This window comes from Fictibacillus fluitans (assembly GCF_030418125.1).
Lineage (GTDB): Bacteria > Bacillota > Bacilli > Bacillales > Fictibacillaceae > Fictibacillus_C > Fictibacillus_C fluitans.
Window position 1 is genome coordinate 632412 of sequence record NZ_JAUHTR010000001.1, and the last position, 115343, is coordinate 747754.

The 115343-nt window shown below is 45.7% G+C and carries 119 protein-coding genes, 1 riboswitch and 1 other annotated feature (2 of these 121 cut by a window edge); of the genes, 10 read left to right on the top strand and 109 right to left on the bottom strand.

What is annotated here, in order from left to right; translation table 11 throughout:
• The 22 genes from codY to smc all read right to left on the bottom strand — a co-directional run.
• On the bottom strand, window positions 1–322 hold the beginning of the coding sequence (gene codY / locus QYB97_RS03045; RefSeq protein ID WP_301164467.1) for a GTP-sensing pleiotropic transcriptional regulator CodY. 458 nt of this gene lie to the left of the window's left edge; 322 of the gene's 780 nt are visible here — the first part of the coding sequence; the start codon lies at window positions 320–322; the stop codon falls past the left edge of the window.
• A gap of 12 nt (window positions 323–334) precedes the next feature.
• Complete coding sequence (gene hslU, locus QYB97_RS03050) at window positions 335–1732, bottom strand: ATP-dependent protease ATPase subunit HslU (protein ID WP_301164468.1); 1398 nt, start codon at window positions 1730–1732, stop codon at window positions 335–337.
• A gap of 17 nt (window positions 1733–1749) precedes the next feature.
• Window positions 1750–2292 (bottom strand): ATP-dependent protease subunit HslV, encoded by a 543-nt coding sequence (hslV, locus tag QYB97_RS03055; protein ID WP_301164469.1) that lies wholly within the window; start codon window positions 2290–2292, stop codon window positions 1750–1752.
• Between the two features lie 25 nt (window positions 2293–2317).
• Window positions 2318–3220 (bottom strand): tyrosine recombinase XerC, encoded by a 903-nt coding sequence (gene xerC, locus QYB97_RS03060; protein ID WP_301164470.1) that lies wholly within the window; start codon window positions 3218–3220, stop codon window positions 2318–2320.
• Window positions 3221–3280: 60 nt separating this feature from the next.
• A complete protein-coding gene (gene trmFO / locus QYB97_RS03065) occupies window positions 3281–4585 on the bottom strand; it encodes an FADH(2)-oxidizing methylenetetrahydrofolate--tRNA-(uracil(54)-C(5))-methyltransferase TrmFO (RefSeq protein WP_301164471.1) in 1305 nt (434 codons plus the stop codon).
• An 18-nt stretch (window positions 4586–4603) separates the two neighbouring features.
• Window positions 4604–6679, bottom strand: a complete 2076-nt coding sequence (gene topA / locus QYB97_RS03070) for a type I DNA topoisomerase (RefSeq protein WP_301164472.1) — start codon at window positions 6677–6679, stop codon at window positions 4604–4606.
• A gap of 135 nt (window positions 6680–6814) precedes the next feature.
• Window positions 6815–7690, bottom strand: coding sequence for a DNA-processing protein DprA (dprA, locus tag QYB97_RS03075; protein WP_301164473.1), 876 nt, complete (start codon window positions 7688–7690; stop codon window positions 6815–6817).
• Between the two features lie 259 nt (window positions 7691–7949).
• Window positions 7950–8864 carry a succinate--CoA ligase subunit alpha gene (gene sucD / locus QYB97_RS03080; RefSeq protein ID WP_301164474.1) on the bottom strand — a complete coding sequence of 305 codons (915 nt, stop codon included), beginning with the start codon at window positions 8862–8864 and terminating at the stop codon, window positions 7950–7952.
• Between the two features lie 34 nt (window positions 8865–8898).
• The gene (gene sucC / locus QYB97_RS03085) at window positions 8899–10059 is read right to left on the bottom strand and encodes an ADP-forming succinate--CoA ligase subunit beta (protein WP_301164475.1); all 1161 of its coding nucleotides are present in this window, start codon (window positions 10057–10059) and stop codon (window positions 8899–8901) included.
• Between the two features lie 193 nt (window positions 10060–10252).
• Window positions 10253–10435, bottom strand: coding sequence for an alpha/beta-type small acid-soluble spore protein (locus QYB97_RS03090; protein WP_301164476.1), 183 nt, complete (start codon window positions 10433–10435; stop codon window positions 10253–10255).
• A gap of 60 nt (window positions 10436–10495) precedes the next feature.
• The gene (locus tag QYB97_RS03095) at window positions 10496–11278 is read right to left on the bottom strand and encodes a ribonuclease HII (RefSeq protein ID WP_301164477.1); all 783 of its coding nucleotides are present in this window, start codon (window positions 11276–11278) and stop codon (window positions 10496–10498) included.
• A 78-nt stretch (window positions 11279–11356) separates the two neighbouring features.
• Window positions 11357–12211 carry a ribosome biogenesis GTPase YlqF gene (gene ylqF / locus QYB97_RS03100; RefSeq protein ID WP_301164478.1) on the bottom strand — a complete coding sequence of 285 codons (855 nt, stop codon included), beginning with the start codon at window positions 12209–12211 and terminating at the stop codon, window positions 11357–11359.
• Window positions 12212–12231: 20 nt separating this feature from the next.
• The gene (lepB, locus tag QYB97_RS03105; protein WP_301164479.1) at window positions 12232–12771 is read right to left on the bottom strand and encodes a signal peptidase I; all 540 of its coding nucleotides are present in this window, start codon (window positions 12769–12771) and stop codon (window positions 12232–12234) included.
• Between the two features lie 78 nt (window positions 12772–12849).
• On the bottom strand, window positions 12850–13194 hold the full coding sequence (gene rplS / locus QYB97_RS03110) for a 50S ribosomal protein L19 (protein WP_061969393.1): 345 nt from the start codon (window positions 13192–13194) through the stop codon (window positions 12850–12852).
• Window positions 13195–13324: 130 nt separating this feature from the next.
• Window positions 13325–14059, bottom strand: coding sequence for a tRNA (guanosine(37)-N1)-methyltransferase TrmD (trmD, locus tag QYB97_RS03115; protein WP_301164480.1), 735 nt, complete (start codon window positions 14057–14059; stop codon window positions 13325–13327).
• 1 nt (window position 14060) lies between these two features.
• Complete coding sequence (rimM, locus tag QYB97_RS03120; RefSeq protein ID WP_301164481.1) at window positions 14061–14576, bottom strand: ribosome maturation factor RimM; 516 nt, start codon at window positions 14574–14576, stop codon at window positions 14061–14063.
• 148 nt (window positions 14577–14724) lie between these two features.
• Complete coding sequence (locus QYB97_RS03125) at window positions 14725–14952, bottom strand: KH domain-containing protein (protein WP_301164910.1); 228 nt, start codon at window positions 14950–14952, stop codon at window positions 14725–14727.
• A 14-nt stretch (window positions 14953–14966) separates the two neighbouring features.
• Entirely contained in the window at window positions 14967–15239 is a 273-nt protein-coding gene (gene rpsP / locus QYB97_RS03130) for a 30S ribosomal protein S16 (protein WP_301164482.1), read from the bottom strand.
• An 88-nt stretch (window positions 15240–15327) separates the two neighbouring features.
• On the bottom strand, window positions 15328–16671 hold the full coding sequence (gene ffh / locus QYB97_RS03135) for a signal recognition particle protein (RefSeq protein WP_301164483.1): 1344 nt from the start codon (window positions 16669–16671) through the stop codon (window positions 15328–15330).
• Between the two features lie 14 nt (window positions 16672–16685).
• Complete coding sequence (locus QYB97_RS03140; protein WP_061969381.1) at window positions 16686–17009, bottom strand: putative DNA-binding protein; 324 nt, start codon at window positions 17007–17009, stop codon at window positions 16686–16688.
• A gap of 111 nt (window positions 17010–17120) precedes the next feature.
• The gene (gene ftsY / locus QYB97_RS03145) at window positions 17121–18110 is read right to left on the bottom strand and encodes a signal recognition particle-docking protein FtsY (protein ID WP_301164484.1); all 990 of its coding nucleotides are present in this window, start codon (window positions 18108–18110) and stop codon (window positions 17121–17123) included.
• A gap of 30 nt (window positions 18111–18140) precedes the next feature.
• On the bottom strand, window positions 18141–21707 hold the full coding sequence (smc, locus tag QYB97_RS03150) for a chromosome segregation protein SMC (RefSeq protein ID WP_301164485.1): 3567 nt from the start codon (window positions 21705–21707) through the stop codon (window positions 18141–18143).
• Window positions 21708–21816: 109 nt separating this feature from the next.
• On the opposite strand from smc, the gene QYB97_RS03155 reads away from it, so the two are divergent.
• Window positions 21817–22041 carry a DUF1128 domain-containing protein gene (locus QYB97_RS03155; RefSeq protein ID WP_301164486.1) on the top strand — a complete coding sequence of 75 codons (225 nt, stop codon included), beginning with the start codon at window positions 21817–21819 and terminating at the stop codon, window positions 22039–22041.
• A gap of 39 nt (window positions 22042–22080) precedes the next feature.
• On the opposite strand, the gene rnc is transcribed toward QYB97_RS03155, so the two are convergent.
• The 11 genes from rnc to QYB97_RS03210 all read right to left on the bottom strand — a co-directional run bounded on the left by rnc (window position 22081) and on the right by QYB97_RS03210 (window position 32459).
• Window positions 22081–22788, bottom strand: coding sequence for a ribonuclease III (rnc, locus tag QYB97_RS03160; protein ID WP_301164911.1), 708 nt, complete (start codon window positions 22786–22788; stop codon window positions 22081–22083).
• A 177-nt stretch (window positions 22789–22965) separates the two neighbouring features.
• On the bottom strand, window positions 22966–23202 hold the full coding sequence (acpP, locus tag QYB97_RS03165; RefSeq protein ID WP_301164487.1) for an acyl carrier protein: 237 nt from the start codon (window positions 23200–23202) through the stop codon (window positions 22966–22968).
• A 69-nt stretch (window positions 23203–23271) separates the two neighbouring features.
• Window positions 23272–24012 (bottom strand): 3-oxoacyl-[acyl-carrier-protein] reductase, encoded by a 741-nt coding sequence (fabG, locus tag QYB97_RS03170; protein WP_301164488.1) that lies wholly within the window; start codon window positions 24010–24012, stop codon window positions 23272–23274.
• 4 nt (window positions 24013–24016) lie between these two features.
• Window positions 24017–24955, bottom strand: a complete 939-nt coding sequence (gene fabD, locus QYB97_RS03175) for an ACP S-malonyltransferase (RefSeq protein ID WP_301164489.1) — start codon at window positions 24953–24955, stop codon at window positions 24017–24019.
• Entirely contained in the window at window positions 24955–25962 is a 1008-nt protein-coding gene (plsX, locus tag QYB97_RS03180) for a phosphate acyltransferase PlsX (RefSeq protein WP_301164490.1), read from the bottom strand. Before plsX ends, fabD begins: the two co-directional genes overlap by 1 nt.
• Window positions 25959–26537 (bottom strand): transcription factor FapR, encoded by a 579-nt coding sequence (gene fapR, locus QYB97_RS03185; RefSeq protein WP_301164491.1) that lies wholly within the window; start codon window positions 26535–26537, stop codon window positions 25959–25961. The genes plsX and fapR overlap by 4 nt, the downstream gene beginning before the upstream one ends.
• Before the next feature lie 162 nt (window positions 26538–26699).
• Window positions 26700–28742: an ATP-dependent DNA helicase RecG gene (gene recG, locus QYB97_RS03190; protein ID WP_301164492.1), complete on the bottom strand. Its 2043-nt coding sequence runs from the start codon at window positions 28740–28742 to the stop codon at window positions 26700–26702.
• Window positions 28739–29626: an L-serine ammonia-lyase, iron-sulfur-dependent, subunit alpha gene (gene sdaAA / locus QYB97_RS03195; RefSeq protein ID WP_301164493.1), complete on the bottom strand. Its 888-nt coding sequence runs from the start codon at window positions 29624–29626 to the stop codon at window positions 28739–28741. Before sdaAA ends, recG begins: the two co-directional genes overlap by 4 nt.
• A gap of 21 nt (window positions 29627–29647) precedes the next feature.
• On the bottom strand, window positions 29648–30310 hold the full coding sequence (sdaAB, locus tag QYB97_RS03200; RefSeq protein WP_301164494.1) for an L-serine ammonia-lyase, iron-sulfur-dependent subunit beta: 663 nt from the start codon (window positions 30308–30310) through the stop codon (window positions 29648–29650).
• A gap of 88 nt (window positions 30311–30398) precedes the next feature.
• Window positions 30399–32081 (bottom strand): DAK2 domain-containing protein, encoded by a 1683-nt coding sequence (locus QYB97_RS03205; protein WP_301164495.1) that lies wholly within the window; start codon window positions 32079–32081, stop codon window positions 30399–30401.
• Window positions 32082–32096: 15 nt separating this feature from the next.
• A complete protein-coding gene (locus tag QYB97_RS03210) occupies window positions 32097–32459 on the bottom strand; it encodes an Asp23/Gls24 family envelope stress response protein (protein WP_301164496.1) in 363 nt (120 codons plus the stop codon).
• A gap of 234 nt (window positions 32460–32693) precedes the next feature.
• Here QYB97_RS03210 and rpmB point away from each other — a divergent pair, with 234 nt between their 5' ends.
• On the top strand, window positions 32694–32882 hold the full coding sequence (rpmB, locus tag QYB97_RS03215) for a 50S ribosomal protein L28 (RefSeq protein ID WP_090233217.1): 189 nt from the start codon (window positions 32694–32696) through the stop codon (window positions 32880–32882).
• 126 nt (window positions 32883–33008) lie between these two features.
• Here the strand turns inward: rpmB and spoVM are convergent, their stop codons facing one another.
• From spoVM to QYB97_RS03300, 17 genes are all read right to left on the bottom strand, one after another.
• Entirely contained in the window at window positions 33009–33089 is an 81-nt protein-coding gene (spoVM, locus tag QYB97_RS03220; RefSeq protein WP_061969353.1) for a stage V sporulation protein SpoVM, read from the bottom strand.
• 97 nt (window positions 33090–33186) lie between these two features.
• The gene (locus tag QYB97_RS03225; protein ID WP_301164497.1) at window positions 33187–33828 is read right to left on the bottom strand and encodes a thiamine diphosphokinase; all 642 of its coding nucleotides are present in this window, start codon (window positions 33826–33828) and stop codon (window positions 33187–33189) included.
• Window positions 33825–34397, bottom strand: a complete 573-nt coding sequence (gene thiT, locus QYB97_RS03230; RefSeq protein WP_301164498.1) for an energy-coupled thiamine transporter ThiT — start codon at window positions 34395–34397, stop codon at window positions 33825–33827. Before thiT ends, QYB97_RS03225 begins: the two co-directional genes overlap by 4 nt.
• 74 nt (window positions 34398–34471) lie before the next feature.
• Window positions 34472–34579: riboswitch (TPP riboswitch) on the bottom strand.
• A 25-nt stretch (window positions 34580–34604) separates the two neighbouring features.
• Window positions 34605–35252 (bottom strand): ribulose-phosphate 3-epimerase, encoded by a 648-nt coding sequence (gene rpe, locus QYB97_RS03235; protein ID WP_301164499.1) that lies wholly within the window; start codon window positions 35250–35252, stop codon window positions 34605–34607.
• 2 nt (window positions 35253–35254) lie between these two features.
• Window positions 35255–36148: a ribosome small subunit-dependent GTPase A gene (gene rsgA / locus QYB97_RS03240; RefSeq protein WP_301164500.1), complete on the bottom strand. Its 894-nt coding sequence runs from the start codon at window positions 36146–36148 to the stop codon at window positions 35255–35257.
• Window positions 36141–38201, bottom strand: a complete 2061-nt coding sequence (pknB, locus tag QYB97_RS03245; RefSeq protein ID WP_301164501.1) for a Stk1 family PASTA domain-containing Ser/Thr kinase — start codon at window positions 38199–38201, stop codon at window positions 36141–36143. The genes rsgA and pknB overlap by 8 nt, the downstream gene beginning before the upstream one ends.
• Window position 38202: 1 nt before the next feature.
• Entirely contained in the window at window positions 38203–38967 is a 765-nt protein-coding gene (locus tag QYB97_RS03250) for a Stp1/IreP family PP2C-type Ser/Thr phosphatase (protein ID WP_301164502.1), read from the bottom strand.
• 6 nt (window positions 38968–38973) lie between these two features.
• Window positions 38974–40059 carry a dual-specificity RNA methyltransferase RlmN gene (gene rlmN / locus QYB97_RS03255; protein WP_301164503.1) on the bottom strand — a complete coding sequence of 362 codons (1086 nt, stop codon included), beginning with the start codon at window positions 40057–40059 and terminating at the stop codon, window positions 38974–38976.
• On the bottom strand, window positions 40053–41426 hold the full coding sequence (gene rsmB / locus QYB97_RS03260; protein WP_301164504.1) for a 16S rRNA (cytosine(967)-C(5))-methyltransferase RsmB: 1374 nt from the start codon (window positions 41424–41426) through the stop codon (window positions 40053–40055). The genes rlmN and rsmB overlap by 7 nt, the downstream gene beginning before the upstream one ends.
• Window positions 41423–42358 (bottom strand): methionyl-tRNA formyltransferase, encoded by a 936-nt coding sequence (gene fmt / locus QYB97_RS03265; RefSeq protein ID WP_301164505.1) that lies wholly within the window; start codon window positions 42356–42358, stop codon window positions 41423–41425. Before fmt ends, rsmB begins: the two co-directional genes overlap by 4 nt.
• Window positions 42359–42367: 9 nt before the next feature.
• Window positions 42368–42841 (bottom strand): peptide deformylase, encoded by a 474-nt coding sequence (def, locus tag QYB97_RS03270; RefSeq protein ID WP_301164506.1) that lies wholly within the window; start codon window positions 42839–42841, stop codon window positions 42368–42370.
• Window positions 42842–42866: 25 nt separating this feature from the next.
• Window positions 42867–45284: a primosomal protein N' gene (priA, locus tag QYB97_RS03275; RefSeq protein WP_301164507.1), complete on the bottom strand. Its 2418-nt coding sequence runs from the start codon at window positions 45282–45284 to the stop codon at window positions 42867–42869.
• Entirely contained in the window at window positions 45281–46495 is a 1215-nt protein-coding gene (gene coaBC / locus QYB97_RS03280) for a bifunctional phosphopantothenoylcysteine decarboxylase/phosphopantothenate--cysteine ligase CoaBC (protein ID WP_301164508.1), read from the bottom strand. Before coaBC ends, priA begins: the two co-directional genes overlap by 4 nt.
• A 108-nt stretch (window positions 46496–46603) precedes the next feature.
• Window positions 46604–46807, bottom strand: a complete 204-nt coding sequence (gene rpoZ / locus QYB97_RS03285) for a DNA-directed RNA polymerase subunit omega (protein WP_061969326.1) — start codon at window positions 46805–46807, stop codon at window positions 46604–46606.
• A gap of 2 nt (window positions 46808–46809) precedes the next feature.
• Window positions 46810–47424 carry a guanylate kinase gene (gmk, locus tag QYB97_RS03290; protein ID WP_301164509.1) on the bottom strand — a complete coding sequence of 205 codons (615 nt, stop codon included), beginning with the start codon at window positions 47422–47424 and terminating at the stop codon, window positions 46810–46812.
• A 12-nt stretch (window positions 47425–47436) separates the two neighbouring features.
• Entirely contained in the window at window positions 47437–47700 is a 264-nt protein-coding gene (gene remA / locus QYB97_RS03295) for an extracellular matrix/biofilm regulator RemA (RefSeq protein WP_061971570.1), read from the bottom strand.
• Window positions 47701–47923: 223 nt separating this feature from the next.
• The gene (locus QYB97_RS03300; RefSeq protein WP_301164510.1) at window positions 47924–50590 is read right to left on the bottom strand and encodes a calcium-translocating P-type ATPase, SERCA-type; all 2667 of its coding nucleotides are present in this window, start codon (window positions 50588–50590) and stop codon (window positions 47924–47926) included.
• Between the two features lie 95 nt (window positions 50591–50685).
• Here QYB97_RS03300 and QYB97_RS03305 point away from each other — a divergent pair, with 95 nt between their 5' ends.
• Window positions 50686–52389: an Rqc2 family fibronectin-binding protein gene (locus QYB97_RS03305; RefSeq protein WP_301164511.1), complete on the top strand. Its 1704-nt coding sequence runs from the start codon at window positions 50686–50688 to the stop codon at window positions 52387–52389.
• 20 nt (window positions 52390–52409) lie between these two features.
• Here the strand turns inward: QYB97_RS03305 and QYB97_RS03310 are convergent, their stop codons facing one another.
• From QYB97_RS03310 to QYB97_RS03540, 47 genes are all read right to left on the bottom strand, one after another.
• Window positions 52410–53057 (bottom strand): class I SAM-dependent methyltransferase, encoded by a 648-nt coding sequence (locus tag QYB97_RS03310; protein ID WP_301164912.1) that lies wholly within the window; start codon window positions 53055–53057, stop codon window positions 52410–52412.
• 35 nt (window positions 53058–53092) lie between these two features.
• The gene (pyrE, locus tag QYB97_RS03315; protein WP_301164512.1) at window positions 53093–53722 is read right to left on the bottom strand and encodes an orotate phosphoribosyltransferase; all 630 of its coding nucleotides are present in this window, start codon (window positions 53720–53722) and stop codon (window positions 53093–53095) included.
• Window positions 53703–54455 (bottom strand): orotidine-5'-phosphate decarboxylase, encoded by a 753-nt coding sequence (gene pyrF, locus QYB97_RS03320; protein WP_301164513.1) that lies wholly within the window; start codon window positions 54453–54455, stop codon window positions 53703–53705. Before pyrF ends, pyrE begins: the two co-directional genes overlap by 20 nt.
• Window positions 54428–55366 carry a dihydroorotate dehydrogenase gene (locus QYB97_RS03325; protein WP_301164514.1) on the bottom strand — a complete coding sequence of 313 codons (939 nt, stop codon included), beginning with the start codon at window positions 55364–55366 and terminating at the stop codon, window positions 54428–54430. Before QYB97_RS03325 ends, pyrF begins: the two co-directional genes overlap by 28 nt.
• Window positions 55363–56136 carry a dihydroorotate dehydrogenase electron transfer subunit gene (locus QYB97_RS03330; RefSeq protein WP_301164515.1) on the bottom strand — a complete coding sequence of 258 codons (774 nt, stop codon included), beginning with the start codon at window positions 56134–56136 and terminating at the stop codon, window positions 55363–55365. Before QYB97_RS03330 ends, QYB97_RS03325 begins: the two co-directional genes overlap by 4 nt.
• Window positions 56133–59336, bottom strand: a complete 3204-nt coding sequence (gene carB, locus QYB97_RS03335) for a carbamoyl-phosphate synthase large subunit (RefSeq protein WP_301164516.1) — start codon at window positions 59334–59336, stop codon at window positions 56133–56135. The genes QYB97_RS03330 and carB overlap by 4 nt, the downstream gene beginning before the upstream one ends.
• Window positions 59321–60424, bottom strand: coding sequence for a carbamoyl phosphate synthase small subunit (locus QYB97_RS03340; protein WP_301164517.1), 1104 nt, complete (start codon window positions 60422–60424; stop codon window positions 59321–59323). The genes carB and QYB97_RS03340 overlap by 16 nt, the downstream gene beginning before the upstream one ends.
• Entirely contained in the window at window positions 60421–61707 is a 1287-nt protein-coding gene (locus QYB97_RS03345; protein WP_301164518.1) for a dihydroorotase, read from the bottom strand. Before QYB97_RS03345 ends, QYB97_RS03340 begins: the two co-directional genes overlap by 4 nt.
• Window positions 61682–62608 (bottom strand): aspartate carbamoyltransferase catalytic subunit, encoded by a 927-nt coding sequence (locus QYB97_RS03350; protein WP_301164519.1) that lies wholly within the window; start codon window positions 62606–62608, stop codon window positions 61682–61684. Before QYB97_RS03350 ends, QYB97_RS03345 begins: the two co-directional genes overlap by 26 nt.
• 146 nt (window positions 62609–62754) lie before the next feature.
• A complete protein-coding gene (locus QYB97_RS03355) occupies window positions 62755–64110 on the bottom strand; it encodes a solute carrier family 23 protein (RefSeq protein ID WP_301164520.1) in 1356 nt (451 codons plus the stop codon).
• A gap of 121 nt (window positions 64111–64231) precedes the next feature.
• Complete coding sequence (pyrR, locus tag QYB97_RS03360) at window positions 64232–64768, bottom strand: bifunctional pyr operon transcriptional regulator/uracil phosphoribosyltransferase PyrR (RefSeq protein WP_301164521.1); 537 nt, start codon at window positions 64766–64768, stop codon at window positions 64232–64234.
• A gap of 200 nt (window positions 64769–64968) precedes the next feature.
• Entirely contained in the window at window positions 64969–65886 is a 918-nt protein-coding gene (locus tag QYB97_RS03365; RefSeq protein ID WP_301164522.1) for an RluA family pseudouridine synthase, read from the bottom strand.
• Window positions 65867–66349, bottom strand: coding sequence for a signal peptidase II (gene lspA, locus QYB97_RS03370; RefSeq protein WP_301164523.1), 483 nt, complete (start codon window positions 66347–66349; stop codon window positions 65867–65869). The genes QYB97_RS03365 and lspA overlap by 20 nt, the downstream gene beginning before the upstream one ends.
• 166 nt (window positions 66350–66515) lie before the next feature.
• A complete protein-coding gene (ileS, locus tag QYB97_RS03375) occupies window positions 66516–69284 on the bottom strand; it encodes an isoleucine--tRNA ligase (protein ID WP_301164524.1) in 2769 nt (922 codons plus the stop codon).
• Window positions 69285–69347: 63 nt separating this feature from the next.
• Window positions 69348–69576, bottom strand: a binding site (T-box leader).
• Between the two features lie 54 nt (window positions 69577–69630).
• A complete protein-coding gene (locus QYB97_RS03380) occupies window positions 69631–70128 on the bottom strand; it encodes a DivIVA domain-containing protein (protein WP_301164525.1) in 498 nt (165 codons plus the stop codon).
• Between the two features lie 82 nt (window positions 70129–70210).
• Window positions 70211–70984 (bottom strand): YlmH family RNA-binding protein, encoded by a 774-nt coding sequence (locus tag QYB97_RS03385; RefSeq protein ID WP_301164526.1) that lies wholly within the window; start codon window positions 70982–70984, stop codon window positions 70211–70213.
• A gap of 15 nt (window positions 70985–70999) precedes the next feature.
• The gene (locus tag QYB97_RS03390) at window positions 71000–71275 is read right to left on the bottom strand and encodes a YggT family protein (protein ID WP_301164913.1); all 276 of its coding nucleotides are present in this window, start codon (window positions 71273–71275) and stop codon (window positions 71000–71002) included.
• A 28-nt stretch (window positions 71276–71303) separates the two neighbouring features.
• Window positions 71304–71732, bottom strand: a complete 429-nt coding sequence (locus QYB97_RS03395) for a cell division protein SepF (RefSeq protein WP_301164527.1) — start codon at window positions 71730–71732, stop codon at window positions 71304–71306.
• 12 nt (window positions 71733–71744) lie between these two features.
• Entirely contained in the window at window positions 71745–72422 is a 678-nt protein-coding gene (locus QYB97_RS03400; RefSeq protein WP_301164528.1) for a YggS family pyridoxal phosphate-dependent enzyme, read from the bottom strand.
• Entirely contained in the window at window positions 72385–73254 is an 870-nt protein-coding gene (pgeF, locus tag QYB97_RS03405) for a peptidoglycan editing factor PgeF (RefSeq protein ID WP_301164529.1), read from the bottom strand. Before pgeF ends, QYB97_RS03400 begins: the two co-directional genes overlap by 38 nt.
• A gap of 100 nt (window positions 73255–73354) precedes the next feature.
• Window positions 73355–73642 carry a YlmC/YmxH family sporulation protein gene (locus QYB97_RS03410; protein WP_301164530.1) on the bottom strand — a complete coding sequence of 96 codons (288 nt, stop codon included), beginning with the start codon at window positions 73640–73642 and terminating at the stop codon, window positions 73355–73357.
• Window positions 73643–73729: 87 nt separating this feature from the next.
• A complete protein-coding gene (gene sigG / locus QYB97_RS03415) occupies window positions 73730–74512 on the bottom strand; it encodes an RNA polymerase sporulation sigma factor SigG (RefSeq protein ID WP_061969281.1) in 783 nt (260 codons plus the stop codon).
• A gap of 177 nt (window positions 74513–74689) precedes the next feature.
• On the bottom strand, window positions 74690–75409 hold the full coding sequence (gene sigE / locus QYB97_RS03420; protein ID WP_301164531.1) for an RNA polymerase sporulation sigma factor SigE: 720 nt from the start codon (window positions 75407–75409) through the stop codon (window positions 74690–74692).
• A gap of 51 nt (window positions 75410–75460) precedes the next feature.
• Window positions 75461–76387 (bottom strand): sigma-E processing peptidase SpoIIGA, encoded by a 927-nt coding sequence (gene spoIIGA / locus QYB97_RS03425; RefSeq protein WP_301164532.1) that lies wholly within the window; start codon window positions 76385–76387, stop codon window positions 75461–75463.
• Window positions 76388–76569: 182 nt separating this feature from the next.
• The gene (gene ftsZ / locus QYB97_RS03430) at window positions 76570–77721 is read right to left on the bottom strand and encodes a cell division protein FtsZ (RefSeq protein WP_301164533.1); all 1152 of its coding nucleotides are present in this window, start codon (window positions 77719–77721) and stop codon (window positions 76570–76572) included.
• Window positions 77722–77756: 35 nt separating this feature from the next.
• Window positions 77757–79037, bottom strand: a complete 1281-nt coding sequence (gene ftsA, locus QYB97_RS03435; RefSeq protein ID WP_301164534.1) for a cell division protein FtsA — start codon at window positions 79035–79037, stop codon at window positions 77757–77759.
• 151 nt (window positions 79038–79188) lie between these two features.
• The gene (locus QYB97_RS03440) at window positions 79189–79542 is read right to left on the bottom strand and encodes a small basic family protein (RefSeq protein WP_301164535.1); all 354 of its coding nucleotides are present in this window, start codon (window positions 79540–79542) and stop codon (window positions 79189–79191) included.
• Window positions 79543–80235 carry a DUF881 domain-containing protein gene (locus tag QYB97_RS03445; RefSeq protein WP_301164536.1) on the bottom strand — a complete coding sequence of 231 codons (693 nt, stop codon included), beginning with the start codon at window positions 80233–80235 and terminating at the stop codon, window positions 79543–79545.
• A 5-nt stretch (window positions 80236–80240) separates the two neighbouring features.
• A complete protein-coding gene (locus tag QYB97_RS03450; protein ID WP_356948165.1) occupies window positions 80241–80894 on the bottom strand; it encodes a DUF881 domain-containing protein in 654 nt (217 codons plus the stop codon).
• A gap of 35 nt (window positions 80895–80929) precedes the next feature.
• Window positions 80930–81697, bottom strand: a complete 768-nt coding sequence (locus QYB97_RS03455) for a cell division protein FtsQ/DivIB (RefSeq protein WP_301164538.1) — start codon at window positions 81695–81697, stop codon at window positions 80930–80932.
• A gap of 168 nt (window positions 81698–81865) precedes the next feature.
• On the bottom strand, window positions 81866–82774 hold the full coding sequence (gene murB / locus QYB97_RS03460; protein ID WP_301164539.1) for a UDP-N-acetylmuramate dehydrogenase: 909 nt from the start codon (window positions 82772–82774) through the stop codon (window positions 81866–81868).
• Between the two features lie 60 nt (window positions 82775–82834).
• The gene (gene murG, locus QYB97_RS03465; RefSeq protein ID WP_301164540.1) at window positions 82835–83932 is read right to left on the bottom strand and encodes an undecaprenyldiphospho-muramoylpentapeptide beta-N-acetylglucosaminyltransferase; all 1098 of its coding nucleotides are present in this window, start codon (window positions 83930–83932) and stop codon (window positions 82835–82837) included.
• 158 nt (window positions 83933–84090) lie between these two features.
• The gene (gene spoVE, locus QYB97_RS03470) at window positions 84091–85191 is read right to left on the bottom strand and encodes a stage V sporulation protein E (protein WP_301164541.1); all 1101 of its coding nucleotides are present in this window, start codon (window positions 85189–85191) and stop codon (window positions 84091–84093) included.
• Between the two features lie 56 nt (window positions 85192–85247).
• The gene (gene murD / locus QYB97_RS03475) at window positions 85248–86600 is read right to left on the bottom strand and encodes a UDP-N-acetylmuramoyl-L-alanine--D-glutamate ligase (RefSeq protein ID WP_301164542.1); all 1353 of its coding nucleotides are present in this window, start codon (window positions 86598–86600) and stop codon (window positions 85248–85250) included.
• Between the two features lie 2 nt (window positions 86601–86602).
• Window positions 86603–87577: a phospho-N-acetylmuramoyl-pentapeptide-transferase gene (gene mraY, locus QYB97_RS03480; RefSeq protein ID WP_301164543.1), complete on the bottom strand. Its 975-nt coding sequence runs from the start codon at window positions 87575–87577 to the stop codon at window positions 86603–86605.
• Window positions 87574–88956 (bottom strand): UDP-N-acetylmuramoyl-tripeptide--D-alanyl-D-alanine ligase, encoded by a 1383-nt coding sequence (locus QYB97_RS03485; protein ID WP_301164544.1) that lies wholly within the window; start codon window positions 88954–88956, stop codon window positions 87574–87576. The genes mraY and QYB97_RS03485 overlap by 4 nt, the downstream gene beginning before the upstream one ends.
• Window positions 88957–88958: 2 nt before the next feature.
• Window positions 88959–90425, bottom strand: coding sequence for a UDP-N-acetylmuramoyl-L-alanyl-D-glutamate--2,6-diaminopimelate ligase (locus QYB97_RS03490; protein WP_301164545.1), 1467 nt, complete (start codon window positions 90423–90425; stop codon window positions 88959–88961).
• Between the two features lie 82 nt (window positions 90426–90507).
• The gene (locus QYB97_RS03495; RefSeq protein WP_301164546.1) at window positions 90508–92442 is read right to left on the bottom strand and encodes a stage V sporulation protein D; all 1935 of its coding nucleotides are present in this window, start codon (window positions 92440–92442) and stop codon (window positions 90508–90510) included.
• A 91-nt stretch (window positions 92443–92533) separates the two neighbouring features.
• A complete protein-coding gene (locus QYB97_RS03500; RefSeq protein ID WP_301164547.1) occupies window positions 92534–94699 on the bottom strand; it encodes a penicillin-binding protein in 2166 nt (721 codons plus the stop codon).
• A gap of 21 nt (window positions 94700–94720) precedes the next feature.
• Window positions 94721–95089, bottom strand: coding sequence for a cell division protein FtsL (ftsL, locus tag QYB97_RS03505; RefSeq protein ID WP_301164548.1), 369 nt, complete (start codon window positions 95087–95089; stop codon window positions 94721–94723).
• A 13-nt stretch (window positions 95090–95102) separates the two neighbouring features.
• On the bottom strand, window positions 95103–96035 hold the full coding sequence (gene rsmH / locus QYB97_RS03510) for a 16S rRNA (cytosine(1402)-N(4))-methyltransferase RsmH (protein WP_301164549.1): 933 nt from the start codon (window positions 96033–96035) through the stop codon (window positions 95103–95105).
• A gap of 41 nt (window positions 96036–96076) precedes the next feature.
• Window positions 96077–96508, bottom strand: coding sequence for a division/cell wall cluster transcriptional repressor MraZ (gene mraZ, locus QYB97_RS03515; RefSeq protein ID WP_301164550.1), 432 nt, complete (start codon window positions 96506–96508; stop codon window positions 96077–96079).
• A 146-nt stretch (window positions 96509–96654) separates the two neighbouring features.
• Window positions 96655–98283, bottom strand: coding sequence for a bacillithiol biosynthesis cysteine-adding enzyme BshC (gene bshC / locus QYB97_RS03520; protein WP_301164551.1), 1629 nt, complete (start codon window positions 98281–98283; stop codon window positions 96655–96657).
• Window positions 98284–98430: 147 nt separating this feature from the next.
• Window positions 98431–99333, bottom strand: a complete 903-nt coding sequence (locus tag QYB97_RS03525) for a ketopantoate reductase family protein (protein WP_301164552.1) — start codon at window positions 99331–99333, stop codon at window positions 98431–98433.
• A 144-nt stretch (window positions 99334–99477) separates the two neighbouring features.
• A complete protein-coding gene (locus tag QYB97_RS03530) occupies window positions 99478–101019 on the bottom strand; it encodes an acyl-CoA carboxylase subunit beta (protein ID WP_301164553.1) in 1542 nt (513 codons plus the stop codon).
• A 56-nt stretch (window positions 101020–101075) separates the two neighbouring features.
• Entirely contained in the window at window positions 101076–101288 is a 213-nt protein-coding gene (locus QYB97_RS03535; RefSeq protein WP_301164554.1) for an acetyl-CoA carboxylase biotin carboxyl carrier protein subunit, read from the bottom strand.
• Window positions 101289–101305: 17 nt separating this feature from the next.
• Window positions 101306–102658 carry an acetyl-CoA carboxylase biotin carboxylase subunit gene (locus QYB97_RS03540; protein WP_301164555.1) on the bottom strand — a complete coding sequence of 451 codons (1353 nt, stop codon included), beginning with the start codon at window positions 102656–102658 and terminating at the stop codon, window positions 101306–101308.
• A 169-nt stretch (window positions 102659–102827) separates the two neighbouring features.
• On the opposite strand from QYB97_RS03540, the gene QYB97_RS03545 reads away from it, so the two are divergent.
• Window positions 102828–103313 carry an N-acetyltransferase gene (locus QYB97_RS03545; protein WP_301164556.1) on the top strand — a complete coding sequence of 162 codons (486 nt, stop codon included), beginning with the start codon at window positions 102828–102830 and terminating at the stop codon, window positions 103311–103313.
• A gap of 44 nt (window positions 103314–103357) precedes the next feature.
• Here the strand turns inward: QYB97_RS03545 and QYB97_RS03550 are convergent, their stop codons facing one another.
• The 4 genes from QYB97_RS03550 to QYB97_RS03565 all read right to left on the bottom strand — a co-directional run bounded on the left by QYB97_RS03550 (window position 103358) and on the right by QYB97_RS03565 (window position 105759).
• The gene (locus QYB97_RS03550) at window positions 103358–103963 is read right to left on the bottom strand and encodes an RsfA family transcriptional regulator (RefSeq protein WP_301164557.1); all 606 of its coding nucleotides are present in this window, start codon (window positions 103961–103963) and stop codon (window positions 103358–103360) included.
• Between the two features lie 148 nt (window positions 103964–104111).
• Window positions 104112–104876: an enoyl-CoA hydratase/isomerase family protein gene (locus tag QYB97_RS03555; RefSeq protein ID WP_301164558.1), complete on the bottom strand. Its 765-nt coding sequence runs from the start codon at window positions 104874–104876 to the stop codon at window positions 104112–104114.
• A 131-nt stretch (window positions 104877–105007) separates the two neighbouring features.
• The gene (gene rpmF, locus QYB97_RS03560; RefSeq protein WP_301164559.1) at window positions 105008–105181 is read right to left on the bottom strand and encodes a 50S ribosomal protein L32; all 174 of its coding nucleotides are present in this window, start codon (window positions 105179–105181) and stop codon (window positions 105008–105010) included.
• A 56-nt stretch (window positions 105182–105237) separates the two neighbouring features.
• On the bottom strand, window positions 105238–105759 hold the full coding sequence (locus QYB97_RS03565) for a YceD family protein (protein WP_301164560.1): 522 nt from the start codon (window positions 105757–105759) through the stop codon (window positions 105238–105240).
• A gap of 146 nt (window positions 105760–105905) precedes the next feature.
• On the opposite strand from QYB97_RS03565, the gene QYB97_RS03570 reads away from it, so the two are divergent.
• Window positions 105906–107147 (top strand): nucleotidyltransferase, encoded by a 1242-nt coding sequence (locus QYB97_RS03570; RefSeq protein WP_301164561.1) that lies wholly within the window; start codon window positions 105906–105908, stop codon window positions 107145–107147.
• Here QYB97_RS03570 and QYB97_RS03575 read toward each other — a convergent pair.
• Window positions 107140–108201, bottom strand: a complete 1062-nt coding sequence (locus QYB97_RS03575; protein WP_301164562.1) for a SepM family pheromone-processing serine protease — start codon at window positions 108199–108201, stop codon at window positions 107140–107142. The two genes, QYB97_RS03570 and QYB97_RS03575, sit on opposite strands and share 8 nt — an antisense overlap.
• The gene (locus tag QYB97_RS03580; RefSeq protein WP_301164563.1) at window positions 108176–108985 is read right to left on the bottom strand and encodes a patatin-like phospholipase family protein; all 810 of its coding nucleotides are present in this window, start codon (window positions 108983–108985) and stop codon (window positions 108176–108178) included. Before QYB97_RS03580 ends, QYB97_RS03575 begins: the two co-directional genes overlap by 26 nt.
• A gap of 120 nt (window positions 108986–109105) precedes the next feature.
• Here QYB97_RS03580 and ylbJ point away from each other — a divergent pair, with 120 nt between their 5' ends.
• Window positions 109106–110341, top strand: a complete 1236-nt coding sequence (gene ylbJ / locus QYB97_RS03585; protein WP_425589764.1) for a sporulation integral membrane protein YlbJ — start codon at window positions 109106–109108, stop codon at window positions 110339–110341.
• On the opposite strand, the gene coaD is transcribed toward ylbJ, so the two are convergent.
• Together coaD and rsmD are read right to left on the bottom strand one after the other, a co-directional pair.
• Complete coding sequence (gene coaD / locus QYB97_RS03590) at window positions 110338–110826, bottom strand: pantetheine-phosphate adenylyltransferase (protein WP_301164565.1); 489 nt, start codon at window positions 110824–110826, stop codon at window positions 110338–110340. The two genes, ylbJ and coaD, sit on opposite strands and share 4 nt — an antisense overlap.
• A gap of 41 nt (window positions 110827–110867) precedes the next feature.
• On the bottom strand, window positions 110868–111431 hold the full coding sequence (gene rsmD, locus QYB97_RS03595; protein ID WP_301164566.1) for a 16S rRNA (guanine(966)-N(2))-methyltransferase RsmD: 564 nt from the start codon (window positions 111429–111431) through the stop codon (window positions 110868–110870).
• A 355-nt stretch (window positions 111432–111786) separates the two neighbouring features.
• Here rsmD and QYB97_RS03600 point away from each other — a divergent pair, with 355 nt between their 5' ends.
• Window positions 111787–112164 carry a DUF7147 family protein gene (locus QYB97_RS03600; protein ID WP_301164567.1) on the top strand — a complete coding sequence of 126 codons (378 nt, stop codon included), beginning with the start codon at window positions 111787–111789 and terminating at the stop codon, window positions 112162–112164.
• Between the two features lie 54 nt (window positions 112165–112218).
• On the opposite strand, the gene QYB97_RS03605 is transcribed toward QYB97_RS03600, so the two are convergent.
• Window positions 112219–112494: a YlbG family protein gene (locus QYB97_RS03605; protein WP_301164568.1), complete on the bottom strand. Its 276-nt coding sequence runs from the start codon at window positions 112492–112494 to the stop codon at window positions 112219–112221.
• 90 nt (window positions 112495–112584) lie between these two features.
• Between QYB97_RS03605 and QYB97_RS03610 the strand changes: the two genes are divergently transcribed.
• A complete protein-coding gene (locus QYB97_RS03610; protein ID WP_301164569.1) occupies window positions 112585–112911 on the top strand; it encodes a hypothetical protein in 327 nt (108 codons plus the stop codon).
• Window positions 112912–112932: 21 nt separating this feature from the next.
• Here QYB97_RS03610 and QYB97_RS03615 read toward each other — a convergent pair whose 3' ends face one another.
• On the bottom strand, window positions 112933–113373 hold the full coding sequence (locus tag QYB97_RS03615) for a YlbF/YmcA family competence regulator (protein WP_301164570.1): 441 nt from the start codon (window positions 113371–113373) through the stop codon (window positions 112933–112935).
• Between the two features lie 158 nt (window positions 113374–113531).
• Here QYB97_RS03615 and QYB97_RS03620 point away from each other — a divergent pair, with 158 nt between their 5' ends.
• On the top strand, window positions 113532–114302 hold the full coding sequence (locus QYB97_RS03620) for an ATP-grasp domain-containing protein (protein ID WP_301164571.1): 771 nt from the start codon (window positions 113532–113534) through the stop codon (window positions 114300–114302).
• 37 nt (window positions 114303–114339) lie between these two features.
• Here QYB97_RS03620 and QYB97_RS03625 read toward each other — a convergent pair whose 3' ends face one another.
• Both QYB97_RS03625 and ylbD read right to left on the bottom strand, forming a co-directional pair.
• A complete protein-coding gene (locus QYB97_RS03625; protein ID WP_301164572.1) occupies window positions 114340–114585 on the bottom strand; it encodes a YlbE-like family protein in 246 nt (81 codons plus the stop codon).
• A 14-nt stretch (window positions 114586–114599) separates the two neighbouring features.
• A complete protein-coding gene (gene ylbD / locus QYB97_RS03630) occupies window positions 114600–115034 on the bottom strand; it encodes a spore coat protein YlbD (protein WP_301164573.1) in 435 nt (144 codons plus the stop codon).
• 172 nt (window positions 115035–115206) lie between these two features.
• On the opposite strand from ylbD, the gene QYB97_RS03635 reads away from it, so the two are divergent.
• Window positions 115207–115343, top strand: the 5' portion of a protein-coding gene (locus tag QYB97_RS03635; RefSeq protein ID WP_301164574.1) for a PaaI family thioesterase. The gene runs 343 nt beyond the window's last position; the window shows 137 of its 480 coding nt (coding positions 1–137); its start codon is at window positions 115207–115209; its stop codon lies off the right edge, out of view.

Below are 115343 nucleotides of genomic sequence, written 5' to 3' on the forward strand. Positions count from 1 at the left end.
AAGAAAACAATTCTTTGTTTTCAACCGGGAATGCTGTATATTCACTGGCGATATCCAGATTGGACGATGTTTCAGTTACATTAAATAATCCTTTTGTATACTCGGAAGGAAACTGTCGTTCTTCAAGCATTTTTTTCATGCGTTCATTTTCTATTTCTTGTTTCAAGGAAATCCCAAGAAGCTTACCTCTTCTGCTGACAACAAAAATGTTTGCTTCAATCACATCTCTTAGCGTTGCTGCCATTTCTTTAAAATTAACGGGTTTTCCCGCAGACTGTTGCAGCATCGCATTCAGCTTTCTTGTTTTTTCTAATAAGTTCATTTCATTTTCCTCCTACAGAATGTACTGGCTTAAATCCTTATTCTTTGCGATAGACGCAAGTTTTTCTTCTACATATTCTGGTGTGATTTTTATCGCATTCATCGTAACATCCGGTGCCTCAAAGGACAAGTCTTCAAGCAAGCGCTCTAAGATCGTGTGAAGTCTTCGTGCTCCAATGTTATCCGTTTCCTGGTTGACTTGAAAGGCTATACTTGCAATCTTAGAAATAGCTTCGTCAGAAAATTCAAGATTTATACCTTCTGTAGCAAGCAATGCCTTATATTGTTTTAAAAGAGCATTATCCGGCTCTATAAGAATTCGTGTAAAATCTTCCACTGATAGCTTTTCGAGTTCTACTCGGATTGGAAATCGGCCCTGCAGCTCGGGAATCAAATCAGATGGCTTTGCCATATGAAATGCCCCTGCCGAAATGAACAAAATGTGATCCGTTTTGATCGAACCGTATTTCGTCATCACGGTTGACCCTTCCACGATTGGAAGGATGTCACGCTGCACGCCTTCCCTGGATACATCAGCGCTGCTCTGATTATTCTTTCCTGCGATTTTATCAATCTCATCTATGAATATAATACCTGTTTGCTCCGTTTTGTAAACCGCATCACTTGTTACTTCATCCATGTCTATCAGTTTTGCGGCTTCATCCTGGGTCAGGACCTTTCTCGCCTCGGATACCGGCAGCTTGCGTTTTTTCTTTTTCTTCGGCACGAGGCCGCCAAGCATATCCTGCATATTCAAACCGAGCTGATCGAGGCCAGCTCCCTGAAACATATCCATCATTGAATGGTTTTGCTCCTCCACCTCTACAGTTACCAGATGGTTTTCCATTTCGCCCATTGCCAGCTTGTGGGCCATTTGCCGCCTCTGCTGGTTAACGGATTGATCTTCTTCACTGTCATTGGGTGTTTGCGACTGGCCGTTGCCAGAGCCAAAAAACATTTCAAGCGGATTTTTGTAGGTGCTTTCTTTTTGTTTGCCTGGAACGAGCAGTTCCACAAGCCTTTTGTTGGCGTTTTCCTCCGCCTTGTCTTTCACCTCATGCATCTTAAGTTCTTTAACGAGGCGGATGGATGTTTCAACAAGGTCCCTTACCATGGATTCAACATCCCGGCCAACATAGCCGACTTCGGTAAACTTGGTAGCCTCCACCTTGATGAATGGAGCATTCACAAGCTTTGCAAGCCTGCGGGCAATCTCGGTTTTCCCTACACCAGTTGGCCCGATCATGAGAATGTTTTTAGGGGAAATTTCATCTCTCAGTTTTTCGTCAAGCAACCCCCTGCGGTACCGGTTTCTAAGTGCAACGGCAACCGCCTTTTTGGCGTCCTTTTGACCGACAATGTATTGATCCAGCTTTTCAACGATTTGCCTTGGAGTTAACTGAGTATTCATCTCTTCCCACGCCCCTTCTACAGCTCTTCAAGAATAATTTGGTCATTGGTATAAACACAGATCTCTCCGGCAATCTCCAGAGCTGCTCTGGCAATCTCGGCAGCGGAAAGATGTGGAGCATTCCTTTTTAGCGCCCTGCCTGCAGCCAGCGCATAGTTTCCGCCTGAGCCGATGGCGAGAATCCCATCATCCGGCTCAATTACTTCCCCTGTGCCTGAAATAAGCAGGAGGCTTTCGTTGTTCATCACAATCAGCATGGCTTCGAGTTTTCTCAGCACCTGGTCCGTGCGCCATTCCTTGGCCAGCTCAACACTGGCCCGAGCCAGGTTTCCGCTGAATTCCTCGAGCTTAGCTTCGAATTTTTCATACAATGTAAAGGCATCGGCCACTGATCCGGCAAAACCGGCCAGTACTTTTCCCCCAAAAAGCCTGCGGACCTTTTTAGCAGTATGTTTCATTACCACTGCGTTCCCCATTGTTACCTGCCCGTCTCCGGACATGGCAAATTTCCCATTGTGATGGACAGCAAAAATCGTCGTTGCATGGAATGTTTGTGTCATAAGAAAAATCCCTCCTTATTCTCATTTATGCACGAGGATGCGTGTTATTATAAATTTTTTTCAAATGATCTTTTGTGACATGAGTATAGATCTGTGTGGATGACAGATGTGAATGCCCAAGCAGCTCCTGGACGGCCCTCATATCGGCGCCCTCGTTCAGCAGATGGGTGGCAAACGTATGGCGCAGTACATGGGGGCTTATATGTACAGTCAAAGTGGTCTGCTCAATCAGGCGGTTTAAGATCGTTCTTACACCACGGGGAGTAAGGGGGCCTCCTTTGTAATTAAGAAAAAGCGCTTTAGCGGGATGGCCGGCTTTACCGGACAATTCCTTTCTGCCTTCTTCAATATATCGGCTTAGTGCTTCAATCGCATAACTGCCCAATGGAACATACCGTTCTTTTCTGCCTTTTCCTTTGATAAGAACCGTTTCAATATAAAAATCAATGTCCTCCAGCTGGATCTGGCAGCATTCGCTGACACGGATTCCTGTCCCGTACAAGAGTTCGAGAATCGCCTGGTTTCGCTGGCCAAGCGGAGTGGACAGATCGCTCACATGAAATAGCTCTGCCAACTCTTCCTCGTAGATAAAATGTGGAATGCTCTGGCCCTTTTTGGGGAGGGAAGCCAAAGCAAACGGGTTATGTTCAACCATCTTTTCCCGGTTTAGAAAACGATAAAAGCTTCGGAGAGACGATATTTTCTTGGCAACAGTCCTCCTGGAGTATGACTGTTCATGAAGCCACGTCAAATAATGTCTCACCAAAAGATAAGAAACAGCAGCGAATCCTTCGATTGCTTGCTGTTTCATAAACGACTCAAAATGCAAAATAGCTTTTTCGTAGTTTTCCGTTGTATGATGTGAACTATTTTTTTCTATTTGTAAATACTCGATAAACATCTTCAAATAGCGGTCATTTAAATCCACGTATCACACCTCACAAAGCCCCTAAATCTTATCACAGATCAGGGGCAATAACAAGCAAGTTCACAATTTTGTTATAAAATTCTGAATTGTTTCCAGCGCTCTGCCAGCTAATGCTTCATAGCGTTCCTTCTTATTCCTGATCCGCGTTTCAAGTGCCGGCAGCAGGCCAAAGTTGGCATTCATCGGCTGAAAATTCTTTGAATTGGCAGTTGTAATATAGTGCGCCATGCTTCCGATCGCTGTTTCCTGCGGGAACTCCAGCAGTTCTTTGCTTTCCATCAGCCGTGAAGCATTAATTCCAGCTATCAGACCGGAGGCAGCGCTTTCCACATAGCCTTCCACCCCGGTCATTTGACCGGCAAAGAACAAGTCTTCCCGTTCTTTGAACTGATACGTCTTTTTCAAGAGGTTGGGTGAGTTGATGAACGTATTTCTGTGCATCACTCCATACCGGACGATTTCAGCATTTTCCAGTCCGGGAATAAGCTGTATCACTTCTTTTTGCGGCCCCCATTTTAAATGCGTTTGAAAACCTACTATATTATATAATGTACCCGCACTGTTGTCCTGTCTCAGCTGAACAACGGCATAGGGCTGTTTTCCCGTTTTCGGATCTTCAAGACCAACCGGCTTGAGCGGGCCAAACAACATGGTTTTCTTCCCTCTCGACCCCATCACCTCGATGGGCATGCAGCCCTCAAAGAAAATTTCCTTCTCAAATTCCTTAAGCGGAACCGTTTCCGCATGGATAAGCGCTTCATAAAAACGGTCAAACTCTTCCTCTGTCATCGGACAGTTAAGGTAAGCCGCTTCCCCTTTGTCATAGCGGGATTTTAAATAAACCTTATCCATGTCGATGCTCTCTACATCAATAATTGGTGCAGCTGCGTCATAGAAATACAGATAATCTTCCGAAGTCAATGCTTTTAGAGAATCAGAAAGCTCTTTGGAAGTAAGCGGGCCAGTCGCAATGACCGTTGGGCCTTCAGGAATGCTTGTTACTTCCTCTTCAAAAACCGTTACGTTCGGATGATTCTTGACCCGTTCAGTTACAAGAGCCGCGAATTCATGACGGTCAACCGCAAGAGCACCGCCGGCGGGAACCGAACAGTCGTCGGCTGATGCAATAATGACAGAGTCCAGTTTTCGCATCTCTTCCTTCAGCACACCCACCGCATTGGTCAATGTGTTGGAACGGAGGGAATTACTGCACACCAGTTCCGCAAATTTATCCGTATGATGTGCCGGTGTTTGTTTTTTGGGTCTCATCTCGTACAGATGAACCTTTATTCCTCGCTTGGCGATCTGCCAGGCTGCTTCACTGCCAGCAAGCCCGGCGCCGATGACGTTTACATAATCTTTCATACTGCTTAATACTCCCCTTTAACCTTGCTCCTCAGCGTAATCACAAGAAATACACTGTACAACTTTTCCTTTTTTCGTTTTCTTCTCTACAAGAATTTTTCCGCATTTCGGGCACGTTCTTCCGGTCGGTTTATCCCATGAAACGAATTCACAGTCAGGATAACGGCTGCATCCGTAAAAAATGCGTCGTTTTTTACTTTTTCTCTCCACAATGGTTCCTTTGTGGCATTCGGGGCATTCAACTCCCGTATCTTTTACAATCGGCTTGGTGTTTCGGCAATCCGGAAAATTGGAACAAGCCATAAATTTACCATACCGGCCCATTTTATAGACCATTTCATGTCCGCACAATTCACAGTCTTCTCCGGCAGGCTCATCTTTTATTTCGACTTCCTTCATTTCCTCTTCTGCGACAACGAGCTGTTTCTCGAAGCTTTTATAAAATTCATCGATGACTTCGTTCCAATGCTTATCCCCGTCTTCGATTTCGTCCAGGTCATTCTCCATTTGCGCGGTAAATTCAACGTTAAATACCTGTGAAAAGAATTCAAGCGTCAGCTCAAGGACGACTTCACCCAGCTCTGTCGGCTGGAACTTCTTGTCGTCGAGCATGACATAACCGCGTTTTTGAATGGTATCAAGTGTCGGCGCATAGGTGGAAGGGCGTCCTATTCCGAGCTCCTCCATCGTGCGCACAAGCCTTGCTTCACTGTATCTTGGCGGCGGCTGCGTAAAGTGCTGGGTAGGCTCTATCTCTTTCTTTTCTGCGGTTTCACCTTCCACCAGGTCTGGCAGCAGACGGTCTTCGTCTTTTTTCCCGTCATCATTTCCTTCAATATAAACTTTCATGAATCCAGGAAACTTTACTTTTGACCCATTGGCACGGAAAATCACACCTTCATTATCAAGGTCCACAGTCATCGTATCAAGGACAGCCGAAGACATTTGGCTTGCGATAAAACGCTCCCATATCAAACGGTACAGACGAAGCTGGTCACGGCTTAAATATTCTTTCAGCTCTTTCGGATGTTTGGAGGCGGAGGATGGCCGGATGGCTTCATGGGCATCCTGGGCATTTTTCCCCTGCTTCTTTTCACCGCGGTTCACCTGGTTAACATATTCCTTGCCGTATTCTTCGGTAATAAAGGTTTGTGCTTCCTCTTTTGCCAAATCAGAAATACGGGTGGAATCTGTTCTCATGTAGGTGATCAAACCTACAGTGCCTTCCTTGCCAAGGTCGATCCCTTCATACAGTTGTTGAGCGAGCATCATCGTTTTCTTCGCCCTGAAATTAAGTTTCCGGGCAGCTTCCTGCTGCAGAGAAGACGTGATGAATGGAGGAGCCGGATTTCGTTTTCGTTCCTTCTTTTGAACAGAAGCAATTGAAAATTTGTTTCCTTTCAATTTGCTGAGAACTTCCTTAACTTCCTCTTCATTCGCCAGTTCTTTCTTCTTGCCGTTAACTCCGAAAAAACCAGCTTCGAATTCCTCCTTGCCATAAGAAAACGATGCCTTGATTTTCCAATATTCTTCAGGAACAAACGCTTTGATCTCTTTTTCTCGTTCCACGATGAGACGCAATGCTACCGTCTGTACACGGCCGGCGCTTAACCCTTTTTTAACTTTCTTCCATAGTAAAGGGCTGATTTTGTATCCGACAAGACGGTCGAGAACACGGCGGGCCTGCTGAGCATCGACAAGAGCCATATTAATCTTTCTTGGCCGTTTAAACGAATCTTTAATCGCGTTTTTGGTAATCTCGTTAAACACCACCCGGCACTCTGAATTAAGATCAATATCAAGGCTGTGTGCAAGATGCCAGGCAATTGCTTCTCCTTCTCTGTCGGGGTCAGATGCGAGAAATATTTTTTTAACCTTTTTGGCTGCTGTCTTTAATTCTTTTAATACCGGTCCTTTGCCCCGGATGGTTATATATTTTGGATTAAAATTATCACTTATTTCTACTCCCATTTGGCTGCGGGGTAAATCCCTCACATGTCCCATTGAAGCCTTTACGATATATTTGCTTCCCAAATATTTTTTTATCGTCTTTGCTTTAGCGGGAGATTCAACGATTACTAAATACTCTTCCATTTATAGTGCATCCCCCTTTAAGGGTATATTCAAATCTTCCCTATTATTAAATAGACTTTCATCATTTGTCAAACGCTTTTCTATTATTGCCATTGAAACTCCTTCAATAAACAGGGATTAATAATTCATTCTGACCTAATAAACCAAACTTAATTCATGAAGGATGTCGTCAGCCTCCATTACAAGTTTGGCACCTTGCTGGATCAGGCGGTTTGTGCCTGCCGCACACTCATCCAATATGGAACCGGGAACGGCAAAAACCTCTCTTCCCTGTTCCATGGCCTGGTCGGCAGTGATGAGCGAACCGCTCCGCTCTCTGGCTTCCACTACAAGTGTTCCCCTCGTAAGCCCGCTAATAATCCTGTTCCGCTCAGGAAACTGCCATCTTCTCGGCGGTGTGCTGAATGGATATTCTGACAGAAGCAAACCGCTTTGGATAATCCGGCGGGCGAGACCCAAATTAGACTTCGGGTAAATCTGACCGATTCCGGAACCGAGTACTGCAATGGTACTTCCTGAGTGCGTTAATGTCAATTCATGGGCATGGGTGTCAATCCCGGCCGCCAGCCCGCTGACCGTTGTCCATCCCTTTTGGAGCAGCGGTTTCAGGATTTTTTCAAGGCTTTTTAATCCGCCCTCTGTAGGATGGCGTGTTCCTACTATACTTATGGAAAGAGGCATCGAGAATGCATCCGTGTCCCCTTTGCTGTACAGCACCCACGGCGGATCAAAAATATGCCGGAGGGAGCCTGGGTAATGAGTATCAAAATATGTATGTATTTTTATATTATGCTTATCGTATGTTTGCCTGATGGATCGGTATGACAGATGCCGGACATCCTCAAAAAAATCATTGCTGTTCCGCTCGTTCATCCGGAATTGCTCCCTGAGCTCAGCCTTTGTCAGCTGAAAAACACTTTTCAAGTCAGGATCGACTGCTAAAAATGACTGGATGGTCTTCCATCCGGCGCCGCGGCAATGATGAAGAAGAATTAACCGTTCTCTGTCCATACGTCTCCTCCAATAACTGTTTTTTATATAGATGTTTAGTGTTGCACTGGAAGTGGTTGATTTCCGTTCCAGGATGCTCGCTTTCCACGGGGCGTGCGCTGAGCCCCATCGGCGCAAGCACCTATGGGTCTCACCTGTCACGCTTCCCCCGTATGAGTCTCGCACCTTCCACTACAATCAACTTAGCTAGATGATAACAAATATTTTTTAATATAATGCCTTTTTAAAAAAAGCCCCCTGAATCAGGGAGCTTTTTTGATTAAACATTCGCTTTGTGTGTTTTGCAGGACTCGAGGAGGCCTTTTTCTTCAAGAGCAGAAACAAGGGTCTCACCCATAACAGATGGTGTCTCAGCGACTTTAATACCGCACTCCTGCATAGTTTTGATCTTTTCGGCAGCTGTGCCTTTCCCGCCGGAAATGATGGCTCCAGCATGCCCCATGCGCTTTCCTGGAGGTGCTGTCTGACCACCGATGAAGCCGACAACCGGTTTTGTCATGTTGGCTTTCACCCATTCAGCAGCCTCTTCTTCAGCCGTTCCGCCGATTTCACCGATCATGATAACAGCGTACGTATCTTTATCTTCGTTAAATGCCTTAAGAACATCGATGAAATCTGTGCCGTTAACCGGGTCTCCGCCAATACCAACAGCTGTTGACTGGCCGATTCCGCGTTGAGTCAACTGATGCACAGCTTCATATGTCAACGTTCCGGAACGAGATACTACACCAACATGTCCTTTTGTATGGATGTATCCTGGCATAATACCGATTTTGCATTCATCGGGAGTAATCACACCCGGGCAGTTCGGGCCGACAAGGCGGGTTTTCTTGCCTTGCATATAGCGCTTTACATTTACCATGTCAAGAACAGGAATACCTTCTGTGATACAGATAGCAAGATCAAGTTCTGCATCTACTGCTTCGATAATGGAATCAGCAGCAAAAGCCGGTGGAACGTAGATTACGGAAGCGGTAGCTCCAGTAGCTTTCACAGCTTCTGACACTGTGTTGAATACCGGAAGTCCTTCTACCTCAGTACCGCCTTTTCCTGGTGTTACACCGCCGACAATCTTGGTTCCATACTCAAGCATCTGCTGTGTATGAAAAAGGCCTACAGATCCTGTAATCCCCTGCACGATGACCTTTGTGTCTTTATTGATAAAAATACTCATCTAATTCTCCACCCTTCTTCTTTATTTCCGGGAATTATTTTACTAGTGAAACGATTTTTTCTGCGCCGTCTGCCATGGAATCTGCAGAAGTAATATTCAATCCTGATTCGTTAAGGATTTTCTTTCCTAGTTCTACGTTTGTTCCTTCAAGACGAACAACAAGCGGAAGGTTCAATCCTACTTGCTTGGTTGCTTCCACAACACCGTTGGCAATAATATCACACTTCATGATACCGCCGAAAATGTTAACGAAAATACCTTTTACGTTTTTGTCGGAAAGGATGATTTTGAACGCTTCTGTTACTTTTTCAGCAGTTGCGCCGCCCCCAACATCAAGGAAGTTGGCAGGATCACCCTGGTAGTGCTTGATGATATCCATTGTTGCCATTGCAAGACCTGCACCGTTAACCATGCAGCCAATATTTCCATCGAGGGAAATGTAGCTCAAATCATATTTGGAAGCTTCGATTTCTTTTTGATCTTCTTCTTCCAGATCACGATACGCCAGAATGTCCTTTTGGCGGTAAAGTGCATTGGAATCGAAGTTTAATTTCGCATCAAGCGCCATTACGTTGCCGTCGCCAGTTACAACAAGCGGGTTAATTTCTGCAATGGAGCAGTCTTTTTCAACAAAAGCTGTATAAAGGCCGATCATGAATTTCGCAGCTTTGTTTACAAGCTCTTTTGGAATGTTGATGTTGAATGCGAGACGGCGTGCCTGGAATGCTTGAAGCCCGATTGCCGGATCAACAACTTCCTTGAAGATTTTCTCAGGTGTCTTTTCAGCCACCTCTTCAATTTCAGTACCGCCCTCTTCAGAACCCATTAAGACAACGCTTGAAGTTGCGCGGTCAAGAACAAGACCGATGTAATATTCTTTCTTAATATCGCAGCCTTCTTCGATAAGCAAGCGCTTTACTTCTTTGCCTTCAGGACCGGTTTGGTGTGTAACAAGCACTTTCCCCAAAATTTCATCCGCATATGTACGAACTTCATCAAGGTTTTTAGCTACTTTTACACCGCCGGCTTTTCCTCGTCCTCCAGCATGGATTTGAGCTTTAACAACAGTTACAGCGCTTCCTAATTCTTTTGCAGCTTCTACTGCTTCTTCTACGGAATACGCTACTTTACCGTTTGGAACAGCCACACCGTACTTTCTTAGTACCTCTTTACCTTGATACTCGTGGATATTCATTCTCCATCCTCCTATCATCTTTAAAACTAAACTACCGTTTACCATTTTATATAATTGAAGCCCAACTGTCCACTGTTCTTCAAAAGAAATGCAAACGTATTCACCTCCATTCGACAGAAAACCGCATAGTTCCCTACACATTATGTACTATTTCCGACATTCAAAATAATTTTCAGGGCATGCAAAAAGCAGGCTAATTACGCCTGCTTTTCCCTTTGCTATCGCCTTTTTCCGTTTTACTTTCTTTCTCTGAATCTTTCACCCATACATCCCGCTCTGAAACGGGACGGTAAATCCCAAATTCTTCACCGATTTCCTCCCGGTGTTGATCAAGCATTGCTTCCACCCCGGGAACAAGCAGTTTTCTTCTTGGCATCGCAATCGCCTCCTTTTCCTGTAGGATGTCCAATCCTTAGAAAAATAGGCAATTACGCCTTTACAGCAGTGTACCCTGCCCGACGGGAGAAAAAGAGCGCCGGTGTTCGTCCACAGGCCCATGCTCCTCAAGCGCTTGCAGGTGCTCTTTCGTGCCATAGCCCATATTCTTATGGAAAAAGTAGTGGGGGTACTTGCCATGCAGTTCTTTCATGTACCGGTCTCTTGTTACTTTTGCCACGATCGAAGCTGCTGCGATCGATACACTTTTGGCATCCCCTTTAATTATTTTTGACTGGGTGACGGGCAGGGGAATTTCCATCGCATCAATGAGGAGATGGTCAGGCTCCTTTCTCAATGCTTTAACGGCTTTCACCATCGCTTTTTTTGAAGCCTGGTAAATGTTGATCTGATCAATTTCCGAAGAAGCTACAAGCCCGATTCCCACAGCGACCGCCTGCGTCATTATCTTTTCGTACAATTCCTCACGGCGCTGTTCACCCAGCATTTTGGAATCATTGACTCCTGGTATGTATGTGCCGGGGGCCAGTATAACGGCAGCGGCGACCACCGGGCCGGCAAGCGGTCCCCTGCCGACTTCATCCACTCCCGCGATAAAGGATTTCCCCTGATTCATCCATTCCAGCTCAAATATGAGCATCTCCTCATATTTCTCTTTCAGCAGCTGTGCAGACATCAGCTCTTTTTCGTGCCTGCTGATAATTTTCTTTACGCCTGTCCTGCTGTCTTTTCCGAGTTCCTCCAAAAAGCTCTCTAATCCGCCGCCGCTCTCCTTCAGTTCGAGCAGCCTTTTTTCAATCTCTTTTATTGTAAGCTTCATCATCAACCTTCGCTTTCTATGTAGTTGACTTCCTGCGGGTCTGAATTACAAAAAAAGGCACGCGAATGCGCACCTTTACCTTTAAACCTGGTCAGGCCGCTCGTAGGAGAGCCTTCCCAATTTTTCGGCACGAATATCGCGCAGGACGATTTCCGCCGTTTTTTCATAGTCAATATATCCGCCGCTCATTAAACATCCTCGCTTCTTGCCGATTTCATCAAAAAGCTGGATGCCTTCTTGCGGAATATCCTCGAGGCTGTATCGTTCCTGAAGCCTTTGCGGATAGTGGTCCTTATAGTAATTCAAGGCGTATAAGACAATCTCTGAAAAGTCGAGCAGCGTTTCTTTTATTGCACCAGTGACCGCTAATTTTAAACCAATCGACTGATCTTCAAATTTCGGCCAAAGAATACCGGGTGTATCCAGCAGCTCCAGGGAGCTACCCACCTTGATCCACTGCTGCCTCTTGGTCACACCGGGTTTATCTCCCGTTACGGCAATATTCTTTCCTGCCATGCGGTTGATCAGAGTGGATTTCCCTACATTAGGAATACCCAATATTAATGCCCGCACAGCTCTCGGTTTAATAATGCCCTTTGCTTTCATTTTATCAAACTTTTCTTTCACCAGTTCTTTTGCCGCGGCTTCAATTTTGTTGATGCCCTGGCCGGTTTTAGAGTTGAGTACAAGGACGGGAAGGTTTTTCCCCTGAAAATATTCAACCCAGAGCCTGGTAACCTCAGGATCCGCCATGTCTGCTTTATTGAGCAGCAAAAGACGGGGCTTCCCTGCCGTAATTTCATCAATCATTGGATTCCGCGATGCAAGAGGCACCCGTGCATCCACTAATTCAAATACAACGTCAATCAGTTTTAATTTTTCTGTTATTTCGCGCCTGGCTTTTGCCATATGGCCCGGAAACCATTGAATGGTCATTGCTTGCTACACCTACTTTACTACTTTACAACTCCGATATCGTTGAGGGGCCAAAATCGTACAGTGGCTTTTCCGATGATCTCATCCATGTCCACAGTACCGATGTTCCGGCTGTCACTGCTGTGCCGGCGATTGTCTCCCATTACGAAAACCTGGCCTTTGGGAACGGTCTGCTTTCCTGTTACTTCAAACAGGGTGAAATCATAGGTTAAGTCTCCGTCTTTTGTTTGCTTTTTATACGGTTTGAGGTACTTTTCGTTCATCGGCTTGCCGTTGACATACAGCGTGTCATGCTTGTACTCAATCGTATCTCCCGGCAATCCAATTACACGTTTAATGTAATCTTTCGTTTCTGTTGCCTTAAACACCACAATGTCAAAGCGTTCTGGTTTATCAAGCTTGTTGACTACCAGTCTGTCCCGGTTATGTAGGGTAGGCATCATCGACTCACCATCAACAACGATGGGAGCAAACAGGAAATAACGGACGACGCCAGCAAGAAGCAAAGCCACAACCAGCGCTTTTACCCATTCCCACGATTCTTTTTTCTGACTTGCCATACTTCATCCTCACATTCAGGTTTTAATTTAAATATATAAAAAGGAGCTTGAGATGAGTCAAGCTCCTTTTTAATGCAATTAGCGAATCTCTTTGATACGCGCTGCTTTACCGCGAAGTGCACGCAAGTAATAAAGCTTAGCACGACGAACTTTACCGCGTCGAACGACTTCAAGGTTCGCGATCTTAGGAGAATGTAAAGGGAATACACGCTCTACACCCACACCGTAAGAAATTTTACGAACAGTGAAAGTTTCGCTGATTCCAGTTCCGCGCTTCTTGATTACAACACCTTCAAAAAGCTGGATACGTTCACGAGTTCCCTCGACAACTTTTACGTGTACACGAACAGTATCACCAGAACGGAACTTAGGAAGATCCGATTTTAGTTGTTCTTTAGCTAGATCTGCAATAATCTGTTGCATAGTTATTGCCTCCTTCCGACAGACGTTCTTGCCGTGCTTTCATCAGCAGCGGAACACCTTAATACTGGCCTAAGCCACGAAATATATCTTATCACATAAAAGAAATGAAAAGCAAGTAGTTCTGCTAAAATCACTTCTCTTTTTTAACCTCTTCCAGCCACTTCTTTTCCTGCTTCGTTAAGTCCCGGGACTCCAGAAGATCGGGCCTTCTTTTCCATGTGCGGCGCAGAGATTCTTTTGTCCGCCATTCTTCGATATGCTTGTGATTCCCTGAGAGAAGCACATCCGGCACTTTCATGCCCCTGAAGTCGGCAGGCCGCGTATAATGAGGATGTTCAAGCATTCCCGAGCTGTATGAATCCCGTACCGATGACTCTTCATTACCGAGCGCACCCGGCAAAAGGCGGGTTACGCTGTCAATGATCACCATGGCTCCGAGTTCACCGCCGGTCAGCACAAAATCCCCGATGGAGATTTCATCGGTAGCCAGGTTTTCACGGATGCGCTCATCGTAGCCTTCATAATGGCCGCAAACGAAAATCAAGTGCTGTTCCCGGGAAAGCTCTTCGGCCTTTTTTTGCGTGAAGCGTTCTCCCTGTGGACAGAGCAGTACCACCCTGGGCTTAGCGTCACTCTTGAGGGTCAGATCTTCCACCGCATCAAAGAGCGGCTGAGGAGTCAGTACCATGCCTGCTCCGCCGCCATACGGATAATCATCCACCCGGCGGTGCTTATTTTCAGCGTACTCTCTGAAATCGGCAACATGGTATTCCACAAGCCCTTTTTCCTGTGTTTTTTTTAAAATGGATGAGCCAAACACACCGCTGAACATCTCAGGAAAAAGCGACAGCACATCAATCCTCATCTTATATCAAGCCTTCCATCAGATGAATGATAACCTGCTTGTTTTCAATATCTACCGATTTTACCACTGGGGGAATATATGGAATCAAGAGGTCGGGACCGAAATCCTTCTGTTTAACGACCCAGACGTCATTGGCTCCCGGAGAAAGAATTTCCTTCACCTTGCCCAACTCTTTTCCTTCGTCCGTAATGACCGTGCATCCGATGATATCTCGATAGAAGAACTCGCCTTCTTTCATTTCTACGGCATCCTCAGCAGATACTTTCAAAAGGTGTCCTTTATACTTTTCCACGTCATTGATATTCGGATGACCTTCAAATTGCAGGAGATCAAACTGTTTGTGAACCCGGTGAGCTGAAATGGTCACGGGCACCAAGTCGCCGTCCCCTTTCTCCACAAATAATGTATTGCCTATTTTATACCGCTCTTCCGGAAAATCTGTTCTGGAAATAACACGAACTTCACCGCGGATTCCATGCGTATTGACGATCTTTCCGACATTTAACCATTTTGTCATCTCTATCCACCCTTGCCGCCCTTCTTTTATTAACAGTGTGGGCTGAATCATCACAATCTATAATTAAATTTATTATAAAAGCGAAAAAAAGGGGTGAGGCTGGCCCCATCCCTTTTTAGCTTAAGAAGTTTATACTGCATTCCCAAATCTATACAATTTCGAGTGAAATGCGCTTGTTCTGACTCGTTCCTGCAGCGTTGACGACCGTGCGGATGGCTTTGGCCACCCTGCCTTGTTTACCGATGACCTTGCCCATGTCTGAGCTGTGAACGGTCAGTTGGTAAACGAGCTTTTCCCCGTCATCCACTTCTTTTACGCTGACTTCTTCTGGATGATCAACAAGAGCCTTAACAATCGTTTCGATTAACTCTGTCATCATATCATCACCCATTATTTTTGTAGTTTAGCGTTGTGGTACTTTTCCATTAGTCCAGCGTTAGAGAAAAGGTTGCGTACAGTGTCTGAAGGCTTCGCGCCATCAAGCATCCATTTAAGAGCCTGCTCTTCGTTAATTTTAACTTCTGCCGGGTTTACAACCGGATTGTAAGTTCCAATCTCTTCAATAAAGCGGCCATCACGCGGTGCGCGGGAATCTGCTACTACTACACGATAAAATGGAGCTTTCTTTTGCCCCATGCGTTTTAAACGAATTTTTACTGCCATTGTAAAAATACACCTCCGAAAATTGTTCACACAAATCAATATAATATAATAAACTTCCAGCTTTGTAAACCAGAAAATTCATCCAACCTTACATAAACGGAAATTTCATTCCGCCTTTCTTCTTGCCTTTCATCATGCCGGACATCTGCTTCATCATCTTTTTCATTTCATCGAACTGCTTGATCAGGCGGTTGACCTCCTGTACGGTGCGCCCGCTGCCCTTGGCAATCCTTCTTCTTCTGGAAGCGTTGATGATTTCCGGCTGCTCTCTTTCAAGCTTTGTCATCGATTTGATAATCGCTTCGACATGGCCGATTTGCTTATCATCGATCGAAACATTCTTTAAACCCTTCATCTTGTTGGCGCCCGGCATCATGCTGAGCAGCTCGTCAAGCGGACCCAGGTTTTTGACCTGCCCCATCTGATCAAGAAAATCATCAAAGGTAAAGGACATGTCCCGCATTTTTTTCTGCAGTTCTTTAGCCTTTTCCTCATCCACATTGGTTTGTGCCTTTTCAATCAGTGTCAGCACATCACCCATGCCGAGGATCCTCGACGACATTCTGTCTGGATGGAAAGGTTCGAGAGCGTCCATTTTTTCTCCCATACCGACAAATTTAATCGGAAGGTCAGTAACCGCTTTGATGGAAAGTGCGGCACCGCCCCGGGTATCGCCATCGAGTTTGGTCAGCACAACGCCCGTTAATCCAAGCTGCCCGTTAAAGCTCTCGGCAACGTTCACTGCATCCTGTCCTGTCATGGCATCCACCACCAGGAAAATCTCACTTGGGTTCGAGATTTCTTTGACTTTTTGGAGCTCATCCATCAATTCTTCATCGATATGCAGGCGTCCTGCCGTATCAATGATTACATAGTCATGATGTTCCTCCTTCGCCTTGGCGATAGCCTGTTTGGCAATCTCCACAGGGCTTACCTGATCCCCCAGTGAAAAAACGGGAAGACTCAGCTGACCGCCCACGGTTTCCAGCTGTTTAATCGCAGCCGGACGATAAATATCGGCAGCGACCAAAAGCGGCTTGCGGTTATGTTTCTTGCGAAGATGGTTCGCAAGCTTTCCTGTGGTGGTCGTTTTACCCGCACCCTGCAGCCCTACCATCATAATGACGGTTGGCGGCCGGTTGTTCACTGCAATCTTACTCTGCTCGCCGCCCAATAAGGTGGTAAGCTCATCATGCACAACTTTCACTACCTGCTGTCCAGGTGTAAGGCTCTTCAGTACTTCCTGCCCCACAGAGCGTTCGGTTACCCGTTTAATAAAATCTTTGACAACCCGGAAGTTAACATCGGCTTCAAGGAGTGCAAGACGGACTTCACGCATCATTTCCTTTACATCTGCTTCCGTCACCTTGCCCTTGCCCCTGATTTTCTGCAGGGTATTCTGAAGCCGGTCGGCCAATCCTTCAAATGCCATAGTATTGTCGCCTCCTATTCCATGTTTTCAAGGCGATCAATGATCTCAAGAACTTTATCAGACGAATTTCCGAGCAGTTCTTTTAATCTGGAAAGTAACTGATCGCGTTCCTGAAATTTCGCAAATAAACCGAGCTTTTCCTCGTACTCTTCAAGCATCGCCTCTGTCCGTTTAATATTATCATAAACGGCCTGGCGGCTTACATTATATTGTTCAGCGATTTCTCCAAGAGAAAAGTCATCCAGATAATAAAGAGCCATGTAATTCTTTTGCTTCGGGGTCAGCAATGACTGATAAAAATCAAACAAATAATTAATCCTCGTTGTCTTATCCAGCATTTCAACACCCCTTGTTAAGTGAAAAGCCTTTACGTTAAATTATAGTACAATGTTCGGAGAGCTATGTCAAGTTTTTTTCTTGACTCAGCTAACAAAAGAAAAAAGCGGAATCTACTCCGCCTTTTCTTCATCCTCGAGGCCGGAAAACAATCCGTAAACAAATTGGTCGGCATCAAATGGCTGTAAATCATCAATTTTTTCTCCCAACCCAACAAATTTCACAGGGATATCCAGCTCATTCCGGATGCCGAGAACAATTCCCCCCTTCGCTGTTCCGTCCAGCTTGGTGAGCACCAGCCCTGTCACATTGGTCGACTGGCTGAATGTTTTTGCCTGGTTCATGGCATTTTGGCCGGTGGTCGCATCCACAACAAGCAAGACTTCATGAGGCGCTCCAGGCACCTCTCGCTCGATGACCCGTTTAACTTTTTCAAGTTCGTTCATCAGGTTTACTTTGTTTTGCAGCCTGCCTGCCGTATCACAAAGAAGAACATCGGCATTTCTTGATTTTGCCGCTTTTAGACTGTCATAAATTACTGCTGCGGGATCAGAGCCTTCCTGATGCTTTATTACATCGACGCCTGCACGCTGTCCCCAGACTTCCAACTGCTCGATGGCCCCTGCCCTGAACGTATCTCCCGCTGCAAGCAGGACTGATTTCCCTTCTTGCTTAAGCTGATGGGCGAGCTTTCCGATGGTAGTCGTTTTCCCTACACCATTAACACCAACAAACAGGATAACGGACATTCCTTCTGTTTGCAGGTTCAATCTTCCATCCTGTTCACCCTTATGAAGCATCCCGGCAAGCGTCTCGGAAATCGCCGATTTTAAATCCTCGGTATTCTGAATGTTTCTTGTCCTGGCAACATCTTTCAGCTTATCAATGAGTTCCATGACGGTGTGGACACCCACATCGGCAGAAATCAAAATTTCCTCCAGCTCTTCAAAAAATTCCTCATCAACTTTTCTGTAGCGTTTTACAAGGTCATTGACCCTTGTTGAAAATGAAGTTCTGGTTTTCTCCAGTCCGGTTTTGAATTTTTCGGATGCCGAATTCGATTGCGTGGTGAATTTATCCTTTAATCGTTTTAAGAAGCTCATGCTTTCCTCCTATAGGTCACTATTGTTCTTTCATTTTGCGCCGACAAGTTCCTTTGATTCCTCAAGCTTCACAGAAACCATCTTGGATACACCTGACTCCTGCATGGTTACACCGTACAGAACGTCGGCTTCTTCCATCGTACCTTTTCTGTGGGTTACCACAATAAACTGGGTTTCTTTGCTGAAGGTTCTTAAATAACTGGCATACCTGCCAACATTGGCATCGTCAAGTGCAGCCTCCACCTCATCAAGAATACAAAAAGGAACCGGACGCACTTTCAGAATGGCAAAAAGCAGGGCAATCGCTGTAAGCGCCCGTTCTCCACCTGACAACAATGCCAGATGCTGTAATTTCTTTCCAGGAGGCTGTGCTAATATATCGACTCCCGTTGTGAGCAGGTTTTCAGGATTGGTAAGAGAGAGATCGGCCCGGCCGCCACCGAACAATTCTTTGAAAATATGACCGAAATGGGAACGTATGCCGCTAAATGTTTCTTCAAACTTCCTCTTCATTTCGATGTCCATTTCATCAATGACCCCGTGAAGGGTATTCTTGGCTTCAACGAGGTCCTGTTTTTGTTCGGTAAGGAAATTGAACCGCTGGGACACACGTTCATATTCTTCGATAGCCCCCAGGTTGACCAGGCCAAGTTCATCAATGGCCATTTTGATCAGCTTCACTTTTTTCCTTGCTTCGCCAGCCTCCATGGAAAGCGTGAATTTTTCCTTGGCGCCTTCAAATGACAGCTCATACTCTTCGCGCAGATGGGTGAGCCGGTTATCGAGTTCAACATCCAGCCGGTTGATGCTCACTTCTTCGATGCGAAGTGCGTCATTCAGCTGCTTCAGGATGCGTTTCGATTCTTTAAGCTCCCTGTCGCGGTCCTCCGACTTTTGATAAAGTTCAAGTCTCGCCTGCCTGCGCTGTGTAATTAAGTGCAGCACCGAATTTTTATCCTGCCGCTTGGACGAGATATGTCCGTCCAGTACTTCTTCACCGGACGAATTGCTGTTCATTTCTTCCTCAAGCATCCAATAATCCTGCTCTGTTTCAGTCAGCTGGGCCGAAATATCTTTTAATTCCGACTGCAGCCTGTCCAGCTTTTCCTGCTGATTGGCAGTCTGCTGGTCCTTCTCTGCAATTTTGATTTTTAATGCAGTAGCAGACTGCTGGATTTCTTCCTTGGACGTCTGCTGGTCTTTTTTGCGCGTTGTAAGCTCCTCAATTTTCTGCTCGAACCTTTGAGCCTCTTTCTTGTTGTCTTCGAGAGAACCTTCAAGCTCTGCAATTCGGTCATCAATGGTATTCTGCTCACTATGATAGCTCTTTTTTTCCCGGTCATAAAGAGAGAGTCTGTCATTCAGATTCTTTTCTTCTATCTCGATTTCACGCAGTTTGCTTTTAAGCGATTGTTCTTCCAAACGGCTGTTTTCACCCTCCTGCCTGAATGCGTCCAGTTGTTCACGCAATTGAAGGGTCGCCGCTTTTGATTCTTTCACCTGGTCCTCTGCAAAAACTGTCTGGCTTTCCATCTTCTCCAGCTTTTCAGTCACCTGGTCGAGTTCACGCTGCCGCCCGAGAAGAGAGGAATTCTTTTGTTTGACACTTCCGCCTGTCATTGAGCCGCCGGCACTTACGATATCTCCCTCGAGCGTGACAATCCGGTATTTGTATCTTAAAATTTTTGCGATTTCATTGGCGCCTTCAATGGTTTTGGCGATCACAATGTTACCCAAGAGGTTGGCGATTATCTTTTCATAGTTGGAATCTGCAGTCACTAATTGGCTTGCCACTCCAACAAAAGCCGGATGGGAACCTGCAAGACTTAGATCAGCCGGCTGTATATACCGTCCTTTAATAACAGACATGGGCAGGAAGGTTGCGCGTCCGTACCGTTTCCTTTTCAGGAAAGAAATGGCCGCGACAGCATCCTTTTCACTCTGTGTGACGACATGCTGCATGGAGCCTCCAAGCGCCGTTTCAATGGCGGTTTCCACTTCGGCCGGAACGCTGATCAATTCAGCTACCGCTCCTTCGATGCCGGTAAGGGTGCTTTTAGCCTTTAACACCTCTTTAACCCCCTGCATGAAGCCCTGGTATTCGTCCTGCATGGATTCGAGCCATTCTTTTTTTGATTTGAACTGCTGAATAAACTGATAAGCCTGATACAGTTTATTTTGCTTTTCCTCATTTTCTTTTTCTTTTTGTTCGAGCTGCTTTTTCAGGTTGGTATAGCGTTCGAGGTGGCCTGATAAATTGGACTCGGCCGCTTTGACCTGATCAAGAAGCGCAAGCTTGTCCACATGGACTTTTTCCCGCTGTTCAATATAGCCTTCATGCTCCTTGTCCAGACGGGTGGATTTAAACTGCTGCTGATTCTTCTGATCTGTTAAATACCGCATCTCATTTTTGATTGATGCCGCACTGTTCAGGGCTTCAAAATATTCACTTTTCAGCCGTTCGATCTCAGCTTCAAGATCAAGTTCCATCACAGACAGCCGGCTCTCTTCCTCTTTCAGCTGATTCCTGAGGGTACGCAGCTCTTTCTTTTGCTCCCCGTATAATCGTTCTCCTTCCGCTGAAGCCTGTTCGAGTTCCTCCTTTTTCTTCTTGAGGTTCTGAATCTGCTGTTTCAGGGATTCTTTGTTCTGATGATAGTTCTTCTTTCTTTCCTTTAATACTTCCCGTTTTCCCTCAAGCTTTTCCAGTTCCTCACTCGCGACCAGCAAAGACTGCTGGAGTTCGTCAATCGATTCGTCCAGTGCCTGGGTGTCAGAACGCATGCGTTCAAGCGCTGCCTCTTCATTTTTAACCTTGGCGGCAAGTGATGAATCTTTTGTCTTCAATTCATCAACGAGCTTTGACTGCTTCTCCCATTTTTCGTGAAGTTCTTCAATCTCATACACCGTCAAAGCAACCTCAATTTGCTCCAGTTCCTCTTTTTTCTCCAGAAAATCCCTGGCGATGGATGCCTGAATTTTGAGCGGCTCAACTTGTCCTTCTAATTCGTAAAGAATGTCTTCAACGCGATTCAGGTTCTCTTGTGTTTCATGAAGTTTGGCTTCTGCTTTTTGTTTTCGCGTCTTATATTTCAACACACCGGCTGCTTCTTCAAAAATTCTCCGCCGGTCCTCGGCTTTGCTGCTTAAAATTTCTTCAATTTTCCCCTGACCGATAATCGAATACGCTTCACGGCCAAGTCCGGAATCCATAAACAAATCCACAATGTCCTTCAGGCGGCATTGCTGTTTATTCAGCAGGTATTCGCTGTCACCGGACCGGTACACTCTCCGGGTTACGCTGATTTCATTATATTCAAGCGGGAGGTGCTGATCCTCGTTGTCGAGCGTCAGGGTCACTTCAGCCACATTCAGCGGCTTCCGGTTGTCACTTCCCGCAAAGATGATATCTTCCATTTTCGATCCGCGGAGCGATTTGGCCGACTGCTCTCCCAGCACCCAGCGCACGGCATCCGAAATATTGCTTTTCCCGCTGCCATTCGGACCTACGACCGCCGTCACTCCCGGCACAAATTCAATATTGATTCGATCCGCAAAAGACTTAAAACCTACAACATCTAATCGTTTGAGGAACATCTTAATCCCCCTTATGTATTCTTAACTAATTTATTTTAACATAGATCAACATACAAATAGATTCTTTTATGCTACAATTACAAAGAAAGAGGACAGAAAGGGTGCTAAAATGAATTTAACCACTCCCAGCCAGGAAAACATAGAATTCATGATTGAAGCCGTAAAAAAGAAGCTGCAGCTTGTTAATTCGGGCTTGATTCAGGGTGACGATTACACCGTTGACCAATATGAAGACATTAAAGATCTATACGAAATGGTCATGAAAATGCCCGGTTTCAGTGTGCGAGATATGGAAGGCATCGTGACTGAGCTTGGTTCCCTGAAAAAGAAATAATCTCTACATAATTAAAAAACACCCTGTACAGGGTGTTTTTTAATGCTTCATAATTTTCTCCAGCGCTTCCTGTGCCGCATGCTGCTCCGCTTCCTTTTTTGAGCGGCCGTAGCCCACGCCAAAAGGGTCTTCATTCAGTTTGACTTCTGAAACAAATTCACGGTTGTGCGCAGGCCCTTTCTCCTGGATGATCTTATAATCAATCGTGCCAAGGCCTTCCCGTTGTACATACTCCTGAAGCTGGCTCTTAAAATCCATCACATGAGAAAAAGCACCTTCATTGATTCGGGGAAATACATGAATTTCCAAAAATCCTTTGACGGCTTCAAGCCCTTTATCCAGATAAAGTGCACCGATAAAGGCTTCAAAGACATCTGCGAGCAATGCAGGCCGTGTACGCCCGCCAGTGTTTTCCTCACCCTTGCCGAGCAGCACATAGTCTCCAAAATGAAGCTCGTTTGCCAAAATTACAAGAGAAGGCTCGCATACAATCGCTGCTCTTAATTTTGTCAGTTCTCCTTCACTCATGGTGGAAAATTTAGAGTAAAGAAACTGAGAAATGGTTAATTCCAGCACGGCATCCCCCAGAAATTCAAGCCGCTCATTGTCTTCATACGGACGTCCCCGATGCTCATTCACATATGATGAATGTGTAAATGCCTGTACCAGCAGTTTTTCATTGTCAAAAAAAAGGCTAATTCGTTCCTGCAAAGGAGCTACCTTCTGTTTTCTTACTTTTTCATCCATTAATTTTCTCGACGGGTGTTTAAACCGCTGCCGGGAACCTTTTTTACTGTTTGGCGTTTGTTTCTTTGAACCTTTCATTATAGCCTCCTGCATAACACTTAGAGGGTACCTGCTTTTATTCTTCTGCGAATAGGTTAAAGTCCCGCACGAGTCGTTACGGGACTTTTAAAAACATGATTAGTTGTTGTTGCTGTTTATGTAATTAACAACGTCACCAACCGTTGTAATTTTTTCAGCATCTTCGTCAGAAATTTCCAAATCAAATTCGTCCTCTAGTTCCATTACTAGTTCAACAACATCCAAGGAATCTGCACCAAGATCTTCTTTAAAAGAAGCCTCAGGCTTAACCTCTGCAGCGTCTACACCAAGACGATCTACTACAATCTTCGAAACTCTTTCAATTACGTCTGCCATGTGTATTCACCTCCTTTCAATACTATATACCATTTGAAAGAAAAAAACTAGATAGAATGAGCGGTTCGCTTACATTACCATTCCGCCGTCCACGTTGATCGTCTGTCCGGTAATATAAGAACTGCTGTCACCTGCTAAAAACGTCACAAGTGATGCAATGTCCTCCGTGCTGCCCAAACGTGCAAGCGGAATGGCTTTAAGCATTTCACCTTTTACATTTTCATCAAGCACTTCTGTCATTTCCGTATCAATAAAACCAGGAGCAACCGCATTGACAGTTATGTTGCGGCTTGCAAGTTCCTTTGCTGTTGTTTTTGTCAAACCGATGACGCCTGCTTTGGCTGCCACATAGTTAGCCTGTCCCGGATTACCGGAAACACCAACAATGGATGAAATGTTAATGATTCTTCCTTTTCTCTGCTTCATCATCTGGCGGCTGACCGCTTTTGTGCACAAAAATACTCCTTTTAAGTTCGTATCAAGTACTGCATCCCATTCGTCTTCCTTCATGCGAATGAGCAGATTATCCTTTGTAATCCCTGCATTATTAACAAGGATATCGAGTGAACCGAACTCTTCGATTACCCGTTTGACCATACCGGTTACAGATTCACTGTCAGCAACATTCGCCTGAACAGCGATGGCTTCCTGCCCCATAGCAATAATTTCTTCTACGACTTCTTTTGCCTTCGCTTCACTGCCCGCATAGTTAACAGCGACTTTTGCTCCGTTTTTTGCCAGTTCAAGCGCGATGGCCCTTCCGATCCCTCTTGATGCTCCGGTAACCAGAGCTGTTTTTCCGTTTAGCATAGAGTTACTCCCCCTTTAGCTTTTCAATTGCGGCATTCATGCTTGCTTCATCACTGATGGCAAGGGTTGCTGCCTTGCGGTTGACCTTTTTAACAAGCCCTGAAAGAACTTTTCCCGGCCCGATTTCGATGAATGTATCCACACCAAGTGACATCAATTCATTCACCGTTTCTTCCCAGCGGACAGGAGAGTAAATTTGTTTAACCAGGTTCTCTTTAATGACCTGTGCCTCGTCTACAGGCTTTGCAGATACGTTGGCAATGACTGGAATATCAGCATTGCGGATTTCGATCGTATCAAGCACTTCCTTCATTTTTTGAGCGGCGGGTTCCATCAGCGATGAGTGAAAGGGTCCGCTCACCTGCAGCGGAATAGCCTTGGCTCCATTTTCCTTGGCTAAACTTGCAGCATCCGCCACACCCTGTGCCGTTCCCGAAATCACAATCTGGCCAGGACAGTTCAAATTCGCAACTTGTACAGCATGTCCATTATCAAATACTTTTTGCGTAATATCCTCCAAATCAGCCTGTTTCATTCCCAAAATCGCAGACATGGCGCCAACACCGGCCGGGACGGCTTCTTCCATGAACAGCCCCCGCTGTCTGACTGCATATACCGCATCCTCGAAACTCAGGCTTCCCGCTGCTACCAGCGCGGAGTATTCACCCAGACTGTGCCCGGCTGTATAGTCAGCCTTGATCCCGTGCTTTTTAAACACTTCAAGTACAGCTGTACTTGCGGTCAGCAAGGCAGGCTGTGTGTTTTCTGTTCGTTTCAGATCCTCTTCCGGCCCTTCAAAGATTACAGAAGAGAGCGAATAGCCAAGCCTTTTGTCCGCTGATTCAAAAATGGTCCGTGCTTCCTCGTTAGTTTGTGCCAATTCTTGCGCCATTCCAACGCTTTGGGATCCCTGGCCAGGGAATAAAAAAGCAATTTTCCCCATTATTCTTCCCCCTTTTTCTCGTTTTCTACTTCCTTCATTTTTTCGGCGATTATAGAAACAACGTTCTTCTCCACCATGGTTCTGGTTTGCCGAACCGCATTAAAAATCGCGTTCTCATCAGATGATCCATGTGCCTTCACCACAGGAGCGGCCAGTCCAAACAACCCCGCACCGCCATACTCTGAATAATCAAGTTTGCTTTTCAGACCTTTAAGTCTCGGCTTCAAGAGACCCGCTGCAAGTTTGCTGACCGCTGTTGCAGTCAGTTCCTGTTTGAGCATGGTGAACATCATCAAGGCAGTGCCTTCGATCGTTTTGAGTACGACATTACCTGAAAAACCATCGCACACCACCACATCTGCTGCTCCATTCAGCAGGTCTCGCGCCTCCACGTTTCCAATAAAATGAATAGGTGCATCCTTCAAGAGTGAAAAAGCGGCCTTGCTTAACGCATTGCCTTTTTCATCTTCTGTACCCACGTTCAACAATCCAATTCTTGGCTGGCTGATTCCGCGGACCTGCTCGGCATAGGTGCTGCCCATAATGGCGTATTGAAGCAGATGCTCAGGCTTTGCGTCCATATTGGCGCCAACATCCAGGAGCAAAAACCCTTTGCCGTCCATTGTGGGTAAAGTCGGTGACAGTGCCGGCCGGTCAATTCCATCAATACGGCCGACGTTGAAAAGCCCCGAGGCCATAAGCGCCCCGGTATTTCCTGCTGAAATGCAGGCGTCTGCACGGCCCTCCTTTACTTCTTTCGCAGCGAGAACCATGGACGCATTCTTTTTCTTCCGCACGGCACGAACCGGCTCTTCATCGCTCCCTATTTTCTCGTCGGTATGCATAACCTCTACTTTTTCAGAAGATGTCAGATAGGGAGTGATTTTATTTTCATCTCCGATTAAAACAATGGTGAGATCCTCAAAGGCAGATAGAGCCTTTAATGCACCCTTCACTTGAGCTTCAGGAGCATTGTCTCCGCCCATTGCATCGATCGCAATTCTCATGTTGCACTTCCTTCCCTTCCTTCTCCGGTCGAACGGAACATAATGAACTGACCGGAAAAGACCGCTTCCTTTTCTACGTAGCTCGTAACCTCAACGGTAGTGCGGTAGCCTTCTATTCTCGTTACTCTTGCTTTTGCCACAACCCGTTCCCCTTCTTTTACCTGCCGGGTGAAACGGATATTGGCCTTTGAGGTGAGCGCCAGTTCATCATTGATGATCGCTACCGCGAGTGAATTCGCCTGCGCAAAAAGATGGTGCCCCCTCGCTATTTTTGTCCGGGAAAACACATGTTCACTTCTAATATCCAATATGGATATGGCCGCTTCATCCAGCTGAAGATCAATAATTTCACCAATCACTTCTTCCAGCGGAAGCGCCTTGACCGTATCAAGCTGCTGCTGAGCTACATTTTTAATTCGTTCCCTGAGTTCAGGAATGGAGAGTTCGAGCCGGTCCAGCCGGATCGTCTGCACACTGACCCCGAACCTTTCGGCCAGTTCTTCATCCGTTATAAAAGGAGTAGCCTCAATTGTACTTTTCAGCATTGCCTGTCTTTCCTTTTTTGTCCTCTTCATATATACACACCATCCAGATATGCCAGTTAAGCATCAGCACGGCTATCCATTTTTAAGAGCTGGTACTAATAGTAGTATATAATAGCAGCTATACCTTTTCAAGAAGGAGGACGTTGCAGGCTTTAAAGGCGAAACGTCCAGGAAGCTGCATGCCTGTATCCATCAGTCCAGACGTTCGGATGAAAAGGCACCGGTCTGTTTCAAATAATCCCTCAGCGGCGCATAGGTGTCCTCTGAATAAAAAGCATTGGAGTTTACGAGCCTGGACGCATCGTTTCTCGCCACTTCGAGGACACGGTAATCATGAACGATATCCGCAATCTTAAAATCGGGAAGTCCGCTTTGTTTGTTTCCAAAAAAATCGCCCGGCCCGCGAAGTTCGAGGTCCTTTTCCGATAAAACAAACCCGTCGGATGTTTCCGTCATGATTTTCATTCTTTCTTTTCCTTCTTCGGACTTCGGGTCAGCAATCAATATGCAGTAGGATTGATCGCTCCCGCGCCCAACCCTGCCCCTGAGCTGGTGAAGCTGCGAGAGGCCAAAACGCTCCGCATCATAGATCACCATCATGGTCGCATTGGGCACATTTACCCCTACCTCTACCACGGTGGTGGATACAAGCACATGGCAGCGATTTTCCGCAAACTCCCTCATCACTTCTTCTTTTTCTGAAGAGTGAAGCCTTCCGTGCATCAAGCCTACGCTATATTGCTGAAAATACTGCTGCATCTGGGCATGTACATCAATGGCATTTTGAACATCCAGTTTATCCGATTCCTCGATTAATGGACAGATAACATAGGCCTGTCTTCCCTGATCAAGCTCTTTTTGGACAAATCCAAGTACACGGTCAAGCATGTTGTGCTTTGCCCAATATGTTTCAATGGCTTTTCTGCCCGCCGGCATTTCATCAATGACCGATACATCCATATCCCCAAACACAGAAATGGCCAATGTCCGGGGAATCGGGGTAGCTGTCATGAACAAAACATCAGGACTTTGACCCTTTTCCCTCAGAACCCGGCGCTGTTTGACCCCAAACCGGTGCTGTTCATCGGTAATGACCAAACCCAGCCTGGAAAATTCCACTTCATCCTGAATCAGGGCATGGGTGCCGATTAAAACATCAACCTCTCCGGCCGCAAGTCTCGCGAGGATATCCGCTCTTCTTTTGCCTTTTACCGAGCTGGTCAGCAATTCAACAGTCAGGCCATGGAGACCCAGCAGTTCACTTAGAGATTGAAAATGCTGCTCTGCCAATATTTCGGTTGGCACCATAAGTGCCCCCTGGGTCCCAGAAGCTATAGCAGCATAAAGGGCGATCGCTGCTACAACCGTTTTCCCCGAGCCTACATCTCCTTGCAGCAGCCGGTTCATTCTGTGGGGAGAGGACATGTCCTTCAGTATTTCCCGGGTTACCCTGTCTTGAGCTCCTGTCAGCGGAAAGGGCAGAGAGGAGATGAACCTCTGTACATCCTCCTCCTTGAAGTGCAGAGTCTCTCCCGCCGATTGTTCCCGGTTGATTTTTCGGAACATTTGCATCTTCAGCTGAAAAAGCAAAAATTCCTCATACACCATCCGTCTTCTTGCCTGCTTTAAATGTTCAAAGCTTTGCGGAAAATGAAGACTGTAAAGCGCCTTGTTCCGCGGCCACAATTTGTATGTATCCCTCGTGGATGCCGGCAGCACTTCCTCCACCTGATCACCATATTGGCTGAAACCCATTTTAATAAGCCTTCTAACCTGTTTGACACTCATTTCTCCTTTTACCGGATACACTGGATCAATGCTTTCGTCCTGAGGCTGTATGCCAAACTTGATATCATTCACCGTCATCGTCATTTTATGAGCATCCCATTTCCCCGTTAGTGTCACTGTCTGGCCAGGTGTCAGCTGCTTTTTTAAATATGGCTGATTAAAGAAGACCGCCGTGATCAGATAACGGCCAATCAGCACCCGGATGCTCAGTTTTGATTTTTTCCGTGGAAAATAACGGAGAGAAGGTTCGCTGTGAACCTTCCCTTCAATGGTTGCTCTTTCATCATGTTTGACGTCCGCAAGATCTTTAAGCTGGTGATTATCATAACGGAACGGCAAGTACTCAAGCAGGTCCATAACGGAGACGATGCCGAGCTCCTGCAAGACTTCACGCTTGCTCTCCCCGATTCCGCTGATTTCTGTTACATTCAGCTGATTCAGATTCATTTTTTATTAAGGGCTATACCAAAAATCTTTGCTTCAAGCTCCCGGCCTGTTGGTGTAGCCGCCAGTCCTCCTTGTGCCGTTTCTTTTAAGGCCGTAGGCATGGTTTGTCCGATTTTATACATGGCATCAATTACTTCATCGCAGGGAATTTTGCTTTTTATTCCGGCGAGTGCCATATCTGCTGCAACAATCGCATTGCTTGCACCCATCGCATTTCGCTTCACACAAGGAACTTCCACAAGTCCGGCCACCGGATCGCAAACAAGCCCGAGCATGTTCTTTAACGCAATGGCCATGGCTTCAGCCGATTGGGATGGCGTGCCTCCTGCCAGCTCAACCACAGCGGCAGCCGCCATGCCTGTGGCAGAACCAACCTCCGCCTGGCATCCCCCGGCTGCGCCTGAAATGGATGCATTATTTGCAACAACAAACCCAAAGGCGCCTGATGCAAACAAAAAGGCAATCATCTGTTCTCTAGAAGGATTTAATTTTTCCCTTAAGGCAAATAGCACTCCTGGCACGACACCCGCAGAGCCCGCGGTCGGAGTGGCGCAAATGGTTCCCATCGCCGCATTCACTTCATTGGTGGCAATGGCTTTACTTACGGCATCCATCATAAATTCACCCGAAAGGCTTTTGCCGCTTTTCATATAGTTTTGAAGGAGAATGGCATCTCCGCCTGTCAGACCGGAATGTGATTTAACATCCTGCGTGATCCCGCGCTCTACCGCTTCCTCCATAACTTTAAGGTTCCGGTCCATCTGACTGACGATTTCATCTCTGGTCCGGCCTGTAATCTCCATTTCCTGTTCTATCATAATATCCGAGATTTTGCAGTTTTTCGCTTCGGCAAGTTCCACTAGCTCGGCTACATTTCGAAACATACGTTGTTCTTCCTTTCAGGATTACTCGTTTATTTTTACTACTTGCTGAACAATGGGAAGGGCTTCGATTTCTTCAACAAGTACAGGGTCCACATTCTGGTCCACTTCTATAATCATCAGCGCTTCCTGCCCCTTTTCCTTTCGCGATACACGCATATGTCCAATATTGATCTGATGCTTCGCGAGAACATTCGCCACACCGGCAATAGCTCCGTAACGGTCATTATGAACAATAAGAAGGGCAGGGTGTTCGCCGCTCAGCTGCAGATCGAATCCATTCAGTTCTGTAATTTCTATTTTTCCACCGCCGATTGAAATTCCAACCAGCTCAATTTTACCATTTTCATCCCCAAGAACAATCCTGGCGGTATTCGGGTGATCGGTAACCGCATCTTCTTCTGTCATTTTTATCTCAATATTCTGCTCTTTCGCCAATGAAAGCGCATCCACAATCCGAGTGTCAAAAGTATCAAAATCCAGAATGCCTCCCACAATCGCAACATCCGTTCCATGACCGCGGTATGTTTTGGCAAATGAGCCATAAAACGATATATGAGCATACGATGGCTTCCGTCCGAACAAATCGCGTGCAACTCTTCCGATTCGTGCGGCACCGGCTGTATGAGAGCTAGACGGCCCAATCATTACCGGACCAATAATATCAAAAACGCTTTTGTACTTCATCTTTGTCCCTCCGAAAAAAATATTACACATAAAAATATTCCCTTCATTACTGTATCATATCTGAACAATAATGAAGAGAACATCTTACTTACTCAACCGAGATGATATATGGATAAATAGGCTGATTTCCTAGATGCACTTCAACTTCAACAGAGGGGTACGTTTCTTCAATATATTGTACCAGTGATTCTGTTTCTTCCTCACCTGCATCTTCTCCGGTGATCAACGTGAGTATCTCTGAATCATCATTGATCATTTCTTTTACAAGTTCATGAAGAGCTTCTGTTTTTTCAGGCATTGAAGCTACAATCTTTCCGTTCATGATCCCCATAAAATCGCCTTCTGTGATTTCAATTCCATCAATGGTTGTGTCTCTGACAGCATGAGTCAATTGGCCGGATGTCACATGGTTCAGTGCCTCGGTCATTCTGCTCTGGTTTTCTTCCAGGTTCGCTGCCGGATTGAAAGCAAGCAAGGCAGCCATTCCCTGGGGAACGTTTTTCGAGCGGACGATCACTACTTCCTGTTCGGCAACCGTGGCTGCCTGTTCAGCTGCCATTACAATATTGCCGTTATTAGGGAGAACAATAACCTTTTCTGCGTTCACTTCCCCAATGGCCTTGACAATGTCTTCGGTACTGGGGTTCATAGTTTGTCCGCCTTCAATGACAAAGCCCGCTCCAAGCGAAGTAAAGAGCTCCTTAATTCCGCTTCCCATGGCAACCGTTACGATTCCATATTCCTTTTTCTCATTCTTCGCCGCCGGATGGGCAGCCGGTTCATGAATCGCACGGTCCGATTCCAATATAGCTGAATGCTGTTCTCTCATGTTTTCAATTTTAATGTTGATCAGGCTTCCAAAGCGCTGGGCCAATGACAGCATGTCACCAGGCTGTTCAGTATGAATATGAACCTTCACCAGCTCTTCATCCGCAACGACAAGCAAGGAGTCACCGTGCTGATTCAGCTCATTTCGGAATTGATCTTCACTGAAAGATGCTTTTTTTAATTTGTCATCATCAAATTTCACCATGAATTCGGTACAGTATCCGTAATGGATGTCCTCGGTTTTCAAATGCAGCTGTGCTTTATGGTGCTCCGCATTGACCATATCTTTCATGGAAGGGGCCTGAGGTGAAATGTCAGGGAGTTCCTTTCCTTCGAGGGCAGCAAGAAATCCTTCATACACGGTCAGAAGCCCTTGTCCGCCGGAGTCCACCACACCCACTTCCTTTAACACAGGAAGCAAATCAGGTGTGCGATCAAGAGAAACTTTGGCTTCTTCGACAATCTCATACATGACGAGAAGAAGATCATCATTTTTCTTTGCCGACTTTACGGCCCGTTTTGCCGCATCTTTCGCCACAGTCAGTATGGTTCCTTCGATCGGCTTCATTACAGCTTTGTATGCTGTTTCCACTCCGTTCTCAAATGCTTTTGCAAAGTCAACCGAAGTAATCGATGCCTTTCCTTCGATTGATTTTGAAAAACCACGGAAAAGCTGGGATAAAATTACCCCAGAGTTGCCTCTGGCTCCCATAAGCAGGCCGCGCGAAAAAAATTGAGCAACCTTGCTGATATCGGCGCTGGTATTTTGCTGAACTTCTTTTGCCCCGGAAGTGATGGTAAGATTCATATTCGTTCCTGTATCTCCATCCGGAACGGGAAAGACATTGAGTGCATCAATCATTGCTGCATTTTTTGTTAAGTTTGCGGCACCGAGTGCAACCATTGCCGCAAACTTTTTACCGTCTAAAACTGTTAAAGACACAAACTTTCCTCCTAACTAAGGGGTTGTAACCCTGACACCCTGAACAAAGATATTAACGGAATCCACGGACAGACCCAGCATCTGATCAAGTGTATATTTCACTTTGGTCTGAACATTATGGGCTACTTCTGAAATCTTCGTTCCGTAGCTTACAATAATGTACATATCAATATGTACTTCTTCTTCTGCCTGCCGAACCACAATACCACGGGAGAAGTTGTCACGCCCCAAAAGCTCGGTAATTCCATCCTTCAGCTGCTTTCTTGACGCCATGCCAATAATTCCGTAACAATCAATAGCGGCTCCACCGGCAATGGTTGCGATCACTTCCGTAGAAATGTCAATCTGGCCGTATTTGTTCTTCATTTCAATGGACATGATGAATCCCCCTTTTTATCAATCAATTATGGCTAACCCTCATTTTACTATATAACTAAATTTTTTAAAAGGACAACTCCATTTGACAATAGGACCAAAGGTTATGTCAAGCCTTTTTACTTGAAATACACAAATTCATTTGTTGCTTTTCTTAAATGGTCATGCTACTATAGGTTAGTATTTAACATACGACTGATATGATACAGTTTTACTGTTATAAAGGAGGTACACAATATGTCACGCAAATGCTACGTTACTGGAAAAGGCCCTAAAACAGGAAACAAGCGTTCACACGCTTTGAACAAAACCAAAAAGAGCTGGGGAGTTAACGTTCAAAAAGTCCGCATTTTGGTTGACGGCAAGCCGAAACGTGTATATGTTTCTGCACGTGCCCTTAAATCCGGAAAAATCGAACGTGCGTAAATGCTCATAAAACAACGGGTTCCCCGTTGTTTTTTATTTTGCACGAAAAAGGAAAGGCACCCTTTTTGCCAGGGTGCCTTTCCTTTTTAATAGATGTTGTACATAAAATAAGGTGCCGGTCCTCTTTTATCCTTTTCTAAACGAACCTAAAACCGCACGTACAAATCCTCCTAAAAACCTAGGCAGTTTAATGGTGTAAAATTTCATCATACCCCTCCTCCAGGCCCTTAAAAAATAAGACATTCCTTGTAAATATATTCGTCACTTTAAAAATAGTACCATGCGGCCTGACGTATAAAGTAAATTAATCATGGCTCTTTATGAACATTAATATGCCGTCTGAGAAGGAATAAGTACCACTTTTATTTACAAGCTCATTGGATATGCAAAGGGTTGACCCCATGGCCAGATGCTGATTTTTAAGCGGATATTTAAATCCATAGAGCGAGAAGCCCGCCACTGGCCCATTGAAGGGAAGAAAGGAAAGATACGGGTACTCCCGTTCATTTACTGCTTCGTATGTGCCCGGTGCTCTCAGGCTGATTGAATTTTGACAATCAAGAATCTCGATTGGCACCCTGTGTTCAAGGCCCATAAGCAAGAGCTGGATATTGGCCAGTTCATGATCGAGCCGGCCGCCGGTCGCGCCAACCAACAGAATTCTTTCAGGCTGTTCGGCCACCGCCCATTCCAGGGCAAGCTCCAGATCGGTTTTGTCCTTTTCGCTGTCATATTCAAATAATGGCAGTTCATATGAGGACATCCATTCCTTTTCGCTGCTGTTCAGTGAATCAAAGTCCCCAAATGCGTAATGCGGCTTGATGCCTTTTTTCAACAAATGATACACGCCACGATCGACTCCTACCCAGATGGAGTCTTTTACCGGAAAACAAGAAAAGTCCGGATGCTTCTCTTCCGGACCTCCTGCTACAATGATTATTTTCATGCCGCCTGTGTTACTCCTCGGCCGGTGTGATGAAGAAGGCGAGGGGCAGTTTTGGTTAAGAAAAGGAATGCCGCAATGGTGATAAGAGCAACCGGGATCATGTAAGAAACATTATAGATTACGGAATAAACAAAAGGATTCATTCCTTTCGGAGCGTAAGCTGCAAAGAAAATGACACCAGAGATCACATGGGAAGCAAGCCGAAGCACGCTTCCAAACAGTATTCCGGCGACAATAGCTGAAATTCTCCTTTTCGGTGAAGATACAGCATTGACCCTGAAAACGCCCGCGAAACCAGCCAGCATGAAGGCCAGCGGATAATCAAGAATCAAGGAAGCCGGATGAATCCCGGCTGTTCCGTCGATCAGCATTTTGACCATACCCACGATTAGTCCTGTGGCGACTCCCCCGGATACTCCCCTGCGGAATGCCATTAGAAAAATCGGCAGCATTTCAAGAGAAACCGAACCCCCGTAAGCCCAGACTCCTTTAAATTGTACAAAGCTTAAAATGATGGCCAGCGCGGACATCATTGCGATTTCGGTTAAAAACCCAATCCGTTTTGACATATTGTTCTCCCCCTAACATGGTTAAGAAAAGAAAAAAGCAACCGGCATGTGAATGACGGTTGCTTTTTGATAGAAACAACAGCACTCCACATTCCTACGCAAGCATGATCTTGCTTCAGGTTCAAAGGGTCGGGAGTATACTCCCCTCTCAGCCCCTGTATGGGACTCCCCCTGTGGTTACTTTTTTCAGTTCTTTATACCTGTTTATTATACACCACGAATGGCCTGAATTGCACCTTTAATGTCGTTTTTCCCGTAAATGGCAGAGCCTGCAACAAGTACTGTCGCTCCTGCCTTTTCACAAAGGCGGGCGGTCTCCTCATTTACGCCCCCGTCAACCTCAATTTCCACATCAAGGCCGTGTTCATCAATCAGGGTACGGAGTGTCTTGATTTTTGACAGTGATTCGTGGATAAATGTCTGGCCTCCGAACCCCGGATTAACCGACATGATCAAAACGAGATCCACCTCTGACAAAACATGCTTGATCGATTCGACCGGAGTCGCCGGGTTCAGCACAACGCCCGCTTTTTTTCCCTGCTCTTTAATGAGCTGGATGGTACGGTGCAGATGCGGGCACGCTTCCACGTGAACCGTGATGATGTCGGCCCCCGCCTTTGCAAAATCAGGAATATATTGATCCGGATTTTCGATCATCAAATGGACATCAAATGTCAGGTCGGTGTGCGGGCGGATCGCGTTTACCACTAGCGGACCCATTGTAATGTTAGGTACAAAATGGCCGTCCATTACGTCAATGTGGATGTAATCGGCTCCGCTCTCATCAGCTGCCCTGACTTCTTCGCCGAGTTTTGAAAAGTCAGCTGACAGTATGGATGGCGCAACTTTTATCATGATTAGTACCTCCGTTTTTGTTCCTTGATTTCCTGTAAAAATTCCAAGTAGTGATCATAGCGGAAACGGGGAATCTCCCCCTCTTCCACCGCTTCTTTGACCGCACACTTTGGCTCCGAGCTGTGTGTGCAGCCCCTAAATTTGCAGTCAGATACCCTTTCCCTCATTTCGGGAAAGTTGTAGGAAAGCTCTTCGGTTTCAATTTCAACGAAATCCAGTGAACTGAAGCCGGGTGTATCCGCAATCAGTCCTCCACCATATGGAAGGAGCTCAACATGCCTCGTCGTATGCTTTCCTCTTCCCAAATGATCGGAAATGTCATTCGTCTCAAGCAGCAGCTCAGGCATCAGTGCATTCAAAAGAGATGACTTTCCGACTCCTGATTGTCCGGCAAACACACTTGTTTTGCCCTCAAAAATCGGTTTGATATCTTCCATGCCGGCGAGCGACATTGCAGAGGTTGGAAGAACATCGTATCCCAGTTTACGGTAGGCTGTAATATAATTTTCAATTTCCTGCTGGTACTCTTCGCTGTCGATCAAATCCATTTTGGTGATGCAAATAACCGGCTGGATGCCATTATCCTCGATGTGGACAAGAAACCGGTCAAGCAAGGCTGTTGAAAATCCTGGACGTACCGCAGAAAACACTAAAATAGCCTGATCGACATTTGAGATGGGCGGCCGGTTCAATTCATTCTTTCTCTCTTTCACATCAAGAATATAACCATCCGTGGGATTGGTCGATTCAAACACAACCCAGTCCCCCACCACAGGTGTAATTTTTTTCTTGCGGAAGTTCCCCCGCCCTCTGCATTGAAAGACCTCATCATTGAAAAATACGTAATAAAAACCAGCGACTGATTTTATAATTCTGCCTTCAGTCTTATTATTCATTATTCGCTCCTTTGAAATTTCCTTCCTTTGCATCATTATAGTTAAACGTTTTGGCCGCCTGCTCTTTGCCGTTTAAATATACTGTGTAAGACGCATCTTTATCTTGAGAAACTGTGAGCGGCACCATATATTCCTTGGTTTTCGAAATTTTTTCTTCCACAAATACAGCATTATCCTCTTTGGCGTCACTGTAAACAATTCTCACCAGAAATTCCTGGTTCTCATCTTCTTTTGACACTTCTACAGTAATTTTGTTATTAAACGTAATTTCCTGGTCCTGAGGTTCTTCACCACGTTTTGGCTTTTCCGGTTTTGGCTTTTCCGGTTTAACTTCTGGTTTATCATCCGGCTTTTCTTCCGGTTTTTCTGCAGGCGGTTTAGGTTCAGGCTTCTTTCCCTTGGAAAGGACAACGTTTACTGTGGAGCCCTTTTTCACAGTCGTATACGGAGAAGGACTTTGAGAGATGACTTTTCCTTCCTCGACGGTATCGGAATATTCCTCAGAGAAATCAACATTGAGTCCTTCCTGTGAGATGTAATTCTGCACATCGTCTCTGGATGAATTCGCCAGGTTTTCAAGCCGGACATCAGGTGGGCCCGTGCTTACCCGCAGGATGACCTGGATTTCACTGGGATTGACCTTTTCTCCTTTATCAGGGCTTTGGGAAACTACTTCCCCTTCAGGTGTTTCCTCGGATTCCACAGGTATCGTTTCAATATTCTTGGTATTATATCCTTTTTCATTCAGCAAATCTCTTGCTTCTTCTTCTTTCATTCCGGTTAAATCTTCCATGCTTATCTTTTTAAAGCCTTTGGACACATACAGAGTGACCGTGCTCCCCTCTTTTACCATGGATTGGGCTTCCGGATCCTGTTTGATGATTTTTCCTTGTTCAACTTCATCATCATACAGGTCCTTCCGCTCCACATTCAATTTCAGTTGTACAAGGCGGTCATAGCCATCTGCATAGTCTTTATGAACCACATTGGGTACTGACACATCATTCACTTTGAACATTCCCGGCATGACAAAAGCGGCAACCCCTGCAACAGCAAGCAAAAGAATGAGAATAAGCAGAATCACCGGCCACTTTTTCTTCTTTTTCTTTGGAATCGGAGGCCCCTCCGGTTCACTTTTTTTGGTTTCCGCTTCTTTTGTCATGGAAACTGGAGCCATAATCCTGGTTGCATCCGCGGATTCATCAAAATCACTCCACCGGTCCTCATTAAGCCTGTGAGGCGAAAGTGCGGTATCAAGGTCATCCATCATCTCAAGCGCACTGTCATAGCGGTAAACCGGATTTTTGGTCAGGGCTTTAAGGATAATATTCTCCACGCTTTGCGGAATTTCTGGATTAATTTTTCTCGGTTCCGGAACGTCTTCCTGCAAGTGTTTTAATGCGACAGATACCGGCGACTCGCCTGTAAAAGGAACTCGCCCTGTCAGCATTTCAAATAATACGACACCCAGTGAATAAATATCCGATTTTGCGTTTGCCACGCCTCCGCGGGCCTGTTCAGGAGAAAAATAGTGAACGGATCCCAAAACCGAATTTGTATGTGTAATGGTTGCCGATGTGATGGCAAGCGCGATGCCAAAATCGGTAACCTTGGCTACTCCGTTTTCATCAATGAGAATATTATGCGGTTTAATGTCTCTGTGAATGATTCCATGTTGATGGGCAGCAACCATGCCTGAAGCAATCTGCCGGATAATCTGTATGGATTCTTCAACAGACAGCCGCCCTTTATCACGTATATACTGCTTTAGCGTTTTCCCCTTCACATACTCCATGACGATGAAATAGACGTTATTTTCTTCTCCCACATCAAAAATGCTAACAATGTGGGGGTGATCCAGACTTGTTGCAGCCTCTGCCTCTCTTTTGAACCGCTTGATAAACTCATCGTCGTCCGAAAATTCCGATCGAAGGATTTTGACGGCCACATCCCGGTCCAAAATAAGATCTTTCGCCCGGTAAACAATGGCCATTCCGCCATCTCCTATAATTTCGAGCAGTTTATAGCGGCCGCTGATTCGTTTGCCAATCATGCTAATTTACTCCCTTTTGCTGTTCATCGGGAGTGTAGCGTACAAGCCCAACCGTAATATTGTCTTCTCCTCCGGCTCCATTTGCCAGGTTTACGAGGCGTTCCGCTTTTTGATCCAGCGAGAGGCTTTCATCAGTCACGATCGACTCCATCATATCCCGGGATACTTTATTCGATAATCCGTCTGAACATAAAAGGACCAGATCGCCTTCCCCCCATGAAATGGTCTGGATATCCACCTCAATGACGTCATCAGTTCCAAGTGCCCGGAGGATGACGTTTTTTCTCGGATGGTTTTCTGCTTCTATTTCGGATAATTGGCCTGATCGCACAAGCTCATTGACGAGTGTATGATCCTCTGTTTTTTGAATGAGTTTGTCCTCGGAAAAATAATAAACACGGCTGTCGCCTATATGTAAAATCGTTAAATAGGAAGGAGTGCACAGTGCTCCTACAAGAGTCGTACCCATTCCACTGCAATCTGCATGGCTGTTCGCATACTGAAAAAGCTCCAAATTCGTATTGGTTACCGTATTTAAAAGCCATTCCTCAGCGTTTACAGGTGTTGCAATTTCATCATCTGAAAGATTATTCCACGCCTTTTCGAAATGCTGAATCGTTTTCGAACTTGCTACATCTCCAGCCTTATGGCCGCCCATGCCATCGGCAATAAGGGCAAGAAAGTGTTCACCTTTTGTGAACACTCCCCCGCTGTCTTCATTATGCTGACGAACTTTACCTGTATCTGTTTTAAATGCGTACTGCAAAACACGTCACCTCGTCTCTTCCTGACGCTCCTTCGCACGTAACTGCCCGCATGCTGCGTCAATATCATGCCCCTGCTCTCTTCGAAGAGTTGCATTGACACCCCGTTTTTTTAAGGTTTCCAAGAACTTAAAGATTTGGTTCTTTGGAGTTCGGACATAATCACGCTCAGGTACATAGTTAACAGGAATCAGGTTTACATGGCATTTTACATTTTTAATGAGTTTTGCCAGTTCCTCCGCATGTTCCACCTGGTCGTTCACTCCGCCGAACAATCCATATTCAAATGAAATTCTGCGTCCTGTTTTCTTAGTATAATATCGGATGGATTCCATAAGCTCTTCCATCGGATACATTCGGTTAACAGGCATAAGTCTGCTTCTGATTTCCGTATTTGGAGCATGCAGCGAAACGGCAAAATTAATCTGCATGCCTTCATCGGCGAATTTGTAGATATAAGGCACGATTCCGCTCGTTGAAACCGTAATATGGCGGGCACCGATGTTAAGGCCTTTATCATGATTGACGACCTTCAAAAATTTAATAAGGCCATCATAGTTATCGAAAGGTTCCCCAATACCCATAATGACAATCGAGCTTACCCGCTCCTCTGTGGCATCAAGAGCACGCTGCACCTGCAGCACCTGGGCGACAATTTCTCCGGCCAGCAGGTTGCGTTTTAATCCGCCGAGTGTTGATGCACAGAACGTGCAGCCTAACCGGCAGCCTACCTGTGTGGTTACACAGACACTGTTGCCGTATTCATGCCGCATCAGCACGGTTTCGATGGAATAGCCATCCTGCAGCTCAAACAAAAATTTGATCGTGCCATCAGAGGATTCCTGGCGGGCCACTTCTTTCATCGGATGAACATGAAAGGTTTCTTCCAATTTATCACGAAGCCCTTTTGGAAGGTTTGTCATTTCTTCAAAACTTGTTACTCGTTTCTCATACAGCCAATTGTAAATCTGTGCTCCACGGAATTTCGGTTCTTTAATTTCTGAAAGCCAGTTTTCCAGATCACTTAGCTCGAGTGAAAAGATAGACGGCATAATGGCCGGATTTTGTTGTTTTTCACTTAACGGTTTTAACATTGGGTTTCACCACCAGTTGTAGTCTTTTTCTTAAAGCATGCAAGGTAAAAACCATCACTGTTAAAATATTGAGGAAGGATCTGTACTTGGGCTTGTGCAGGCCCAACAAATGGTTTCAAAGGGTCAGGCAATCTTTCACTGAATGTGCTGTCCCATTCAAAATCGGGATGCTTGTCCAGGAAAGCTGCGGCAATCTCATGATTTTCCTCTTTATCGACGGTGCACGTACTGTACAAAAGTGTACCGCCTGGTTTTAACAGTTCTGCTACTTTAGATAATATTTGTTGCTGAATTTCAGCAATTCGATGTATATCTTCTTCTTTCTTGGACCATTTAATATCCGGTTTTTTCCGGATGACACCAAATCCGCTGCACGGTGCATCCACAAGGATTCTGTCAAATGAACAGGGAGCAAATTTTTCTCCCGCTTTACGGCTGTCGAGCGCTTCTGCTGATATGTTGCCCAAGTCAAGGCGGCCCGCTTGCTCTTCGATCAGTTTTACCTTGTGTGGGTGAAGATCCAACGCAGTCACTTCACCAGTATTGTTTAACAGTTCGGCGATATGCGTCGTTTTTCCTCCAGGAGCCGCGCAGGCATCCAGTATTTTTTCATCAGGCTGCGGACCGAGCGCCCGTGCCACAAGCATGGAGCTTTCGTCTTGTATTGTAACATATCCTTCCTTAAATAAAGAAGAATGTGAAAGACCGCCTTTTTTTATTCGGACAGCGTCAGGTGAGAGCTCCCCCTTGCTTCCGTCAATGCCTTCCTTATCAAGGGACTCAAGCACCTGTTCACGGCTGGTTTTCATAACATTGACTCTTCCGGTAACCGGAGACGGCTGTGTATTGGCTTCACACATTTGCTCTGTTTCCTCGATTCCAAACTGTTCAATCCAACGGTGAACAAGCCATTGTGGCATGCTGTACTGAAGGGAAAGTCGTTCCTCATCGTTTTTAATGTCCGAAGGTTCACGGGTCCCCTCCCGCTGTATTCTTCTCAATACACCATTGACCATGCCTGAGATTCCTTTATGTCCCCGTGCTTTTGCAATTTCCACAGCTTCATTGATGATAGCATGATCGGGAATGCGGTCAAGGTACACCATCTGATAAAGAGACATACGCAGAAGGACAAGCACCCATTTATCTAATTTTTGAAGGCCTTTCGCCACAAAAGGCTCCAAAAGATAATCCAGCGTATTTTTCCGCTGAACGGTTCCGTATACCAGTTCAGTTAAAAGGCCAGTATCCTGCTGGCTCAGCTTTGCTTTTTGGATCGACTGATTGAGCAGAAGATTGCTGTAAGCCTGGTTTTGTTCAATCTTTAACAGCACTTCTACTGCTGTATTCCTCACATTTTGTTTCAAGCGTCTTCACCCAGCCTTGTCCCGGCCTGAAGCTTGGCACCCTGTAAAAATCGGGCCGCCTCCATGCGTTTTTTTCCGGCAGGCTGAAGGTCAGTAATGAGAATCCCTGTAGCATTCCCGGTTTTGACAACCAGCCCTTCTTTATTTGTTTCAAGAATCGTACCTGGTTCAGCTTCAGCACCTGTTTTAACTTTTTTTCCCCACCATACCTTCATGGGCTGTCCGTTCAGTCTCGTAAAGGCTACCGGCCAGGGATGCATGCCCCTGATCTGGTTGTATATGGCTTCACCGCTTTTGGACCAGTCAATCTCTTCCTGTTCTCGGGAAATATTATAAGCATACGTAACTTTGGATTCATCCTGCTTGATTGGTGTAAGTTTGCCTCCGAGCAAATCGGGCATTGTTTTGGAAAGCAGTTCGGCTCCCGCAACACTTAATTTTTGGAACATGCTTTCCACATGATCCTCTTCCTCGATGGGAACCTTGACCTTTGTCAGGATATCTCCCGCATCAAGCTTATCCACCATATACATAATGGTTACACCGGTTTCAGCTTTGCCGTCGATGATGCTTTGGTGAATCGGTGCTCCTCCTCGGTACTCAGGCAAAAGGGACGCATGGACATTAATGCATCCGAACTTTGGCGCCTCCAATATTTCAGAAGGAAGAATTTGCCCGTATGCAGCCGTTACAATCAGGTCTGGTTTAAACTTGAGTACTTCTTCATATTCCGCCCTCAGTTTTTTTGGCTGCAGCACAGGAATTCCGTGTTTCATGGCCTCTTCTTTTACCGGTGTAGGCTTTATTTCTTTTTTTCTGCCCTGAGGCTTGTCCGGTTGTGTTACTGCCGCAACAACCTCATAGCCATCTTCTACAAGTCGTCTTAAAACACCGACCGAAAAATCCGGCGTTCCCATAAAAACAATTTTCATTTGTAACTCCTACCTTTCAAACTCTCCAGGCTCATAGTACGAACTTACCTTGGAGGTGAACAAAACGCCGTTCAGGTGGTCAATTTCATGCTGCAATGCGCGTGCAAGAAAGTCTTCCGCCACAATGGTAAATGATCTTCCGTTCCTGTCCTGTGCCCGTACCGTTACTTTTTGAGCCCGTTTTACATCACCAAAAAGACCAGGAAAGCTTAGACACCCTTCCGGTCCATCCTGCTCTCCTTCCCCCTGCTCGACGGTGGGGTTCACCAGCTCAACTTTACCGGTTTCGTCACCTGTATCGACAACGGCAACCCTCAGATTGATCCCGATTTGCGGTGCAGCCAGACCAACACCTTCTGCTTCATACATGGTAGTAAACATATCATCAATCAGCAGTTGAAGTTCATCATCAAATGCTGTGACTGGTTCACAGTTTGTTTCAAGAATCTCATCAGGGTAGCAGACAATCTCCCTAACTCCCATCTTCTTTCTCTCCCGTCTGTACTGCTTACATTATATTTTGAGCATTCATGTCAACCGAAATCTGGAGGCCGTTGGCGTCCATTTCCGGCTGAAAATGCTGAAGTAACTCTGAAATCATTTCACTTAACTCAGGTTCATTTTTGTATTTTATCATGACCTGGTAGCGATATCTATCTTTGATGCGGGCGATCGGCGATACGACCGGCCCCAGTATGATAGTGCCCTTTGACACCTTTTGAGAAAGATAGGATGCTGATTTCTCACTCGCATCCACGACTTTCATCAATTCCGGATGCGTGAAGGACAGCAGCGTCAAAAAATAATAGGGAGGATATTTGTGGTCCCTCCTGATTTTCATTTCATTATCATAAAACGCATGATAATCATGCTGAGAGGCAAGATCAATACTGTAATGCCCTATAGTATAGCTCTGGATCACCACTTCCCCGGTAAGCTCATGCCTGCCGGCTCTTCCGCTCACCTGCGTCAGCAGCTGAAAAGTTTTTTCTGATGCTCTGAAATCCGGAAGATGAAGCATGGTATCCGCTGCAAGCACCCCGACAAGCGTGACCTTTGGAAAATCCAGGCCCTTAGCGATCATTTGTGTGCCCAGCAGGATATCTGCCCTTCCCTGGCCGAATTCGTTAAGCAGCTTCTCATGGCTTCCTTTCCTTCCGGTGGTGTCAACATCCATCCGGATGACCCTCGCCTCGGGGAGGAGCCTCGCAAGCTCTTCCTCCACCTTTTGTGTACCCGTACCGAAAAAACGGATATATTGACTCTCGCACATCGGGCAGCGCGAAGGCATGGGTTCCTGATGGCCGCAATAATGGCATTTCAGCATATGCTGGCGCTTGTGGTACGTCAGCGAAATATCACAATGCGGACACTCACCAACATAGCCGCAGTCGCGGCACAGAATGAACGATGAATAGCCTCTCCTGTTTAAAAAGAGAACCGCCTGTTCCTTCCGTCCGAGCACTTCCTTTAACTTCGTGAACAGATCCCTCGAAAACATGGAGCGGTTGCCTGCCCGAAGTTCCTCCCTCATATCGACGACGGACACGGAAGGCAATTCGCGCTGATTAACCCTGTCGCTCAGCTCACAAAGGGTGTAAACCCCTTTTTGTGCTCTTGCATACGATTCAAGAGACGGTGTCGCGCTTCCAAGAATGACGGGACAGCGGTGGTATTCTCCCCGGTGAACGGCTACCTCTCTGGCATGATAGCGGGGATTTTCTTCCTGCTTGTAGCTGGATTCATGCTCCTCGTCAATTATTATTAAACCAAGGTTTTCAAAAGGGGCGAATACTGCCGACCTGGCCCCGACAACCACCGATACCTCTTTGCGTTGGATCTTGCGCCATTCATCATATTTTTCTCCAGCGGACAAGGCGCTATGCAGCACCGCAACGCGGGAACCAAAGCGCGCTTTAAACCGGTTCACCATTTGAGGCGTCAACGAGATTTCCGGAACAAGAACGATGGCCTCCTGCCCTTTTTTTATTACTCTGTCTATGGATTGAAGATATATCTCTGTTTTGCCGCTTCCCGTTACACCGTGAATCAAAATCGTTTCATGCCGTTCTTCCTCAAGCGCAGACAGCACCGGCCGAATACATTGTTCCTGCTGCACAGTAAGCGGCAGCGGTTCCGTTTGCTTGAATTCCCGGTTGGCATAGGGGTCACGATATATTTCTTTTTCAATCGTCTGTACAAACCCTTTTTGTTCCAGTGACTGTATGGCCGACCGTGTGGTATCAAACATTTCCAGCAGATCCTTCTGCACGACCGGTTCATCGGACTCCAGTAAAAAGGAAAGGATTTCGCGTTGCTTTACCGCCTGTTTACTAAGAGAGTCCATGTGCTTTTGAACCTCCTCTCTTGTCCCTGCTGCCTGCACAAGCTTGATTTTTTTCTTGGTCACCTTGTCTGCCATTTGATAGATAACTTCCAGATGATTTTTCTGGACCAGCCGCTGGAACATCCCCAGCGGTGTTGGGGAGACCTTCAGCAAATCTTCCATTGGGATGCGGTCGCGATGCCTGAACCAGCCGGCTGCTTCCTCAGGCAAATCTTCCACGGAAATACCATTCACCATTTTAAATTCTTTCTTATAGGACGCTTTCAATGCCGCAGGGATCATCGCCTGATACGCAGTAATCAAAAAGCAAAGCGTCTGTTTGGAGACCCACTGGCCGAGCTGCAGCAGTTCCTCTGTTAATACAGGAACCGGATCAAGCAGCTCATTGATTCTTTTCAGCTTTTTTACGGACGGCTCTTCTGCCAGTCCCATGACAAACCCCTGGAGCTTGCGGGGGCCAAATGGCACAGAAACCCTCATTCCCGGTTTTACCGTATCCTCCAGTTCTTCAGGAACAAGGTAATCGAAGGTGCGGTTTACATTGCTGGCCGGCACATCCACGATCACTTTGGCAATCATAAAGGCATCAGTTCCAACGCCTGAAGAAGCACTTCCTCGGCAACTTTTTCTTTTGACTGAAGCGGGTATTCGATCGATGATCCATCCTTTTTATAGATAATGACACGGTTGGTGTCCACACTGAATCCCGAGCCTTCCTGGGCCACGTTGTTGGCCACAATCATATCGAGATTTTTACGCTTCAGCTTGTCCAGTGCATATTCTTCCAGATTTCCGGTCTCAGCGGCAAACCCGACCAGTATTTGCCTTTCTTTTTTCTGTCCGAGCACAGAAAGAATATCGGTTGTTTTTTCCATTTCCACCGACCAGTTTTCCTTGTTTTTCTTCATTTTTTCATTATATTTAATCCGCGGGGTATAGTCGGCGACCGCTGCCGATTTTATGACAAGATCCTGATCAGGATATTCCTTCATAACAGCCTGATACATGTCTTCCGTGGATATCACCTCGACAAAGTTTACACCTGCCGGCTTTTCAAGCGCAGTCGGGCCGCTGATCAATGTAACGGAAGCCCCCATTCTCACAGCTGTTTTCGCGATGGCATACCCCATTTTCCCCGATGAATAATTAGTAAAATAACGCACAGGATCCACCTGCTCACGTGTCGGGCCGGCGGTTACGAGCACATGTTTCCCCTGTAGTGGCAGCTCTGCAGCAGGTTGTTCTTCCGAAAAATGCTCCTCAATACAGGCAATAATCTCTTCAGGCTCTGCAAGTCTGCCTTTTCCGACATACCCGCAGGCAAGCAGGCCTTCACCCGGCTCCACAAACCGATAGCCAAAATCCGCCAGCTTTTGCATGTTTTGCCGTACAGCCGGATGCTGATACATATGCACATTCATGGCCGGGGCAATCATTACGGGTGCCTGTGCAGCCAGTAAGGTCGTAGTAATCATGTCATCTGCAATCCCATTGGCCAGCTTGCCGATACTGTTGGCGGTCGCAGGCGCTACGACAACAAGATCAGCCCAGTCTGCAAGGTCGATATGGGCAACAACATTTGGGTTTCGTTCTTCAAACGTGTCCGTATATACTTCATTTCTGGACAAGGTTTGCAGCGTCAGCGGTGTAATAAATTGCTGAGCGGAATCCGACATAATCACTTTGACATGAAACCCTTTTTGAAACAGCTGGCTCGCTATTGTCGCTGCCTTGTACGCCGCAATTCCGCCTGTCACACAAAGAAGCACATTTTTTTTAGATGGAGTCATGGTTGGTTCCTCCTGTCTTTGTTTACATAATATATTTATGGTTGATTAATCTAAAGCTCGCAAAAACTGAAAAAAATAACAACCTATTCTCATAGGTTGTTATTGTTCTCATTCCGAGTCAGTCTTTTTGGACGTTAGATAACCAGCGTAGATTTCTTCAAGCGCTTTTCCAACATATTTATGGGAAACAGGCTTTTCAACAATTCCATTATTGCTTCTTTGAATTTCTCTGGCCCGTTTTGAAGAAAGAGTGACCAGTGAGTATTTAGAATCGATTTTGTCCATAAGGGCATCAATTGAAGGATAAAGCATAATTATTCATCTCCCAGTAATTTTTTATAGCGGTTCGTGACCCGGTCAACTTTACAGTGTTCTGATGTAATGATAGATTGAATCCTGCTGCAGGCACTGCTGATTTCATCATTCACTACGGAATAATCGTAATGCTGCATCATTTCAATTTCTTCCCTGGCAACGGTCATCCGGTTGTTGATAAGGTCCTCGGTTTCTGTGCCTCTGCCCACAATGCGGCTCCGCAATTCTTCAAGGCTTGGCGGTGTCAGGAAGATAAATACTCCCTCTGGGAACGTCTTTCTCACTTGCAGTGCTCCCTGGACTTCAATTTCCAAAATAACATCACGGCCCTCATCAAGTGTCTGATTCACATACTCAATCGGTGTACCGTAAAAATTTCCAACATATTCTGCCCACTCAAGAAGCTCGTTATTTTCAATCATGTGATGAAACTCTTCTTTTGTTTTGAAAAAATAATCTACCCCGTGTACTTCTCCGGCGCGCGGAGTGCGGGTAGTCGCTGAAACCGAATATTGAATATCCAGTTTTTGCGCACGCAATGCTTTGCAAACAGTTCCCTTGCCGACACCGGAAGGTCCTGAGAGCACAAACAAAATGCCCCGTTCTGTATCCATACTTACCTCCACCTAATTTTCTTCCGTTCCCTCTTCAATCGAGAGCAGCCGCTGTGCCACAGTTTCAGGCTGAACAGCAGAAAGGACAACGTGATCGCTGTCAGTTATGATAACTGCTCTTGTTCGCCTGCCATAAGTTGCGTCGATAAGCATGTTCCCGTCCCTCGCCATTGTAATGAGACGTTTGATCGGTGCTGATTCCGGACTGACAACGGATATGATTCGGTGTGCTGCCACAATGTTTCCATAACCAATATTTATTAACTTCATGTATATAACCGCTCCTAACGTTGGTAGTTCTATTCTAGCCAGAACGAGCAAGATCATAATCATTTATGTACAAATTAATTACATGTATGGATATGTCCGTACCCAGCACATTTATATCATTTTAACATATTCCCTCGTTATTCTAAACAATTTTGGCTGTGTATACAAGCAAGAACCCAAAAAAGTGATAAAAACAGGGGTACTGTTCCTATCACTTTCAGTTCTTTTTCTACAGTTTCTTGAACGCCTGAAACCCTGTAAGTGCAAACGTGGGTATGGCGGCCATTCCCATAACAAGAAGCCAATCGCGGAACGACAGTGGTACCGTATGGAAAATCCCCTGCAGGGGCCCTATATACATAACGACAAGAAGAAGTGCTACGGACGACAGCACAGCCAGCACAAGCGCCATGTTGCCAAATGGATTCCTGTGAAGAACCGAACGCTCGCTTCTGCAGTCAAATACATGAATAAGCTGTGCCATCACGAGCGTGCAAAAAGCAACGGTCTGGGCTTTCATAAGCTGATCGGGATGTTCGTTCAGCGCGGTCCAGAAAGCAAGTATGGTGACGGCGCCGATCATAAAGCCGCGGGAGACGATCTTCCAGCCCAAGCCCCTTGAAAATACCCCTTCATTAGGTTTCCTTGGCCCCCGCTTCATCACATTATCCTCCGCTGGATCAATACCGAGCGCCATCGCAGGCAAACCGTCTGTCACGAGATTGACCCAAAGGATCTGAATGGGAACGAGCGGCATGGGCATGGAAAGAATCATGGCAAACAGCATGACGAGAATTTCGCCGACATTGGAAGCCAGAAGATAGCGGATGAATTTCCTGATATTTTCATAGATGTTTCTTCCTTCTTCGATCGCTGCCCGGATCGTCGCAAAATTGTCATCGCTTAACACCAGTGATGAAGCTTCTTTGGCCACGTCCGTTCCGGTGATTCCCATCGCGATGCCGATATTGGCCGATTTAATCGCCGGGGCATCATTAACCCCATCACCGGTCATTGCCACAATATGTCCTCTTTTTTGAAGTGCTTTTACAATTTTAAGCTTATGTTCCGGAGAAACACGGGCATACACATAGATATTTTCTGCTTCCCGTACCAGGTCATCCTCTGACATGAGGGACAGTCCCGCACCGTCCACAACTTTCCCACCGGCTGGAAGAATGTTCAGCTGTCTGGCGATGGCGCTTGCTGTCACCGCATGATCTCCTGTGATCATGACCGTTTTAATCCCGGCCTCATGGCAGCGTTCAATGCTTTCTCTAACTTCTTCTCTTGGCGGATCAATCATTCCCTGCAGACCGACGAATGTCAGATGGTTTTCAGAAGAAGAACCCGAAACGTATCCGTCCTTGCCTGAGAGCGGTTTATAGGCGACGGCAATTGTCCGGAGTGCCTGGCTGCCAAGGCCCATGATGGCTTCTTTAATCTGTTCCGTATGAGTTTGTTTCAGAAGCTGGCGGCGGCTATCCCAAAGCACATAGTCACTTTTTTCAAGCAATACATCCGGTGCGCCTTTGGCAATTAAAAAGGTTTCCCCGTTTTTATTCCTCACAACGACACTCATCATTTTTCTCGTGGAATCAAACGGAACTTCATCAATCATTTGAAGTGAATTAAGTATCGTTTCTTTGGCGAGTCCCGCCTTGGCAGCACTGATCAGCAAGGCCGCTTCAGTGGGATCGCCCATAATCCTTCCGCTGTCCTGAAGCTCTGCGTTGTTGCAGATAGCGCCGTAGGAAAGCAGCTGGAGAAGGCCTTCATGCTGGTCCACTCTTGCTTTTTGCCCGTTTCTTAAAAAATCTCCTTGTGTGTCATAACCGCTTCCCGTAACGTTCCAGGTCGTGCCTTCACTCCACAAATGGGTGACCGTCATCTTGTTTTGTGTAAGCGTACCGGTTTTATCGGAGCAGATAACAGTGGCACAGCCTAATGTTTCCACGGATGGAAGCTTACGGACAATGGCTCTTCTTTTAATCATCTTCTGTACACCCAGGGCAAGGGCAATCGTCACGATCGCCGGCAGCCCTTCTGGAATAGCAGCAACAGCAAGGGAAACCCCCGCAAGCACCATGCTGTATAAATCATGGCCTCTGTACACACCGGTCATAACGACCAGAACTGTCAGCAGCAGAGCCAGTCCGATCAGAATTTTGCCAAGCTGCTCGAGCTTCAATTGCAAAGGGGTGGCAAGTGCGTCCGCATTCTGAATCAAATGGGCGATTTTCCCCATCTCCGTATTCATTCCTGTTGCAATTACAATGCCTGTCCCGCTTCCCCGGGTAACCATGGTGCCCATAAACGCCATATTGCTTTGGTCGCCGAGCGCAAGCCCGCTTCCCTTGATCGCTTCCGATTTTTTGTGAACAGGAATGGATTCACCTGTCAGCGCCGATTCCTCGATATATAAGCCCTTGGCTGAAATCATCCGGATGTCGGCACCCACCCTGTCTCCCGCTGACAATTTAACGAGATCTCCAGGCACCAGTTCCTTTGCCGAGGCCGGACTCCAGATGCCGTTCCTCATCACCAGGGCGGAAGGTGCTGATAATTCCCGGAGAGCACTGAGCGACTTTTCTGCTTTTCGTTCCTGAATGAATCCCAGAATCCCATTCATAATAACGATAAGAATAATCGCGATTGCATCCAGGTACTCCCCGAGCAGACCGGAAAGGAGCGTTGCTGCCAGCAGCACAAGAACCATAAAATCTTTAAACTGAGCAAAGAAGACGAGCAGCGCTGACGGTTTTTTGCCTTCCTGCAGCTGGTTATAGCCTGCCGTCTTAAGCTTCTTCCGGCTTTCCTTTTCACTCAGCCCCGTCTTTAGGTTGCTCCCGGTCAGCCGTTCGACCTCTTCCTTCGAAAATTCATACCAATTCATTTCTCCACCTCTGCCTTGTAACGTATATAGCCATTTATATGCAGGCATGTCCGCAATAATGCTATACTATTATGGAGAGAAACAGAGGTGAGATTATGAGTTTTGACGGAATTGCAACACGCGCAGTTTCCCACGAAATCAAGAATAAACTTCAATCCGGTAAAATCACAAAGATCTATCAGCCTGATAAAACCGATTTGCTGTTTACAGTAAGAGCAGGCGGAAGGAATCATAAACTGCTGGTCTCCGCCAACCCCTCCTTCAGCAGGGTGCATTTGACGGAGCAATCCTATGACAATCCCGCCATTCCGCCCATGTTCTGTATGCTCCTCAGAAAGCATATGGAAGGATCGGTTATTGAATCGATCGAACAGGTGGAGCTGGAACGGATCATTCATATTAAAGTAAAAAACAGAGATGAGATTGGTGATATTGCGTATAAAACGCTCATTATCGAAATTATGGGCCGTCACAGCAACATCATTCTTGTGGATGATAAAACAGGATTGATCGCGGATTGCATCAAGCATATCCCGCCGTCCCTGAACCGGTACCGGACCCTTCTGCCCGGGCAGAAATACATTGCTCCCCCTCCGCAGGAAAAGCATTCACCGCTTATGGAGACTTCAGAAGGCTTCAAACGCAAAATCCAGTGGAACGAAGGGAGAATCGACAAACAGATCGTCCAGCTGTACAGCGGACTTTCTCCCCTTCTCGGCAAGGAAATCATCCACCGTGCGGGATTGTCTACAAAAGAAGCTCTTTCCGAAGCCTTTATCAAGATGATGGAGGAAGTCAGTGACAACAACTATTCTCCGCAAATGGTGGTTTCCGGGGGGAAAGAGTATTTTTCCGTAGTCGCTCTTACCCATCTTGAAGGCGAGAAAAGGGAGTTTTCATCCACTGGAGAACTGCTCGACCGCTTTCATTTCGGAAAAGCCGAGCGCGACCGGGTAAAACAGCAGGCAGCCGATCTTGAAAAGCTGCTGCACAACGAATATAACAAACTGGGCAAAAAAGTTAAGAAGCTGAAAGCCTCTCTTGTTGATACCGAGAAAGCGGACAAGCTTAAAGTTCTTGGCGAACTGCTGACCGCCCATTTATACATGGTGAATAAAGGGCAAAAAGTTATTGAGGTTGCCAATTATTACGAGGAAGATCAGCCGATGATCACCATTCCCCTGGATCCACAAAAAGGGCCCTCGGAAAATGCTCAGCATTATTTCAAAAGATATAACAAGCTTAAAACCTCTGTTGCCCATATTGAAGAGCAGCTGGAAAAAACGTATGAGGAGCTTGCCTATTTTGAGAGTTTGATTCAACAAATGGAGTCAGCTTCAGTCCGTGACGTCGCCGGCATTCGTGAGGAACTGGAGGAGCAGGGCTATGTCAGAAGAAGAAGAGTACAAAAATCAAAGAAAAACGACAAGCCGGTGCTTGAAACCTATCAATCCTCGGATGGAACAACCATTCTTGTAGGCAAGAATAATAAGCAAAATGATTATTTAACTTTTAAAAGCTCCCGCCAGAATGAAACATGGCTCCATACGAAGGATATCCCTGGATCCCACGTTGTCATTAAGGCAGAGGATGTAAGTGAGACCACACTGCTTGAAGCAGCGGGGCTCGCCGCTTACTTCAGCAAGGCAAAACACTCAGGTTCGGTTCCTGTTGACTATACGCTCATTCGGCATGTGAAAAAGCCTTCAGGCGCCAAGCCGGGCTTTGTTATTTATGATCAGCAGCAAACACTGTATGTTACACCGGATGAGGATCAATTAATGAAATTAAAAAAATAGCCGGGAGCTTTTGCTCCCGGCTATTTTTTTGCGATGGTAACAATGGCCAGACCGTCCAGCACTTCATGATGCTCCACTTCAAAAAGATCGTTTTCCTTTAAAAGTGCGGTCAGGTCACCGGAGGAATACCGGTGCCGTCTTGTTGATACATTGGCCCATTTCAGCATCGCCGTCTGCTCAAAACCGCTGATCTGGTGGTTTTTACAGTACTGGAACGCTTCTCTTTGATTCATTTTTTCTGAAGGGTTCAGCATTCCGATCGTCCCGCCTCGCTTCAGTACACGAATCATTTCTTTAATGCCGAGCTGCGGCTCAGGAAGCAAGAACATGACACACGTTGATAAAGCCAGGTCAAACGATCCATCCTCAAAGGGAAGATCGCAGGCATCTCCCACCACAAATTCACTCTTTTCGCTCCGATTGTGAAAAAAGAAATTCTGAATACTGGCTTTTACCATTTCGGATGAAAGGTCGATTCCCGTAAGCCTGGCAGCTTCATCGGCTCCCCGCAGCAGAAGCCTTCCCGTTCCGCAGCCCACATCAAGGACGTCTTTGTTTTCCCAGGACCCTGTTTTATCTTTTAATGTATCATGAACTCCTGAGAGCCATTCCGTTCTTGCCATGCTGTCAAAAAAAGAGACCAGTTCATCAAACTCTTCCCCATTCATTTTCCTCAATCAGAAGCGCTCCTTCCATCTTCCCGCTACGCCTTCTGCAGCCAGTTTTCCGGATCTTCCTTCCACTGCAGCAGATGCGTCAGGTTATCTTTAGTAATATAGCCTTCTTGTGAGGCTGTTTCTATTAATGTACTAAAATCGGTCAGAGTTTGCACCTTTATTTCATGTTCGTTCAGGTTGGAAGCACCTTTTGATAGTTCATAGGAGAACACTGCGACCACTCCCAGCACGTTACAGCCTGCTTCCCTCAGCGCATTTACGGCTGTAATGACGCTTCCGCCGGTGGAAATTAAATCTTCCACAACCACCACATTCATTCCTGACTCTGCTTTTCCTTCAATTTGCTTGCCTTTACCGTGAGATTTTGCACTGCTTCTTACATAGCTCATCGGAAGGTTCAGACGGTCCGCAAGCAAAGCCGCATGCGGGATGCCGGCAGTTGCGGTTCCCGAGATCATTTCCGCCTCCGGAAAGTGTTCAAGAACCATTTGTTTCAATCCTTCTGCAATATGATTGCGTACTTCCGGATAGGAAAGGGTTAAACGGTTATCGCAATAAATGGGAGACCGGAGTCCTGATGACCAGGTATACGGCTCTTCGACAGATAGTGTGACTGCTTTAATGGATAGCAGGTCCTTAGCAATTTGTTGTTTCATGAAAAATCCCCCATTCTTTTTGTATCGACAAGTAGGTTTCTATCGGATTGGCCGACCGGGTAATGCTTCTTCCGACCACAATGAAATCGGATCCCAGCTTTTTCGCTCCCGCAGGATCCGCTGTTCTGATCTGATCATTTTTGCTGTCGCCAGAGAGCCTGATTCCCGGTGTAACCGCCAAAAAGTCTTCACCGCAGACGGCTTTCATATGAGGAACTTCCAGAGGGGAACAGACGACTCCGTCAAGTCCGCTTTCTTTAGCCAGCCTGGCATAATGGCTTACGGTGGATTCCATGGGCTCTTTAATCCAGAGCTCGTTCTGCAGCATTTCCGGCGATGTGCTGGTCAGCTGGGTGACCGCAATGCACAATGGCCGTCTCGTACCATGGCTCCCCGACTGCAGTCCCTCAATGGCCCGTTTCATCATTTCGGTGCCTCCCGCCGCGTGGACATTAACCATATCCACGCCAAGCCCGGCAATCCGGTTCATCGCTTTTTGAACGGTGGTCGGGATGTCATGCAGCTTAAGATCAAGGAAAATACGGAACCCTTTGTCTTTTAAAAAAGAAAGAAACTGCGGGCCTTCCTGATAGAAAAGTTCCATTCCAACTTTCACCCAAATTTGTTGTTCTTCCAAAAAAGGATCAACCTTTTTCTCCAAAAAAGGATCAATAAACGCTTCGACTTCTTTTTTGCCGGGGAAGTCTAGCGCGATAATGACGGGATTCCGCATTCCTTCCAGCTCCCTCCAATAAGTTCAGTAATATGGTTAACATTCATTTTTTCCAATAGCTCCGGCAATTGAGAAATGATTTCCGGACAAACGTAAGGATCAACAAAGTTTGCCGTCCCGATGGCAACTGCAGATGCGCCTGCAAGCATAAACTCGATCACATCTTCCGCCGAACTCACGCCGCCCATGCCGATGATCGGAATGGACACAGCCTGGCTGACCTCATGAATCATGCGGATGGCTACCGGTTTAATAGCAGGGCCGGACAGACCGCCGGTTTTATTGGCCAGCACTGGCTTGCGTGTTTTCAGGTCAAGCCTCATGCCGAGCAATGTATTGATCATTGACAAACCGTCTGCGCCTGCCTCTTCTACCGCAAGTGCCATCTCCGCAATGTTTGAAACGTTTGGTGACAGCTTTACATAGACGGGCTTGGATGAAACAGCCTTTACTTTCTTTGTGAGCGCCGCTGCTGTCGCCGCATCTGTTCCAAACTGTATTCCCCCTTCTTTCACATTCGGACAGGAGATGTTCAGCTCCAGGGCAGAGACCTGGGGATGCTTAGATATCTTGCGTGCGACTTCACAATAATCTTCTACCGTTGAACCCGCAATATTGGCAACGATCGGCAGGTCATACGATTGGAAAAAAGGCAGTTCGTTTTCCATGATCTTGTCCACACCCGGATTCTGAAGACCGATGGCGTTAAGCATCCCGCTATGGGTTTCTGCTACTCTTGGAGTGGGATTGCCAAACCTTGGTTCCCGTGTTGCCGCTTTAATGGCTGCCGCCCCAAGCACGGAGAGGTCATAAAATCCGGCATATTCCTTTCCAAAACCGAAACAGCCGGATGCGGGCATGATCGGATTTTTCATCTCCAGTCCTGGTAAACTAACAGACAGTTTGTTCATAGCGCCACCCTCCCGATCGGAAATACAGGTCCATTGCTGCAAATTTTCACATAGTCAGAGGGTTCTCCCCCGTTTATATGGCAGACACAGGCAAAACATGCCCCGATTCCACAGCCCATTCGTTCTTCAAGAGAAAAGAAACCGTCAGCATCTGGAACCTGCGCTTCGAGTGCCTTAAGCATGACCGTCGGCCCGCACGAATAGAGCAGATCATAGTTAATATCCTCATTGTTCAGTACATCAGTGACAAACCCTTTGGTTCCTAGTGATCCATCAACAGTGGAAATGAAAACCTCACCCAGCTCTGCGAACTTTTCTTTATAGAACGCGTCTCGCTCTGACTGAAATCCCAGTACCGCTGTGATGTTTATTCCGCGTTTCGTAAGCTCTTTAGCCAGATAATACAGTGGAGGCACACCAATTCCTCCCCCGACAAGGAGTGCAGTTTGTCCGGCAGTTATTGCATCAAGAGGAAAACCGTTTCCGAGCGGTCCGAGAAGATCAACCGTTTCTCCCTCTTTTTTTTGGCTGAGCAGCGCTGTCCCTGTTCCTTCTTTTCGGTACAGCATGGTTAAAGTTCTGTTTGACAGATCAACATCACAGATGGAGATTGGCCGTCTTAAGAGCGGCTGAAAACTGTCACTGACCCGCAGGTGGACAAATTGGCCGGGAGAGGTCATTTCGGCAACGACTTCTCCCTGCACTTTCAGTTCAAAAATTTGATGTGCGATTTCTTTTTGAGAAATCACCCGAACGAATTCTTTTTTCATACAAGAGCACGATCCTTTTCAAAAGCCGGCATTTGTCTTGCTGTAAAGGTAAGAGACTCCAGCACTCCAAGCAGTGCTTCTGCAGTGTCCAGGCTTGTCAGGCAAACAACTCCGTTTTCAGAGGACTCCCTTCGGATGCGGAAGCCGTCGCGCGCCGGTACTTTTCCTTTAGTTAATGTGTTTACTACAAATTGTGCTTCTCCCTGCCTGATGACATCGAGCAGATTGCGTTCCTTGCTTCCGATCTTATGGACGACTGTGACCGGAATTTGCTGTTCCTTCAGATAGTTGGCCGTACCTTCTGTGGCCATAATTGTATAGCCGATCTCATAAAACCGCTTCATAAGGCGCAGCGCCTCCGGTTTGTCTTTGTCAGCAACCGTAAACAACACCGTTCCGTATGTTGGAATTTTCATTCCTGACGCCACAAGACCTTTGTAAAGCGCCTTTTGCAGTGTCGTATCTCTTCCCATTACCTCTCCCGTTGATTTCATTTCAGGGCTTAGGTAGGTATCTACTCTGCGCAGTTTCGCGAAGGAGAAGACCGGTACTTTGACGAACACTTCTTCTTTTTCCGGGGCATATCCGGTAGAGTAGCCCATGTCACTCAGAGGAGTTCCGAGGATCACTTTAGTGGCAAGATTGGCCATTGGAATTCCTGTAATTTTGCTTAAGAAAGGCACTGTCCGGCTGGAGCGCGGGTTAACTTCCAAAACGTACACTTCATCTTTGTGCAGGACAAACTGAATGTTTAGCAGTCCGATAATCCCCAGTCCTTTTGCCATTGAAATGGTGCGGTCAATGATCTTTTCTTTCTGCTCCGGTGTCAGGCGCTGTGGCGGATAAACCGCAATCGAGTCGCCAGAATGAACGCCTGCACGCTCAATGTGCTCCATGATGCCCGGGATAAACACATCTTTTCCATCGGAAATCGCATCAACTTCCACTTCTTTGCCTTCAAGATATCGGTCGATCAGTACCGGATGCTCCGGATTCACCCTTACCGCGTTTTCCATGTATTGAAGAAGTTCTTTTTCTTTATAAACAATCTCCATTGCTCTTCCGCCCAGTACATATGAAGGACGAACCAGTACCGGATAGCCGATCCGTTCTGCAATCACCTGTGCTTCTTTCACCGAGAAGGCAGTGGCTCCTTCAGGCTGAGGGATGTTGAGCGACTGCATCGCCTGTTCAAACCGGTCACGGTCTTCAGCACGGTCCATGCTGTCAAGGGATGTTCCTAAGATAGCCACTCCGCGGTCATGAAGAGCTTCTGCAAGATTGATGGCTGTTTGCCCGCCAAATTGCACTATGACCCCTTTAGGTTTTTCCTGGTCTATCACATGCATGACGTCTTCAACTGTCAGCGGTTCGAAATATAGTTTATCGGACGTGCTGAAGTCGGTAGACACGGTTTCCGGGTTGTTATTTATGATAATGGCTTCATAGCCCGCTTCTTTTATTGCCCATACCGTATGCACCGTTGCATAGTCGAACTCGATCCCTTGTCCGATGCGGATCGGGCCGGAGCCGAGTACAAGCACGCTTTCCCTTTCCGTAAGATTGGATTCATTTTCATCGGCATATGTGCCATAGTAGTACGGAGTTTCCGATTCAAACTCTGCAGCGCAGGTGTCCACCATTTTATAAACCGGACGGATTCCCTCATTTGTACGAAGGGTATAGATTTCTTTTTCGGTCATGTTCCAGGCTTTTGCCAGCCATACATCGCTGAAACCTTTTTCCTTCGCAGCTTTTAGCAGCTCCAGATCTCCTACATTGTTGCGCATATTTTGCTCGAGATCGATGATGCCTTTAATTTTCTCAAGGAAGAACAGATCAATTTTAGTCAGTTCCCAGATTTCCTGTACGGTCATTCCGATTCTTATCGCCTGTGCGACATGATAGATTCTTTCATCATCTGCATCTGTCAAAGCCGGAATCAGCTCTTCTCTTGACTGCTTTGGTTGTTCAAGCTCAAGGTGATAACATTTGGTTTCGAGCGAACGTACCGCTTTTAAGAGGGATTCCTCAAGATTTCGTCCAATTGCCATTACTTCACCTGTGGCTTTCATTTGGGTGCCGAGCTTGCGGTTGGCTCCTTCAAACTTGTCAAATGGCCAGCGCGGGATTTTGGTTACGATATAATCAAGTGCGGGCTCGAAGCTTGCATAAGTTGAACCTGTGACCGGATTTTTGATTTCATCCAATGTGTAGCCTACTGCAATTTTTGCTGCAATTTTTGCAATGGGATATCCGGTTGCTTTGGAAGCAAGCGCAGATGACCGGCTGACCCTTGGGTTGACTTCAATGATGTAATAGTCGCTGCTGTCCGGGTCGAGCGCCAATTGAACGTTACATCCTCCTTCAATCTTCAGCGCGCGGATGATTTTCAGGGAAGCATTTCTCAGAAGCTGATAATCTCTGTCACTCAGCGTCTGGCTCGGTGCCACGACAATCGAGTCTCCGGTATGAATACCGACCGGATCGATGTTTTCCATATTACAGACTACAATGGAAGTGTCATTGCTGTCCCGCATTACTTCATATTCTATTTCTTTAAAACCGGCGATGCTTTTCTCCAGCAGCACCTGGTGAACCGGACTTGCATGCAGACCGCTTGCAACGATTTCATCCAGCTCTTCTTCATTGCTGGCAATTCCTCCGCCTGTTCCACCAAGAGTGAAAGCAGGGCGAATGATTACCGGATATCCGATTTCCGCTGTAAAAGCTTTTGCTTCTTCCAGGGAACGGATGATTTCACTTTCCGGAACCGGTTCATTCAATTCATTCATCAGCCCTCTGAAAAGTTCACGATCCTCTGCCTGCTGAATGCTGGCCAGCGTGGTTCCCAGCAATTCAACGCCGCATTCTTCAAGAATGCCGCTTTCAGATAATTCCACGGCGAGGTTAAGCCCTGTCTGGCCGCCAAGCGTGGCAAGAAGTCCGTCCGGGCGCTCCTGGCGGATGATCCTGCTGACAAACGGTACCGTAAGCGGTTCGATAAACACTTTATCAGCCATTGTGGTATCCGTCATGATGGTAGCGGGGTTGGAGTTGACCAGAATCACTTCATAGCCTTCTTCCTTCAGGGCCTGGCACGCCTGTGTACCGGCATAATCAAATTCTGCTGCTTGTCCGATCACAATCGGACCTGATCCGATGACTAGTATTTTTTTAATGTCTAAGCGTTTAGGCATAGTTGATTCCCCTTTTCCTTGGCAGTTTCCATCATATTCATGAACTTTTCAAACAGCGGATTCGCATCCATTGGTCCCGGTGATGCTTCAGGATGGTATTGTACAGAGAACGCAGGTTTTGTTTTATGGCCCAGCCCTTCAGCCGTTCCGTCATTGACAGCCACATGTGTCAGTTCAAGCTCTGTACCGGCAAGAGATTCCGTTCGAACGGTATATCCATGGTTCTGGGCTGTCATTGTTATTTTTCCGGTTGCAAGATCCTTGACCGGGTGGTTGGACCCCCTGTGCCCGAACTTCAGCTTTTCTGTATTCGCACCGTGTGCCAGCGCAAACAGCTGATGTCCCAGGCAGATTCCAAACAGCGGAATGTTTTCCTCCAGAATCGTTTTGATCATCGGAAGAGCTTCGGGAACATCCTTTGGATCTCCAGGTCCGTTGCTTAACAGGATGCCATCGGGATTTAATAACAGTATTTCTGATGCAGTGGTATTATGCGGCACCACAACCACATCGCAGTTCCGGCGGGACAGTTCCCGTAAAATGCCGCTTTTTGCTCCATAATCTAAAACCACAACTCGTTTGCCGGTATTCGGTAAGTGGTAGGGCGTCTTTGTGGATACCGTTTTCACCTGATCGGTGCGAAGCGGTGAAGATTTTAATTCTTCCACCACAGCATTGATATCGGCATCTCCGGCAACCAGCTTGCCTTTCAGAGTTCCGTGTTTACGGATGAGACGTGTCAGCTTTCTTGTATCAATCCCTTGCAGTCCGGGAATATTTTTTGCTTTCAGCAATTCATCCATTGTTCCCAGTGACTGATAGTGACTCGGCAGTGAGCACGCCTCATTAACAATCAATCCATGTACAGCCGGGGAAATTGATTCAAAGTCCTGCCGGTTCACGCCGTAATTTCCAATCAGCGGATACGTCAGGGTTACGATTTGGCCGCAATAAGAAGGATCGGACAAGATTTCCTGATAGCCTGTCATTCCGGTATTGAATACAACTTCTCCACCTTTTTCTTCTTCGCTGCCAAAGCCTGTCCCGGAAAATACAGTACCGTCTTCTAAAACCAGGTTTCTTTTCATGCGTGAACACTCTCCTTCTCATACTTAATGCTGCCTTCCACCATTGTCAGAACCGGCCAGCCCTTGCAGTTCCAACCGGCAAACGGTGTATTCTTTCCTTTTGAAAGGAAGCTGTCGGGATTAATTTCTTCTTCATGTTCGAGATCAATCACGGTCAGGTCGGCAAGTCCGCCAATTTCAATTTTCCCAAAAGGAAGTTCAAATGCTTTAACCGGTTTACTTGTAAATCCGTCCACCAGTTCCTGCAGGGTTATAATTCCTTTTTGCACCAGATGGGTGTACAAAAGCGGAAATGCTGTTTCAAGACCTACAATACCGAATGGCGCAAGTTCCATCCCCTGGGCTTTGTCTTCTTTTGTGTGCGGTGCATGATCGGTTGCAAGAAAGTCAATGACACCTGATCGGTAAGCATCGATCAATGCCTGGCGGTCCTCTTTGCTTCTGAGCGGAGGATTCATTTTGTAATTGGTATCCAGCCCCGGAATGTCTTCATCACAAAGCAGCAAATGATGGGGCGTGACTTCTGCTGTCACTTTAATACCCGCTGCTTTTGCATCCTTTATCACCCGTACGGACTCTTTGGTGCTGACGTGGCAGACATGGTACCTTGCACCGGCCGCTTCTGCGAGCAGCACATCCCGTGCGATCTGAACCGACTCACAAATGGATGGAATCCCGTTAAGCCCCTGCTTTTCTGAAAAGGCTCCTTCATGCACCGATCCTTTATGGATGAGGGTATTTTCCTCACAGTGTGCGACGATCACCGCATCATTCTGTCTGGCAAGCTGCATGGCCTGAAGCATCATGTCTGCTGACTGTACACCGACTCCATCATCAGTAAACGCGAAAGCTCCTGCATTTTTTAAGCCCTCAAAGTCTGTCAGCTCTTTCCCGGCCTGCCTTACAGTAATGGAAGCATATGGGAGTACACGGACATCCGCCGTTTCTTTGACCCGTTCGTTGACCCATTGAAGCTGTTCCACATGATCAGGCACCGGCTTTGTGTTAGGCATCGCAGCAACGGTTGTAAACCCGCCTCTTGCCGCTGCTTTTGTCCCGCTCTCGATCGTTTCCTTTTGTTCACCGCCAGGCTCACGTAAATGAATATGTAGATCCACGAGTCCCGGAGTAATGAGTTTTCCGGCGGCATTGATGACCGTATGGCCTTCTTCCGGCAAGGAGGTCCCCACTTCTGCAATCGTTGTGCCCTCCACCAAAATATCAAGATCCTTCTGTTCATTCGTGCCGGTTAATACCTTACCACCCTTTAACAAGATACCCATTTGCTGTTTCCTCCTTTAAATTCGCTTCCAGTGCCCATTTCAAAACGGCCATTCTTACATAAACTCCATTGTTCATCTGCTTGAAAATTCGTGATTTCCCGCATTCCACCAGTTCGTCTGCAATTTCGACGCCCCGGTTCACAGGTGCAGGATGCATGATGATTGCCTGATCTTTCATTCTTTTTTCACGTGCCGGTGTTAAACCATAGGCCTCATGATACTGCTTTGCTGTCATTCCGCTTTTACAGTCGTGCCTTTCATGCTGGATCCGGAGAAGCATCAGCACATCGGCCATGTCACAAGCTTCATCCATCGAGAGGTAGTGGCCTTCTGCAAGTTCCTCATCGTACCACTCTCTAGGCCCTGAAAAATAGACCTTTGCACCAAGCCTGTTAAGAATTTCAGCATTGGACCTCGCCACCCGGCTATGCCGTATATCACCGACGATGACCACTTTCAGCCCCTGAAGAACGATAAATTCCTGCTGAATGGTAAGCAGATCCAGCAAAGACTGTGTCGGATGGTTGCCGCATCCGTCCCCCGCATTAATGATCGGAATGTTCACTTTACCAGCCAGTTCCTCAAAGTACCTGTCTTGGCTGTGGCGGATAACAGCAGCCTTAGCGCCTATTTCCTCCATTGTCCGAACCGTGTCATACAGGGTCTCGCCCTTTTGGGTGCTGGAGAAACCGCAGTCCAAATTGAGTACTTCAAATCCCAGCTTCTTTTGTGCGACTTCAAAGCTCATCCGGGTTCTTGTGCTCGGTTCAAAAAACAAGTTCGCTGCAAAGGTCATTTCCGCCGGTCTCCATTTTTCACCCTTGGAAAAACCGTGGGCATCATGCAATATCTGTTCAATTTCCATCAGTGAAAGATCATTCATCGTTAGTAAATGCTTCATGAAATCAGCTCCAGTCTTCATTTTTTTATAAAAAAACACCCTGACTTGTGTGTGTCAGGGTGCAGCCGGACAGAAAGAAGCAAAAGATGCTCTTTCTCACCGGATTCACCCTTTCAAGTCTCTCGTACTTAGTTAAAAGGTGACCATTATGCAGCTGGATCATTATCTGAAACGCCAAACATTTTATTAAGAAGTTCTGAGTCGTTTTCCCTGCCTGGCAGCACAAGGTTCAGGAACACTCCAATGATAGTTGCAAGCGCCATACCGGCAAGCTGAAGGGTTTCTGTGAACTGCAGGACAGCTCCGCCAATTCCGGTTACCAGGATGACAGAAGCAATGATCAGGTTACGCTTGTTTCCAAAATCAATCTGGTTGTCAATCAGCATTCTCAAACCGCTGGAGGCGATGATCCCAAACAGCAGGATGGACACCCCGCCCATTACCGGGGAAGGCACCGAGCTGATCAGCGCTGTCACCTTGCCGGAAAAGCCGAAGATGATGGCAGCGACAGCCGCACCGCCGATAACAAATACCGAGAATACCCGGGTAATGGCCAGCACTCCAATATTTTCCCCGTAGGTTGTAACCGGCGGGCCCCCGATGAGGGAGCCGATCATGACACCGATCCCGTCTCCCAGGATGGAACGGTGCAAGCCCGGCTTCTCAAGGAAGTTTCGGCCTACCACCTTGCTCAGGACCAGCTGATGGCCGATATGCTCGGCAATCGTCACCGTAGCCACCGGCATCATGATGAGCGCGATGGACCATGTAAAATGCGGTGTGTAAGAGACAAATGGGAACATAAAGTCTGGTGCATCAACCCAGCTTGCGGCTTTGACACCGGAAAGGTCCACCATGCCTCTGGACAGGGCAAACAAGTACCCGGATATGATGCCGATGAGGATTGGTATAATTCCTAAAATCCCTTTAAAATACATGGAACAGATGATTGTCACTGCCAGAGTAAACAAAGCGACGGTAAAGTGTGAAAGGCTGTAGGCTTTGGTCGCCGGATCGTTCATGGCCATCCCCACCGCAGTGTTGGCGAGGCCAAGCCCGATGACAATGATTACGGGACCCACGACGACTGGCGGCATAATCTTCATCAGCCATTTCAATCCGCTTGTTTTTATGATCAGTGCAACTGCACCGTAAACCAGCCCTGCCAGAAAACTGCCCATCATCGCAGCTTCAGGTCCACCGAGTGCCTTTACCGCGATAATCGGGGAGATAAAGGCAAAGGATGATCCGAGGTACGCCGGTATTTGCCCTTTGGTCACGAGTAGGTAGGCCAGTGTCGCCAGTCCGCTCGATACAAGCGCGACACCCGGATCAAGCTTTACAAGGAAAGGAACGAGCACGGTTGCCCCGAACATGGCGAACAGGTGCTGCAGGCTCAGCGTCAGCCATTGATGAAGCTTCGGAACCTCCCGGACATCAAGCACCGCTGTCTGATTGTTTTTTTCTTGGTTCTCTTGTTGGTTAGTTCTGTTTTTCTGCATAAAAAATACCTCCTATGCCAGATAAGGAGGTGGGTTGAAGACACAGGTATAGAAAACAACCTGTGTATCCAGCCTCCCTTGCTGGTCTCTCTGGACTCGTTTTTAAAGGGATGTGACTGATTTATTTTTCGTGGATGGATACTTCGTCTGAGCCATCCACTTCCGCCAGTGAAGCGGTAATAATTTCTGTATTGGACGTCGGAACGTTCTTTCCGACAAAATCTGCCCGGATCGGCAGCTCTCTGTGTCCTCTGTCGATAAGTACTGCAAGCTGGATGGAACCTGGTCTGCCAAGATCCATAACAGCATCCATCGCTGCTCTCACCGTTCTGCCTGTAAACAGCACATCGTCCACCAGGATGACTTTCTGGTTGGTTATATCAGGGATGTCAGTTCCTTTTAGTTCGGGCTCGAGGTTTTCCGTCTTTACTTTCAGGTCATCGCGGTACAGCGTGATATCTATGTCCCCCACCTTGACGGCTCTGCCTTCAATATTTTCGATACGTTCTGCCAGCCGCTTGGCCAAAAACTCTCCACGTGTTTTAATTCCGACCAATACGACATCATCAATTCCTTTATTCCGCTCGATGATCTCATGGGCAATTCTTGTCAACGCCCGGCGGATGGCCTGATCATCCATAATGACCGCTTTTTGCATGTTTGGATCACCTTTCTTTAGCTGGTTATGGCTTATCTTGCGCGAATGTCCTTTTGTTTACACAAAAAAGTCCTCTCGCCGTATAGACGAGAGGACATAGTTAGGCCAATAGCCTAATTCCGTTTTCCTTCTCAGCCTCACGGGACTGTCGTTAAAGGATCATTCATTTGTTTATATTATTGCAGAACCGCTTTATCCTGTCAACCCATTTTTCGTCGAAGCTTGTCGAGCAGGTCTTCCATGTCTTGTGGAAGCGGTGCTTCAAATTCCATATAGGTGTCTCTTCTCGGATGCTGAAACCCGAGTACCCCGGCATGCAGAGCTTGTCCGTTAATATCCAGTGTTTTCTTCGGTCCGTACTTTGGATCGCCTGCCAACGGGAAACCAATGTATTTCATGTGGACCCGGATTTGATGGGTTCTTCCCGTTTCAAGCTGACACTCAACAAGAGTATATCCGTCAAACCGTTCCAATACGTTAAAATGTGTGACAGCATCTCTGCTGTTTTCATCCGTGACGGTCATTTTTTGGCGGTCGCTTTTATCGCGGCCGATCGGCGCATCAATGGTTCCCCGATCATGCGGCATAACACCATGTACAATGGCCTTGTACTTTCTTTTAGTTGTTTTTGCTTTCAGCTGGTTTACGAGTGACTCATGGGCCATATCATTTTTCGCGACCATCAGGAGCCCTGTTGTGTCCTTATCAATACGGTGAACAATTCCGGGGCGCAGTACCCCGTTAATGCCCGAGAGGTCCTTGCAGTGTGCCATAAGTCCATTTACAAGTGTCCCTGTATAGTTTCCTGAGGCCGGATGGACAACCATTCCTCTCGGTTTGTTCACGACGAGAACGTCATGGTCCTCATATACAATATCAAGGTCCATTTCTTCCGGTATCACGTCAAGTGGAGTTGGATCAGGAACTGTAATTGAAACCACATCTCCTGCGCTGACCTTGTAATTGGTTTTGATTTGCTTTCCGTTGACAGTTATATTTCCATCTTTTACCCAGTTCTGAACCTGTGAACGGGACCATCCCGGGTCGACGGATGCAATCACTTTATCAATACGTTCTGATTGTTGCTCTTCTTCAATGTTAACTTCTATGTGCTCCATTCATGTTCTCCTTTTTACTCTTGCTTTCCATGAGGGTTTGAATAAATATCAGGATCACCCCGATGACGAGGGCGGAATCTGCTACATTAAATATCGGATAGTTATAGCTGCCTATTTTAACATCCAGAAAATCCACCACTTCCTTGCGGATGATGCGGTCCAGGAAATTGCCTGTAGCTCCTCCAAGGACCAGTCCCAAAGCGAGACGCAAGAGCGGCTGATGTTTGGCGTGTTTTTGCATGTAGTAGATCACTGCAAAAATCACGGCAATGGTAATGATAATAAAAAACCACATTTGATTTTGCAGAATACCGAAGGCTGCCCCTCTGTTCCGGTGGGAGGTAATGTAAAAAACATTTTCAATCACAGTGATGCTTTCTCCATAGTGCATGTTTTTCACGATCATCCATTTGGTAACCTGATCCAGGCCAAGTACGAAAAGGGCCAGTATATAATAGAACACTTGATTTCCCCCGATTCCTTAGTATGTTCTTTCAAATTTTAGCACATGCAGAAGGCTCCGCACAATGTAAAGAACAAAAATCTGCGGTCTTCGATCAGGGATGAAAATAAAAAAGCCCCTTTACGGCCGTGAAACTCAGGCGGCAGCAAGGGGCTTTTTTCATGAACTATTCTTTATCGTAATGGTTCTCTACAGTCTCTGCACAAGACGGGCAAAGCGTAGGGTACTTTTCATTTGCACCAACCTCTGGAGATACGACCCAGCAGCGTTCGCACGTTTCGCCTTCAGCGGGCTTAACGGAAACAGCAAGCTTATCATACTTAACAGCGTCTTGCGGTGCTTCGTCCTTTGTGCCGCCAATACGGGCTTCTGACACGATGAATAATTTATTCAGATCTTCAACGCTCTCAAGCCATGGCTTAACGTCCGCTGATGGATAAAGGGTAATTGAAGCAGTCAGCGATTTCCCGATGACTTTTTCATTACGGGCTGCTTCAAGGGCTTTCAGCACTTCATCCCGAAGTTCCATGAACCGATCCCACTCTTTGATGAGATCTTCTTCCCCTGGGTAAGAAACAGATTCCGGCATGCTTGTTAATTGTACGCTTTCTTCTGTTACTCCCGGAATGTACGGCCACACTTCGTCTGCTGTGTGAGCAAGAATTGGTGCTGTAAGCTTCGTGATGGCCACCAGCGCTTCATACAGGACAGTTTGAATGCTTCTGCGCTTGATATCATCTTCTGCCTGGATGTACAGCGTATCCTTTGCGATATCCAGATAGAATGATGAAAGATCAATCGTACAGAAGTTATGGATCGCATTGTATACAGCCAGAAATTGATAATCATCGTATGATTTTTGCACACGGTCGATCAGTCTGTTCAGCTTCACAAGCATATACTGGTCAATTTGTCCAAGCTCTTCAAATGGCACCGCATTGGTTTTTGGATCAAACCCATTAAGGTTTCCAAGCAAGAAACGCAGGGTATTGCGGATTTTTCTGTAAACTTCGGCCACTTGCTTCAGAATTTCATCAGAAACCCTTACGTCTGCCTGGTAATCAACGGAAGAAACCCAAAGGCGGAGAATATCCGCGCCCAGCTGGTTCATTACTTTAATCGGATCCATCGTATTACCGATGGACTTACTCATTTTGCGCCCTTCACCATCGAGTACAAATCCATGGCTCAATACGGATTTATAAGGTGCTTTGCCCGTAATCGCCACTGAAGTCGAAAGGGACGAGTTAAACCATCCGCGGTATTGGTCAGATCCTTCGAGGTAAAGGTCAGCTGGACGAGTGAGATCGCTGCGTTCCTCAAGTACACTCCAATGAGACGAACCAGAATCAAACCATACATCCATAATATCCGTTTCTTTTGTAAATCGGCCGTTCGGGCTGTGTGGAGACGTAAAGCCTTCAGGAAGCAGATCTGTTGCGTCCCGCTCAAACCATACATTGGAGCCATGCTCCCGGAACAGGCCAACCACATGATTAATGGTTTCTTCTGTCATGATTGGTTCTCCGTCTTCACCGTAGAATACAGGAATCGGAACTCCCCACGCCCGCTGTCTGGAGATACACCAGTCTTCACGGTCTTTGATCATATTGAACAGTCTTGTTTCTCCCCAGTTAGGAATCCAGTTTACTTCTTTTACCGCATTCAGCATGTCTTCGCGCATTCCTTTAATGGAAGCAAACCATTGAGCAGTTGCACGGTAAATAACCGGCTTCTTTGTTCTCCAGTCATGCGGATAGGAGTGGGTGATGAACGATAATTTCAGCAGCGCTCCTGCTTCTTCAAGCTTCTGGGTGATGTTTTTGTTCGCTTCATCATAAAACAATCCTTCAAAACCAGGTGCTTCTTTTGTCATCACTCCACGGTCATCCACAGGACAAAGAACGTCCAGGTTGTAGCGTTTTCCGACAAGGAAGTCATCCTCCCCGTGTCCTGGTGCCGTATGAACAGCTCCAGTACCCGCATCTGTTGTAACATGCTCCCCGCACATTACCAGGGAATCACGGTCATAGAACGGATGCTTTGCCACCACATATTCAAGGTCTTTACCTTTTACTGTTTGAAGAACAGAAACCTCGTACCACTCCAATTCTTTTTGCAGCTGTTCCAATAGCGCCTGTGCGACAAGCAGCTTTCTTCCTTTTGCCTCTACAACGACATAATCCAAGTCAGGGTGAACAGAAATCCCAAGGTTTGCAGGAATGGTCCACGGCGTTGTGGTCCAGATCACGATGCTTACATCCTGATCCAGCACGCCTTTTCCGTCCTTTACCGGAAACGCCACATAAATGGAGGCTGACCGTTTGTCGTGATATTCGATTTCAGCCTCAGCCAAAGCAGACTCTGAGGATGGTGACCAGTACACAGGTTTTAAGCCTTTATAGATAAATCCTCTTTTCACCATCTCGCCAAAGACCTCAATTTGACGGGCTTCATACGATTTATTTAATGTGATATAAGGGTTTTCCCAGTCACCGCGTACACCAAGACGTTTAAACTGCCCGCGCTGGCGGTCCACTTGTGTCAGTGCATACTCCTCACACTTTTTGCGGAACTCTGCCACAGACATTTCCTTTCTTTTTACTTTACCGCTTTTGGTTAAAGCCGTTTCAATCGGAAGTCCGTGCGTATCCCAGCCCGGAACATAAGGTGCATTAAACCCGTTCATTGATTTGTAACGGACAATGATATCTTTCAGAATTTTATTTTCTGCATGGCCAACGTGGATATCGCCATTGGCGTATGGAGGTCCGTCATGAAGAATAAACGAAGGACGCCCTTTTGTATGTTCCTGAACCTTTTGGTAGATCTTCAGTTCTTCCCATTTCTCCTGCACCTGCGGCTCCCTCTGAGGAAGGTTTCCCCGCATCGGGAATTCCGTTTTTGGCATTAATAACGTGTCTTTGTAATTCATTGTCATCCTCCTGTATCAATAGAAAAAATCATTTCAAGCATACAAAAAGGCCTTCTCGTCACATAAAGGGACGAGAAGGCCACCCGCGGTACCACCCTAATAGGTTTTCAAGCCACCTTGAAAACCCGCTTTGTCATCGTATCGTGAAGTAACGCCAGGCTTACTTTTATCCGTTCAGCTTGGAAACTCCGGGGTGATCTTCCGTACAGGCCATTTACCGGGCTTCCACCATCACCGGCTCGCTTTCTTAAAAAATGGGTGCTGTCCGTACTTTCCCCTTCATCGTTTGCTCTATATGATAATCTTTTAAAAATTATATGCGCAGGAAGCACAAACGTCAAGCGTTCTACTTCAGCTCCAGTTCATATTCCTCCGCCACATCAGCCGGCTGAAGGGCATCCCAGTCCTCGTTTTTCAGCATTTCCAGCTGTGCTTCAATCAGCATGCGGAAACGTGTGCGGTAAACCGAAGATTGTTTTTTCAATTCTTCAATTTCCATCGAGACTTTTCTGGATTTTGCCAGTGATTCGTTGATGATGCGGTCTGCGTTCTTCTCCGCTTCCTTGACAATCAGCCTGGCTTCTTTAGTCGCGCTTCGCTTTACTTCCTCGCCAGTTTCCTGAGCAACCAGAATGGATTTGTTGAGTGTCTCTTCAATATTTTTAAAATAGGAAAGCTTTTCTTCCAAATTTTCGACGGTCTCCTCAAGGTGTCTTTTCTCACGGATTACCAGCTCATAATCCTTAATCACCTGATCAAGAAAATCATTCACTTCATCTTCATTATATCCGCGAAATCCCCTTGTAAACTCTTTATTGTGTATATCCAACGGTGTTAAAGGCATTTAAGCCACCTCCACTAATGATGCTTTCTCTTACCTACCTAGTTTCGACAATCGTAATGCCATTCCTTCTCAAAGGAATAAATTATTGTAAAATCCCATATTGAATACGCCATTTATCTTTCTTGGTTTTGCCTTCAATGGCCATAAGCTTGCTGCGCCCAAATCCTCTCACAGATAAATAGTCACCCGCTTCGACCGGGAAAGATACCTCCTCGGTCACTCTCCAGTTCACCTTAACCTTTGCACTCTGAATAAGTGGGTTTACTTTGGAGCGGGAGAGATTATAGATTTCGGACAGCACAACATCAAGCCTGAGGGACGACACTGTGCCCTCTCTGATCTCATAGGACTCTGTTGATTCGATTAAATCGCTTTCCGCCACTCTCTCAAGCTTCACGCCTGCTTTGCCGATGCGGTCCACATTCAGCAGTAAATAATCGCTTATTTCTTCTGCAGCAACGAATTGAAGCCTTTCGCCGTTTTGGAGAATATCGCCAAATTTCTCCCGCTTGATCCCGAGGTTCATGAGAGAACCAAGCACATCCCGGTGTTCAATGCTGACAAATTTGGCAGGGTAGCGGACTTCCAGGATCGATACCTCAAAATCTTTGGGCTCAGGCTGGAAATAGGAAGGATAAATGAGAGCTCTTTTCCTTTCAGAAAAAGAAGAGCCTCCCCAAAACGAAAGAGAGGCTTCTGAATCCTTTCCAATGATGCTTTGGGCAATATCCTGCTCCCTCGGATCAAGAAAATCCGTGAGTTTGACCGAATACCGCTCCTCGGCTTCGTCTTTCCATTGCATGACCTGATCGATAAAAGAATATTCCTCTTTGCGAAAATGCTGGTATATACTCATTTGTCCACACTGCCTTTAATAAACGGACTGGGCGATCCATCGAAAAACGATTTGAACACCAGCCTGAGCGAATGTTAATGCGAACAGGGCAACAATCGGCGAAATGTCAATCATGCCAAGCGGCGGTATAATCCTTCTGAAAGGAGCCAGATAGGGTTCTACAATTCTTGCTATAAATTGTCCGACCGATGATTCCCTTGCGCTCGGGAACCAGGACATTAATATGTACGCAATAATGACATATCGGTATATGCCGATGAGCTCATTAACTATACTTCCAATCTGGTAAATCAACAAATGACACCGTCCTCTTTTGTTTTTATTCGCCTTCCAGCATTTCGGAAATTGAGCCGGATACATCCACGTTTTCCGGGGTGCAAAGAAATGTATTCGGTCCGAGCTTTTGAATATCTCCCCCAATGGCATATACGGTACCGCTTAAAAAGTCGACAATCCGCTTGGCCTGGTCATGGGGAATGCGCTGCAGGTTCATGACAACCGCGCGTCTGTTTTTCAGCTGGTCTGCGATATCCTGCGCCTCGGCGTATACCCTCGGTTCAAGCAGCACTACCTTGGACTGCTGGTGGACGCTTTGCAGACTGACAACATTCTGCTTGTTTTTTTTGCTATGTGCAGGCATGGTTTCTGTTTCTTCCATTTCTCCTCCGTTTTCTTCCACAACTTCTTCATATACGTATTCATCTTCTTCAAGATCAAAGAACCTCTTGAATTTGTTTTTAATACTCATGATTGGCACCTCCTAAAATTCTTTGCCGACCAGGCTGGTCCCAATTCTGACGAAAGTTGCTCCTTCCTGGACAGCTATTTCATAATCATTGGACATTCCCATTGAAAGTTCAGTGCATGGCGCATGCTCGTACTGCCTTGACTGGATGTCCTGCTGAAGCTGTTTAAGTGTTGAGAATACAGAACGAAGGATCTCTTCATCTCCGGTATGCGGCGCCATCGTCATCAGCCCGACAATCCGGATGTGAGGAAACTCTTTTATTTTATCGACAAAGCTGACAAGTTCTTCAGCCGGCAGTCCATGTTTTGATTCTTCTTTGGCTACGTTGACCTGAATAAAACAATTAATGATCCGGTCTGCTCTTTTTTCAATTTCCTTAGCCAGGGAAAGCCTGTCCAGGGAATGGATATAATCAACATACGGAAGGATTTCCTTCACCTTTCTGGACTGAAGTGAACCGATAAAGTGCCAGGTGACATCACTGCCGAGTGCCTCGTGTTTCTCCAAAAGGCCTTCCTGACGGTTTTCACCAATGTGTTCCACGCCGGAAGAGACTGCCTTCTGTGCTGTTTCTGTACTCACATATTTCGTAACGGCAATGATTTTAACGTCCTGTGGGTTTCTGTTTTTTTTCCTGCAAGCTTCAGATATATTATTGTGGATGACTGATAGATTCTGCTGGATATTCACTTTCTGCTCCTTTCAAACGACCGATGTAGCTCATGATTCTGCCCGCTTTTCCATTTTCCTTGCGGTGGGAAAAGAACTGTTGGTTGCTGCAGCTCGTACAGTAGGAAGTTTCGGTGATTCTGCTTTCCTTAATTCCAGCCTGAATCAGTATCTGTTTGTTCACTTCCCTCAGATTGAGCATGTAATGACCGGCGCCTTTTGGTTGAAAGCCAAGCGCCGCCTTCTCTTTTGGCAGGACCTGCCGCACTCTGTCCATCACATAATCGTCTACTTCGTAGCAGCAACTGCCAATGGAAGGGCCAATAGCAACAAAAATGTCTTCAGTCGTAACCCCTTCTTCCTTTACCCATAAATCAACCATTTTAGCCCCAATCTTTCCTACTGTACCTTTCCAGCCTGCATGAGCAAGGCCCACAAGCTGGTGTGGGGGACTCATAAAAAAAAGCGGCACACAATCGGCGTATAAAGAAGTTAATAGCACATCTTGATCTGCTGTATATATTCCATCGGTGCCTTTAATTGCGCTTTCCAAGTCTTTTGCGCCTTTTCCGGCATCTCTTTTGGTCACTTTCCGGATTACCGAATCATGGACCTGCTCTGTCCCCACCCAGTGCTCAAGCGGGACATGAACGGCCTGACTCACGCTTTGTCGGTTTTTCAGAACGGCCGATGGGTCGTCTCCGACATGGAATCCCATATTCAGGGAAGAATACGGAGGCTGGCTTGAACCATTATTCCGTGATGTGATTCCTGCTGTTAAACCGGGCAGCCGGATCATCCAGTCCGCCAGTTTGAACAAGCTGTCATGCTGTACAAATGGTTCAGCTTTCAAAGCGCACACTTCCTTCTGAAAATTTTCTCCTTTTACAAGGAATATTGGGTTATTATGCTATTTATTTTATCACAGAACGGCATGTGCGTATAATTCTAATTTATTTTTTCAGCTGGTCAAACGGCTCTTTAATATACTCTGAGGCATCCTGGGCATCCATATAGCGAACGAGAATGACATCCGTCCCAATTTTCACGATGTTGCGCCACGGAATGACAATATCACTTTCCCTAGCAAAAAAACCGAGCATTTTTCCCGGCCCCGGTATGATAAGCGCTTCAATCTTTCCTGTATTTAAATTTATTTCCAAGTCTGCTATATGTCCAAGCTTTTTTCCGTTTGACACATTTACTACATCCTTGACCTGAAAATCCGAGATTTTGATCATATGATCCCCGCCCTTCTTATACCACTATATGAGCCGGGATGCCTTTTCATGTACAGTAAACAGCCCGCTTATACAAGCGGGCCGCCCTTAACTGCTTTGAATATTTTTGTTCATTTGAGAAATAGCTGCTTTTTCAAGCCTTGATACCTGGGCCTGGGAAATCCCAATCTCATCTGCCACTTCCATTTGTGTTTTGCCCTGGAAGAATCTCATGGTAAGGATCATCTTTTCCCGTTCATTCAGACGCCTCATGGCTTCTTTCAATGCAATTTCCTCAATCCATTGAAAGTCTTTGGCTTTATCATCAGATATCTGATCCATTACATAAATCGGATCTCCGCCGTCATTATATATCGGTTCGAAGAGGGAGACGGGATCCTGGATGGCATCCAGAGCAAAGACTACTTCTTCCTTCGGTACATCAAGCACTTCGGCAATCTGCTGGGCCGTTGGCTCCCTGGACAGCTTGTTCATTAACTGGTCTCTTACCTGTAATGCTTTATACGCAATATCACGAAGTGAACGGGATACCCGGATCGGATTGTTATCCCGCAAATATCTGCGAATTTCTCCAATGATCATTGGAACAGCATATGTGGAGAATTTAACATTCTGGCCAAGGTCGAAATTATCAATGGATTTCATGAGCCCAATGCATCCTACCTGGAACAAATCGTCCACAAACTCCCCGCGGTTGTTAAATCGCTGGATAACGCTCAATACTAAGCGCAGGTTTCCGTTTACAAGCGTTTCGCGGGCAGTAGGATCCCCGTTCTGCATTTTGGTGAACAATTCACGCATCTCGGGGTTCTTTAATACTGGAAGTTTGGATGTGTCCACTCCGCAGATCTCTACTTTATTTCGGGTCAATGGATTTCCCTCCTACCGGGAGTTTTTCAATCAAAATCAGTATCTCCCTGGCAGGAATTTTTATGCAGTAGCCATGCATCGCCTCCAGCTGCAAAAACAGATGTAATTCATATATCCGTAAGACGGATTGATCTGGAAATATTTTTCATAAATAAAAAAAGAGGCGGCTGCCCCTTTTCAAACCATTTTATTAAATTCCTTTTGAAGCCGTTTGATGATCCGCTTTTCCAGTCTGGAAATATAGGATTGCGAAATTCCGAGCATATCGGCGACATCTTTTTGTGTTTTCTCTTCCCCTCCGGAAAGCCCAAAACGAAGCTCCATAATCTGTTTTTCCCGGTCATTCAGCGTAAACAATGCTTTTAGCAGCAATTTACGGTCCACGTTTGCCTCGAGCCTTCTCGTTATAATATCTTCTTCGGTGCCGAGCACATCGGACAGCAGCAGCTCGTTTCCGTCCCAGTCTACATTCAGGGGCTCATCAAATGATACTTCAGACCTCGTTTTATTGTTTCTGCGCAAATACATCAAGATTTCATTTTCAATACATCGTGATGCATAAGTGGCCAATTTGATTTTTTTCTCAGGATTGAACGTGTTAACAGCTTTGATCAAGCCGATGGTTCCTATGCTGATCAAATCTTCAATATTGATTCCCGTATTTTCAAACTTCCTGGCAATATAAACCACCAACCGCAAATTCCGCTCAATCAGCAGGGATTTTGCTGCTTTGTCTCCAGTCGGCAGCTTTTCCAGCAGAACAGCTTCTTCTTCCTTGCTGAGTGGCGGCGGAAGGGCCTCGTGGCCGCCAATATAGTGTATTTCCTCCGTTTTAATACCAAGCTTGATTAACAGTTTGTACCACAAAAGCGTCAGTTTCAGCCGGATTTTCTTCATGTTGCTCTCCCCTCTCCCTTAAATCATGAGCATTAATTAATACTGACTGATCTATGAGGCCGCAATTTCTTCCATCCCCTTTGACATCACCTCGGGGTGAACAATACAGCTGAAATTATTTTCACTGGACAGGCTGGTATAACTAAGTCCGATCAGCACTTTGGTGCAGGAAAACGTTCCTGTATTACTGCTGATCCTTACCTCATCAGGCTTAATGGCGGCAAGAAATTGATTATCCTTCCCCACCGCACGAAACGGAACAATTCTCAAGCGGGCCTCCCAAGGATGGGCACTGGCTTCACCGTCGGGAAACGCATGAATATCTTTTGTGAATGAAATGATTTCCTCTGGAAAATGCATGTGGTGCTGATTCATATCCAGGATCATGACAGGCACCTTGGTGATCGGATCATGAAGCTTATTTCCGCTGTCAATCAAACCTGTCGCATGTAAGATGGTGTCATCCAGGCAAATCTCCACCTGAACCAATTCCGTGTAATGAAGTTTTTGTACCTTAATATCATCAACCCTCCTTTTTGAAAACAACCAGACAGCCGGAAATCCAATGAGTACAAAAGCCCAGCTTAGCACGTCCCCTTTTCCGGTCCCCTTAGTCGCAAGCATTCCTTGCATAACGGATAAATCACTCTGAAGAAAATAATGTGCGGCAAACAGTCCCCCTCCGGTTACAAAGCTTACAAAGTAAAACATACCTACATTTTTAAAAAAGTATGAGAACTTTTTAAACCCGAATGAAACGGCCATGATGAGGAGCGAAAAGCCAAATTTGATCAATGGGTGGTACATGCTGATCTCACTTGGAACAAAAAGCAGCAATACATACGAAGAACCGATCAGGGAACCTGCAAACAGTCTCCATTTTTGCATTTTTCGTTTTAACACCATACCCGTAAGAACAATCAGCAGAAAATCGATGCAAAAATTAAGAAACCAAATGACATCCAGGTAAAGTGCCATTTGTTTTCTCCTTTCCTATAAGATGAACTTAGTATAAAACAGGCATAACAGGAAGTCTGTCAATTCATGAGACAAGATTTCTTGTAATTTTAAGAGATTTTGTCACAATTTTTTCCATTCTTTACAGCATAAAAAAACACCCTACTTTGGAAGTAAGGTGTTTTTAATATAACTTTTTTCAATTATCTACGGCGATTTCGGTTACGGTTGCGAAGGAAAGTCGGTATATCCAGCGTATCCGCTTCATGTTGCGAAGGCGGAGCCTGCCTGCTTTCGTTTGTTACTTCCTCGCGCTGGCTGTTCTGGCTTGCCGGTGCTTTAGGCGGCTGCTGCTGGAATTTAGGGCGCTGTGCCTGGGCCTGCATCGCCTGCATATTTTCTCTTTCATCAAATCCGGTAGCGATGACAGTTACGAGGATCTCATCCTTTAGATCCTCATTGATCACAGAACCGAAGATCATGTTAACTTCAGGATCAGAAGCTGTAGACACAATATCAGCGGCTTCGTTGACTTCATAAAGGCTGAGGTTGGCCCCGCCGGTAATATTCATCAGCACACCTTTGGCACCGTCGATCGATGTCTCAAGCAATGGTGAAGAAATGGCTTTGCGCGCCGCTTCAGCTGCACGGTTTTCCCCGGTGGCAATCCCGATACCCATCAGTGCAGAACCTTTTTCCGTCATAATGGTTTTAACATCGGCAAAGTCAAGGTTGATTAATCCAGGTACAGCAATCAGGTCGGAAATACCCTGAACACCTTGGCGCAATACGTTATCCGCTTCACGGAATGCTTCAAGCATCGGTGTGTTTTTATCCACAATCTCTAGCAATCTGTCATTTGGAATCACAATCAGCGTATCTACTTTTTCTTTAAAAACGCTGATCCCGCCAATGGCCTGGGTAGAACGCTTGCGTCCTTCAAATGTAAACGGGCGTGTTACTACCCCTACTGTCAATGCTCCCATTTCCTTGGCAATTTCAGCAATAACTGGAGCCGCACCTGTTCCGGTTCCGCCTCCCATTCCTGCTGTTACAAAGACCATATCGGCACCGCGCAAGGCTTCTTCAACCTGTTCCCTGCTCTCTTCGGCCGCTTTTTTCCCGATATCAGGATTAGCACCGGCTCCCAATCCTCTTGTTAATTTGGAACCGATTTGCATCTTGATCTGAGCTTTAGAAAGATTAAGAGCCTGTGCGTCTGTATTGACACAAATAAACTCTACACCTTGTACTCCATGCTCAATCATGCGGTTAACAGCGTTGCTTCCGCCGCCGCCAACTCCGATTACTTTAATTGTCGCTAATGAATCCATGTTCATATCAAACTCTAACATGAGCGTTCCTCCTAATGACTAGTTAACCCTGTCTCTTATTCGAAAAATAAACCAAACCAGTTTTTTACTTTGGATTTCATACCGCCTCCAGCTTTTTCGCTTTGTTTGGCGGGCTGTGGCTGTTTCTTGCGCTGCTGCTGGACTTCTGCTCCTTCTGTAAGGGCAGAAGCGACCTCTTTACCCTGTACCTTAATATTTCGGTACGTAAACTGTATGAGACCGATTCCTGTGGTGTACTGAGGCTCTCTCACCCCTATATAATCCGGCAAGGAAACTCTGACATTATTCTGGAAAATTTCCTGTGCAAGTTCAAGCAGGCCAGGCATGGCCGCTACGCCCCCGGTAATAACAAAGCCTCCCGGAAGATCGCCATAACCTTGCCGAATCAGCTCTTCATCCGCCAATTCAAGCATTTCCGCAATGCGGGCCTCAATAATTAAAGCCAAATCATACTGGCTGATTTCCTGTTCTGATGATGATCCAATTTGAGCGACTGAAAAGGTTTCGTCCTTGGACGCATGGTCCACAAATGCATGTCCATGTTTCAGTTTGATTTTTTCTGCATCTTCTGCTGTCGTCCGGAGACCAATTGAAATATCCTTGGAAATAAATTCGCCGCCAAAAGGAAGTACTGTAGTCATCTGCATGGTGCCTTGATCGAAGACTGAGACCGTCGTGGAACCGCCTCCGATATCAATTAAAGCCGTTCCCAAGTCCATTTCATCTCTTGTCAGGGCAATGGATGCAGTTGCCAGCGGTTCAAGGCAGATATCTGCCACTTGCAGCCCGGCTCTTTCCACACACCTTAATAAATTATGTAATATGGTCTTGGATCCTGTTACGATTGTACCTTCCATTTCAAGCCTGACTCCAAGCATTCCGCGCGGATCAATAATTTCATCTGTTCCATCTACAATAAACTGCCCAGGTATGACATCAATAATTTCCCGTTCAGGAGGAATTGAAACCACTTGCGCTGCATCAATCACACGTGCAATGTCTTCATCTCCGATCTCCCGGTCCTCACTGGAAACGGCGACAACACCGTGGCATGGCTGAAGCTGGATGTGGTTTCCTTTTACGCCTACTATTACTGCATTAATCGGTATACCAAGCATACGCTCCGCCTGGTCTACTGCTTTTTTTATGGAACGAACTGTTTCATCGATATCAACAATAGATCCCTTTTTTATTCCTGCTGATTTTGAGTGACCTACACCAATTACATTAAAGGATTCACTGGTCATTTCTCCAATGATAACTTTAATATTGGATGTACCGATGTCTAAACTCACATAAATCTCATTGCTGTTCATTCTTTGGCACCTCCCTAAGTTTAAAATGTCCGTTATACACTATTCGTTTATCCGTTATGTAATTATATCGGTATACGAGTGGGTTAATTAAGAAATAAATTCCACAAACAAGGAATATTCCCTCTTTTTTTTCTTAAGTTTTTAAGAAAAGTTAACTCTTTTTTCTTGATTCGCTCCATTTCGAAATAACAAGCCGTCGAATGACAGCTATATTATTAAACAATCTCACGCCAAATGCAAATATAGCAGCTAAATATAAATCAATGCCCAGATGCACGCCGAGATAAGCGAGTGCGGCAGCGAGCAAAATATTGAAGAAAAACCCGCTGATGAACACTTTATCTTCAAAATTCCCCTGTAAATGTGCACGGATGCCGCCGAACAATGTGTCCAGCGCTGCCAGTACTGCAATGGACAGGTAGTTGGAATATTCGAGGGGAATACGTATTTCTGACAAAAACCCCAGCACCAAACCAATGATTAAAGCCAAAACCGGCAGCCACATTTACAATTCCTCCTTTGCCTGCTTCATGTATTTCACACGAATGGGTTTGTCGTAAGCAGGCAGTGTCAGCTGGTTTTCAGGCTTAGAATCAATATAGAGGTTTTCCCTTACAAAGTCTTCAGCAGATTCCGAGGCAATAATCTTATTCTGAAGTTTTTGCGCATCATCAGACAGAACCTTAATCTCAATAGGGAAGGAAGAAATTGGCTGGTTGTTAATGTACGTTTCCCCATTTACCTCCCTGATGGGCGTGGTCGTGATGATCCGCTGTCCATCCACTGAGATATCTTTAGCATCATATCTGTTAAGCTCATTGATTAACCTTCTGATTAATTCCGGATATACTTTAGGCATTTCACCCTCATTAAAGGGTTCGATAGTAATTACAATTCCTTGTCCGCTCACTTCTGTCAAACCTGCTTCTTCTTTTAAATCATCCAGCGCTTGCTGCATGGCCTCTATTTTTTCTTTCTTCCGCGACTGCTCATAATTGTCGAGCAGGGCCTGGTATTTATTGATTTCATCATTCAAATCCTGCTGCCTCTGTTTTTCCTTTTCAAGATCCGCACGAAGCTCCCACGTGTCTCTGGTGTCCCTTGTGACCGGATTGTTGGTTGTCTGAAACTGAACAGCAAGCATCAGGCCGAGAATACACGCAACACCAGAAAACACTGCCCTTCTTTTTCTGTTCAATTTGCTCATCCTTCTTTGCTTAAATAAGGATCCATTGTAATTTCATCCTTCTTTGCGATTCGAACCTCTACTCCATCGTTGACCAGTTCATTGACGACAGAAAGGTTCAGGGATTTTTCAAGGACCGTTTTGTCACCAATCGCCGAGATCGTAAACGGTGCGGGATACTGGTTTCCGTCCACACTGACTACTGGCCCGATGCAGCTGATGTAGCTTGTATGGGAGATTCTTTGCCCGTTGACCGCTACCGCTTCGGCACCCGACACGAGCATTTCATAAATGACGCTTCGGATATGTTCCTCATGGACAATATAATTGTTCGGATTTTCTCCTTCCGGGATATAAGAAGCATCCGATAAGGTCACTTCAATTCCAGGGCCTTTCACTTTGATCCCGCCGGTTACTTCTCTCAGTTTCTTCAAATCTTCCACCAGATTAAACGATTTTTTCTCCTGATCGGCCAATTTGTTTTCCCTGTTTTGAATCTGAAGCTGGATTTTTTTTAATTCATTGTTTAATTCCCTGTTCGTTTTCTGTGTTTTCAAGATTTCACTCCGTAAGCCGTCTTCCTGTTTCCACTCGCTGCTGGTCTCGTGTGTACCCGCCTCTTTCTTCGTCGTCTGGTATGAATACGATAAAAAAAAGCCAGTCACGAGCATAATGATTGAAAAGAAAACGTACTTGCCAGTCGGTCTCACTCTTTCGGTGCCTCCTCATCGCCGTATTCGCGGAAGTACGTACTGATATCCATATTAATGACCCCTTTTCGATGAGGTCCAAGCTGCTGGACAATCGAAGGGTATTCCTCCATTTTTCGCGAAAAATGGCTGATGGAAGAACGGACCACATAGCCGTCAGTCATGTACAAAACGATTTTGTTGCCATTCCTGTCCTTGTTGTCCAATTGGATCTCGGAAATTCGGTGTGCAATCCCCTGCGGCAGCTTGGCGAGCTCCTTCGCCATTGGTTTCAGCTCACTTTTATCTTTCCAGCCTGCTATGATAGGGGCATTGACAGGCATGAATTTCTTATCCATATGAGCAAGTACTTTACCGCTCTCCAGCACAGGATAATATCTGTTTTTCTCCTCAAGGTAAGCCACTCTATGGTATTCCTTCACTTGAATTTGGAGATGGTTATAAAACGATTTATGTACTGCAACAGAGGAAACTTCCTGCAGTTTGCCAATGTTTTTCTCGATATCTTTATCCGAAAGGTTCAGGAAACTGGTATGGGGTTTGATTTTTCCGGCTTTGATAATCGCCTCGTCACTAATATTTTCATTTCCAGTCACCGATATTTTTTTAATATCACTGAAACTGGATTGAAAATAGACAAAAATCATGATCAGCAAAAAGAAAAGGGACAAGTAAATAACCATTCTTCTGTTCGTTTTTTGTTTCCGCTGTGTCTTTAATTTGGGAATACGGTCTTCAATAGGCACAACCTTCTGCTCGTCCATGTCCTTCCCCCATGTAAATGCAAATAACTGAACACATTCCTTCTTATGGAAAGAGGAAGAAAAACAGCAGTTCTTCAGCTGCTCTTCTTCATCTTCAAAGGTCAACATCCAGTTTGAGTCAAGTCTATTAAATTATAACATAATTCAAAGGACCCGATGTGGCATTTTTTAGCTTTTCCTGCCGATAATCTCCACTTCGGTTTCAATATCAATATTATGCAGCTCTTTTATTTTTTTCTTGATCAGGGAAATCAGCCCGAGCACGTCAGCAGCCTTGGCATCTCCTGTGTTCACAATAAAGTTTGCGTGCATATCAGAGATTTGCGCACCACCTACTGTGGTTCCCTTTAATCCCGAGGATTCAATCAGCTGGCCGGCATAATTCGGAAGCGGATTTCGAAACACACTTCCGCAGCATGGGTGATTCCAAGGCTGCGTGTTTCTGCGGTAATCCTTGTTCTTCTTCAGCTCTGCCATAATGGTTTCACGGTCGCCTTTTTCCAGTACAAGTACTGCTTCCACACATATTCCACCTGTTTTTTGCAGGATGGAAGTACGGTATGAAAATTCCATTTCTTCGTTCGTATACCACTTTAGTTCTCCATCAGGCATAAGAACGAGTGCTTTTTTCAAAATTTTAGACATGTCTGAGCCGTGGGCACCCGCGTTCATGAATACCGCGCCACCGACAGATCCCGGAATTCCTGCAGAAAATTCAAGACCAGAGTAGCCTTGCCGCGACAATACAGTTGCCAGTTTCACAATGGAATAACCGCCGCCAACTGTAAATTCATCGCCATTTTGTACAAGTTCGTCCAGCCCGTCCCCGAGCTTGATGACAACTCCCTCAATTCCTTCATCGGAAACAAGCAGGTTGGATCCTCTTCCGATTGCTCGGAAAGGTACTCCTGAATCCTTAATGTACCTCATCGCTTTTTTTAGAGAATCTGTGCTGTCTGGTTCAAAAAACAGATCAGCAGGTCCTCCGATTTTTAATGTTGTATAATGTTTCAGCGGTTCGTTTTCCAGAACTTTTCCCAAGTTCTCGGCCCGCAGCTGTTCTGCAAGTGTCGTCAAAAAAATCCCCCCTATATTCTGATTATTGCTCTATGATGTTGTATTTGATTGATTTCCTTTTTACGCCTGGCGTTTTATGTTTTCCATCAGTTTAACCACGTTGGCTGCGGCCTGGGGCATTCCGAGTTCTTTGGATGCCTGGTGCATATGCTGCCAGTTTACCTGATTATCCAATATACGGTCCACTTCTTCAAGCAGCCGGGAGCCGCTCATGTCCTTTTCAAGAACCACAACCGCTGCGCCGTTCTTTTCCAGCGCCCTCGCGTTCTTTTCCTGATGGTTGTTGGTTACATAAGGACTCGGTATTAAAATACTAGGAATTCCTAGCGCCGTCAATTCCGCAATGGAGGTAGCGCCGGCACGGGCCACGACAAGGTCAACCCCGGCAAGTAGTTCCGGCATATTATGAACGAATGGAACGATAGTCACATTCTTCGGGCTTCCCGACTGGTTTACCGCAGTCAGTACATTTTCGTAATGAACGTCTCCGGTCACATAAACGAACTGATAGCTTTTCTTGCCTGCTTCCGAGAGCACGTTAAGAAAAGCTTCGTTGATCGGCTTCGCGCCACGGCTTCCCCCGACAATCAATACCGTCTTTTTCCCGGAATCCAGGTTTAAGGACCGTTTCCCTTTTGCACCGTCCGTGCCGATCACTTCTGACGCACGCGGATTACCTGTAAAAACCACCTTTTCCTGTGGAAAGAACGACGCACTCTCTTCAAACGAAATCGCGATCTTCTTCACATACCTGCTCAGGAATTTGTTGGTGAGACCCGGCACACTGTTTTGTTCATGTATAAGGGAAGGGACGTTCAAACTGCTTGCCGCATAGACAACCGGTCCGCACACATAACCCCCTGTTCCTACTACCACATCCGGCTTAAATTCTTTCATGATTTTCTTGCACCGTGAAACTCCTTTTAAAAACCGCATCACGGTTTTGGCATTTTCCATGGAAAGGCTTCTCTTGAAACCGGTAATGTGGATGCTTTTAAAAGGGATATTCTCCCTGGGTACGAGCTTGCTTTCCAAGCCTTTTTCCGTACCAATATATAAAATCTCCGCATCGGGATGAATTTTTTTAATTTCCTTTGCCAGTGCGAGTGCAGGGTAAATATGCCCCCCTGTACCGCCGCCGCTCAATACAATTCTCATAAAGCACCTCCGTTACCTGTATAAAAACAATACAGCCCTGTCATCACACTGACAGGGCATGTGAAAGACAAATAAAGTTATAGCCGCTGACACCGTGGCCCTTAAACTGCAGCTGTTTCACTTTTTTGTCCATAAAAATCGGGCACATACTTTTGCATTTAATACTTGGCATACCGGCTGATATTGAGCAATACACCGATGGAGGCAAGCATCAGGGTCAATGATGAACCTCCATAGCTGATCAGCGGGAGCGTAATCCCTGTTACTGGAATCAAACCTGTAACCACTCCTATATTGATCATCACCTGAATTGCAACCATACCGATAATTCCAATCGCCAGAAAGCTTCCAAACAAATCAGGAGCCCCGAGAGCAATGCGTACGCCGCGCCACAGCAAAATACTGAACAAAAGAAGGACGAGCGCTCCGCCGATGAAACCAAGTTCCTCTGATAAAATGGCAAAAATAAAATCCGTCTGCGGCTCGGGCAAATAACCAAACTTCTGCCGGCTTTGTCCGAGTCCGAGTCCCATCAAACCACCTGGCCCGAGTGAATAAAGGGACTGGATAATCTGAAAACCGCTGCCCAGCTCATCGCTCCAAGGATCCAGAAAGGATGTAATCCGTTTAATCCGGTAAGGAGCTGATATAATCAGGCCCGCAAAGCCCGCCAGTCCCACAAAGCCCAGTCCGACAAAATGGGAGATCCTTGCTCCTGCCACAAAGATCATGACAATGCTGGTTCCTACCATGACGGAGCCTGTTCCAAGGTCTGGCTGAAGCATAATCATGGCAAAAGCGATCATGACAAGCCCGAGTGTCGGAATCAGGCCTTTTTTAAAGGAAGTAATCTTTTTCTGGTGTTCTGCCAAATATTTGGCCAAAAAAGTAATCATTGCAAGTTTCATAAACTCTGAAGGCTGAATGGAAAAAGCACCAACACCTATCCAGCTTCTTGCGCCTCCCCGAACCATCCCCACACCGGGAATCAGCACACCAATAAGAAGGACAAAACAAATAACCAGAAGTATCTTTGCCCAGGTGCGCCAGGTCATATAATTCACATTCATGATGAAAAACATGGCGGCCACCCCTACCCCGGCAAAAAGCAACTGCCGCTTGGCAAAGAAGAACGGATCATTGAACTTCACCAGCGCCCAGTCCGCACTGGCGCTGTAAACCATAACAATGCCTATGGATAATAAAAGCAAGGTTGTGCCAATTAAAATAATGTCCGGTGTGCTTCGTGTCGCAGGCAAAAGAAACACCTCAACTCTACTGTATTTGCTCGTTCCAAAACCAGCATGTACAAACTCTATTTAAGTTTATGCACAGAGTTGATAAAGATGTCCCCTCTTTGTTCAAAAGTTTTAAACTGGTCCCAGCTTGCACATGCCGGGGAAAGAAGGATAATATCGCCTTCAGAAGAGCTCTGATATGCGGCAGGAACGGCTTCCTCCACATTATCAACCAGTTTGATCTCTTCTATTCCCGCCGCTTTGGCGGCACGCTCAAGCTTCGGTGCCGTCTGGCCGAATAAAATTATGGTCTTGACTTGTTTCAGCTGAGGAATGAGGTCATCAAATTCATTACCCCTGTCCAGCCCGCCTGCAAGCAGGATGATTTTTTGGCCGAATGCTGAAATCGCCTTTTGAGTGGCCAGAATGTTTGTCGCCTTGGAGTCATTGTAGAACTTTCTTCCTTCGATGGTTTCCACAAATTGAAGGCGGTGTTTTACACCTGTAAAAGTTTTCAATGTTTCTTGAATTTGCTCATTCGTCGCACCTGCGAGCTTGGAAGCAGCGACCGCAGCCAGAATGTTCTCCAAATTGTGCTGCCCTGGGAGCACAATTTCCTTCAACTCAATAATTTCTTCCTCTTTAAAATAAAGCTTTTCTGCTTTTATGTATGCCCCGTCCGGACATTCCGATTTCACAGAAAACGGCACTTTTGCCCCTTTTGATTGAAGAGCAAGCTTCGTTACCATTGCATCATCCTGGTTATAAATGGAAAAATCATTTTCATTCTGATTGCTGAATATTTTACCTTTGGCTGCTGCATACTCTTCAAACGAGCCATGGTAATCAAGATGCGCTTCAAACAGATTAAGGAGCACAGCGATTTTTGGCGCAAAGGCACTAGTTCCCATCAATTGAAAACTGGACAGTTCCGCTACAATAATCTCCGATGCCGTGGAACGGTCGGCCACTTCACTGAGAACGGTTCCGATATTCCCTGCAACAACCGGCTTTCGACCGCTGTTTTTCAGCATTTCGCCAACCAGTGTTGTCGTTGTTGTCTTGCCATTTGATCCCGTAATTCCAATCATATCCGCTCGCGACACAAGCCCTGCAATCTCTACTTCAGTGATCACAGGGATTCCCCGTTTTACAGCTTCACTTACAATTGGGTTGCTGTAAGGAATTCCGGGATTCTTAACCACAAAATCGGTTGCACGTTCCAATAAAGCAACAGGATGTTCTCCGCAAATCACCTCGTACCCTTCATTTGACAAAATCTTAGCCTGCTCATTTTCTTCAAATGGTGTACGGTCATTTACAATGACTTCGGCTCCATAAGACTTAAGAAGTTTGGCTGCAGCAAATCCGCTTTTGGCCAACCCCAGAACCAGCACATGTTTCCCTAAAAAAGCATTCATTTCATTCATTTTTATACCCACACCTCTAAATAGATTCCAAGGGCTGCAAACAGCAGACCAACACCCCAGAATGTTACTACAATTCTCCACTCCGACCAGCCACTGAGTTCATAATGGTGGTGAAGAGGACTCATTTTAAAGATTCGTTTTCCTCTTGTCTTAAATGACGCAACCTGAAGCATAACGGACAAGGTTTCAATAACAAATACCCCGCCGATAATTACAAGGAGCAGCTCAAGCTTTAAAATAATAGCAATAGCACTAATGGCTCCGCCAAGCGCAAGCGATCCGGTGTCTCCCATAAATACTTTTGCAGGATGGGCATTAAACACGAGGAAGCCAAGAACGCCTCCTACTACTGCAACAGAGAACAGAGCCGTTTCATAATGATGAAGGTTCGATGCCAGCACAGCAAAAGCACCAAAGGCAATAGCTGCAGTACCGGAAAGAAGCCCGTCAAGTCCGTCGGTCAAGTTGACAGCATTTGAAGCTCCGATCAGCATGACGACTACGAGAACGGGATAAAACCAGCCGACATCAAAAGAAAAATCAGTTCCCGGAACGTTAATTTCGGTAGAAAAGCCGGTTTTGACCAGGCCGATGTAGAAAATGGCTGCAATCACCAGCTGGCCAACAAGCTTTTGCTTGGAGGTCAGCCCCAGATTCCTTTTCTTTACCACCTTAATAAAATCATCGAGAAAGCCGACTATCCCATAACCTACGGTTACCAGCAAAAGGAGGTGCGTTTCTGTTTTCAATCCGAAAAACTTCCATGTCATGATATATGTGGCGAGTGCGAGAGCCACAATGATAATAATACCACCCATAGTTGGTGTACCTGATTTTTTTTGATGCGATTTGGGCCCCTCTTCACGTATGCTTTGCCCGAATTTCAATCTTCGCAAGAACGGAATAAAAAATGGCGAGCTTAATACAGCAATGAGAAAAGAAGCAAGAAGTGTAAATAATAGAACCTGTTCAATCATTTCCCTGCCTCCTGGACATCATCAATAAATGGTTTCACTATGGATTCAAGCGCCATACCGCGTGATGCTTTAAATAAAACAACTGTGTCTTCTGATAAAAGAGATGAAATGGCTCCAGCTGCTTCTTCCTTGTTTGAAAACACGGAAACATTCAGGCCAGGGATGTTTTTGTTCTTGATCTCTTCGCCAATCCATTTGCCTTTTTCACCTACCGTTATGACGTCCGAAATGGTTTCGTCAATATGGGACGCGACTCCCCGGTGCATTTCTTCTTCGGTTGGTCCAAGCTCATACATATCACCGAGCACCAACACTTTTTTCTTATAATTCGGCAGGTTTTTAACTGCCTCGATCGCAGCAACCATACTCGTTGGGCTGGCATTGTAAGCATCATTGATCAGAAGCGCTCCGCGCTGTCCGCGATATTTTTCCAGACGCATGTTCGTGAGGGTGATATTTTTCAGCCCTTCATTAATCGCACTGTCTTCAATGTTCAAGTAATGCCCGACCGCTATGGAATAGGCAGCATTTTTCACATTGTGTGTACCTAAAAGCGGCAAGGAAAAAATGGTTGATTCTCCTTCAAGGCCGAAAGTGAACCCATTTTCGTCGCCTTCCTGATCCACAATTTTAACTGTGCAGTCCTCGTTATATCCGCATTTAAGAACGTTTGGCGAAGAAAGATGGGAAAGAAGAGGTTCATCTCCATCCACGATCAGCAGGCCGCCTTCTTTCAAACCGTCTTTAATCTCAAGCTTTGCTTTTGCGATACCTTCCCGGCTTCCCAGAAATTCAATGTGGGACTCACCGATATTGGTCACGATCGCCAAATCAGGCTGTGCCAGCTTGCTGAGCAGTGAGATTTCTCCGAAGCTGCTCATTCCCATTTCAAGAATAAGAACTTCCGTATCATTGTCCATTGAAAGGATTGTAAGCGGCAGCCCTATATGATTGTTGTAATTACCTTTCGTTTTGTGCGTTTTAAAGGAGGTGGAAACCACAGCTTCAAGCAGGTCTTTTGTTGTTGTTTTCCCATTGGAACCCGTAACACCTATCACAACAGGTTTGACCTTTCTCAAGAATACCCTTGCCGCCTGCTGAAGTGCTTCAACGGTATCCTTTACGAAAAGTAGAGGAAAGGTTGGATCAAGCTCATGGGGAATTGGTGTTCCTTCCTGCCAAAAAGAAGCTGCCGCTCCCTGCTCAATCGCCTGCATTAAAAAACTATGCCCGTCAAATTTCTCTCCGGCAATCGGAATATACAGCGACTGCGGGGAACTTTCTCTTGAATCCTTGGTCACTCCCTGAATCACTGTATTCTCAATATTTCCGCGTGTGGACGCGGCTATCCCTATCAATTCTTTTAAATCGAGTTTCATTACTATTTCGCTCCAATCGCTTCTGCAGCTACTTTCCGGTCATCAAAATCCAGCACATCTTTTCCAATGATCTGGTAGGTTTCATGTCCTTTTCCGGCAATTAAGATGATATCATTTTCTTCTGCCAGGTTAACTGCATAGTTGATCGCATCTCTGCGGTCCGTTATGACTTTATATTCTTGGTCTTTCACGCCAGCTTCCATGTCCTGCAATATGGCTTCTGGATCTTCTGTCCGCGGGTTGTCTGATGTAAAGATGGCAATATCCGAATAGTCAGCCGCAATCTTTGCCATCAATGGGCGTTTTGTGCGGTCACGGTCCCCGCCACAGCCTACGACCGAGATGACTTTTCCTACCGCAAACTCTTTGACAGTAACCAGCGCATTTTCAAGACTGTCAGGTGTATGGGCATAATCAACAATTACGGTAAACCCCTGGCCCTCGTCCACCGTCTCAAACCGGCCCGGTACTCCCTTAACATTTTCCATGGTGCTGATGATGGAGTCAATCGGAATTCCCGATAACAGTGTGGCCGAGACAGCAGCCAGCACATTGTATACTGAAAATTTGCCCACAAGCTTGAGTGAGACCTGTTTTTCTTCAAAAGGTGTAACCAGTGTAAAGGTTGTGCCTTTTCCGGTCACCTTAATATCCTTCGCCATAATATCACTTTTTTGTTCAATGCCGTAAGTTAAAATTTGAGCGGCTGTCATTTTCTCAAATTCTTTGGATGCTTTATCGTCGCGGTTTAGAATCGCGATTTTCTCCTTCTTCCCGGCGTATGTATTGCCAAGCTGCGCGAACAGAAGACCTTTTGCTCTCAGGTACGTTTCCATATCCTTGTGATAATCCAGGTGATCCTGTGTAAAATTAGTAAATACGGCAATATCGTAATCACAGCCCCGAACCCGGCCCATGTCAAGAGCATGGGATGAAACTTCCATAACCGCCGCTTCCACCCCTTGATTATTCATTTCTTTAAATGCCTTTTGCAGAAAAAGAGATTCAGGAGTGGTATTCGCGACTTTATGGCTCACGCCGTTTATTTTCATATCGATGGTGCCGATCATCCCTCTTCTTTTGCCCGCATCTGCAAATACCTGCTCAATCAGATGGGAAGTTGTTGTTTTCCCATTAGTGCCTGTCACGCCGATCAAATGCAGCTTTGTGGTGGGATGATCATAGAAGACATTGGCCAGAACCGCCAGAGACCTTTTGGTATCATTAACGATAATCACCGGCACTGACTCAACGCCTTCCAGCGGTTTCTCAGCAAGAATGGCAGAGGCTCCGTTTTCAACTGCCTGCCTGGCATAATCATGCCCGTCTACCGTGTAGCCCTCGATGCATACAAACAAACTTCCAGGACCTGCTGTTCTTGAATCCATTTCAATCGATGCAATTTCTACGTTCATTTCATCATCCGTTTTATAGTTTATTAAATGATTTACTAGTGTTTTAAGTTCCACGTTATCAAGACCTTTCTAAAAGTGTTCTCCTCAGAAAAAGAAGCCATGGCTTTCGCCTGGCTATTTTGCATTCTTATCTATTTTAATCCTCCGAACCCGGTTTGTCACCCATAAACAGGCGAATAACCGATCCGGGTTTCAGTTTTACGCCAGGAGCAGGGGCCTGTTTAACAATATACTTTCCGCTTCCTGAACTCTGGATTTTCAAATCATACAATGAACCCTTTATTTCTTTGGCTGTTTTTCCGACCAGGTTGGGAACCGTGATCAGCTCCTGATCCAGCCATGATTTTTTCTTTTCAATCTGATTCTTTCTTTTTTCAACTCCCATGGCCCGAAGGCTGTCATCGATGATCTTCCCGACAATCGGGGCTGCGACCGTTCCACCAAACTGTATTGTATCTTTGGGGTTGTCAACGGCAACGTACACAACAAGCTGCGGATCATCTGCTGGCGCCATACCGATAAATGATACAATATGGTTGTTTTGAAGGTACTTCCCGTCCTTGGCTTTCTGCGCAGTTCCGGTTTTGCCTCCGACCCTGTATCCATCAACAAAGGCATTCCCTCCAGTACCCTGGGCAACAACAGTTTCCAGCGCATGACGAACCTCTTTGGATGTTTTTTCGGAGATGACCCGCCTCTTCAGTTTGGGTGTCTGTTTCATTACGGTTTTCCCTGTAGCCGGGTCCACCAGTTCTTTGGCAATATAAGGTTCATACAGAAATCCGCCATTTATGGCTGCGGAAACCGCAGTGATCTGCTGAATGGGTGTGACCGATACTCCCTGGCCAAAAGCAGTGGTAGCGAGTTCGAGCGGTCCTACATTTTTTATATTAAACAAGATCCCGGTTCCCTCTCCCTGAAGGTCAATGCCGGTTTTCTGTCCGAAGCCGAAGTTTTTGATATAGGAGAAAAGTTTCTCCTTACCCAGCCGCTGGCCGAGAATAACAAAGCCAGGGTTGCACGAATTCTGTACCCCTTCTAAAAAGGACTGGCTGCCGTGTCCTCCTCTTTTCCAGCAGCGCAGCTTTCTGCCTCCCACTTCAATGGAACCAGGATCATGAAAATGCTCCTTTTCCAGGTCTACTCTGTTTTCTTCAATGGCCGCAGCGAGCGTGATAATTTTAAACGTAGATCCTGGCTCATAGTTCGCCCAAACCGGCAGATTCCGGTTATAGACCTCGGGGGAAACCCTCCGGTATTCTTCCGGATTAAAGTCCGGCCGGCTCGTCATGCCCAAAATCTCTCCTGTATTCGGATTCATCGCAATAGCTACGGCGCCGTCCGGATTATATTTTGCCTGAGCAATGTCGAGCTCCCGTTCAATGATGGTCTGAACTTTTGAATCAATGGTCAATTTAAGATTATAGCCATCTTTTGGCCGTTCATAATCATCTGAAAGCGAAGGCATGCGACGTCCCCTTGCATCGGAGAAAAACGAAACATGTCCCTTTGTGCCTTTTAGTTCCTTGTCATAGTAGGCCTCAAGCCCCATCAGCCCCTGATTATCGATACCGGCGAACCCCAGTACATGGGAAAGATAGCTGCCATATGGATAATGTCTTTTGCTGTCTTCTGCAATAAAGACACCGGAGAGATTAAGTTCCCTTACCTGGTTTGCCTTTAGATTGCTGATTTTTCTTCCACCCTGATCCATGCGGATGATGGAAGACCTTTTTGTTATTTTTTTATATACATCAAGCTGGGAAATGTCCAGCACAGCAGCCAGCTTCTTCGACGTTTCCACAGGGTCATTTATTTGTCTGGGGATCACGAAAACAGTAGGGGCACTGACATTGGTCGCCAGCGGCACATCATTCCGGTCGAGGATTTCACCCCGCTGCGGTTCAAATGGAATGTTCCGGCTCCAGGAGTCGAGCGCTTTCCCCGTTAGCCAGTCACCAATTACAAACTGCACATACCCCAAGCGGACACCAATAATAAAAAAGATACAAAGGCCGAAAGTTAATACCAAAATTAATCGCCTACGCACCGTCACATTTGAAACACGCACATGATTACCTCCTCCACATGGCTCGTTCCAATATATGCTTGTACATAGGCGATTAGAACGAAGGACGATGCTGATCAGTCCTTCATTATTTCTATTGAGATGCTCCGCCTTCTTCTTCGTCACTCAGATTGACAGACGGCATTTCAGGCTTTTGGAAATCAACCGTGAGATAATCTTTCTCTTTGACAATTGAACCCTTTTTCAGACTTTGACTAACGGCGTAACCCGTTCCTTTAACCGAGGTGTCCAGGTTCATCATCTTGGAAAATTTCAACACGTCGGAAAGTGACCAGCCTGTAAGATCCGGCATTTGTACATCACCATCCATACGCAAAATGACCCTCTCGCCTGGAAGCAGGCGGGATCCGGCTGCGGGTTGTTGGGAAACAACCTCTTCACCACTTCCCAGCTTCACAGGTTTCATCCCTGAGCTTTTTAATTCACTTTCAGCGGCAGATGACTTTTCATTAGTATAATCATTTATTTTAACCGAGCTGTCTGATACCGCTTTTTTCTCTTTCTTTTCTTCTTCCGGTTCAATATTCATATACTGAAGGCTGTTTTTCATAACGGTTGTAAAAATATCGGCAACCGGGTAGGATCCCAGCTCCGTCGGCTTAAGATGTGGCCGGTCAACCGCTACATAAACTAGAAGTTTTGGGTCATCTTTTGGTGCCATGCCCATGAATGAGAAAATATTTTGCCCCCAGCCATGTGCATATTGGCCGGTCTCTTTATCTACCACCTGTGCGGTCCCCGTTTTTCCGGCAACGGAATACCCTTTGATCTGATAGGGTTTCCCAGTTCCTTTTGTGACAACCGTTTCAAGGATATCTCTTTCCTCTTTTGCTGTTTCAGCCGAAATGGGATTTCCTACAACTTCCGGTTTATGATGCAACAAGACTTTCTTGGTTGCCGGATCGACTACCTTGTCGATGACAAACGGCTTCATCATCTTTCCTCCGTTGGCAATCGCAGTGGCCGCCTGGATCTGCTGGATCGGCGTAACTGTGGTACCTTGTCCAAAGGCTGTAGTAAGCTTTTCAATTTCATAATTATATAGAATTCTTCCTGATTTTTCATTTGGCAAATCAATGCCTGTCGGCTTGTCAAGACCGAACTTTTTCAAATAGTTCAGCAGCCGGTCATAGCCCAGCTTCTCCCTTGCAAGCTTGGAAAACAGAACATTGGAAGAGTTTTGAACTCCTTCATTGAAGGTAATTGTTCCCCATCCTACTTTATTATGATCACTGATCGGACGGTTGTGCGGGATTTTATATTGCCCGGACTTGTACGTTTCGTTGCCGTTGTAAACTCCCTCTTCAATAGCGGCAGCCAGTGTGAAGATTTTCATGGTAGAGCCTGGTTCATATGGATCTGAAATGGCCCGGTTTGTGAAGTCTTTGATGTTCCTCTTGTTTGGATTGAATGCCGGCCTGTTGCTCATGGCAAGAATCTTCCCTGTTTTCGGATCTGCTACAATACCGATAATTTTCTCAGGGTTGTACTTCTTATCGGCTTTGGTCATGGCCTGTTCCAGGACAAGCTGAATCTTTTCATCCAGCGTTAAGTAAACATTTGAGCCGTTTTTAGGCTTTTTCACTTTTTCTTTTGGATCCGGAAGTTTCACACCCTTGGTGTCACTTTTGAAAGACAGGCTTCCATTGGTTTCTTTTAAGTATTTATCAAGCGTCTTTTCAAGCCCCAATGCCCCAGAGATGTCATTTTGTCCGGTTTCATTGGTGTAGCCGAGAACATAAGGGGCAAACGTTTGATTAGGGTAATATCTCTTGGTTTCTTCCTTAAACTCCAAGCCATCAATATTCAGCTTGTCGATTTTTTCCTTTTCGCTGTGGCTTAGCTGTCTTCCGCCCGGCACCTGCACCTCAAAGCGTTTCTGTTTAGAAAGTGTTGTTTCAATTTCATCCGGCTCCCGGTCGAGTATGGGAGCTAACTGCTCAGCCGTCTTTTCAGGATCCTTAATATGAGGAAACTTCTTATCCAGAACGGCATAGAGCGTATAAGACGGAATGTCTTCAGCAAGCGGCTGGCCGCGGTGGTCATAAATCGTCCCGCGGTTTGCATCCAGCGTTTGATACCTTGTCCACTTTTTCTCCGCATAGGCGGCCAAATCAACATTCTCTATATTTTTGGTATAGGCGATATAGAAAAACCTTCCAACCAACACAAAAAAGAGCAGGATAAATACAGCTAATATCGCCCCTGCTCCCCAATTGAATTTAAATTTTTTCTCCATTTTCAACACCTGAATCCCGCTTTAATTTTCCAGCACTTTTACGTTTTTATCGTTAAGGGTCATCCCGAGCTTTTCTTTAGCGATTTTTAGGATTCTGGTTGGATTGCTTAGTTCTTTAACCTGGAGATCAAGGTCGTCCACCACTTTATTTTCATATGAAATGGATTGTTCCACCGATTGAATACTGGAATTTACTTTGTAAATGGAAGCATAACTGGAAACCATAAAAATCGCACCGGCGATCAATAAAAGGGATGCAAAACTCCACAGAATTTTTTCCCCTTTTGTTACACGTGAGGTTCTTACTCTGGGCTGAGCCTGAGGCTGCTGCACATAGGTTTGCTTTGGTTCTTGTTGCTGTCTCTGTGTTTGATACGCTAAATTACTCACCCATAACTCTCCTTTATTTTTGTTTTTCTGCGATTCGCAGTTTGGCCGAACGTGAACGTCTGTTGACATCAATCTCTTCTTCACGTGGTAGTATCGGCTTTCTCGTGATGTTCTTTAACACAGGCTGGTATTCCTCCGGTATGATGGGCAGCCCCGGCGGCAGTGCAGGGCCTGTGCTGTGTTTTTTGATAATCGTCTTACAGGCTCTGTCTTCAAGTGAATGGAATGTGATTACACTGAGCCTGCCTCCCACCGACAGCAATTCAATAGAATTTTCAAGCGCTTCCTCAAATGCATTCAATTCATCATTTACAGCAATCCGTATGGCTTGGAAGGTTCGCTTTGCCGGATGCCCTCCCGTTCTTCTGGCAGGTGCAGGTATTGCATCTTTAATTAATTCCACCAGCTCTCCGGTCGTCTCAATGACATGATTGCTGCGGGCAGCTTCGATTTTCCTTGTGATTTGCTTTGCGAACTTCTCTTCGCCATATTGAAAAATAATTTTAACAAGCTTTTCATATGGCCATTCATTTACAATTTCATGAGCTGACAAAGCTGCGCTTTGGTCCATTCTCATATCTAGCGGCGCATCGTACTGATAGCTGAAACCCCGGTCTGCTTCATCCAGTTGCGGAGAAGAGACGCCAAGATCAAACAGAATTCCATCCACTTTTGTAATTCCACGTTCCTGAAGTTCTTCTTTAATGTAGCGGAAATTGCTTTTGATGATGGTGAAGTTTCCTTCATAATCTTGAAGTGCAGCTTTTGCATGGTCAATGGCCGTGTCATCCTGGTCGAAAGCAAACAAGTGGCCTGATGTCAGTTTTGAGAGTATTAATGCGCTGTGGCCTGCTCCTCCAAGAGTGCAATCAACATAAACTCCGTCTGGTTTCACATTTAGTGCGTCAACGGCTTCTTCTTTCAGTACAGTTATATGGTCAAACATGTTGTTATCCTTCCTTGTATGTAGTCAGAGAGCTTGGGAGGCTACAGGTCGAAGTCCATAAGGCTCTCGGCAATTTCACCAAAAGATTCCTCGGAGGCTGCAAAATAGTTCTCCCAAATCGATTTGCTCCAAATTTCAATTCTATTCGATACACCTATCACTACGCAATCTTTTTCTAGTTTGGCGTATTCTCTGAGCTGTGGAGCTACATTTACTCTCCCCTGTTTGTCCAACTGGCATTCTGCTGCACCGGAAAAGAAGAAGCGGGTGAAAGCTCGTGCATCTTTCTTGGTAAATGGCAGACTTTTTAGCTTTTCTTCAATAACCTGCCATTCTTCCAGGGGATAGCCGAAGATACACTGGTCCATTCCTCGTGTAAGAATAAAGGTTGAGCCCAGGCTCTCACGGAACTTAGCAGGAATGATCATGCGTCCTTTTTCATCGATGTTATGTTGATATTCACCCATGAACATAGGACATCCCCCACTTTCTCCCCTAACTCTACCACAAGGCCCCACTTTCCACCACTACCAAATTATTCGCCGGCAAAAAAAAGAATCCTGCTGTCGCAGCAGGATTTTTTTTAAGGATAATTATGGGTGCTTTTCCTATTCTAAACCTATGGCAGATATACCAGTTTATGCCTGCCATTAAACGACAGGTTTGCATTTGCGAGCTGGCCGATCCAGCCGCTCCCATACCGGTTGATATAAAAGAAGGCATTCCACACTCTTTCCTGAAGCACACTGGAAGGGGCAAGGTCATTTTGAAGCTGATCAAAAACTGAAAGAGGCTCCACAAACTGCTTTCGAACCGCATGGTCCATCTTGGTGTGCAAATAAGCGATTTCTTTTTTAATACGATTCAAATTGACTTCCGATACCTTCTGAAGAGAAGGACTGATTTCGGCTGCCAGGGCCCTCATCCGTTCATGCGCTTTTTCCATTTCAGCAACCGTCTCAGCAAACACCTTCTCCGTTTCATACGGCTTATGGTTGTCATACCACTCTTGTTTACTGGATTCAGTTCCTTGCTCAAGAACCTTTCTTGCGGTTAAGCCGGTTTCTTGCATCTGTTTCTCGTTTTTCTCGGAAATAAGCGTGATGGACAGCCTTGGAACGAGCGGAGGCATTTTAAAGCCAAACAGATGAAAAACTTCTTTCAAGGCAGACCAGTAGGCAATTTCACCGGAACCTGCTATAAAAGCCAGGGTTGGAAACAGGCTTTCCTGCATGACTGGGCGTGTAACCACATTGTTGCTGAACAATTCTGGTTTATCCTTGGTACAGGCTAAAAGTTCCTGTGAACGATACGATACTTCGTTGTTTTTCGTATGAAAATCTCCATTATCGTTTCGGAAAATCAGCTGCCGCTCCTGATTATGGTAAGTAAACAGATGGGCATTATTTTCCTGAAGCTCCATCGGAGCAGGCAGCCCTATTTCTTCAAGCTTCCCCATTCCTCTTACAAATGCCTGATCAAGCTCTTGGTTCCGGGACACCATTTTTTCCAGCATTCCGGACTGAAGCCGCTTGAAATGAGGTTCACCCGAATCCACCACAATTAACCCGAACTCCCCAAACAATTCTGATATAAACTGGGCAAATGAATGAACCACAGTTTTTGAGGAAAGAAAGGTTTCTTTAACCTTGGAAAGAAGTTGTTTGGTTTCAGCCGTCTCTCCGAATTCCCTAAAAACAGATTCAGCCCACTCGGCCGCTTTCCCGCTGTCCCATTCCATTAATGTGGCAGACGTTTTCAAAGCATTCAGAGGAGGTAATGAAAGTTTATCCGGATGACCATTTTTCAGGACATTCACATGGTTGATTTCATCATAATCATGATCTTCCCCCGCAATCCAGAACACAGGGACAACAGGAACTCCGAGCTGGCGTTCCTGCAATCTGGCAAATTGTATGATACTGATGCACTTATGAACAGTAAGAAGTGGCCCGGTCAGCAGTCCGGCCTGCTGACCGCCGATAACAGTTACGGTTTTCGGATCTTTCAGTTTGTCAATGTTACGCATTGTTTGTTTTGAACAGGAAAATTGAAAATTATAATCAGAAAGATAATTCGCCAATTTTTCCCGTTCAAACTCCCGGCTGTTGAGATCCCGGATTCTTTGTTCCATGATATCCTGAGAATACCGCGGATAGTCATAGAGGTGCTCCACTTTAGGGTCAGCAGCTGAATAAGATGATGCTATTTGATTTTTATCTTGCAGAGGGAATTCATCGATCCTCATAAAAGTACGTCCTTTCTCTATGTATGCAACTGCTTATAGAGTATAGCAAACTAAAGTATCTCCACCAAAATGAAATGCTCGGCGTTTTCAGGCAATCGTAAATTCTTACTGTCACTGTATGCAAAAGAAGGAGCAGCCATCACCTGATCACTCTTTGTTCTTTAGCTCAAGTGCTTTTATGCCGTAATAAACAAACGAGGTATACGGGAGCTCAATACCCATGTTTTGCCCCAGTGACAGCACATAGCCGCTGATTGCGTCTATCTCTGTCTCCTGGCCCTGTTCAATATCCCTCAGCATGGATGACCGGTTTTCCCCAGTTTGTGTGCATATTTTCTGAACATACGACCACAGGTACTCTCGATCACTTCTTCCAAGTGAGGTACAAGCTTCTTCAAAAGTCCTTTCCGCCAATCGTTTTAGGTGCGGGTTGGACATTACTTCACCATTTTTTACACCAAACAGCGCAGTAACGGGGTTGATCACACTGTTTGCTACCAGTTTTGCCTCCATAATTCCATTTAATCTCTCTGAAGGCTCCACTTCAAATCCATACTGTTTCATTCTTTCCCAAAACAGCATCTCAATGCTTCCTTTAATGGAAGCTGCTTTCACCTTTCCCCAGCCGGTATGATGTATCCTGTTTTCACCCGGTTTACTTACACCGTGCTCCACTACCGCTGCGATAATATTGTCCTGAGGCAAGCTATGCAGCTTTTCAATATGACCCATCCCGTTCTGAACGAAAACCAGTGTGCTCTTCTGAAGTTCAAGTTTATGGCAGAGTTCATGAATGACAGTTTCCAGCCTGTTCTGCTTCACACAAACCACTACATACTCCGGTACTTCATGGTAATCAGACAGAATTGAGGCACGCAAACGGTACTTTTTCTCTTCTTCTTTTTCCGCTTTTACGATGATTCCTTCATGATTCAGAAGATTTGCTTGATCTTTTGTTCGTGTACATACTGTTACTTCAAATCCTGCGTGAGAGAAAAAGGATGTAAAAAGCAATCCCACGGCTCCCCCACCTATTACCGCAATCCTCATTCTGCTCATCCCCCGTCTTTTTGCTATTTTCTTTATCTTAGCACAAGGAAAGGTTGAAATTAGTGTTTGAAAACTATCAAAGGGGTATTCCTTCCGTGAACGAAGAAGGCTCCTCTGCCTGCGGCAGCGGAGCCTTTTATTGAATTATACAGGGTAAACGGGATGCTTTCTCTCACTGAATACCATTTCTTTTGAATCTAAGAAAACAAGTCGCTGATAAAGCGTTTCTCTTAAATGAGATGGTTCGACAATATCATCAATGATCAGTTCGGATGCCAGCTTATAAACGTCAATATGCTCTTTATACTCTTGCTGCTTTTGCTGAACGTACATCACGCGTTCTTTCGGATCTTCAATTTCATTAATCTTGTTGGAGTAAACTGCATTAACTGCAGCCTCCGGTCCCATTACAGCAATTTGCGCTGTCGGCAGGGCGATGCAGCAGTCCGGTTCAAAAGCAGGACCAGCCATCGCATAGAGACCCGCTCCATAAGCCTTCCGTACAATAACGGAGATTTTTGGAACGGTAACATCGCTCATTGCGGCAATAAGCTTTGCCCCGTGGCGGATAATTCCCGCCCGTTCCACTTTTGTACCGATCATGAACCCCGGTACATCCGCAAGAAACAGGACTGGGATGTTAAACGCATCGCACAGTGTAATAAATTTAGCAGCTTTATCCGCAGAGTCAACAAACAGCACGCCGCCTTTTACTTTTGGCTGGTTGGCGATCAATCCTACCGCCCGCCCCTTTATCCGTGCAAAGCCGGTGACAAGTTCGGCAGCGAAAAGTTTTTTGATTTCAAAAAAGCTGCCTTCATCCGCCACTCTGTTGATCAATTCGTACATATCGAATGGGACGTTTTGGTTTTCAGGTACGATCTCGCCAATTTCCCTGCCTGGCACCGGCGGTTTTTCCTCTGTAATTTTTGGTTTATGTTTGTAATTTGCCGGAAAATAGGTTAAATAGGTTCTGGCGTAAGTGATGGCTTCCTTTTCGTCAACGGCGAGAATATCGCCGCATCCGCTTACTGAACAATGCATTCTTGCTCCGCCCATTTCTTCAAGCGTCACTTTTTCACCAATTACTTTTTCCGCCATTCTTGGTGACCCAAGATACATGGAAGCATTTTGATCCACCATGATCACCACATCACAAAATGCAGGGATATATGCCCCTCCTGCCGCGGAAGGTCCAAACAGCAGGCAGACTTGGGGAACCATGCCGGACATCTTCACCTGGTTATAAAATATTCTTCCTGCTCCCCGGCGGTTGGGAAACATATCAATTTGATCTGTGATCCGGGCACCTGCCGAATCAACCAAATAGAGCATGGGAACCTTCAGGCGCTGAGCGGTTTCCTGAATACGGATGATTTTTTCCACTGTCCTGGCTCCCCATGATCCCGCTTTAACCGTTGAATCGTTAGCCATGGCGCAAACGGTCTGGCCGTTAATTTTTCCCGTTACTGTAATGACCCCGTCTGCCGGCAAATCACCCGCTTGGTTGTTTGCGAACAATCCATCTTCTTCATAAAACTCCCCATCATCAAATAATAGAGAAAGGCGTTCTCTGGCAAACAGTTTATTTTGAGAAGCATTTTTGGCGTGATACTTTTCTGACCCGCCTTCCTTAATCTTGCTCACAACTGTTTCATATGACAAATCTGTTTTTGTAGAATCCATGGTATCCCTCCGTTTGCATTAAAGAGTGAGCGCTCGTTCAGTTTATATTTAGCCCATTAGGCCAAAACGACCAGCACGTCTCCTTCATTGACAAAATCTCCAACCGCTACCTTTATTTCCTCTACCGTACCTGCCGTTTCCGCTTCAATAGGAATCTCCATTTTCATGGATTCAAGAACAACCACACTTTGGCCAGCAGCCACTTCATCTCCTTGTGAAACCGCAATATTCCATACTGTACCTGCCATTGATGCTGTAACTTGTTTCATGTTCAAACACTCCACTCTTAATTTTTTTGTTCAATCAGCTGAGGTTTTTCAGTTAAAAAACCCGTAGTATAGTTTCCTTTTTGAAAATCGGTATCTTCCAATATTTTTTTGAACAGCGGTGCGTTGGTTTTGATTCCTTCCAAATGGAACGAATCAAAGAAGTCTGAGGCCCTCTTGAGACATCCTGACCTATTGGAATCGCTTACAATAATTTTCGCAATCATTGGATCGTAGAACGGAGAAACTGTATTTCCTTTTTCATAGCCTGCGTCGATCCTGATTCCCTCTCCATCCGGAAAGCGCAGATCCTTGATCTTCCCTGGAGACGGAAGGAACTTTGCCGGATCTTCCGCATACAATCGGAATTCAATACTATGCCCTTGCTGTTGTACCTCACTTTGCAGGAGGGCCAGCGGTTTTCCTTCTGCCGTTTGGATTTGCCATCTTACCAGATCAAGCCCAGTGGTCATTTCGGTAACTGGATGCTCAACCTGAAGCCGGGTGTTCATCTCCAAAAAATAAAAATTTCCGTTTTCATCGACAATAAATTCGACCGTGCCGGCATTGGTGTAAGATACCGACTGAGCTGCCTTTACTGCGGCTCTTCCCATCTCCTCCCGCAATTGCTCTGTTAAATACGGTGATGGAGATTCTTCGATTACTTTTTGATGACGCCTTTGTATTGAGCAGTCTCTCTCAAATAAATGGATTATATTTCCATTCTGGTCCCCGAATATCTGTACTTCGATATGCCGTGCCGGACTGATGTATTTTTCAATAAACATGCGGTCATTGCCAAAATACATTTTAGCCCGCTGCTGAGTGGACACAAATTGTTTTTTCAGGGTTTCTTCATTGTCACATTTCACCATGCCGATTCCGCCGCCCCCAGCGCTCGCCTTCAGCATTACAGGGTAGCCTATTTGGCGCGCAATGGCAATGGCTTCATCTCCATCGTTGATTGGATCGGTCGTTCCCGGCACTACCGGAACCCCCGCTTTTTCCATCGTTCGTCTTGCCTCTACCTTATCTCCCATGGCTTCTACTACTTGCCATGAAGGACCGATAAACGCGATTCCCAGCTCTTCTATTTGTTTAACAAATGCTCCATTTTCAGAAAGGAAGCCGTAGCCCGGGTGGATGGCGTCCACATTTTCTTTTTGAGCAATTTCAACGATTTTGTCCTGATTCAGATAGGACTTAACAACCGGAGACTCCCCAATATGATAGGCGCGTGTGGCCTGCTGTACATAAGGTAAATCTTTGTCTGCATCAGAATATACCACTATGGATTCGATCCCCATCTCCTGACAGGTGCGCACGATCCGGGCTGCGATTTCTCCCCTGTTTGCGATTAGTATTTTTTTCACTATATATCCTCCCTTCGCTGCCTAAATAAGCTATTTCGACAAAAGCAGGCAAGATTCCTTTTCAGGAAGCGCCAACAAAGCGAATATTTCTTTTTTAAAGAATTTTTAGCATAATTAGTATATACTAAAAGAGAGATCTTCAACAGAGTCATTAGAGGGGGAACTGAAAATGAACACCAAAGAAAAGTACGCAGTAAAACGTTTGGTAGTCAATTATAAAACGCTCGAAGAGTTCAAGCAGTTCAAGGAATACGGGATCCAGGAGCTGTCCATGCTCGAAGACCTTCAGGAGAACATTATTGAAAATGACAGTGAGTCTCCATTTTACGGTATTTATTTTGGCGACAAATTGGTTGCCCGAATGAGTTTATATCGGATTGAATCTGCTTACGACCGTTATTTTAGCCCTCCACAGGACTATTTTGAATTATGGAAGCTTGAAGTACTGCCTCAATTTAAAGGCAAAGGCTACGGAAGAGCGCTAGTTCAATTTGCGCAGTCATTCAACCTTCCAGTCAAAACGAATGGCAGACAGCAGTCAAGCGGTTTTTGGGAGAAGATGGGGTTCGAAGCGGTTACGTATAATGAGGAACGCGACCGGGGGGAAAATCCATATGTCTATTTTCCGAAGGGTGTTACCGAACAAACTCATTAAGCCTATTTCAGGACAGCAAAAAGATGGCGGATTCGCCATCTTTTTTATTTTTCCAGTTTCTGCAGCCCTTCCACCTGAAACATGAGGGAACCCGATTCTTCCTCTGTCCCCACAAACTTCCGGGCACGGTCCATAATTTCAATAAGGGCCTTGTAGTCCTCACATACCAGCTTATATTCATGGTTCAGTTTTTCAAGATGGGTCTGGTACTTTGTATTCTGGGACTTTAACTCTTCCACCTGGCTCCGAAGCTTGATCAGTTCTTGATCAGAACGCCTCTCTTCAGACGTTTTAAAATTCTTCAGAAAAACAATAACATCGTCCAATGACAAAATCTTCTCTTTTGCAGCCATATATTCTTGCTGCTTTACCGGCTGATCCAGCATATGGACATCGCTTTCCTCAGGAACAACCTTTCCTTTACTTCTTTCTTTTCTCTGCCTTTTGGCAATGGCAATTGCCGATTCATACCGTTTGCGAATAAGCGAATTCCATCTGAACCCACAGGCCGCAGATGTTCTCGAAAGTTTTTCTCCAACTTCTTCAAACGCTGCAAGCTGAGTGCTGCCTTCCCTGATATGGCGCAGAACTACTTCTGCTAGCAATACATCTTCTTCCTGGTTCCAAGCATCCTGGCGAACTACAGTCAACCTAATCCCTCCATCGTTTATGTCGTTTTTACATAGATATGCTATTACTAGATAAGATAGACTTTAGTTCTAGTAAGATGAACGTCTCCATCGTACGTTTCCCATTCGCCAGGATACTATACTTAGTATTTCAGACAGTGATGAAGCTTTAAATATTATTGTTAAAGAAGGCTGAAACCGCATGGTGATGAACATCCGATTCCCATAGTCTGGCACACGCTTTTATTTCATCCTCCACTCTTTGGTCGATGTTTCTCCCCTGCAGGCTGTCCAGGTATATTTTTTTATACGCCTGGAGAACTTCAACCGCATGTTCTGTATATCTGTTCAAATAGCTGCAGCATTCCTCAACAAGGCTTCCATTTTTGATTAAATACTGTAAAAATCCTTTTTCTGATGCTTGCTTGGCAGTGATTTTCCCGGCTGACCACAATAAATCCAGTGCCTGTATCTTCGGGATTCTCTCCATCAGATAGGTGCCTCCTCCCCATCCTGTTGTAATCCCCAGTGTTCCCTGAATAAAACCAACCTTTGCATTTGCAGACGCTATTCGCAGGTCACAGGCTGCGGCAATCTCACACCCCCCGCCCACTGCCGTACCATTAAGGAGTGCGACTGTCGGCTTTGGAAAATAGAAAAGCTTTTTTAAAACGTCTCCCATCTTGGATAGCATGCTATATGCCTCATCAGCGGTTTTCAAGCCCGAAAACGCTCTCAAATCTCCTCCGGCACAAAACACATCATGACCTGCTCCCCTGATCACAAGAATTTTAATATCGCCGTCATGGCGGGCATGTTCTATGTAATTCTCCAACAGCTTAATGACTTCAAAATCCACTGCATTTCTAACGTGCGGCCTGTTGATTGTGATCCAGCCTATGTCTTTTTTGGTTTCATACAGAACTTTTGGCATGATAATTCCCCCTTCGCTTCATCCATATAGTTCGTTTTTTTACCAATAAACTCCTTTAAACAAGCAAAGAGTTCAGGATTGGTGCTAAAAAATAAAAAAACAGGAAACCTCATGAGGCTTCCTGTTTTTCATTATTTGCTGATTACTTCTTTTCCTTTGTATGAACCGCATTCACGGCACACTCGGTGAGATAGTTTGTATTCTCCACATTGTGGACATTTTACCATACCAGGCATTTCAAGCTTGACATGCGTACGACGCTTTGCTTGGCGGGTTTGGGAAGTTCTGCGAAAAGGTACTGCCATGTTATCCACCTCCTTAAAAAAGATATGGGGCTCGAACATTTCAAATCCCCAATTTTTTACGAATTGTCTTTGTCAAAAAACTTCGCAAGATCTGCAAGTCTCGGATCAATCCGGTTCTTGCGGTCTTCTTCTGTAACGACCTGCCATCCTTCTCCCTCAGGCGGTGCCTTTTTATCCGGCGCATTTGGCCCGGCAACCACCTTGATCGGCTTTTCAAGCAGAATTTGCTCTTGTATATAGGGCATCAGATCGAGAAAGTGACCTTCTACAGAATGAAGGTTCTCCTCATCCACCGGTACCGTATAGGAAGGATCAAGAAGAAAGATTTCGGTTGTTTTTATCGAAAAAGGAAAATGGACATCAGCTAATGTATTCGCACAAGGAAGCGTCATTTCTCCCTGAATGTTCAGGTAAAAGGTAGCTCTTTGCTGATTTACATCAGCATGTCCGCTAACATGAACCGGCGGTATATCGCGTATTTCTTTATCAAGCGACTTTAGTTCACTTGCATCAACATACTCATCAAATTCAAGCGGTTTTCGATAAAAGTTCTTTAATTCCTGTAGTGACCATTTCATATCGTTTCACCTCAAGGCAACAGTAATAATTATATCGGCCATAAAGAGAAATGTCAACATAATATCTTTACAGCATATTCTTTCAAGCTTACGCATTTACAGTTAAAATAAAAGTACCATTACAGCAATCAACAAGGAGGCAGATCATGAAGGCCTGCGGCATCATCGTTGAATACAATCCTTTTCATAACGGTCATTCTTATCATTTACAACAATCAAAAAAACAAACACAGAGCGATTGCATAATCGCAGTCATGAGCGGCAATTTTCTTCAGCGGGGAGAACCAGCCATTATTTCCAAATGGGAAAGAGCAAAAACAGCCCTTATGGGCGGAGCGGATCTTATTATAGAACTTCCCTATTTGTTTGCAGTGTCGCCTGCTCCGGTTTTCGCAAAAGCAGGAGTCAGACTGCTTCAGGCCTTAAGAGCAGAGGCTCTTTGTTTTGGAAGCGAATCCGGAAATATTGATTTATTTTACCATACGATCTCGCAATTGGAGAAGCAAAAGGTTTTATATGATGAAGCTTTCCAATCCTACAGCAAGCAGGGCTATTCCTTTCCCAAGGCTTCCTCCCTCGCAGCCGGTTCCCTGTCATGGGAGTCGGAGGCTCTGGATTTATCTTTACCAAACAATATTTTGGGAATGGAGTATGTAAGAGCCATGGCTGACAGTCATGCTCCAATGGAAGCACATACCATTAAACGGATTGGCGCGTCATTCCACGAAGAACGTATTGACGCTCACCAGATTGCCAGCGCCACCTCCATCCGAAAAACCCTGAACAGTTCCCGTAAGCCTTCCGTATCTTCCATTGAGGGAGCAGTTCCTTCCTACACATCAGAGGCCCTTTCACACTACATGGAAGAAAACGGACAGTTCACCACATGGGATTCATTGTTTCCACTCTTACGTTACAAGCTGCTGGCCACACCTGCAGTAGAGCTGCGGAAACTTTATGAAGTTGAAGAAGGCTTGGAATACCGGTTAAAGGAGACGATCCGGCATGCCGATTCCTTTCATACCTTCATGACCGCTTTAAAGACGAAACGGTACACCTGGACAAGGCTGCAGCGTATGTGTCTGCACATCCTTAACCACATCTCTCGACCGGATGCGGAAGCTGCTTTAAAAGAAGGTCCGCCTTACGTCCGGATTCTGGGAATGAGCGATGTGGGTCAACGTTATTTAAATACTGTAAAAAAACAGGCCGACCTTCCTGTTCTTACGACTCTTTCCAGACTGCAAAACCCGTTGATTGAGCTGGAACAGCGAGTATCAGCCGTTTACTTTGGTGGTTATCCACAAGAAATCATCACAAAAAAAATAAAGGAGGAATACAGCACTCCTCCTTTACGCTTCCAAAGAAGCAAGGGTCAATTTATTTGACCCCTGCTTTTTGTTTTAATTTTTTCAAATAACTGATTGCATCATCCATTTTCTTAACCGGGACAATCTTCATGGACGTATCGATGTCCTTGGCAGCCTTAACGGCATCCTTATAATTATTGTCGCTTACCGGTGCGAAGAAAATTTTAGCTCCTGCTTTGTCTGCGGCAACCACCTTTTGCTGGATGCCGCCAATCGGGCCGACCTCTTCGTTGATATTCATCGTACCAGTACCGGCAATTTTATGGCCTTTTGTCATGTCTCCCTCTGTTAATTGGTTCAAGATTTCAAGAGAGAACATTAGCCCGGCCGATGGTCCGCCGATTTCGCTTGTTTTTATGTTGATTGGCGGGTCCACCTTAATTTCAACGTCAGTTACCGGATATGTAATACCAATTCCCGCTCGTTTTTCATTATTCTGGCTTAGTTTTTTCGGGAATTTTTTAAGTGCAACGGTACGGTTCAGCTTTTTCTTGCCTCTTTGCACCTTCAGCTTCACCTTATCTCCCGCTTTCTTACCAGCCAGCCGTTCCAAGAGCTCCTCTGTTGTTTTAACAGGTTTTCCTTCGAGCTCTACAATTTCGTCACCGACTTTCAATTTCCCTTCAGCCGGCATGCCGGAAATAATTCCGGTAACATAGACACCTTTGCTGATAATATCCACTTTCTTTCCAGCTTTACGATACGCCACAACGGTAGCTGCATGTTGGGAGTCCTGCATCATTTGCAGCTGGCGCTGATTGTATTCCTCGTCTGTTTCGTCTTCTGCCCTGACATTATTTGCCGGAAGCAGCTCTCTGTAGTCACTCACCTTTGCATACAGATACTGAGGTATATTCGCTTTGCCGATCCTGACAGTAGTCAGCATAAAGCTCCCTTGCTCTTTATCCCCGCCTTTGACGTGAATAATCGGTGCCAGTTCATTGGCACTTCCGGGTGATGTTACGTAGTAAGGCAAAGGGTACAATCCAATCACCAGGGCAATCACAATGATGCCAATCAGTGAAAGCCTATTGACCCATCCCGTTTTACGGGGATTCTGAATATCTTTCATGATGGTTCTCCTTCCAGGTCTCGATTTTATGCTTAATGCTGTCAATTTTTCTTTTTCCGGCCTCTTCCCCGATCGCTATGATTTCGTTCACGTTTTTAAAAGCGGTGGAACTGAATTGTTCAACCATGGGCCGCACCATTATATCAGCAGAGATTTCATGATACCGTACAATCTCTCTTTGCATAATATCAATGCTCTGAACAATCACATCCAAAATGGAAGCCATCTCAGGCTGGGCTTTAAAATGGGAAATGTCCACAGCCACCACAATATCCGCGCCCATTTCCCTGACGACAGCAGCAGGCACACGTTCAATGACTCCCCCGTCGACCAACAGCCTGCCGTCTATTTTTTCGGGAACGAAGATACCGGGAATAGAAATGCTGGCCCGGACTGCTTCAGCGATCGGCCCATTTCGAAAAACGATCTTTTCACCTTTGATCAGGTCTGTAGCAACAATGGAGAGTGGAATAATGGTATCCTCTATCCTTTTATTTTGTGTAAGGAGCCGGATCAATTCCTTTATTTTTTTGCCTGAAACAAAACCCATTTTCGGAACTGTATAATCCATATAATACTTTCTTTTAAACAAAGTTGCCATTTTTATGAGATTTTCATTATTATGGCCCATTCCCACCATTGCTCCCACAAGGGCACCCATGCTGCTGCCCGCAATCATGTCGATGGGAATTTCCGCTTCACGAAGCGCTTTAATCACACCAATATGTGCAAAGCCCCGCGCTCCTCCTGAACCTAGTGCCAAACCGATAATTGGCCTGTGCATTTGGGTTACCTCCTAACTGTTGTCCTTTTTAAGATATGGTCTAAAAACGTAAGCTATACGTATAAATGTAAAGGATGGACAAGGGATGTAACGATAGAGTCGTTCTTTATAATCGGGGGGATCAACGTGAAGTGGAATTTTTATAAATCGATCGCTCTTTCAGTCGCGGCGGTTATACTCGCAGGATCAGTGATGGTATTTCCCAAAGAGGCCTTTGGCGCCTCTTTGAGCGGATTAAAATTGTGGTGGGAAGTGGTTTTCCCTTCTCTTTTACCCTTTTTTATTCTTTCTGAAATCCTGATCGGGTTTGGAGTGGTTCATTTTTTTGGTGTACTCTTCGAACCCCTTATGCGCCCATTGTTCAGAGTGCCGGGATCAGGAGGTTTTGTGTGGGCCATGGGCCTTTCATCCGGCTTCCCGGCAGGGGCAAAACTTACCGCGAGATTATGGCAGGAAAAACAAATTACAACCATTGAAGCCGAACGCCTCGTCTCTTTTACAAATTGTTCTAATCCCCTCTTCATTTTTGGTGCGGTTGCGGTAGGTTTTTTTAACAATCCCTCCCTTGGCATAGTACTTGCATTGAGCCATTACGCAGGAAATTTACTTGTCGGGCTTGCCATGCGGTTTCATGGCAGCAGGCGCGCAAAAGAAAAGGATAATCCCTCCCCATTGCACAGGGTTCAGCCGCTTCGCGCCTTGCAAAAAATGCATGAGGCAAGGCTTGCTGATGGCCGTCCGATCGGAAAGCTGTTGGGAGATGCTGTTCAGTCCTCGATTTCAACCCTTTTTATGATCGGCGGATTTGTTATTTTATTTTCAGTGATTAATCGGGTATTGAGCCTCCTGTCAATTACCCCGCTATTTTCTACTATCCTGGAGAAGGCTCTTTCCCTTTTTTCTATTTCAGGGTCACTCAGCTATCCCTTTATTTCAGGACTATTTGAAATTACAATGGGAAGCAAACTGGCGAGCCAAAGTCCTTCCCTCTTGATACAGCAATGTATTGTTGTCAGTTTCATCCTTGCCTTCAGCGGATTTTCGGTTCAGGCTCAAGTGGCAAGTATCCTATCGGAGACCGATATCTCATTCCGGCCTTTCTTTCTGGCCAGACTGCTTCATGGCTTTTTTGCTTCGGCCCTTTCCGCCATTCTGTATCCTGCATTTCTCTCCCCGCATTCAAAATCAGCCATCGCTGTATGGGCGGACGGGCAGCTAATGCAGTATCCCTGGTCTCAGTATTATCATTACTTCCTGCAAATGGGATCCCTGCTGACGCTTACCGCTTTAATCCTATCTATATTCCTGTGGGGGCTAAAACACTCCAAAGAGAAAAAGCACCCCCGTTTTCATTAACGGGGAGTGCCAAATTTTTCTTTCAATGCATTTTCGACCACAGGAGGAACAAGGTCGGCTACAGAAGCATGATACTTTGCAGCTTCTTTTACGATACTCGAGCTTAAAAAGGAGTATTGATTATTTGTCATCATAAAAAAGGTTTCAATTTCTTCATTCAGCTTTTTGTTGATTGACGCAATCTGCATTTCATACTCGAAATCCGAAACCGCCCGAAGCCCTCGTAAGATGACATTGGCCCCTATACTTTTTACATAATCAATTAAAAGGCCGCTAAAAGAATCTACCCGCACATTGGGAAGGTCTTTTGTTGCCTCCTGCAGCAAAAAAATTCTCTCTTCCACAGAAAACAGCGGCTTTTTACCTTGATTGTTGGCCACCACAACGATTACTTCATCAAATACACTGGCTCCGCGCCCTATAATATCCAAGTGTCCGAGGGTAACAGGATCAAAGCTTCCCGAACACACTGCTTTTTTATTCAATGCAACCACCTCATGATCTCTTTTTCAGGCATGATATTTCTCTATATTTCCCGGTCTTGCATCCGGTATAGTGATATGGTCGTACTGCCGTAGCTTTCCTTTCTTACTTTCTCCAATTTTCCGATAGCGTCAGGCAGACGAACAGACGGATCATGCTCTGCCACCACCTGAACATCTTGGTTCAATAAACCGTATTCAACTAGTTTTTCAATATCTTCGGCAATACGCTGCCGGGCATAAGGCGGATCAAGCAAAACAAGATCAAAGGTAAATTCCCTTTTTTTTAGGGCCTTCAAGGCACGATGCGACTCTATTTTGTATACCTCACTCTGTTCTTCATAGCCGCATGCCTTCAGATTGGTTTTAATAACTTCAGTCGCTTTTGAATCCCGATCCACGAAGATGATCTTGTCCATCCCCCTGCTCAGCGCTTCAATTCCGAGGCCGCCGCTCCCGCCGTACAAATCCAGTCCAAGGCCACCCTGGAAATAAGGTCCGATTATATTAAATAGGGATTCTTTTATTTTGTCTGTTGTGGGGCGTGTTCCTTGCCCCGGCACAGCCTTCAGTGGCCGTCCTTTGCATTCACCAGAAATGACTCTCATTTTTCCACACCTTACCGTTCATAGTTACTTGTCTGTAGTTCTTCATTATCCTATCACAAATTTTTTTAAATAAACACTGCAACCCGTATAGAAAATGTCCGCCCGGCCATACTAAAGATAACAACATCCCTAAGATGTTGTTGCCAACCGCGGAGAAGACTTACTTCCCCATAAGTTCTTCCTCCGGTTTCTCCTCTCCCATCGCCTTAACGATAGTGATTGTTTACTAATCCTAAAGGCACCCCGCAGACGATCTGCGGGGTTTTTTTATCCTTGTATGCCCCGTATTCCGCTCTCTTTTCAGCCTGTACCTTCTATGATACAGTTTTATATATGAAGGAGGCTTTATTTACTTATGATCCAGCGATTTATTGAACTAGGTGAAGGATATTCCGATATTTACGAACTTTTGGAGATTGCCCGTTCCAACGAAAAAAGAATCAGCCAATTGCTCTGCCTGAAGACCGAGGTAAACGGACGAACGCAAGCCTCGTTACTTGTTGTTCTTCATCCTGCACCGGAAGGGAATTTTCAACCTCTCTACATGTGCCGTGAAGGTGTTCCCGTTCCATCCAAGCGCTATGAGCTGTTTGAAGAGCTGTCCAAAGACACTGAGAAGGACATAATCACCTTTGACGTTAAGCCCTCTGGCACCTTTCAGGAAAAGGAGCTTTACTATCATTACCTTACAGGCATCTTGCGATTGAATTACCTGATTCCACCGTTAACGTAATAATTTTTTATGTAAAAAAGATGACCCCTTCCAAAATCCGTGGGTCATCACTTTTTATAATCCCATTTTGTAATCGTATTCCTTTGCTTTATCCGGGATTTTGCTCTCATATTCTGTTTTAATTTCATGTTTGTGGGATCTCTTGACTTCTTTTACGAAATGAAGGGATTCCAGTTTGTTGGCTACTTCATCAAGTTTTGCAGCATCACAATAAATGACGGCATATTTCATTCGTTTTGAAATGTAATGGACATTTCCGTACCGCCGCAGCTGCTTGGAAAATTTCAGAGAATGCAAATAGACCGCAAGACCCATTCGATTACCTATCATAATGTACTCCTTTAACACCATCTTTTCATTAGTCTAGCATGATTAAGAGCGCCCTGCAATTTAATCCCAAATTGGAAAGGGGAAAGCAAAATGAATCTCGATGATATATGGACCCGTTTTCTTGAAGCATTCAGCCAGGCTGACTTTATCGTTTCCGTTGAAAAAAAATTAGTTGCCGGGCTCCCGTTCCTTTATATCGTGGCCGGGAACACTGTATCTTCAGAGATCATTGAAGAAACGATTAAACAGGAAGCCATCCATGCAATGAAAGGAAAGCGGCTTAATGCCGAAATCATCTTCGTGCGAAAAGAGGCTTCACTGTTTGTTTACCGTTTTCGGTTTCTTGTTCCACAGGAAAAAATGTTTTGCTGCGGCAACCTTTGCGAAGATTGTATACGCTACCAAACAGCTACATGAAATAAGAGCTCTATTGAGCTCTTATCCGCAGCTGCACCCGCCTCCGCTTCCGCAGCCTCCAGCACAGCTTTTTGAATCAAAAAAGGGATTTCCAGTAGGAACTTTAATATGCTCAGATACCCCGCCGGCAATAAGCGAGCTGCATTCGTTCAGCAGACTCTCAAGCTCCTTCTCGGCTTTTTTAAAGCTGGAGATTGTTTCGTTAAAGTCAAGCTCCCGTTTCAACACCCTCACATTCGTGGATACTGTTTTATAGTCAGGGTGGTATTTTCCAAACCGCTGAACTTCTTCATACAGTTCTTTCACCTTGTTGAATTCCTTGATCAATTTTTGTGCTTCTGTATCTTGTTCCAAATTATATTTACTCACCCGGTATTGAATGGCAGCCTCTGATTCGGCTATCATTTTCCCGAGAAAATAGGACTCATCCAAAAGACTTATGTCTAATACTGTTCCCAGCATCCTCTCACTCCTTGATGGGGTTTCCTTAAATTAGATATTTCTATCATTATAACTGAATATGAAACGAGTTAAAAGGAAAATAGCCTTTGGGATTGACTGCGATCTCCAAAAAAACGTATAATACTCTCGTTTGTATGATACTGAGAGTGAGGACAAGAATGAAACTTGTAACGTTTAACCCCTTCCGGACGATTGGCATTCCCAATATCCAATATGTAAAACCTGATCATATGTTCAAAGAACTTGAAAAGATAAAACATGCGGATTTTCTATTATTTCCTGAAAACTGGCAGGTTAACTCCCTGGTTTATGGAACGAAAAAAAGAATTTTCCCAAGCATTGAAAGCATCCAGCTCGGATACAGCAAAATGGAAATGACGAGAGCGCTGTGGACGGTGTGTCCCGAGAATGTACCTTATACTGAGATCCTTGGAAACTCAAAAGAAAGCAGACGAAAGGTGCTGGAAACCTTTCCTTTCCCGTTTGTCGCTAAAGAAATAAGAAACTCCATGGGAAAAGGCGTTTTTCTTATTAACAATGAAGAAGACTTTGAGAAGTATGCAGCAGCGAACGATGTCCTATATGTTCAGGAATATTTGCCGATCGACCGTGATCTCCGGGTATGCGTTGTAGGAGAAGAGATCATCGGCAGTTATTGGCGCATTGGAAGCAATGGTTTTCACAACAATGTCAGCCAGGGAGGCTCCATTTCCTTTGACCAGATTCCGGAAGAAGCCTTGGAGCTTGTCCTTCAGATCGCCAAAGCACTGAATATCAACCATGCGGGATTTGACATCGTGGCCGTAAATGGCAAGTACTATATTCTTGAATTCAATGTTCTGTTTGGAAACCAGGCATTCCATCATCTTGAGGTTTCTCCCGAGAAAAAAATTTATGATTACCTGTTAAGGATGGAAAACCAGAACTAATATATTTTTCTTTTATTTTAAGGAGAAGCCTATTTTGTTATAGGTCTTCTCCTTTTCCCATCATGCTTAAAAAGTCCATCATGAGTCCCACCGTTTTCACCTGATTGTGAAACTTATCGATTCGCTGGCCAAAGGTTCTTCCAAAGAAAACATCCGCTTCCTTTACCATTACTTCCAAAAGCATGGGGTTTCTTGAAAGGTCTCTGTACCATTTAGGCTGCTCCCTCATAAAAAACTTTAAGTCCGGCCTGCTGTGCAGATAATCAATGATTTCTTTCCTCATCGGTCACACTCCCCTTAGTCTTTATATGCTGAAAAATAATTCTCTTTTGATGTGGATGACGGACTCTCATACGTTTTAGAGCCTTGAAATTGTTTTATTAGCTGATGAATCCCTTCAATTGCACCGCTGAACTGCGCTAAATGCTGGCCAATTTCACTGACATTTATATCCCGGAACATGCTAAAAAGGTCTCCGACCGTGATCTCTTTTTTTGTTTCTGATGCATCGGTCTCCTGCTTCTGCTTTCGCTCTCTCAGTCCTCTAAAATGAGTATTCTCTTCCTGTTTTTTTGGGTTTGATTTATATTCGTTCCAGATGTCATGGTGCTCTCCAAGGACGACCCAATCTTCGTATACATCCCTCCACGAACGCGTATTTGAACGGACTTCTCCAATCAGCTTAGGATGTTTCTTAACAAATATGCGAAATGCCTCAACGTCCTTTTTCATCTTCTCACCCCCGGCTGTCCTTCAACGATTCCAATTCACCTATTACATGATACAGTTCCGCCTATAAAAAGGTGCGCCTATTTTTTTGCAGAGTCCTTCATTGTGAAGCGATTCCATTTATGTCAATATAAAAGAGCAACAGTTCACTGCAACAGAGAGAGAGGGTTTGAACATGGACTTGACGAAAGAAATGGAAGCTTATTGGACCGAAGCATCAGAGGAAGAAAAAATGGTGCTTACCGGGATAATGAAAGGCCTGAAAAGAAAAAGAGAAACTACATATTCAACGTATATTTCCAGCCTGATGGA

Bases quoted from the DNA above. Each gene is read 5' to 3' on its own strand.
- hslU (WP_301164468.1), bottom strand. From the start codon at position 1,732: ATGAATACTCAGTTAACTCCAAGGCAAATCGTTGAAAAGCTGGATCAA.
- hslV (WP_301164469.1), bottom strand. From the start codon at position 2,292: ATGACACAAACATTCCATGCAACGACGATTTTTGCTGTCCATCACAAT.
- trmFO (WP_301164471.1), bottom strand. From the start codon at position 4,585: ATGAAAGATTATGTAAACGTCATCGGCGCCGGGCTTGCTGGCAGTGAA.
- topA (WP_301164472.1), bottom strand. From the start codon at position 6,679: ATGGAAGAGTATTTAGTAATCGTTGAATCTCCCGCTAAAGCAAAGACG.
- dprA (WP_301164473.1), bottom strand. From the start codon at position 7,690: ATGGACAGAGAACGGTTAATTCTTCTTCATCATTGCCGCGGCGCCGGA.
- sucD (WP_301164474.1), bottom strand. From the start codon at position 8,864: ATGAGTATTTTTATCAATAAAGACACAAAGGTCATCGTGCAGGGGATT.
- sucC (WP_301164475.1), bottom strand. From the start codon at position 10,059: ATGAATATCCACGAGTATCAAGGTAAAGAGGTACTAAGAAAGTACGGT.
- QYB97_RS03090 (WP_301164476.1), bottom strand. From the start codon at position 10,435: ATGCCAAGAAGAAAACTGCTTGTTCCCGGGGTGGAAGCAATGCTTGAT.
- QYB97_RS03095 (WP_301164477.1), bottom strand. From the start codon at position 11,278: ATGATGAAGCTTACAATAAAAGAGATTGAAAAAAGGCTGCTCGAACTG.
- ylqF (WP_301164478.1), bottom strand. From the start codon at position 12,211: ATGACCATTCAATGGTTTCCGGGCCATATGGCAAAAGCCAGGCGCGAA.
- lepB (WP_301164479.1), bottom strand. From the start codon at position 12,771: ATGGCAAGTCAGAAAAAAGAATCGTGGGAATGGGTAAAAGCGCTGGTT.
- rplS (WP_061969393.1), bottom strand. From the start codon at position 13,194: ATGCAACAGATTATTGCAGATCTAGCTAAAGAACAACTAAAATCGGAT.
- trmD (WP_301164480.1), bottom strand. From the start codon at position 14,059: ATGAGGATTGATGTGCTGTCGCTTTTTCCTGAGATGTTCAGCGGTGTG.
- rimM (WP_301164481.1), bottom strand. From the start codon at position 14,576: ATGACAAAATGGTTAAATGTCGGAAAGATCGTCAATACGCATGGAATC.
- QYB97_RS03125 (WP_301164910.1), bottom strand. From the start codon at position 14,952: ATGACAGAGTTAATCGAAACGATTGTTAAGGCTCTTGTTGATCATCCA.
- rpsP (WP_301164482.1), bottom strand. From the start codon at position 15,239: ATGGCAGTAAAAATTCGTTTAAAACGCATGGGGCAAAAGAAAGCTCCA.
- ffh (WP_301164483.1), bottom strand. From the start codon at position 16,671: ATGGCATTTGAAGGATTGGCCGACCGGCTTCAGAATACCCTGCAGAAA.
- QYB97_RS03140 (WP_061969381.1), bottom strand. From the start codon at position 17,009: ATGCTGGATAAGACAACGAGGATTAATTATTTGTTTGATTTTTATCAG.
- ftsY (WP_301164484.1), bottom strand. From the start codon at position 18,110: ATGAGCTTCTTAAAACGATTAAAGGATAAATTCACCACGCAATCGAAT.
- smc (WP_301164485.1), bottom strand. From the start codon at position 21,707: ATGTTCCTCAAACGATTAGATGTTGTAGGTTTTAAGTCTTTTGCGGAT.
- QYB97_RS03155 (WP_301164486.1), top strand. From the start codon at position 21,817: ATGAATTTAACCACTCCCAGCCAGGAAAACATAGAATTCATGATTGAA.
- rnc (WP_301164911.1), bottom strand. From the start codon at position 22,788: ATGGATGAAAAAGTAAGAAAACAGAAGGTAGCTCCTTTGCAGGAACGA.
- acpP (WP_301164487.1), bottom strand. From the start codon at position 23,202: ATGGCAGACGTAATTGAAAGAGTTTCGAAGATTGTAGTAGATCGTCTT.
- fabG (WP_301164488.1), bottom strand. From the start codon at position 24,012: ATGCTAAACGGAAAAACAGCTCTGGTTACCGGAGCATCAAGAGGGATC.
- fabD (WP_301164489.1), bottom strand. From the start codon at position 24,955: ATGGGGAAAATTGCTTTTTTATTCCCTGGCCAGGGATCCCAAAGCGTT.
- plsX (WP_301164490.1), bottom strand. From the start codon at position 25,962: ATGAGAATTGCGATCGATGCAATGGGCGGAGACAATGCTCCTGAAGCT.
- fapR (WP_301164491.1), bottom strand. From the start codon at position 26,537: ATGAAGAGGACAAAAAAGGAAAGACAGGCAATGCTGAAAAGTACAATT.
- recG (WP_301164492.1), bottom strand. From the start codon at position 28,742: ATGAATCTGAATCAGCTGAATGTAACAGAAATCAGCGGAATCGGGGAG.
- sdaAA (WP_301164493.1), bottom strand. From the start codon at position 29,626: ATGTTTCGAAATGTAGCCGAGCTAGTGGAACTTGCCGAAGCGAAAAAC.
- sdaAB (WP_301164494.1), bottom strand. From the start codon at position 30,310: ATGAAGTACAAAAGCGTTTTTGATATTATTGGTCCGGTAATGATTGGG.
- QYB97_RS03210 (WP_301164496.1), bottom strand. From the start codon at position 32,459: ATGTCCATTGAAATGAAGAACAAATACGGCCAGATTGACATTTCTACG.
- rpmB (WP_090233217.1), top strand. From the start codon at position 32,694: ATGTCACGCAAATGCTACGTTACTGGAAAAGGCCCTAAAACAGGAAAC.
- spoVM (WP_061969353.1), bottom strand. From the start codon at position 33,089: ATGAAATTTTACACCATTAAACTGCCTAGGTTTTTAGGAGGATTTGTA.
- QYB97_RS03225 (WP_301164497.1), bottom strand. From the start codon at position 33,828: ATGAAAATAATCATTGTAGCAGGAGGTCCGGAAGAGAAGCATCCGGAC.
- thiT (WP_301164498.1), bottom strand. From the start codon at position 34,397: ATGTCAAAACGGATTGGGTTTTTAACCGAAATCGCAATGATGTCCGCG.
- rpe (WP_301164499.1), bottom strand. From the start codon at position 35,252: ATGATAAAAGTTGCGCCATCCATACTGTCAGCTGACTTTTCAAAACTC.
- rsgA (WP_301164500.1), bottom strand. From the start codon at position 36,148: ATGAATAATAAGACTGAAGGCAGAATTATAAAATCAGTCGCTGGTTTT.
- pknB (WP_301164501.1), bottom strand. From the start codon at position 38,201: ATGATTGGCAAACGAATCAGCGGCCGCTATAAACTGCTCGAAATTATA.
- rlmN (WP_301164503.1), bottom strand. From the start codon at position 40,059: ATGTTAAAACCGTTAAGTGAAAAACAACAAAATCCGGCCATTATGCCG.
- fmt (WP_301164505.1), bottom strand. From the start codon at position 42,358: ATGAAAATTGTTTTTATGGGAACGCCGGATTTTTCGGTCGGTGTTTTA.
- def (WP_301164506.1), bottom strand. From the start codon at position 42,841: ATGGGAGTTAGGGAGATTGTCTGCTACCCTGATGAGATTCTTGAAACA.
- priA (WP_301164507.1), bottom strand. From the start codon at position 45,284: ATGATTGCCAAAGTGATCGTGGATGTGCCGGCCAGCAATGTAAACCGC.
- coaBC (WP_301164508.1), bottom strand. From the start codon at position 46,495: ATGACTCCATCTAAAAAAAATGTGCTTCTTTGTGTGACAGGCGGAATT.
- rpoZ (WP_061969326.1), bottom strand. From the start codon at position 46,807: ATGCTTTATCCTTCAATTGATGCCCTTATGGACAAAATCGATTCTAAA.
- gmk (WP_301164509.1), bottom strand. From the start codon at position 47,424: ATGGATACAGAACGGGGCATTTTGTTTGTGCTCTCAGGACCTTCCGGT.
- QYB97_RS03300 (WP_301164510.1), bottom strand. From the start codon at position 50,590: ATGAATTGGTATGAATTTTCGAAGGAAGAGGTCGAACGGCTGACCGGG.
- QYB97_RS03305 (WP_301164511.1), top strand. From the start codon at position 50,686: ATGAGTTTTGACGGAATTGCAACACGCGCAGTTTCCCACGAAATCAAG.
- QYB97_RS03310 (WP_301164912.1), bottom strand. From the start codon at position 53,057: ATGAATGGGGAAGAGTTTGATGAACTGGTCTCTTTTTTTGACAGCATG.
- pyrE (WP_301164512.1), bottom strand. From the start codon at position 53,722: ATGAAACAACAAATTGCTAAGGACCTGCTATCCATTAAAGCAGTCACA.
- pyrF (WP_301164513.1), bottom strand. From the start codon at position 54,455: ATGCGGAATCCCGTCATTATCGCGCTAGACTTCCCCGGCAAAAAAGAA.
- QYB97_RS03325 (WP_301164514.1), bottom strand. From the start codon at position 55,366: ATGAACAAACTGTCTGTTAGTTTACCAGGACTGGAGATGAAAAATCCG.
- QYB97_RS03330 (WP_301164515.1), bottom strand. From the start codon at position 56,136: ATGAAAAAAGAATTCGTTCGGGTGATTTCTCAAAAAGAAATCGCACAT.
- carB (WP_301164516.1), bottom strand. From the start codon at position 59,336: ATGCCTAAACGCTTAGACATTAAAAAAATACTAGTCATCGGATCAGGT.
- QYB97_RS03340 (WP_301164517.1), bottom strand. From the start codon at position 60,424: ATGAAAAGAAACCTGGTTTTAGAAGACGGTACTGTATTTTCCGGGACA.
- QYB97_RS03345 (WP_301164518.1), bottom strand. From the start codon at position 61,707: ATGGGTATCTTGTTAAAGGGTGGTAAGGTATTAACCGGCACGAATGAA.
- QYB97_RS03350 (WP_301164519.1), bottom strand. From the start codon at position 62,608: ATGAAGCATTTACTAACGATGAATGATCTTTCACTGATGGAAATTGAA.
- QYB97_RS03355 (WP_301164520.1), bottom strand. From the start codon at position 64,110: ATGCAGAAAAACAGAACTAACCAACAAGAGAACCAAGAAAAAAACAAT.
- pyrR (WP_301164521.1), bottom strand. From the start codon at position 64,768: ATGCAAAAAGCGGTCATTATGGATGATCAGGCCATCCGCCGGGCGTTG.
- QYB97_RS03365 (WP_301164522.1), bottom strand. From the start codon at position 65,886: ATGGAGCACATAGAAGTTAACATTGAAGAAGAGCAACAATCAGAACGT.
- ileS (WP_301164524.1), bottom strand. From the start codon at position 69,284: ATGAATTACAAAGACACGTTATTAATGCCAAAAACGGAATTCCCGATG.
- QYB97_RS03380 (WP_301164525.1), bottom strand. From the start codon at position 70,128: ATGCCTTTAACACCGTTGGATATACACAATAAAGAGTTTACAAGGGGA.
- QYB97_RS03385 (WP_301164526.1), bottom strand. From the start codon at position 70,984: ATGAGTATATACCAGCATTTTCGCAAAGAGGAATATTCTTTTATCGAT.
- QYB97_RS03395 (WP_301164527.1), bottom strand. From the start codon at position 71,732: ATGAGTATTAAAAACAAATTCAAGAGGTTCTTTGATCTTGAAGAAGAT.
- QYB97_RS03410 (WP_301164530.1), bottom strand. From the start codon at position 73,642: ATGATCAAAATCTCGGATTTTCAGGTCAAGGATGTAGTAAATGTGTCA.
- sigE (WP_301164531.1), bottom strand. From the start codon at position 75,409: ATGAAGAAAATCCGGCTGAAACTGACGCTTTTGTGGTACAAACTGTTA.
- spoIIGA (WP_301164532.1), bottom strand. From the start codon at position 76,387: ATGGCACTTTACCTGGATGTCATTTGGTTTCTTAATTTTTGCATCGAT.
- ftsZ (WP_301164533.1), bottom strand. From the start codon at position 77,721: ATGTTAGAGTTTGATATGAACATGGATTCATTAGCGACAATTAAAGTA.
- ftsA (WP_301164534.1), bottom strand. From the start codon at position 79,037: ATGAACAGCAATGAGATTTATGTGAGTTTAGACATCGGTACATCCAAT.
- QYB97_RS03440 (WP_301164535.1), bottom strand. From the start codon at position 79,542: ATGTGGCTGCCGGTTTTGGCTTTAATCATTGGTTTGGTGCTGGGGTTT.
- QYB97_RS03450 (WP_356948165.1), bottom strand. From the start codon at position 80,894: ATGCTCGTGACTGGCTTTTTTTTATCGTATTCATACCAGACGACGAAG.
- QYB97_RS03455 (WP_301164538.1), bottom strand. From the start codon at position 81,697: ATGGACGAGCAGAAGGTTGTGCCTATTGAAGACCGTATTCCCAAATTA.
- murG (WP_301164540.1), bottom strand. From the start codon at position 83,932: ATGAGAATTGTATTGAGCGGCGGCGGTACAGGGGGGCATATTTACCCT.
- murD (WP_301164542.1), bottom strand. From the start codon at position 86,600: ATGAATGAAATGAATGCTTTTTTAGGGAAACATGTGCTGGTTCTGGGG.
- mraY (WP_301164543.1), bottom strand. From the start codon at position 87,577: ATGATTGAACAGGTTCTATTATTTACACTTCTTGCTTCTTTTCTCATT.
- QYB97_RS03485 (WP_301164544.1), bottom strand. From the start codon at position 88,956: ATGAAACTCGATTTAAAAGAATTGATAGGGATAGCCGCGTCCACACGC.
- QYB97_RS03500 (WP_301164547.1), bottom strand. From the start codon at position 94,699: ATGGAGAAAAAATTTAAATTCAATTGGGGAGCAGGGGCGATATTAGCT.
- rsmH (WP_301164549.1), bottom strand. From the start codon at position 96,035: ATGTTTGACCATATAACTGTACTGAAAGAAGAAGCCGTTGACGCACTA.
- mraZ (WP_301164550.1), bottom strand. From the start codon at position 96,508: ATGTTCATGGGTGAATATCAACATAACATCGATGAAAAAGGACGCATG.
- bshC (WP_301164551.1), bottom strand. From the start codon at position 98,283: ATGAGGATCGATGAATTCCCTCTGCAAGATAAAAATCAAATAGCATCA.
- QYB97_RS03525 (WP_301164552.1), bottom strand. From the start codon at position 99,333: ATGAGGATTGCGGTAATAGGTGGGGGAGCCGTGGGATTGCTTTTTACA.
- QYB97_RS03530 (WP_301164553.1), bottom strand. From the start codon at position 101,019: ATGGATTCTACAAAAACAGATTTGTCATATGAAACAGTTGTGAGCAAG.
- QYB97_RS03535 (WP_301164554.1), bottom strand. From the start codon at position 101,288: ATGAAACAAGTTACAGCATCAATGGCAGGTACAGTATGGAATATTGCG.
- QYB97_RS03545 (WP_301164556.1), top strand. From the start codon at position 102,828: ATGAACACCAAAGAAAAGTACGCAGTAAAACGTTTGGTAGTCAATTAT.
- QYB97_RS03555 (WP_301164558.1), bottom strand. From the start codon at position 104,876: ATGCCAAAAGTTCTGTATGAAACCAAAAAAGACATAGGCTGGATCACA.
- rpmF (WP_301164559.1), bottom strand. From the start codon at position 105,181: ATGGCAGTACCTTTTCGCAGAACTTCCCAAACCCGCCAAGCAAAGCGT.
- QYB97_RS03565 (WP_301164560.1), bottom strand. From the start codon at position 105,759: ATGAAATGGTCACTACAGGAATTAAAGAACTTTTATCGAAAACCGCTT.
- QYB97_RS03570 (WP_301164561.1), top strand. From the start codon at position 105,906: ATGAAGGCCTGCGGCATCATCGTTGAATACAATCCTTTTCATAACGGT.
- QYB97_RS03575 (WP_301164562.1), bottom strand. From the start codon at position 108,201: ATGAAAGATATTCAGAATCCCCGTAAAACGGGATGGGTCAATAGGCTT.
- QYB97_RS03580 (WP_301164563.1), bottom strand. From the start codon at position 108,985: ATGCACAGGCCAATTATCGGTTTGGCACTAGGTTCAGGAGGAGCGCGG.
- rsmD (WP_301164566.1), bottom strand. From the start codon at position 111,431: ATGAGAGTCATTTCTGGTGAATGCAAAGGACGGCCACTGAAGGCTGTG.
- QYB97_RS03600 (WP_301164567.1), top strand. From the start codon at position 111,787: ATGATCCAGCGATTTATTGAACTAGGTGAAGGATATTCCGATATTTAC.
- QYB97_RS03605 (WP_301164568.1), bottom strand. From the start codon at position 112,494: ATGATAGGTAATCGAATGGGTCTTGCGGTCTATTTGCATTCTCTGAAA.
- QYB97_RS03610 (WP_301164569.1), top strand. From the start codon at position 112,585: ATGAATCTCGATGATATATGGACCCGTTTTCTTGAAGCATTCAGCCAG.
- QYB97_RS03615 (WP_301164570.1), bottom strand. From the start codon at position 113,373: ATGCTGGGAACAGTATTAGACATAAGTCTTTTGGATGAGTCCTATTTT.
- QYB97_RS03620 (WP_301164571.1), top strand. From the start codon at position 113,532: ATGAAACTTGTAACGTTTAACCCCTTCCGGACGATTGGCATTCCCAAT.
- QYB97_RS03625 (WP_301164572.1), bottom strand. From the start codon at position 114,585: ATGAGGAAAGAAATCATTGATTATCTGCACAGCAGGCCGGACTTAAAG.
- ylbD (WP_301164573.1), bottom strand. From the start codon at position 115,034: ATGAAAAAGGACGTTGAGGCATTTCGCATATTTGTTAAGAAACATCCT.